Source organism: Streptomyces sp. WMMB 714 (genome assembly GCF_900090125.1).
In the GTDB taxonomy this organism is placed as follows: domain Bacteria; phylum Actinomycetota; class Actinomycetes; order Streptomycetales; family Streptomycetaceae; genus Streptomyces; species Streptomyces daqingensis.
In genome coordinates, this window is sequence record NZ_FMHJ01000007.1 from 1 (window position 1) to 113,877 (window position 113,877).

The 113,877-nt window shown below is 71.7% G+C and carries 94 protein-coding genes, 1 pseudogene and 1 riboswitch (1 of these 96 only partly in view); of the genes and pseudogenes, 45 read left to right on the plus strand and 50 right to left on the minus strand.

Annotation, left to right across the window (positions count from 1 at the left end; translation table 11 throughout):
• Positions 1–89 precede the first annotated feature (89 nt).
• The 5 genes from H181DRAFT_RS14220 to mce all read right to left on the minus strand — a co-directional run bounded on the left by H181DRAFT_RS14220 (position 90) and on the right by mce (position 7,256).
• Positions 90–860: an ABC transporter permease gene (locus H181DRAFT_RS14220; RefSeq protein WP_045864829.1), complete on the minus strand. Its 771-nt coding sequence runs from the start codon at positions 858–860 to the stop codon at positions 90–92.
• Positions 861–862: 2 nt separating this feature from the next.
• Entirely contained in the window at positions 863–1,819 is a 957-nt protein-coding gene (locus tag H181DRAFT_RS14225) for an ABC transporter ATP-binding protein (protein WP_045864830.1), read from the minus strand.
• Between the two features lie 386 nt (positions 1,820–2,205).
• Entirely contained in the window at positions 2,206–3,159 is a 954-nt protein-coding gene (locus H181DRAFT_RS14230; protein ID WP_045864831.1) for a coiled-coil domain-containing protein, read from the minus strand.
• A 123-nt stretch (positions 3,160–3,282) separates the two neighbouring features.
• Positions 3,283–6,627 carry a polarized growth protein Scy gene (scy, locus tag H181DRAFT_RS14235; RefSeq protein WP_045864832.1) on the minus strand — a complete coding sequence of 1,115 codons (3,345 nt, stop codon included), beginning with the start codon at positions 6,625–6,627 and terminating at the stop codon, positions 3,283–3,285.
• A 167-nt stretch (positions 6,628–6,794) separates the two neighbouring features.
• Positions 6,795–7,256 carry a methylmalonyl-CoA epimerase gene (gene mce / locus H181DRAFT_RS14240; protein WP_045864833.1) on the minus strand — a complete coding sequence of 154 codons (462 nt, stop codon included), beginning with the start codon at positions 7,254–7,256 and terminating at the stop codon, positions 6,795–6,797.
• A 205-nt stretch (positions 7,257–7,461) separates the two neighbouring features.
• On the opposite strand from mce, the gene H181DRAFT_RS14245 reads away from it, so the two are divergent.
• Together H181DRAFT_RS14245 and meaB are read left to right on the plus strand one after the other, a co-directional pair.
• Positions 7,462–8,679, plus strand: a complete 1,218-nt coding sequence (locus H181DRAFT_RS14245) for an acetyl-CoA C-acetyltransferase (RefSeq protein ID WP_045864834.1) — start codon at positions 7,462–7,464, stop codon at positions 8,677–8,679.
• 148 nt (positions 8,680–8,827) lie between these two features.
• Entirely contained in the window at positions 8,828–9,805 is a 978-nt protein-coding gene (gene meaB / locus H181DRAFT_RS14250; RefSeq protein ID WP_045864835.1) for a methylmalonyl Co-A mutase-associated GTPase MeaB, read from the plus strand.
• Positions 9,806–9,931: 126 nt separating this feature from the next.
• Here meaB and H181DRAFT_RS14255 read toward each other — a convergent pair whose 3' ends face one another.
• Complete coding sequence (locus H181DRAFT_RS14255; protein WP_045864836.1) at positions 9,932–10,696, minus strand: PepSY domain-containing protein; 765 nt, start codon at positions 10,694–10,696, stop codon at positions 9,932–9,934.
• Between the two features lie 113 nt (positions 10,697–10,809).
• Here H181DRAFT_RS14255 and H181DRAFT_RS14260 point away from each other — a divergent pair, with 113 nt between their 5' ends.
• Complete coding sequence (locus H181DRAFT_RS14260) at positions 10,810–11,475, plus strand: response regulator transcription factor (RefSeq protein ID WP_045864837.1); 666 nt, start codon at positions 10,810–10,812, stop codon at positions 11,473–11,475.
• Positions 11,468–12,877, plus strand: a complete 1,410-nt coding sequence (locus tag H181DRAFT_RS14265; protein ID WP_045864838.1) for a sensor histidine kinase — start codon at positions 11,468–11,470, stop codon at positions 12,875–12,877. Before H181DRAFT_RS14260 ends, H181DRAFT_RS14265 begins: the two co-directional genes overlap by 8 nt.
• Before the next feature lie 43 nt (positions 12,878–12,920).
• Here H181DRAFT_RS14265 and H181DRAFT_RS14270 read toward each other — a convergent pair whose 3' ends face one another.
• Genes H181DRAFT_RS14270 through H181DRAFT_RS14285 form a run of 4 tightly spaced genes read right to left on the minus strand, consistent with a single transcriptional unit; the run spans position 12,921 to position 15,518 of the window.
• Positions 12,921–13,397 (minus strand): MarR family winged helix-turn-helix transcriptional regulator, encoded by a 477-nt coding sequence (locus tag H181DRAFT_RS14270; RefSeq protein ID WP_045864839.1) that lies wholly within the window; start codon positions 13,395–13,397, stop codon positions 12,921–12,923.
• A 47-nt stretch (positions 13,398–13,444) separates the two neighbouring features.
• Positions 13,445–14,233, minus strand: a complete 789-nt coding sequence (locus H181DRAFT_RS14275) for an AIM24 family protein (protein WP_045864840.1) — start codon at positions 14,231–14,233, stop codon at positions 13,445–13,447.
• A complete protein-coding gene (locus H181DRAFT_RS14280) occupies positions 14,230–14,880 on the minus strand; it encodes an AIM24 family protein (RefSeq protein ID WP_045864841.1) in 651 nt (216 codons plus the stop codon). The genes H181DRAFT_RS14275 and H181DRAFT_RS14280 overlap by 4 nt, the downstream gene beginning before the upstream one ends.
• Entirely contained in the window at positions 14,880–15,518 is a 639-nt protein-coding gene (locus tag H181DRAFT_RS14285) for an AIM24 family protein (protein ID WP_074467862.1), read from the minus strand. Before H181DRAFT_RS14285 ends, H181DRAFT_RS14280 begins: the two co-directional genes overlap by 1 nt.
• 94 nt (positions 15,519–15,612) lie before the next feature.
• Between H181DRAFT_RS14285 and H181DRAFT_RS14290 the strand changes: the two genes are divergently transcribed.
• Positions 15,613–15,999 (plus strand): DUF3817 domain-containing protein, encoded by a 387-nt coding sequence (locus H181DRAFT_RS14290; RefSeq protein ID WP_045864843.1) that lies wholly within the window; start codon positions 15,613–15,615, stop codon positions 15,997–15,999.
• A complete protein-coding gene (locus H181DRAFT_RS14295) occupies positions 15,996–16,289 on the plus strand; it encodes an MTH1187 family thiamine-binding protein (protein ID WP_045864844.1) in 294 nt (97 codons plus the stop codon). Before H181DRAFT_RS14290 ends, H181DRAFT_RS14295 begins: the two co-directional genes overlap by 4 nt.
• A 10-nt stretch (positions 16,290–16,299) precedes the next feature.
• On the opposite strand, the gene H181DRAFT_RS14300 is transcribed toward H181DRAFT_RS14295, so the two are convergent.
• Complete coding sequence (locus H181DRAFT_RS14300; RefSeq protein WP_045864845.1) at positions 16,300–17,313, minus strand: ArsR/SmtB family transcription factor; 1,014 nt, start codon at positions 17,311–17,313, stop codon at positions 16,300–16,302.
• 76 nt (positions 17,314–17,389) lie between these two features.
• Here H181DRAFT_RS14300 and H181DRAFT_RS14305 point away from each other — a divergent pair, with 76 nt between their 5' ends.
• The 5 genes from H181DRAFT_RS14305 to H181DRAFT_RS14325 all read left to right on the plus strand — a co-directional run bounded on the left by H181DRAFT_RS14305 (position 17,390) and on the right by H181DRAFT_RS14325 (position 23,071).
• Positions 17,390–18,772, plus strand: a complete 1,383-nt coding sequence (locus H181DRAFT_RS14305) for an MFS transporter (protein ID WP_175439772.1) — start codon at positions 17,390–17,392, stop codon at positions 18,770–18,772.
• Between the two features lie 95 nt (positions 18,773–18,867).
• Positions 18,868–19,434 carry a MarR family winged helix-turn-helix transcriptional regulator gene (locus tag H181DRAFT_RS14310; RefSeq protein WP_045864846.1) on the plus strand — a complete coding sequence of 189 codons (567 nt, stop codon included), beginning with the start codon at positions 18,868–18,870 and terminating at the stop codon, positions 19,432–19,434.
• 73 nt (positions 19,435–19,507) lie between these two features.
• Positions 19,508–19,849, plus strand: coding sequence for a DUF3817 domain-containing protein (locus tag H181DRAFT_RS14315; RefSeq protein WP_045864847.1), 342 nt, complete (start codon positions 19,508–19,510; stop codon positions 19,847–19,849).
• Positions 19,850–19,964: 115 nt separating this feature from the next.
• Positions 19,965–21,665 carry a coenzyme B12-dependent isobutyryl-CoA mutase large subunit gene (locus H181DRAFT_RS14320; RefSeq protein ID WP_045864848.1) on the plus strand — a complete coding sequence of 567 codons (1,701 nt, stop codon included), beginning with the start codon at positions 19,965–19,967 and terminating at the stop codon, positions 21,663–21,665.
• Between the two features lie 131 nt (positions 21,666–21,796).
• Complete coding sequence (locus H181DRAFT_RS14325; RefSeq protein WP_045864849.1) at positions 21,797–23,071, plus strand: APC family permease; 1,275 nt, start codon at positions 21,797–21,799, stop codon at positions 23,069–23,071.
• A gap of 129 nt (positions 23,072–23,200) precedes the next feature.
• Here H181DRAFT_RS14325 and H181DRAFT_RS14330 read toward each other — a convergent pair whose 3' ends face one another.
• Positions 23,201–23,908 carry a TetR/AcrR family transcriptional regulator gene (locus H181DRAFT_RS14330; RefSeq protein ID WP_045864850.1) on the minus strand — a complete coding sequence of 236 codons (708 nt, stop codon included), beginning with the start codon at positions 23,906–23,908 and terminating at the stop codon, positions 23,201–23,203.
• Between the two features lie 186 nt (positions 23,909–24,094).
• Here H181DRAFT_RS14330 and H181DRAFT_RS14335 point away from each other — a divergent pair, with 186 nt between their 5' ends.
• The 4 genes from H181DRAFT_RS14335 (at position 24,095) to H181DRAFT_RS14355 (ending at position 28,370) form a co-directional block, all read left to right on the plus strand.
• Positions 24,095–25,054 carry a tetratricopeptide repeat protein gene (locus tag H181DRAFT_RS14335; RefSeq protein ID WP_045864851.1) on the plus strand — a complete coding sequence of 320 codons (960 nt, stop codon included), beginning with the start codon at positions 24,095–24,097 and terminating at the stop codon, positions 25,052–25,054.
• 646 nt (positions 25,055–25,700) lie between these two features.
• On the plus strand, positions 25,701–26,318 hold the full coding sequence (locus H181DRAFT_RS14345; RefSeq protein ID WP_045864852.1) for a DUF6230 family protein: 618 nt from the start codon (positions 25,701–25,703) through the stop codon (positions 26,316–26,318).
• A 110-nt stretch (positions 26,319–26,428) separates the two neighbouring features.
• Positions 26,429–27,061: a DUF6114 domain-containing protein gene (locus H181DRAFT_RS14350; protein WP_045864853.1), complete on the plus strand. Its 633-nt coding sequence runs from the start codon at positions 26,429–26,431 to the stop codon at positions 27,059–27,061.
• Positions 27,051–28,370, plus strand: coding sequence for a hypothetical protein (locus H181DRAFT_RS14355; protein ID WP_045864854.1), 1,320 nt, complete (start codon positions 27,051–27,053; stop codon positions 28,368–28,370). Before H181DRAFT_RS14350 ends, H181DRAFT_RS14355 begins: the two co-directional genes overlap by 11 nt.
• A 141-nt stretch (positions 28,371–28,511) precedes the next feature.
• Here H181DRAFT_RS14355 and pyk read toward each other — a convergent pair whose 3' ends face one another.
• The 3 genes from pyk to pta all read right to left on the minus strand — a co-directional run bounded on the left by pyk (position 28,512) and on the right by pta (position 33,445).
• Positions 28,512–29,939, minus strand: coding sequence for a pyruvate kinase (gene pyk, locus H181DRAFT_RS14360; protein WP_045864855.1), 1,428 nt, complete (start codon positions 29,937–29,939; stop codon positions 28,512–28,514).
• 61 nt (positions 29,940–30,000) lie between these two features.
• Positions 30,001–31,236 carry an acetate kinase gene (locus tag H181DRAFT_RS14365; protein ID WP_045864856.1) on the minus strand — a complete coding sequence of 412 codons (1,236 nt, stop codon included), beginning with the start codon at positions 31,234–31,236 and terminating at the stop codon, positions 30,001–30,003.
• 73 nt (positions 31,237–31,309) lie between these two features.
• The gene (gene pta, locus H181DRAFT_RS14370; RefSeq protein ID WP_045864857.1) at positions 31,310–33,445 is read right to left on the minus strand and encodes a phosphate acetyltransferase; all 2,136 of its coding nucleotides are present in this window, start codon (positions 33,443–33,445) and stop codon (positions 31,310–31,312) included.
• Positions 33,446–33,747: 302 nt separating this feature from the next.
• On the opposite strand from pta, the gene H181DRAFT_RS14375 reads away from it, so the two are divergent.
• Both H181DRAFT_RS14375 and H181DRAFT_RS14380 read left to right on the plus strand, forming a co-directional pair.
• Positions 33,748–34,773, plus strand: coding sequence for an ATP-dependent 6-phosphofructokinase (locus H181DRAFT_RS14375; RefSeq protein ID WP_045864858.1), 1,026 nt, complete (start codon positions 33,748–33,750; stop codon positions 34,771–34,773).
• Between the two features lie 168 nt (positions 34,774–34,941).
• On the plus strand, positions 34,942–36,396 hold the full coding sequence (locus H181DRAFT_RS14380) for an APC family permease (protein ID WP_045864859.1): 1,455 nt from the start codon (positions 34,942–34,944) through the stop codon (positions 36,394–36,396).
• Positions 36,397–36,546: 150 nt separating this feature from the next.
• On the opposite strand, the gene H181DRAFT_RS14385 is transcribed toward H181DRAFT_RS14380, so the two are convergent.
• From H181DRAFT_RS14385 to H181DRAFT_RS14405, 5 genes are all read right to left on the minus strand, one after another.
• Positions 36,547–37,464, minus strand: coding sequence for a carbohydrate ABC transporter permease (locus H181DRAFT_RS14385; protein WP_078895738.1), 918 nt, complete (start codon positions 37,462–37,464; stop codon positions 36,547–36,549).
• Between the two features lie 8 nt (positions 37,465–37,472).
• Positions 37,473–38,354, minus strand: coding sequence for a carbohydrate ABC transporter permease (locus tag H181DRAFT_RS14390; RefSeq protein ID WP_045865091.1), 882 nt, complete (start codon positions 38,352–38,354; stop codon positions 37,473–37,475).
• 53 nt (positions 38,355–38,407) lie between these two features.
• Positions 38,408–39,772 carry an extracellular solute-binding protein gene (locus H181DRAFT_RS14395; RefSeq protein ID WP_045864860.1) on the minus strand — a complete coding sequence of 455 codons (1,365 nt, stop codon included), beginning with the start codon at positions 39,770–39,772 and terminating at the stop codon, positions 38,408–38,410.
• A gap of 204 nt (positions 39,773–39,976) precedes the next feature.
• Positions 39,977–41,050 carry a chitinase gene (locus tag H181DRAFT_RS14400; protein ID WP_045864861.1) on the minus strand — a complete coding sequence of 358 codons (1,074 nt, stop codon included), beginning with the start codon at positions 41,048–41,050 and terminating at the stop codon, positions 39,977–39,979.
• A gap of 251 nt (positions 41,051–41,301) precedes the next feature.
• Positions 41,302–41,802 carry a hypothetical protein gene (locus H181DRAFT_RS14405; protein WP_139131704.1) on the minus strand — a complete coding sequence of 167 codons (501 nt, stop codon included), beginning with the start codon at positions 41,800–41,802 and terminating at the stop codon, positions 41,302–41,304.
• Between the two features lie 97 nt (positions 41,803–41,899).
• On the opposite strand from H181DRAFT_RS14405, the gene H181DRAFT_RS14410 reads away from it, so the two are divergent.
• Positions 41,900–42,634 carry a Type 1 glutamine amidotransferase-like domain-containing protein gene (locus H181DRAFT_RS14410; RefSeq protein WP_045865092.1) on the plus strand — a complete coding sequence of 245 codons (735 nt, stop codon included), beginning with the start codon at positions 41,900–41,902 and terminating at the stop codon, positions 42,632–42,634.
• Between the two features lie 34 nt (positions 42,635–42,668).
• Here H181DRAFT_RS14410 and H181DRAFT_RS14415 read toward each other — a convergent pair whose 3' ends face one another.
• Both H181DRAFT_RS14415 and H181DRAFT_RS14420 read right to left on the minus strand, forming a co-directional pair.
• A complete protein-coding gene (locus tag H181DRAFT_RS14415; RefSeq protein WP_045864863.1) occupies positions 42,669–43,376 on the minus strand; it encodes a response regulator in 708 nt (235 codons plus the stop codon).
• A complete protein-coding gene (locus tag H181DRAFT_RS14420) occupies positions 43,373–45,241 on the minus strand; it encodes a sensor histidine kinase (RefSeq protein WP_045864864.1) in 1,869 nt (622 codons plus the stop codon). The genes H181DRAFT_RS14415 and H181DRAFT_RS14420 overlap by 4 nt, the downstream gene beginning before the upstream one ends.
• 222 nt (positions 45,242–45,463) lie before the next feature.
• On the opposite strand from H181DRAFT_RS14420, the gene H181DRAFT_RS14425 reads away from it, so the two are divergent.
• Positions 45,464–46,891: a cation:dicarboxylate symporter family transporter gene (locus tag H181DRAFT_RS14425; RefSeq protein ID WP_078895739.1), complete on the plus strand. Its 1,428-nt coding sequence runs from the start codon at positions 45,464–45,466 to the stop codon at positions 46,889–46,891.
• 122 nt (positions 46,892–47,013) lie between these two features.
• Here the strand turns inward: H181DRAFT_RS14425 and H181DRAFT_RS14430 are convergent, their stop codons facing one another.
• The 7 genes from H181DRAFT_RS14430 to H181DRAFT_RS14460 form a co-directional block, all read right to left on the minus strand.
• Positions 47,014–49,530 carry a GlgB N-terminal domain-containing protein gene (locus H181DRAFT_RS14430; protein ID WP_254666841.1) on the minus strand — a complete coding sequence of 839 codons (2,517 nt, stop codon included), beginning with the start codon at positions 49,528–49,530 and terminating at the stop codon, positions 47,014–47,016.
• 521 nt (positions 49,531–50,051) lie between these two features.
• Positions 50,052–52,064 carry a maltotransferase domain-containing protein gene (locus tag H181DRAFT_RS14435; RefSeq protein WP_045864865.1) on the minus strand — a complete coding sequence of 671 codons (2,013 nt, stop codon included), beginning with the start codon at positions 52,062–52,064 and terminating at the stop codon, positions 50,052–50,054.
• A gap of 327 nt (positions 52,065–52,391) precedes the next feature.
• Entirely contained in the window at positions 52,392–53,579 is a 1,188-nt protein-coding gene (locus H181DRAFT_RS14440) for a cytochrome P450 family protein (protein WP_254666854.1), read from the minus strand.
• A gap of 95 nt (positions 53,580–53,674) precedes the next feature.
• Positions 53,675–54,964, minus strand: coding sequence for a cytochrome P450 (locus H181DRAFT_RS14445; protein ID WP_045864866.1), 1,290 nt, complete (start codon positions 54,962–54,964; stop codon positions 53,675–53,677).
• A gap of 749 nt (positions 54,965–55,713) precedes the next feature.
• A complete protein-coding gene (locus tag H181DRAFT_RS14450; RefSeq protein ID WP_045864867.1) occupies positions 55,714–57,327 on the minus strand; it encodes a M4 family metallopeptidase in 1,614 nt (537 codons plus the stop codon).
• Positions 57,328–57,630: 303 nt separating this feature from the next.
• Entirely contained in the window at positions 57,631–59,688 is a 2,058-nt protein-coding gene (locus H181DRAFT_RS14455; RefSeq protein ID WP_254666842.1) for an ABC transporter ATP-binding protein, read from the minus strand.
• A complete protein-coding gene (locus tag H181DRAFT_RS14460) occupies positions 59,685–61,559 on the minus strand; it encodes an ABC transporter ATP-binding protein (protein ID WP_254666855.1) in 1,875 nt (624 codons plus the stop codon). Before H181DRAFT_RS14460 ends, H181DRAFT_RS14455 begins: the two co-directional genes overlap by 4 nt.
• Positions 61,560–61,936: 377 nt before the next feature.
• Here H181DRAFT_RS14460 and H181DRAFT_RS14465 point away from each other — a divergent pair, with 377 nt between their 5' ends.
• Positions 61,937–63,163, plus strand: a complete 1,227-nt coding sequence (locus H181DRAFT_RS14465) for a L,D-transpeptidase (RefSeq protein WP_045864868.1) — start codon at positions 61,937–61,939, stop codon at positions 63,161–63,163.
• Positions 63,164–63,463: 300 nt separating this feature from the next.
• Positions 63,464–64,753 (plus strand): L,D-transpeptidase, encoded by a 1,290-nt coding sequence (locus H181DRAFT_RS14470; RefSeq protein WP_078895742.1) that lies wholly within the window; start codon positions 63,464–63,466, stop codon positions 64,751–64,753.
• 115 nt (positions 64,754–64,868) lie between these two features.
• On the opposite strand, the gene H181DRAFT_RS14475 is transcribed toward H181DRAFT_RS14470, so the two are convergent.
• Both H181DRAFT_RS14475 and H181DRAFT_RS14480 read right to left on the minus strand, forming a co-directional pair.
• Positions 64,869–65,255, minus strand: a complete 387-nt coding sequence (locus H181DRAFT_RS14475) for a VOC family protein (protein ID WP_045864869.1) — start codon at positions 65,253–65,255, stop codon at positions 64,869–64,871.
• Positions 65,252–65,545: an ArsR/SmtB family transcription factor gene (locus tag H181DRAFT_RS14480; RefSeq protein WP_045865099.1), complete on the minus strand. Its 294-nt coding sequence runs from the start codon at positions 65,543–65,545 to the stop codon at positions 65,252–65,254. The genes H181DRAFT_RS14475 and H181DRAFT_RS14480 overlap by 4 nt, the downstream gene beginning before the upstream one ends.
• A gap of 173 nt (positions 65,546–65,718) precedes the next feature.
• Here H181DRAFT_RS14480 and H181DRAFT_RS14485 point away from each other — a divergent pair, with 173 nt between their 5' ends.
• From H181DRAFT_RS14485 to H181DRAFT_RS14495, 3 genes are all read left to right on the plus strand, one after another.
• Entirely contained in the window at positions 65,719–66,486 is a 768-nt protein-coding gene (locus H181DRAFT_RS14485; RefSeq protein ID WP_045864870.1) for an enoyl-CoA hydratase/isomerase family protein, read from the plus strand.
• A 379-nt stretch (positions 66,487–66,865) separates the two neighbouring features.
• Positions 66,866–67,360: an ATP-binding protein gene (locus H181DRAFT_RS14490; protein ID WP_045865100.1), complete on the plus strand. Its 495-nt coding sequence runs from the start codon at positions 66,866–66,868 to the stop codon at positions 67,358–67,360.
• Positions 67,361–67,491: 131 nt separating this feature from the next.
• A complete protein-coding gene (locus H181DRAFT_RS14495; RefSeq protein WP_052708588.1) occupies positions 67,492–68,028 on the plus strand; it encodes a hypothetical protein in 537 nt (178 codons plus the stop codon).
• Here the strand turns inward: H181DRAFT_RS14495 and H181DRAFT_RS29935 are convergent.
• The gene (locus H181DRAFT_RS29935) at positions 67,976–68,368 is read right to left on the minus strand and encodes a substrate-binding domain-containing protein (RefSeq protein WP_074467863.1); all 393 of its coding nucleotides are present in this window, start codon (positions 68,366–68,368) and stop codon (positions 67,976–67,978) included. The genes H181DRAFT_RS14495 and H181DRAFT_RS29935 overlap by 53 nt on opposite strands.
• Between H181DRAFT_RS29935 and H181DRAFT_RS29940 the strand changes: the two genes are divergently transcribed.
• Both H181DRAFT_RS29940 and manD read left to right on the plus strand, forming a co-directional pair.
• Positions 68,313–68,567 carry a hypothetical protein gene (locus H181DRAFT_RS29940; protein ID WP_045864871.1) on the plus strand — a complete coding sequence of 85 codons (255 nt, stop codon included), beginning with the start codon at positions 68,313–68,315 and terminating at the stop codon, positions 68,565–68,567. The two genes, H181DRAFT_RS29935 and H181DRAFT_RS29940, sit on opposite strands and share 56 nt — an antisense overlap.
• Before the next feature lie 58 nt (positions 68,568–68,625).
• The gene (gene manD, locus H181DRAFT_RS14510; RefSeq protein ID WP_045864872.1) at positions 68,626–69,867 is read left to right on the plus strand and encodes a D-mannonate dehydratase ManD; all 1,242 of its coding nucleotides are present in this window, start codon (positions 68,626–68,628) and stop codon (positions 69,865–69,867) included.
• A gap of 37 nt (positions 69,868–69,904) precedes the next feature.
• Here manD and H181DRAFT_RS14515 read toward each other — a convergent pair whose 3' ends face one another.
• The 7 genes and pseudogenes from H181DRAFT_RS14515 to H181DRAFT_RS29450 form a co-directional block, all read right to left on the minus strand.
• Positions 69,905–71,197 (minus strand): ABC transporter substrate-binding protein, encoded by a 1,293-nt coding sequence (locus tag H181DRAFT_RS14515; RefSeq protein WP_254666857.1) that lies wholly within the window; start codon positions 71,195–71,197, stop codon positions 69,905–69,907.
• Between the two features lie 460 nt (positions 71,198–71,657).
• Positions 71,658–72,371 (minus strand): class I SAM-dependent methyltransferase, encoded by a 714-nt coding sequence (locus tag H181DRAFT_RS14520; RefSeq protein WP_254666843.1) that lies wholly within the window; start codon positions 72,369–72,371, stop codon positions 71,658–71,660.
• A 307-nt stretch (positions 72,372–72,678) separates the two neighbouring features.
• Positions 72,679–72,986, minus strand: a pseudogene (locus H181DRAFT_RS14525) (hypothetical protein); the annotation flags it as partial.
• A 146-nt stretch (positions 72,987–73,132) separates the two neighbouring features.
• A complete protein-coding gene (locus H181DRAFT_RS14530; protein WP_045864874.1) occupies positions 73,133–74,239 on the minus strand; it encodes a PP2C family protein-serine/threonine phosphatase in 1,107 nt (368 codons plus the stop codon).
• Between the two features lie 387 nt (positions 74,240–74,626).
• Entirely contained in the window at positions 74,627–75,205 is a 579-nt protein-coding gene (locus tag H181DRAFT_RS14535; RefSeq protein ID WP_045864875.1) for a hypothetical protein, read from the minus strand.
• A complete protein-coding gene (locus tag H181DRAFT_RS14540; protein WP_045865103.1) occupies positions 75,202–77,124 on the minus strand; it encodes an alpha/beta fold hydrolase in 1,923 nt (640 codons plus the stop codon). Before H181DRAFT_RS14540 ends, H181DRAFT_RS14535 begins: the two co-directional genes overlap by 4 nt.
• A gap of 315 nt (positions 77,125–77,439) precedes the next feature.
• Positions 77,440–77,592, minus strand: coding sequence for a hypothetical protein (locus tag H181DRAFT_RS29450; RefSeq protein ID WP_158715439.1), 153 nt, complete (start codon positions 77,590–77,592; stop codon positions 77,440–77,442).
• 915 nt (positions 77,593–78,507) lie between these two features.
• Between H181DRAFT_RS29450 and H181DRAFT_RS14545 the strand changes: the two genes are divergently transcribed.
• Complete coding sequence (locus tag H181DRAFT_RS14545; protein ID WP_045864876.1) at positions 78,508–79,116, plus strand: response regulator transcription factor; 609 nt, start codon at positions 78,508–78,510, stop codon at positions 79,114–79,116.
• Positions 79,117–79,190: 74 nt separating this feature from the next.
• Here the strand turns inward: H181DRAFT_RS14545 and H181DRAFT_RS14550 are convergent, their stop codons facing one another.
• A complete protein-coding gene (locus H181DRAFT_RS14550) occupies positions 79,191–79,658 on the minus strand; it encodes a hypothetical protein (RefSeq protein WP_045864877.1) in 468 nt (155 codons plus the stop codon).
• 306 nt (positions 79,659–79,964) lie between these two features.
• Here H181DRAFT_RS14550 and H181DRAFT_RS14555 point away from each other — a divergent pair, with 306 nt between their 5' ends.
• The gene (locus H181DRAFT_RS14555; RefSeq protein ID WP_045865104.1) at positions 79,965–80,435 is read left to right on the plus strand and encodes a DIP1984 family protein; all 471 of its coding nucleotides are present in this window, start codon (positions 79,965–79,967) and stop codon (positions 80,433–80,435) included.
• Between the two features lie 231 nt (positions 80,436–80,666).
• On the opposite strand, the gene H181DRAFT_RS14560 is transcribed toward H181DRAFT_RS14555, so the two are convergent.
• The 4 genes from H181DRAFT_RS14560 to gcvT all read right to left on the minus strand — a co-directional run bounded on the left by H181DRAFT_RS14560 (position 80,667) and on the right by gcvT (position 85,334).
• The gene (locus H181DRAFT_RS14560; protein ID WP_045864878.1) at positions 80,667–82,064 is read right to left on the minus strand and encodes an L-serine ammonia-lyase; all 1,398 of its coding nucleotides are present in this window, start codon (positions 82,062–82,064) and stop codon (positions 80,667–80,669) included.
• Between the two features lie 195 nt (positions 82,065–82,259).
• Positions 82,260–83,534: a serine hydroxymethyltransferase gene (gene glyA, locus H181DRAFT_RS14565; RefSeq protein ID WP_045864879.1), complete on the minus strand. Its 1,275-nt coding sequence runs from the start codon at positions 83,532–83,534 to the stop codon at positions 82,260–82,262.
• Between the two features lie 86 nt (positions 83,535–83,620).
• The gene (gcvH, locus tag H181DRAFT_RS14570) at positions 83,621–84,001 is read right to left on the minus strand and encodes a glycine cleavage system protein GcvH (protein ID WP_045864880.1); all 381 of its coding nucleotides are present in this window, start codon (positions 83,999–84,001) and stop codon (positions 83,621–83,623) included.
• Between the two features lie 178 nt (positions 84,002–84,179).
• Entirely contained in the window at positions 84,180–85,334 is a 1,155-nt protein-coding gene (gene gcvT, locus H181DRAFT_RS14575) for a glycine cleavage system aminomethyltransferase GcvT (protein ID WP_045864881.1), read from the minus strand.
• 140 nt (positions 85,335–85,474) lie between these two features.
• Positions 85,475–85,584: riboswitch (glycine riboswitch) on the minus strand.
• 221 nt (positions 85,585–85,805) lie between these two features.
• Between gcvT and H181DRAFT_RS14580 the strand changes: the two genes are divergently transcribed.
• Positions 85,806–86,525 carry an AAA family ATPase gene (locus H181DRAFT_RS14580; protein ID WP_254666844.1) on the plus strand — a complete coding sequence of 240 codons (720 nt, stop codon included), beginning with the start codon at positions 85,806–85,808 and terminating at the stop codon, positions 86,523–86,525.
• An 81-nt stretch (positions 86,526–86,606) separates the two neighbouring features.
• On the opposite strand, the gene H181DRAFT_RS14585 is transcribed toward H181DRAFT_RS14580, so the two are convergent.
• Positions 86,607–87,626: a hypothetical protein gene (locus H181DRAFT_RS14585; protein WP_045864882.1), complete on the minus strand. Its 1,020-nt coding sequence runs from the start codon at positions 87,624–87,626 to the stop codon at positions 86,607–86,609.
• Positions 87,627–87,872: 246 nt separating this feature from the next.
• Between H181DRAFT_RS14585 and H181DRAFT_RS14590 the strand changes: the two genes are divergently transcribed.
• From H181DRAFT_RS14590 to H181DRAFT_RS14620, 8 genes are all read left to right on the plus strand, one after another.
• On the plus strand, positions 87,873–88,643 hold the full coding sequence (locus tag H181DRAFT_RS14590; RefSeq protein WP_045864883.1) for an enhanced serine sensitivity protein SseB: 771 nt from the start codon (positions 87,873–87,875) through the stop codon (positions 88,641–88,643).
• Positions 88,644–88,751: 108 nt separating this feature from the next.
• Entirely contained in the window at positions 88,752–88,880 is a 129-nt protein-coding gene (locus H181DRAFT_RS30165) for a hypothetical protein (RefSeq protein WP_302622641.1), read from the plus strand.
• Complete coding sequence (locus H181DRAFT_RS14595; protein ID WP_045864884.1) at positions 88,877–89,650, plus strand: enhanced serine sensitivity protein SseB C-terminal domain-containing protein; 774 nt, start codon at positions 88,877–88,879, stop codon at positions 89,648–89,650. Before H181DRAFT_RS30165 ends, H181DRAFT_RS14595 begins: the two co-directional genes overlap by 4 nt.
• A gap of 630 nt (positions 89,651–90,280) precedes the next feature.
• Complete coding sequence (locus H181DRAFT_RS14600) at positions 90,281–91,282, plus strand: ABC transporter permease (protein ID WP_045864885.1); 1,002 nt, start codon at positions 90,281–90,283, stop codon at positions 91,280–91,282.
• An 85-nt stretch (positions 91,283–91,367) separates the two neighbouring features.
• Positions 91,368–93,122, plus strand: coding sequence for an ABC transporter substrate-binding protein (locus H181DRAFT_RS14605; protein ID WP_045864886.1), 1,755 nt, complete (start codon positions 91,368–91,370; stop codon positions 93,120–93,122).
• Positions 93,123–93,247: 125 nt separating this feature from the next.
• Positions 93,248–94,246, plus strand: a complete 999-nt coding sequence (locus H181DRAFT_RS14610; RefSeq protein WP_045864887.1) for an ABC transporter permease — start codon at positions 93,248–93,250, stop codon at positions 94,244–94,246.
• Positions 94,243–95,343, plus strand: a complete 1,101-nt coding sequence (locus H181DRAFT_RS14615) for an ABC transporter ATP-binding protein (RefSeq protein WP_045864888.1) — start codon at positions 94,243–94,245, stop codon at positions 95,341–95,343. Before H181DRAFT_RS14610 ends, H181DRAFT_RS14615 begins: the two co-directional genes overlap by 4 nt.
• A 50-nt stretch (positions 95,344–95,393) precedes the next feature.
• On the plus strand, positions 95,394–96,440 hold the full coding sequence (locus H181DRAFT_RS14620; RefSeq protein WP_158715446.1) for an ABC transporter ATP-binding protein: 1,047 nt from the start codon (positions 95,394–95,396) through the stop codon (positions 96,438–96,440).
• A 133-nt stretch (positions 96,441–96,573) separates the two neighbouring features.
• Here the strand turns inward: H181DRAFT_RS14620 and H181DRAFT_RS14625 are convergent, their stop codons facing one another.
• Entirely contained in the window at positions 96,574–97,302 is a 729-nt protein-coding gene (locus H181DRAFT_RS14625) for a transglycosylase SLT domain-containing protein (protein ID WP_045864889.1), read from the minus strand.
• Between the two features lie 429 nt (positions 97,303–97,731).
• On the opposite strand from H181DRAFT_RS14625, the gene H181DRAFT_RS14630 reads away from it, so the two are divergent.
• Together H181DRAFT_RS14630 and H181DRAFT_RS14635 are read left to right on the plus strand one after the other, a co-directional pair.
• Positions 97,732–98,400, plus strand: a complete 669-nt coding sequence (locus H181DRAFT_RS14630) for a trimeric intracellular cation channel family protein (protein ID WP_045864890.1) — start codon at positions 97,732–97,734, stop codon at positions 98,398–98,400.
• Positions 98,401–98,593: 193 nt separating this feature from the next.
• A complete protein-coding gene (locus tag H181DRAFT_RS14635) occupies positions 98,594–99,433 on the plus strand; it encodes a thioesterase family protein (protein ID WP_045864891.1) in 840 nt (279 codons plus the stop codon).
• A gap of 29 nt (positions 99,434–99,462) precedes the next feature.
• On the opposite strand, the gene H181DRAFT_RS14640 is transcribed toward H181DRAFT_RS14635, so the two are convergent.
• Both H181DRAFT_RS14640 and H181DRAFT_RS14645 read right to left on the minus strand, forming a co-directional pair.
• Positions 99,463–100,764: an acyltransferase family protein gene (locus H181DRAFT_RS14640; protein ID WP_078895765.1), complete on the minus strand. Its 1,302-nt coding sequence runs from the start codon at positions 100,762–100,764 to the stop codon at positions 99,463–99,465.
• A 215-nt stretch (positions 100,765–100,979) separates the two neighbouring features.
• A complete protein-coding gene (locus H181DRAFT_RS14645) occupies positions 100,980–101,837 on the minus strand; it encodes an alpha/beta fold hydrolase (protein ID WP_045865108.1) in 858 nt (285 codons plus the stop codon).
• A 178-nt stretch (positions 101,838–102,015) separates the two neighbouring features.
• Here H181DRAFT_RS14645 and H181DRAFT_RS14650 point away from each other — a divergent pair, with 178 nt between their 5' ends.
• Positions 102,016–102,492 (plus strand): Dps family protein, encoded by a 477-nt coding sequence (locus tag H181DRAFT_RS14650; protein ID WP_045864892.1) that lies wholly within the window; start codon positions 102,016–102,018, stop codon positions 102,490–102,492.
• A gap of 138 nt (positions 102,493–102,630) precedes the next feature.
• On the opposite strand, the gene H181DRAFT_RS14655 is transcribed toward H181DRAFT_RS14650, so the two are convergent.
• Positions 102,631–103,509: a M23 family metallopeptidase gene (locus H181DRAFT_RS14655; protein ID WP_045864893.1), complete on the minus strand. Its 879-nt coding sequence runs from the start codon at positions 103,507–103,509 to the stop codon at positions 102,631–102,633.
• A gap of 52 nt (positions 103,510–103,561) precedes the next feature.
• Positions 103,562–104,968, minus strand: a complete 1,407-nt coding sequence (locus H181DRAFT_RS14660) for a hypothetical protein (protein WP_139131705.1) — start codon at positions 104,966–104,968, stop codon at positions 103,562–103,564.
• 236 nt (positions 104,969–105,204) lie between these two features.
• On the opposite strand from H181DRAFT_RS14660, the gene H181DRAFT_RS14665 reads away from it, so the two are divergent.
• From H181DRAFT_RS14665 to H181DRAFT_RS14690, 5 genes are all read left to right on the plus strand, one after another.
• On the plus strand, positions 105,205–106,383 hold the full coding sequence (locus H181DRAFT_RS14665; protein ID WP_045864895.1) for a cysteine desulfurase family protein: 1,179 nt from the start codon (positions 105,205–105,207) through the stop codon (positions 106,381–106,383).
• A gap of 417 nt (positions 106,384–106,800) precedes the next feature.
• On the plus strand, positions 106,801–108,189 hold the full coding sequence (locus tag H181DRAFT_RS14670; protein WP_254666858.1) for an MFS transporter: 1,389 nt from the start codon (positions 106,801–106,803) through the stop codon (positions 108,187–108,189).
• A 100-nt stretch (positions 108,190–108,289) separates the two neighbouring features.
• Positions 108,290–109,732 (plus strand): pyridoxal phosphate-dependent decarboxylase family protein, encoded by a 1,443-nt coding sequence (locus H181DRAFT_RS14675; RefSeq protein ID WP_045865110.1) that lies wholly within the window; start codon positions 108,290–108,292, stop codon positions 109,730–109,732.
• A gap of 216 nt (positions 109,733–109,948) precedes the next feature.
• The gene (locus H181DRAFT_RS14680) at positions 109,949–111,169 is read left to right on the plus strand and encodes a hypothetical protein (RefSeq protein WP_139131706.1); all 1,221 of its coding nucleotides are present in this window, start codon (positions 109,949–109,951) and stop codon (positions 111,167–111,169) included.
• Between the two features lie 444 nt (positions 111,170–111,613).
• Positions 111,614–113,877: the 5' portion of a penicillin acylase family protein gene (locus tag H181DRAFT_RS14690; RefSeq protein WP_078895745.1), read on the plus strand. Its footprint extends 499 nt past the window's final position; 2,264 of the gene's 2,763 nt are visible here — the first part of the coding sequence; the start codon lies at positions 111,614–111,616; its stop codon lies off the right edge, out of view.

A 113,877-nucleotide genomic window follows, 5' to 3' on the forward strand; every position in this document is an offset into this window, starting at 1 on the left:
TCGTCGCTACACACCAGGCCAGAAGGCCCTCACCCATTTCAAGATCACCTACCGGTGATCACCGTCACCAACCTCCATGGACAGAACACCTAGGCGTCACGCTGCTTCAGGACGATCCAGCCCGCGACGAGCGCGGCCAGCGTCCAGGCGACCATGATGGCCAGCCCCTCGTAGGGCCCGTACGGGCGGTTCAGCGACTCGGGCACCACGGCCGTCACCGTTTTCCCGGCCTGGTCCGGCAGGTACTGCGCGTACTTCTTCGTCGCCTCGACGGTCCCCAGGATGTTGGAGATCAGGAAGAAGAACGGCATCAGGATGGCGAACGCCAGCAGCGGACTGCGCAGCACGAAGCTCAGCCCCATCGCGAACAGTGCGATCAGCGTCATGTAGACCCCGCCGCCGAGCACGGCCCGCAGCACGCCTTCGTCCTCGATCGAGACGCTGCGCTCGCCGAGGAGCGCCTGTCCGATGAAGAACGCCAGGAAGCTCGTCGCCATGCCCACCACGAGGACGAGCGTCCCGGCGACGAAGACCTTCGAGAGGAGGAAGACGGTGCGCTGCGGCACGGCGGCGAGCGAGCTGCGGATCATGCCGGTGCTGTACTCGCCCGCGACGACCATCACGCCGAACGCGATCATCGCGAGCTGTCCGAGGCCGGAGCCGGAGAAGCTCGTCTGCACGGCGTCGAACGTGAGTTGCTCCTGCTTGGCCAGCTTGTCGAACTGGGAGGCGGTGAACGCGCAGATGAGGGCGGAGAGGCCGACCGTGACCGTCAGGGCCGTCGCCAGCGTCCACAGCGTGGAGCGCACGGAGCGGATCTTGGTCCACTCCGACCGTAGAACCCGGGTGGTGTGCGGCATGGTTAGCGCCTCCTCCTGCCGGCCTGGCCGTTCCGCCCGTCGGGCGTGGGGCCCTGCTCATGCGCGTGATATTCCACGGACCCCGCCGTCAGCTGCATGAACGCCTCTTCCAACGACGCCTTCTGCGGGCTCAGTTCATGCAGGACGACCCTGTACCAGGCGGCCATCTCGCCGATCTGGGCGGGCGCCATCCCCTCCACCTGCATCGCACCGTCCTGCTCGAAGACGGGCCTGACGCCGACGCTCGCCAGGACGTCCCGCATCCGCTCCGGCTCCGGCGTGCGCACCCGCACGAAGGTGCGCGAGTTCTCGGCGATGAAGTCGGCCATCGAGGTGTCCGCGAGCAGCTTGCCGCGGCCGATGACCACCAGGTGCTCGGCGGTCAGCGCCATCTCGCTCATCAGGTGGGACGAGACGAAGACGGTGCGGCCCTCGGAGGCGAGGTGCTTCATCAGATTGCGGATCCAGTGGATGCCCTCGGGGTCGAGGCCGTTGACGGGTTCGTCGAACATCAGGATCTTCGGATCTCCGAGCAGCGCGGCCGCGATGCCCAGGCGCTGTCCCATGCCGAGCGAGAACCCCTTGGGGCGCTTCTTGGCGACCTCTCTCAGGCCGACCAGATCCAGTACGGCGTCGATGCGCTTCTTCGGGACGTTGTTGGACTGTGCCATGCACAGGAGGTGGTTGTAGGCGGTGCGGCCGCCGTGCACCGCCTTCGCCTCCAGCAGGGCCCCGATGTACTGAAGGGGGTCGCGCAGTTGGTCGTAGCGCTTGCCGTCGATACGGACGTCCCCGCTGGTGGGCTTGTCCAGGCCGAGCATCATCCGCATCGTCGTCGACTTGCCCGCGCCGTTGGGCCCGAGGAAGCCGGTGACGATGCCGGGGCGCACGCTGAACGTGAGACGGTCGACCGCTGTCTTGTCTCCGTACCTCTTCGTCAGCTCGCGCAGCTCAATCATGCACCGACGCTATGCGGGCGCACGCCCCTCCGCCAGTCCGTTTGACGGCTCCGTACGAAACGTTTCCAGCAGACCAGGGGCGCTTCCACACGTTACGGGCCCTCCCGGCGAGGGGCCCGTACAGGGACGGAAACGCGCGATACAGGACGGGCGGTGGCAGCCGGGATCCGGCCACACCCCGGAGTCGTGCCCTCCGTATGTGGGCCGCTGCGCGTGGCCGTGCGCGCCGGCGGCGTTGCTCCCCGGAGCGCGACGGGAGGGGCGCCGCCTGCACAGTTCAACGGGAAGGGCGCAACGGGAAGGGCCCGGCACCTGGGTGCCGGGCCCTGAACCGCTCTCCGCCGTGCGGACGCCGTCGCCCCGTCACAAGGGACGGGCGACGTCCGTCAGCGGGACTGCTGCGCGGGAACGCTGCGCGTGGCGGAGTCCTCGTCGGTCTCCGCGTCGTCCGCGCCCTGGCCCGCGGCCGCGACCGCGGCACCCGTGAGGGTGGCCAGCATCTCGCGCACGTTGGTGAGCTGCGCGTTGATGCTGTCGCGGCGGTTGGTGAGGGCGGCGAGCTCGCGCTCCGACTCGCTGCGGACGCGGTCGGCCTTGGCGTTGGCGTCGGCCACGATGTCCTCGGCCTGGCGCTGGGCGGTCTCCACCGTCTGACGGGCACGGCGCTCCGCGTCCGTACGCAGCTTCTCCGCCTCCAGGCGCAGCTGCTCGGCACGGTGCTCGATCTCCGCCAGCCGCTTCTCCGCCTTCGCCTGACGGGAGGCGAGGTCACGCTCGGACTGCTCGCGGCGCTTGGCGAGGTTCGTCTCGAAGTCGGCCGCCGCCTGGGCGGCCTTGGCGCGGGTGTCCTCGAACAGCGAGTCGGCTTCCTCGCGCTTGGACTGCGCGTCCTTCTCCGCCTCCGAACGGAGAACGCCCGCCTCGCCCTTGGCCTTCTCGACGATGCGCGCGCCCTCGTCCTCGGCCTTGGACTTGCGGTCGGCGGCGAACGCCTCGGCGTCGTTGCGCACCTGCTGCGCGGCGGCCTCGGCGAGCTCGCGGTGCTGATCGGCGGCCTTACGGGCCTCGTCCCGCAGGTCCTTGGCCTCCTCCTCGGCGAGGCGGAGGATCTTCTCGACACGGGCGCCGAGCCCCGCGTAGGACGGCTCGGCGTCGTTTACCTGTGCCTGGGCGTTCTGCGTCTCGAGGTGGAGCTCCTCGATGCGCTTTTCCAGAGAGGTGATGCGGGCCAGTGCGCTGTCACGGTCGGCGACGAGCTTCGTGATGCGGTCGTCCACCTGCCCGCGGTCGTAGCCACGCCGCACGAGCTCGAAGCCGAAGGGGGAGGAAGTGTCGCTCATGGGGTTCCTGTCGAGTCAGACGGGTTATCAGACGGGGAGTGTTAGGGGAATCCTAGGGGCCAAGACGGCGTGTCATCGAGCCATTGCGGGTTTGATCTGGAGAATGTGCGCTCGTTCGAGTGGCTAGCTCCCGGAATCCTTGCCACCGGACCGAGTTGTACCTGCACCAACTCCCGCCGCCACGCCGTTGGTTGATCCGGCATCGCCGGCGCCCTTCTTGCCGCCGCCTTCACCACCGGCCCCCGGAGTCTCGAACGACTCCAGCGCCTCCAGGACGTCCTGCACGCGGGAGATCTCGGCGTTGATGTTCTCCTGCCGCCGCTCCAGCACCTCCAGTTCGCGCTGGCCAGCCTCCACCGTACGCTCCGCTTCGGCTTCGGCCTCCGCCCGGACCTGTTCGGCCTCGCGCAGGATGTCGGACTTGCGCGCCTCGGCGTCCTTCAGCAGCCCCTCGGCCTTCTTCACCGCGGCGATACGGACGTTGCTCGCCTCGTTGTCCGCCTCCCGCACCAGCCGGGCCGCCTTCTCCTCGGCGTCACGCAGCTGCTCCTGGGCGGCCTTGACCAGCTTGTCGCAGCGCTCGCCCGCCGTCTGCAGAGCCTCCGAGGACTCCCTGCGGGCACGCTCGTGCAGGTTCTCGATGTCGCGTTCGACGCGGACGCGCTGCTCCTCTGTCCGCTCCCGGATCGCGGCGGAGTCGCTGCGGGCCTCCTCCAGCATGGTGTTGGAGTCCGTGCGCGCCCTCTCCACCAGGTCGCGGCTCTCGTCGCGCGCCTCGCTGATCAGGCGGTCCGACTCGCGGCGGGCGGCGCCCACCATGCTGTCGGCCTGCTCCTCGGCGCTGGTCTGCGTCCGGCGTGCCTCTTCGCGTGCCTCCGCCAGCAGCCGGTCGGCCTGCGCGGCGGCGTCGTTCCGCCGGCGGGAGGCCTCCTCGCGCGCCTCGTCGAGGATCCGGTCGGACTCTGCGCGCGCCCGCTCCGACTCCTCCAGGGCCTCCGCGACCGTCGTCTCCGCCATCGCCTTGGCGGCCTCGGTCTCCTCCTGCGCCTCCTGGCGCAGCTCCGCCGCCGTCCGCTCGGCCGAGAGGCGCTTGCGCGCGATCTCCTCCTCGGCGCGCTCGTGCAGCCCGGCGACCGAGTCGCGAACCTGCTGGGCCGTCTCCTCGGCGGCGGCGACCATGTCCGACGCGCGCCTCTCCGCCTCCTCCACGAGGCGGGCCGCCTCGGTCTGCGCGTCCTCGACACGCTGACGGGCCGCGGCCAGCAACTCGTCGCTCTGCTCGCGCGCTTCGCGGCGCTCGCGGTGCGCCTCCTCGCGGGCCTCCGAGAGGAGCTGCGCAGCCTCGCGGCGCCGGCGCTCCGCCTCCTCGCGCGCGGCGGAGAGAGCCTCCGCGGCCTCCGTGTTCGTACGCTCCGCCGCCGCGTTGGCCTCCGACCTGATGCGGTCGGCGGTGTCCTGCGCCTCGGCACGGAGCCGCTCGGCCTCGGACGCCGCGTCGCTGCGCAGCTGCACGGCCAGCGCCTCGCCCTCGGCCCGTGCCTGCGAGGCGTCCGCGTGCGCCTCGGAGCGCAGCCGCTCCGCGTCCTCCTCGGCCTGCGCCTGCAGGGTACGGAGCCGTTCGGCCGACTCCGTGCGCAGCCGCTCGGTCTCGGTGCGGGCCTCCTCGCGGAGCCGCTCGGCCTCCGTGCGGGCTTCGGACAGCTCGCGCTCGGCGTTGCGGAGCTTCGCCTCGGCCTCCTCGTGGAGCCGCTCCAGCTCCTCGGCCGCCTCCGCCTTGCGGTCGCGGGCAGCCTGCTCGGCCTCCTCGCGGATGCGGCGCCCCGCCTCGTCGGCGTCCGTACGCGTCTGGTGCGCCTGCTCCTCGGCGGTGGAACGCAGCTCCTCCGCCTCGGAGTTGGCGCGCTCCAGCGCCTCGTCCGCCTGGCGGCGCAGCGTCGTCGCCCGCTCGATGGCCTCCGTGCGGACCCGCTCGCTCTCGGTGGCGGCGTCGCTGCGGGTGTCCTCCGCGTCGGCCTTCGCCTTGATCAGCAGCTCTTCCGCGCGGTTCGCGGCCTCCTCGATCTGCTGGACGGCGTCGCGGCGGGCCTCGCTGCGGATGCGCTCGCCCTCCTCGATCGCCTCCGCGCGAAGCTGCTCCGCCTCGTCCCGCAGCCGCCGGGCCTCCTCCTGGAGCTCGACGGTCTTCTCGCGGTACTCCTTCGTGTCGTCCTTGGCGGCGCCCTCGAGCTCCTCGACGAGCCTGCTCGCCTCGTTGCGCAGCCGGGCGGCCTCCTCCTCGGCCTCGTGCCGGACGCGTTCGGCCTCCTCTGTGGCCGAACGCGTCGTGGCCTTCGCCTCCTCGGACGCCTTGTCCAGTACGTCCTCGGCCGTACGGGCCGCCTCCGCGAGCCTGTTGGCGGACTCCTCGGCCGACCTCGACCTGGCTTCCTCCTTGGCCTCGGCGATGACCTGCTCCGCCTCGGCCTTGGCCTCCTCGCGCAGTCGCTCGGCCTCGGCCTTGATGGCCTCCGACTCCTTGGTGGCCTCGCTGACCATCCGGGCGACTTCGCCCTTCGCGGTCCTGGTGCGCTGCTCGGTGTCCGCCTCGGCGTCGGCGATCTGCTTCGCCGCGGCGTCCGCCGCCTCGTTGAGCTTGCGGTCCGCCTCGGCGCGCGCCTCGCGCAGCGCGGCCTCGGCCTCCTGCATCCGCTCGCCGGCACGACGTACCAGGTCGGCGGCCTCGCGGCGGGACGACTCGGACTCGCTGGTGGTCGAGCTGCGGAGCTGCTCGGCGTGCTCGCTGGCCTCCTGCGCCTGCGTGGAAGCGGCGCTGAGGAGCCGCTCGGCCTCCGCGCGGGCCCGGCGCAGGATCGCGTCGGCCTCGGTGCGGGCCTGGTCGGCCTCGGAGGTGAGCCTGTTGCGGGTCTCCTCCGCGTGGCGCTGGGCCTCCTCGCGGGCCTGGGCGAGGGCGCGCTCCGTCTCGGCGCGCGTCTCCTCCATGAGGCGCTGCGCCTGCTGTTCGGTACGGGCGCGGAGCTGCTCCGCCCAGGCGACGTTCTCGTTGACGTGGGATTCGACCGTGGAGCGGCGCTCCGACAGCTCCTGGTCGAGCTGCTGCCGGCGGCGTACGGCTTCGGCGTGCAGCTCCGACTCCAGCCGGGACTGCTGCTCGGCACGCTCCTGAAGGAGCCGCTGCGTCTCCAGCCGGGCGTCCCGCAGCTCGCGTTCGGCGTCAGCCCGCATCTGGTCGGCCTGCAGCTGGGCGTTGCGGAGGAGCGCCTCGGCCTGCTGGGAGAGGTTGTCGTATCCGGCTGGGCGCGTGGCAAGAGCGCGGCGCGCCTCGTGCAGCTTGGCGCGCAGCACTTCGACCTGATAGCCGAGGTCGTCGGCATGGTCGACGGCCTTCTCCCGCTCCTTCTTCAGCCGCTCCATCTCGGCCTCGAACTGCGAGAGGTGGTCGTCAGCCTCGTAGCGGTCGTAGCCCCGCACTGCGCGGTCCCATCCGTCCCCTGGTCGTCTTGGTGAACTGACCCCTCGTGGAATGGTGTCAGATCATCGGCGGAAAAAGGGCCGGACTGCCAGCCCGATCCTCCCTCGGGAGGCGTGAAGGCCCCGCCCCGGCCGAGTGGTCACTCTACCGGGCTGAGAAGCGGGCGTCAGTGGTCCGTGGATGCCGGGGGGACGGAGGGGGCGGATGAGCCCGCAGCGGTCACCAACTCCGTGAGGACTCCGTGGCAGTCCTTCGGGTGCAGGAAGGTGATGCGGGAGCCCATCGAACCCGTGCGCGGCTCGTCGTACAGGACGCGGACGCCGCGTTCCCGGGCCGCCTCCGCGTCGGCGTCCACATCCGCGGTGCCGAAGGCGATGTGGTGGACGCCCTCGCCGTTCTTCGCCAGCCACTTGGCGACGGCCGAGTCCTCCCGCACGGGCTCCAGGAGCTGGATGTACGAGGAGCCGCCGTCGTCGGTGCCGTTGATGCGGAGCATGGCCTCACGCACGCCCTGCTCCTCGTTGACCTCGGTGTGGAAGACCTCGAAGCCGTACGTGGCACGGTAGAAGTCGACGGTCCGGTCAAGGTCGAAGCAGGCGATCCCGATGTGGTCGATACGCGTCAGCATTTCCCCAGTGCAGCGCCTCACCGCATGGTTACGCAACGTGCGCACGGTCACACCCGCTGACCGGTGACCGGGGACAGTACCGCTCAGTACATTGGCGGTGGCCCCTTAACCCTCGTTAACTTCCCCCTCTGCACCCAGCGATCCGGGGGACTCGCCCCGGGAGCCACGGGCCCCGGAGGGACCCTCAGGAAGGGATCTGAACTTCATGACTGGTACGGCAGCACGTACGTCCGGCACCTCCGTGATCGTCGCCGGTGCGCGCACCCCCATGGGGCGGCTGCTCGGCTCCCTCAAGTCCTTCTCGGGCGCCGACCTCGGCGGGTTCGCCATCAAGGCGGCCCTGGACCGCGCGGGGATCAGCGGCGACCAGGTCGAGTACGTGATCATGGGCCAGGTGCTCCAGGCCGGGGCCGGGCAGATTCCGGCGCGCCAGGCCGCGGTGAAGGCGGGCATCCCGATGAACGTGCCGGCCCTGACCGTCAACAAGGTCTGCCTCTCGGGCCTCGACGCGATCGCGCTGGCCGACCAGCTCGTCCGCGCCGGGGAGTTCGACATCGTGGTCGCCGGCGGCCAGGAGTCGATGACGAACGCCCCGCACCTGCTGCCGAAGTCCCGTGAGGGGTACAAGTACGGCGCCGTCCAGATGCTCGACGCCATGGCCCACGACGGGCTGACCGACTCCTTCGAGAACGTCGCCATGGGCGAGTCGACCGAGAAGCACAACACCAGGCTCGGCATCGCCCGCCCCGAGCAGGACGAGATCGCGGCGCTGTCCCACCAGCGCGCCGCCGCCGCGCAGAAGAACGGCCTCTTCGACGCCGAGATCACCCCCGTCGAGATCCCGCAGCGCAAGGGCGACCCGGTGGTCTTCAGCCAGGACGAGGGCATCCGGGGCGAGACGACCACCGAGTCGCTGGGCAAGCTGCGTCCCGCGTTCGCCAAGGACGGCACCATCACGGCCGGTTCGGCCTCCCAGATCTCCGACGGCGCCGCCGCCGTCGTCGTCATGAGCAAGGCCAAGGCCGAGGAGCTGGGCCTGGAGTGGCTCGCGGAGATCGGCGCGCACGGGAACGTCGCCGGTCCCGACAACTCGCTCCAGTCGCAGCCTTCCAGGGCGATCCAGCACGCCCTCTCGAAGGAGGAGGGCGGGCTCGGCGCCGCGGATCTGGACCTGATCGAGATCAACGAGGCCTTCGCCGCCGTCGCGGTGCAGTCAATGAAGGACCTCGGCGTCAGCACCGAAAAGGTGAACGTCAACGGCGGTGCGATCGCCCTCGGCCACCCCATCGGCATGTCCGGCGCCCGTATCGTCCTCCACCTGGCGCTGGAACTGCGCCGCAGGGGCGGCGGAACCGGCGCCGCGGCGCTGTGCGGCGGAGGCGGCCAGGGCGACGCGCTGGTGCTCCGGGTCCCCCGCAGGTAAGCGGGACGGAAGGCGGCCCGGCTGCCCGCCCCGCCCGGGGCGCGGCAGCCGGGCGCTCGGCCCGTGGCGCGGGCCGCGACTCCCACGGGCCGCGGTCCGCGGTGCGGGCTCACGGATTGGTGCACGAGAAGCGAGGAGCGCGAACGGCATGGCGGCAGACGTCCCCACGCTGGTGGAGCAGGCGAGAGAGGGAAGACCGCGGGCGGTGGCCCGGCTGATCTCCCTCGTGGAGGGGGCGTCGCCGCAGCTGCGCGAGGTGATGGCGGCGCTGGCTCCGCTCTGCGGCAACGCCTACGTCGTGGGTCTCACCGGTTCGCCCGGCGTCGGCAAGTCCACGTCGACGTCGGCGCTGGTCGGCGCGTACAGGCGGGCGGGGAAACGGGTGGGCATCCTCGCCGTCGACCCCTCGTCGCCCTTCTCCGGCGGTGCGCTGCTGGGCGACCGGGTGCGGATGGGGGAGCACGCCTCCGATCCGGGGGTCTACATCCGCTCGATGGCCACGCGCGGCCACCTGGGCGGCCTCGCCTGGGCGGCGCCGCAGGCCATCCGCGTACTGGACGCGGCAGGGTGCGACGTCGTCCTCGTCGAGACGGTCGGCGTGGGCCAGAGCGAGGTGGAGATCGCGGCCCAGGCCGACACGAGCGTCGTTCTCCTCGCACCGGGGATGGGCGACGGGATCCAGGCCGCGAAGGCGGGAATCCTCGAGATCGGCGACGTGTACGTGGTCAACAAGGCGGACCGCGACGGTGCCGACGCCACGGTCCGCGAGCTCAACCACATGCTGGGCCTGGGAGAGGCGCGCTCGCCCGGCGACTGGCGTCCGCCCATCGTCCGGACGGTCGCGGCGCGGGGCGAGGGCGTGGACGAGGTCGTCGAGGCCCTGGAGAAGCACCGCGCGTGGATGGAGGAGCGCGGCGTGCTGGCGGAGCGGCGTTCGCGGCGCGCGGCGCACGAGATCGAGACGATCGCGGTGACGGCGCTGCGGGAGCGGATGGGTGAACTCCGGGGCGGGCAGCGGCTCGACGCGCTGGCCGAGCGGGTCGTCGGGGGCTCCCTCGACCCGTACGCGGCCGCGGACGAACTGGTCGCCGGTGTGGCGGGCGCCGCGGAGGGCGGCCAGGGCTGACGCGCGGGCGTGCGCGGCAGGAGCGAGCGCGCGAGATCGACGGAGGCGCCGGGGCTGTCGCAGCCCCGGCGCCTTTCGCGTGGAGTGGGAACTCCCCGGCCGCCGGACGGGCGGCCGCACGGACGGTCAGTCCTCGTCGCCGTCCTCGTCGTGCTTGTCGTCCTTGTCGTCGCGGTCGTCGTCACGGTCATCACGGTCGTCGTCGCGGTCGTCCTGGGCGTCGTCGTCCGCCTTCTGCTGGGTGACGTTGCCCGACTGCGCGTCGACGGCCAGTTCGGTCTCCTTCCCGTCCTTGCCGGTCACCTCGACCTCCCAGTTGCGGTCGCCGTCGTCGCCGAAGTCCACCGAGGTGACGGTGCCCTGGCCGGCGGCCTTCTCCGCCGCCTCCGCCGCGGAGACCTTCAGGCCGGAGGGAACGGTGTCGTCGTCGCTCTCCTCGCCGTCCTTGTTGTCGCTGAGCACCTTCCCGCTCCCGGCGTCGAGCGTGACCTCGTGGAAGGAGCCCTTCTTGGTGACGTCGACCTCCCAGACCGGGCCGTTCCTGCCTTCGTCCAGGTCGATCCCGGTGACGGTGCCGGGCGCGGACTTCAGGGCCGCGGCCGCCGCCTCCGAGGCGTCGACGCGAGCGGAGGCGGCCTCACGCTTGTCGTCGTCCCGGTTGTCGCGGTCGTCGTCCTTACCGTCCCGGTCATCCCGGTCGTCCCGGTCGTCCTTGTCGTCGCGGTCGTCGTCCTTGCCGTCCCGGTCATCCCGGTCGTCGCGGTCCTGGACCTGGACGGTGCTCGCGGAGCGCTGCTGCTCGCCGTCGTCCGCGACGGCCGCGGCGGAGAGCGTGCCCGTACCGATGAGGGCGGCGGCGGTGACCGTGGCGATGGCGATCTTGCGCTTCATGGCTGTTCCTCCCGAGTGGGTTGCGATGTGAGTCCCACAGTGGAGTGCTGACCCTGAACGCAGCCTGAAGCCACCTGAAGATCACTTCAGGTGCGATGGGGGAGAGTGGACCCATGCGCTTGCTGATCGTGGAGGACGAGCAGCGGCTCGCCCGGTCGCTCGCCAAGGGGCTCACAGCCGAGGGTTTCGCCGTGGACGTCGTGCACGACGGAGCCGAGGGGCTGCACATGGCCACCCAGGGCGAGTACGACCTGATCGTGCTCGACATCATGCTGCCCGGCATGAACGGCTACCGCGTCTGCGGTGCGCTGCGCGCCGCCGGGGACGAGACCCCCGTACTGATGCTGACCGCCAAGGACGGCGAGTACGACGAGGCCGAGGGCCTGGACACCGGAGCCGACGACTACCTGACCAAGCCCTTCTCCTACGTCGTGCTGCTCGCCCGGGTACGGGCCCTGCTGCGCAGGCGCACGCGAGGCGCGCAGACCGTCCTGCGGCTCGGCTCCCTGACCGTCGACCCCGGAAGCCGGCAGGTCACGGTGGGCGAGCGGGAGGTGGAGGTCACCGCGAAGGAGTTCGCCGTGCTCGAACACCTCGCGGTACGGGCGGGGGACGTCGTCTCGAAGTCGGAGATCCTGGAGCACGTCTGGGACTTCGCGTACGAGGGCGACGTCAACATCGTCGAGGTCTACATCAGCGCGCTGCGCCGCAAGCTCGGCCCGGCGTGGATCACCACGGTGCGCGGCGCCGGATACCGGCTGGTGGACGCCGGTGCGTAGGGGGTCGGTGCGGACGCGCGCGGCGCTGGGCGCGACCCTCGTGGTCGCGGTCGCGCTGGTGGCTGCGGGCGTCGCCGTGGTGGCGGTGCTGCGCGGCGGGCTGGCCGACAACGTCCGGCTGCAGGCCGAGTCCAGGGCACGCCAGGTCGCGGCGCAGGTCTCGGGCGTCGACGCCGGGCAGGTGCGGGAACTCGACGGGCTCGACGACGAGAAGGACGAACCGGTGCAGGTCGTCGCGCCGGGCGGGAAGGTCCTCGGGGCGGGCGAGACGCTCCAGGGGCGCGGCCCGGTCGCCGGCTTCGACCGCCCTGAGGCCGACGACGCCGACGACGCCGAGGACGCGGAAGACGCCGAAGCCGACGGCGACGTCGAGGAGCGGACGCTGCGGCTCCCCGTCGACGAGGACACCTCGGAGACGGGGGAGTTCACCGTCGTCGCCGTGCAGACCCTCACGCGGGACCGCACACCCGTCACGGTCTACGCCGGGTCGTCCCTCGAGGACCAGCAGGAGGCGGTCTCCTCCGTCACCCGGTCGATGCTCCTCGGACTGCCCGGGCTGCTGCTCGTCGTCGGAGGCGTGACGTGGCTGGTGACGAGGCGCGCCCTGCGTCCCGTCGAGGGCATCCGCAGGGAGATGGCCGGGATCACGGCCAGCACGGACCTCTCCCGCCGGGTCCCGGAACCGGACACCGGCGACGAGGTGGCCCGGCTGGCCCGCACCACGAACGAGACGCTCGCCGCCCTGGAGTCGTCGGTGGAGCGCCAGCGCCAGTTCGTCGCCGACGTGTCGCACGAGCTGCGCAGCCCCATCGCCTCGCTCCGCACGCAGCTTGAGGTGGGCGCGGCGCACCCCGATCTGCTGGACGTGGACGGCGCGGTCCAGGACACCGTGCGACTGCAGGACCTGGCGACCGACCTGCTGCTGCTGGCCCGCCTCGACGCCGGGGAGCGTCCGGGCGACCACCGGATCGCGCTGGACGCGCTCGTACGGGAGGAGCTGGCGCAGCAGGGGCACGGGCCGCATCCCGTCCGGCTGGGGGAGACGGCCGAGGGCGAAGTCATCGGTTCGCGCGGCCAGTTGACGCGGGTGGTCGTCAACCTTCTGCAGAACGCGCAGCGTCACGCCGCGTCGCAGGTGTCGGTGGCCGTGCGGGAGACGCGGCGGGACGGGCGCCGCTGGATGGAGCTGGAGGTCTCCGACGACGGGCCCGGCGTACCCGAGTCCGAACGGGAGCGGATCTTCGAGCGGTTCGTGCGGCTGGACGACGCCCGCAGCCGCGACGAGGGCGGCGCCGGCCTCGGCCTCGCCATCGCCCGCGACGTGGCGACCCGGCACGGGGGGACCCTCACCGTCACCGAGGGCGCCCGCTTCGTACTGCGGCTGCCGGCGGCGGAAGACTGAAGCCGCTCGGGAGGCGGTTCCGGGCCCGGGCGGTCAGACAGCCCTAGGGACGACCCCGTTCGTTGCGCAGCTTCTCGGCGACCGGGCGCAGGGTCTCGTAGAGGTGTTCCAGGTCCTCGGGCGACATCTGGTCGATGAAGTGCCGCCGCACCGAGGCGACATGGTGCGGGGCGACGGCGCGCATCGTGTCCCATCCCTCCTCGGTGAGCACGGCGAACAGCCCGCGCTTGTCCGACTCGCAGGACTCACGGCGCACCAGGTTCGCCTTCTCCATGCGCGTGATCTGGTGGGACAGCCGGCTCTTGGACTGGAGCGTCGCGGCCGCCAGGTCGCTCATCCTCATCCGGTGCTCGCCGGACTCGGAGAGGTTGACCAGGATCTCGTAGTCGTTCATGGTCAGGCCGAACGGCTGGAGGTCGCGCTCCAGCTGGTACATGAGCAGGCGGCTGACGTCCAGGTGGATGCGCCACGCACGCTGCTCGTCCTCGGTGAGCCAGCGGGTGCCGTTGTCGGTGTCCATACCAGGAGACTTTACCCAGGGCTTGTCCGAAGACCGTACGGATGTGCTCATAGCCCGAACCTTCTCTGGAGGTTGCCGAGCTGGCCCGGCATCTGCGGGATCTGACCGCCCTGCCCTCCGCCGTGCCCTCCCCCGGGCTGCCCTCCACCCGGTACGCCCGCCTCGTGCGGGACGGCGCCCGTGGCCCGCTCCGCCATCAGCACCTCCGTGGACTGGATCAGCACCGTGCCCGCCCCCACGAACTCGAACTGGTGCTCCTCGCCGGAGGCGCCGCCGATGCCCGTCAAGGCCCGGATGCCGCCGAGTACGCCCTTGAGGTAGCCGTGGTCGTAGTGGTGGCAGGGGGAGGGGCAGTCCGCCCAGCCGACGAGGGCCTGCGGATCGACGCGCACGGGCGGTTCGACGAAGTGCACCTCGCCGTTGGACGCGGCCACGAACTTCCCCGTGCCGATGAGCGTGACGAACCCCGGGATGATCGACTGCTTCAGGGACAGCGACGGCTCGAAGGCCAGCAGGTTCCCCGAGCGCACCGTCAGGTTGCCGTCCTCCAGGTCGTAGGAGTTGACGTCGAAGGCGCGGTCGGCGAGCAGCATCTTGCCGCTGCCCTCGGCGACGACCCAGTCCGCGGCGTGCAGCGGCGAGTGGAAGCTGGTGGCGACGAGCCGGTCGAGGTGGCCGTGGCCGACGCCGTTGAAGTCGATCTGCCCGTAGTAGGCGATCATCTTGCCCTTCTGCAGGAACCACTGCCCGTTGAGGTCGACGCAGAAGGTGTAGCTGTTGACGTTGTCGTTCGAAGGCAGCGTCGTGACATCCAGGACCTGCGGTGCGGTGGTCACAGCTTCTCCTCACTCGCCTGTACGAACACTGCCCCGTTTCCGGACAGTTCGAGCTGGAAGGCCTCGCCGGAGCCGCGGCCCACCATGTCGCGCCAGCCCAGCGCGGTCGACAGCTTGTTGCGCACGTCGCCGTGGTGCGCCACGTACGCCTGCGGGTCGACGTGGACCGGTGCCGCGGGGGTGATGGGCAGCTGGATGATGCCGCCGTGGGCCATCACCGCCACGGCGCCCTTGCCCTTGAGCGTCGTCGTGAACAGCCCCTGGCCGCTGACCTGGCCGCGGACCATGCCCATCACGCCGCCGTCGGAGCCGAGGAAGAGCGTGCCCTGCTCCAGGGTGCCGTCGAAGGCCAGCAGCCTGTCGGCCTCGACGCAGAGGGTGTCGCCGTCGAGTTCGATCACCTCGACGTGGTGGCCGCCGTGCCCGAACATGACCGTGCCCTGTCCTTCGACGGTCATCAGCGGTGTCGCCTCGTTGGCCACGCGGCGGCCGATCATGTTCATCAGCCCGCCCTGCCCGCCCTGCATGTTGGGGGTGAAGCGGACGTCTCCCTTGTAGGCGATCATGGCGCCGCGCTGGCTGAACATCCGCTGCCCGGGCAGCACCTGGGCCTCGACCATCTTCGAGCTGATCTCGCGGAACGGCATCAGACGTCGCCTCCCAGCGTGTTGCGCTCGCTGGGCTGCACGTAGACCAGCCCGTCGCCCTCGAAGCGGATCTGGAAGGACTCCCCGGAGCCCTCGCCCATGAGGGTGCGGAAGTTCACCCCGGTCTGGAAGTCCTGCCGCAGGTTTCCCTGGTGTGCGATGTACGCACCGGGGTCGACCTGCAGCGGCATGCCCTGGGCGACGCGCAGCACGACCGCGGTGCCGTCGGACATCAGCGCCGCCTGGCCCGTGCCCTCGACCGTCGTCGTGAACAGCCCGTTGCCCTGGGAGGCGCCGCGGAGCCCGGTGAAGCTCGTGCCGGTCCGCAGGCCGGAGTCCGTGGCGAGCAGGTTGCTGGCCTCGACGTGCAGGGTCTCGCCGTTGAGCTGGACCAGGTTGATGTCGGCGGCGCGGTCCGCGAAGTAGCAGGTGCCCTGCCCCTTCACCTCCATGAGCGTCATCTGCTCACCGGTGAGACGCCGGGTCACCATCCCGCGCAGCCCCTCGCCGCCGCCTGACAGTTTCTTGAAGGCCATCTGGCCGTCGTAGGCGACCATCGACCCGTTCTTGGCCTTTACGGCATCGCCGTTCATCGTCACGGCGAGCACTTTGGCGCTGTGAAGTCGGAACTGAGCCACAGGCGAAACCTACCCTGGGCTGGGCGGGTGAGGGCAGGGGCTGCCACAATGGCGAGCGCTTGTGCTTCCCTTCACAAACGATCGAGGATCTGCCGTGGCCATCCTGGAAAACCCCACCGGTCTCCCGCCCAAGTCGGTCTCCGCCCTGCGCCGCCTCCGCCTGGTGTCGACCCCCGAGGCGATCTCCTTCCTGCTGCTCCTCGCCGCTTCCGTGGTCAAGCGGATCCCCGAGCTGGGTCTCAACCCGGTACCGGTCCTCGGGGCCGTGCACGGTGCGCTCTTCGTCCTCTACGTCCTGTTCTGGGCGGACGCCTGGAACCGCGTGCGGTGGCCGCTCGGCCGCGCAGCGTGGATGTTCGCGATGGCCGTGCTGCCGACCGGCGGCTTCTTCGCGGAGAGGCAGCTCCGGCGCGAGGAGGAGGCAGGCGTCATCGCCGCCCGCGCCCGCAAGGAGCAGAACACGGGCGCGGACGAGTCATGATCGTCGCCTTCTCCGTGACACCGATAGGGGTGGGCGAGGACGTGGGCGAGTACGTCGCCGACGCCGTCCGCGTCGTCCGCGAGTCCGGCCTTCCGCACCGCACCGACGCCATGTTCACTTCGCTGGAAGGCGACTGGGACGAGTGCATGGAGGTCGTACGGAAGGCGGTCGCGGCCCTGGAGGAGCGCGCGCCGCGGGTGTCGCTCGTGCTCAAGGCCGACATCCGGCAGGGCGTGACGGACGGGCTCACCTCGAAGGTGGAGTCCGTGGAGCGGCACCTCTCGGGCTGAGCCCTCCCCTTCACCCCTCGGGTTCCGCGCCCCCGCAGAGCAGCGCGATGCCCAGCGCCGTGCGCTCGTACAGCACTTGATGGCGTACGCGGCGCGACGTCAGCAGTCCGGCGTCGCGCAGCGACGCCAGGTGCGCGGAGACGGACGAGGGCGCGAGCCCGAGGCGGGCGGCCAGCGCCGTCGTCGACGCGGGGCAGTCCAGCGCGCTCAGTACGGCGGCGCGGTTGGCGCCGAGCAGCCGCGACAGGGCCTGCGCGGAGCCCGCGGTGGGCCGCTGCCAGAGGTTGCCCACGCCCCGCGCCGGGTAGAGGACGGCCGGCTGCCACGGCGGGGCGAAGCCGCTCACCACGTCCGGCCAGACGAAGACGCTGGGGATCATCAGCACCCCGCGGCCGCGCAGCTGCTGCACTTGCAGCCCGCGGTAGGTGGTGCGCACCGACAGCGTGCCCTCGCTCCACGACAGCCGGGGATGCAGGTCCGCGAACAGCCGCTCCAGGCCGCCCTCCGCCAACTGCCGTGCGCGGTGGGCGATATCGGCCTCCAGCAGGTCCCGCAGCCGCGGCCAGTCCGGGGCGATCAGCGCGTGCCAGGCGCGTTCGGTCAGATCGGCCAGTTCCCGTACCGCCCGGGCCGGGTCGTCCAGCATGGCCCGGCCGGCGGCGGACCGGGCGGCACCGGGCGTGCTCTCCAGCGAGCGGACGAGCTCCGCGCGGGCCAGGGAGGGGTCGGTGCCGCGCACGCGCTCCAGCTCGTCCGCGAATACGGGCGCGGGACTGCCGGATTCGAGGGTGGGCGGGCCGAGGAAGTCCGGCGTGTAGCCCCCGTGCTGCGGCATCAGCAGCCACAGGGGCGTGAGGTCGAGCCCGCGCACGGCGGAGTGGATCCGGCGGAGCCACGGAAGGTGGTAGCCGTGCCGCTCCGTGCGCCGCAGCGTCCGCACGGCCTCGTGCGTCTCGCAGAGCGGCGAGACGGCGAACCGGCAGCGCAGCAGGTCGTCGGTGCCGAACTGGAGATGCAGAGGCATGACGTCCCCCGGGAGCCGTGATTCGGCCAGTACCGAAACACTAGAGGCCCCCGGCATGGCGCGACAGGCTCACGGCATGCCATCCCGTACCGGTAGCGAGGACACCGGCAGCACCGCGCCGCAGGCCGGAGAGCGCCGCCCGGGTGACCGTCCGGCCCAGCCCATCGAGGCGCAGCCCGGCGAGGCCCCGCCCATCGAGGGGCAGCCCGGCGAGGGCTACCGGGCGGTCTTCCGCGCGCGGGAGTTCCGCTTCGTCTTCGCCGCGCACGTGCTGTCCCTGCTGGGCGGCGTCGTGGCCCACGTCGCCCTGCCGGTCCTGGTATACGCCGGCACCTCTTCTCCGCTGCTGTCCGCCCTCACGTTCGCGATGGGCTTCCTTCCGCAGGCGCTCGGCGGTGCGCTGCTGGCACCGGTCGCCGAGCGCTTCCCGGCCAGACCGGTGCTCGTCGGCTGCGACCTCGTCTGCGCGGCGTCAGTCGGGGCCATGCTGCTGCCGGGCATGCCCGTCGCGGGGCTCCTGGCGCTGCGGGCCGTGACCGCCTTCGTCCAGCCGTTGTTCGGCGGGGTGCGGGCGGCGTCGCTCGGCGACATCCTGGCCGGGGACGCCTTCGTACTCGGACGCTCGCTCCTGAGGATCTCCGCACAGGCCGCCCAGATCGCGGGCTTCGCCGCGACGGGTCTCCTCCTTCTGGTGCTCAGCCCGCGGGGCGCGCTGCTCCTGGCCGTGGGCGGGTTCCTCGCCTCGGCCGTGCTGCTGCGGCTGGGCACCTCCGCGGGGCACGGCCGCCCGGGCCCGGCGGCCTCGGGGGAGGGGGCGACAGGGGAGGCGGCGACGGGGGAGGCGGAAGCTTCCGGGCGGAAACGCGGCGGAACCCGTGCCCTCTTCGCGGACCGAACCGTCCGGGGGCTGCTCGCACTGTGCTGGCTGCCGCCCGCCTTCCTCGTCGTCCCGGAGGGACTGGCGGCGCCCTACGCGGCCGAGATCGGCGCCGGCTCCGCCGGAGTGGGGCTGCTGCTGGCCGCGATGCCGGTGGGCGGGGTCGCCGCGGAACTGGCCGCGGGCGGACTGCTGAAGCCCGCGACCCGCGAACGCCTGGTGCTGCCGCTCGCCGGATCACTGCTCCTGCCCTTCCTGCTCTTCGCGCTGCGCCCCGGCCTCTTCCTCGCGCTTGCCGCCCTCTTCGCCGCGGGTACGGGCATCGCGTACACCCTCGGTCTCGACCGGTGGTTCTTCGACGCAGTGCCGGAGGAGCTGCGGGCCCGCGCGATGACCGTCATGTCGTCCGGGGTGATGACGGTGCAGGGTCTGGGCATGGCGGTCGGCGGCCTCGCCGGCGAGTTCGCGCCGCCGCACTGGGTGGTCGTGAGCGCGGGGGTCGTCGGCACGGGCGCGGTCCTGGCCGCCGTCCGCGCGGTGCGGACGGCGCGGGCGGTTCCGGGACGCCCGGCCTCACCGTGAGGGCGACTGCTTCTCCGCCTGGGCCGGGTGCGGCGAGCGGCCCGTCTTGTGAGACGGCTATGGCCGCCATGTGGGCGCAGACTAGGGTCTATGGCGTGTCCAAGCCGCTCAGCCTGACGTTCGATCCCATCGCCCGCGCCGACGAGCTCTGGAAGCAGCGGTGGGGGTCGGTCCCGTCCATGGCCGCGATCACCTCGATCATGCGTGCCCATCAGATCCTGCTCGCGCAGGTCGACGCGGTCGTCAAGCCGTACGGACTGACCTTCGCCCGCTACGAGGCGCTCGTGCTGCTGACCTTCTCCCGGGCGGGAGAGCTGCCGATGTCCAAGATCGGCGAGCGTCTGATGGTGCACCCCACCTCGGTCACCAACACCGTCGACCGGCTCCAGAGGTCGGGCCTCGTCGCCAAGCGCCCCAACCCGGAGGACGGCCGCGGGATCCTCGCCTCCATCACGGACAGGGGCCGCGAGGTGTGCGAGGCGGCGACGCGCGAGCTCATGGCCGTGGACTTCGGGCTGAGCGTGTACGACGCGGAGGAGTGCGGCGAGATCTTCTCGTTGCTCAGGCCGCTGCGGATCGCCGCCGAGGACTTCGCCGACGGGACCGAGCCCTCCGGCGGCCGCCGCGCCGTCGACGGCCCCTCCGGGTCTGCCGGGGAGTAGGGCTCCGGACCCGGCGGGGGAGCGGGACCGGGGTGCCGTGAGGCCCCGCCGCGCCCACCGCTACGCTCGACCCATGAAGAAGTCCGTGCTGACCCGCTACCGCGTGATGGCGTACGTCACCGCCGTCATGCTGCTCGTCCTGTGCACCTGCATGATCTTCAAGTACGGCTTCGGCACCGGCGAGGAGATCACGTTCATGGTCTCCCAGGCGCACGGCCTGCTGTACATCGTCTACCTGGTCTTCGCCTTCGACCTGGGACAGAAGGCCCGGTGGCCGTTCGGCAAGCTGCTCTGGATCCTGCTCTCCGGGACGATCCCGACCGCTGCCTTCTTCGTCGAGCGCAAGGTCGCACGCGAGGTCGCGCCGCTGGTCGAGGAGGACCGGGACGGCCGCACGTCCCCCGCGAAGGTGTAGGGGCAGGCAGCCCGCACGGCGCGCTCCCCGGCAGTCCCAGCGGTCCCCCCTGTCCCACCGGTCCGCCTGAGCGGTCGGTCGACAATTACTAGGACGTCCAAGTAAATTCGAAGACATGGACGCACACGAGATTGAAGAGGGCCGGCGCCGCTGGCAGTCCCGGTACGACGCCGCCCGCAAGCGGGACGCCGACTTCACCACGCTGAGCGGCGACCCCGTCGACCCCGTGTACGGTCCGCGCCCCGGCGACACGGTCGAGGGCTTCGAGCGGATCGGCTGGCCCGGTGAGTATCCGTTCACGCGCGGTCTGTATCCGACCGGATACCGCGGGCGCACCTGGACGATCCGCCAGTTCGCGGGGTTCGGGAACGCCGAGCAGACCAACGAGCGCTACAAGATGATCCTGGAGGCGGGCGGCGGCGGCCTGTCCGTCGCGTTCGACATGCCGACGCTCATGGGACGCGACTCCGACGACCCCCGCTCGCTCGGCGAGGTCGGGCACTGCGGTGTCGCCATCGACTCCGCCGCCGACATGGACGTGCTCTTCTCCGGCATCCCCCTGGGCGACGTCACCACGTCGATGACGATCTCCGGCCCGGCGGTGCCCGTCTTCTGCATGTACCTCGTCGCCGCCGAGCGGCAGGGCGTCGACCCGGGCGTGCTCAACGGCACCCTGCAGACGGACATCTTCAAGGAGTACATCGCGCAGAAGGAGTGGCTCTTCCAGCCCGAGCCCCATCTGCGGCTGATCGGCGACCTGATGGAGCACTGCAGCCGCAACATCCCCGCGTACAAGCCGCTTTCGGTCTCCGGCTACCACATCCGCGAGGCGGGCTCCACGGCAGCACAGGAGCTGGCGTACACCCTCGCGGACGGCTTCGGCTACGTCGAACTCGGCCTCAGCCGCGGCCTGGACGTCGACACCTTCGCGCCCGGACTGTCCTTCTTCTTCGACGCCCACGTCGACTTCTTCGAGGAGATCGCCAAGTTCCGCGCCGCGCGCAGGATCTGGGCGCGCTGGATGCGCGACGAGTACGGCGCGGTGAGTGAGAAGGCGCAGTGGCTGCGCTTCCACACCCAGACCGCCGGTGTCTCGCTCACCGCGCAGCAGCCGTACAACAACGTCGTCCGCACCGCGGTCGAGGCGCTGGCGGCCGTGCTGGGCGGCACCAACTCCCTGCACACCAACGCGCTGGACGAGACGCTCGCCCTGCCCAGCGAGCAGGCCGCCGAGATCGCCCTGCGCACCCAGCAGGTACTCATGGAGGAGACGGGCGTCACCAACGTCGCGGACCCGCTGGGCGGTTCCTGGTACATCGAGGCGCTGACCGACCGCATCGAGGCCGACGCGGAGAAGATCTTCGAGCAGATCAAGGAGCGCGGCCGCCGGGCCGTCCCTGAGGGCAACCACCCCATCGGCCCGATCACTTCGGGCATCCTGCGCGGCATCGAGGACGGATGGTTCACCGGCGAGATCGCCGAGGCCGCCTTCACCTACCAGCGTGCGCTGGAGAAGGAGGACAAGAAGGTCGTCGGCGTCAACTGCCACCACGGCTCGGTCACCGGCGACCTGGAGATCCTGCGGGTGAGCCACGAGGTGGAGCACGAGCAGGTGCGTGCGCTGACCACCCGCCGCGAGAAGCGCGACGAGGCCGCCGTCTCCGCGGCGCTCGGCAGGATGATGGAGGCGGCGCGCGGCGACGCCAACATGATCGAGCCGATGCTCGACGCGGTGCGGGCCGAGGCCACTCTCGGCGAGATCTGCGACGCGCTGCGCGACGAGTGGGGCGTCTACACGGAGCCGCCGGTCTTCTGACCGCACGCCCTGCTCCCTCCCGATCCGCCGTTCCCACCGCGGCCGCTCCTGCCCGGGGGCGACCTCCGCGAGCGGTGCTCCCCGTCGGAATGGCCGGGAGCACCGCCGACACGTATGCGTGAGGAGCGGCCATGAGGGGGTCGTCCGGGGGCTCCGAGCGGGGACAGCCGCGGCTGCGGCGGGAGTTGGGCGTTCTCGACGCCGTCGTAGTGGGCCTGGGGGCCATGCTCGGCGCGGGGATCTTCGCGGTGCTCTCTCCCGCGTCCGCCGCCGCGGGGTCCGGTCTGCTGTGGGGCCTGGCGGCGGCCGCGCTGGTGGCGTACTGCAACGCGACGTCCTCGGCGCGGCTGGCCGCGCGCTACCCGGCCGCGGGCGGTACGTACGTCTACGGCCGGGAGCGGCTCGGGGAGTTCTGCGGCTACCTGGCGGGGTGCGCGTTCGTCGTGGGCAAGTCGGCGTCGTGCGCCGCGATGGCGCTGACCGCCGGCTACTACGCCTGGCCGGGCCAGGCGCCCGCGGTCGCCTGCGGCGTCGTCGTCGCCGTGACCGCGGTGAACTACGCGGGCGTCCAGAAGTCCGCCTGGTTCATCCGTGCCGTCGTCGCCGTCGTCCTCGCCGTGCTCGCGGCGGTCGTGGCCGCCTCGCTCGCCTCCGGACGGGCCGACGCAGCCCGGCTCGGCGGCGGCGCCGACGGCGGTCCCGCGGGTGTCCTCCAGGCCGCCGGGCTCCTCTTCTTCGCCTTCGCCGGGTACGCCCGGATCACCACGCTCGGCGAGGAGGTCCGCGACCCCGCGCACACCATCCCGCGGGCCGTCCCGCTGGCGCTGGGCATCGCGCTCGGCGTCTACGCGGCCGTCGCCCTCACCGTGCTGGCGGTGCTGGGGCCCGCGGAGGCGGCCCGTACGGCAGCGCCGCTCGGCGAGGCGGCCGTCGCGTCGGGAGTGCCGGGGCTGCCGCAGGCCGTACGCGCCGGCGCCGTGGTGGCCGCCCTCGGCGCGCTGCTCGCGCTCGTCCTGGGCGTCTCGCGGACGGTGATGGCGATGGCCCGCGACGGGCATCTGCCGCGCCCGCTGGCCGCGGTGCACCCGCGTTTCCGGGTACCGCACCGCGCGGACCTGCTCGTCGGGGCGGTGGTCGCCGTGCTCGCGGCGACGGTGGACGTGCGGGGTGCGATCGCGCTGTCGTCGTTCGGGGTGCTCGTGTACTACGCGGTCGCCAACGCCTCTGCCTGGACGCTCGCTTCGGCGGAGGGGCGCCACCGCCGTGCCGCCCCCGCCGTGGGTCTGGCCGGGTGCCTGGTACTGGCCTTCTCCCTGCCCCTGCCCGCGGTCCTCGCGGGGAGCGCCGTACTCGCCGTGCTCGGCGCCGTGCACGGAGCGCGGCGCGCACTGGCGAACCGCGGCTGAGAAGGCCGGAGGCGGCCTGCGGTACGGCCGTCGACGGGAGGGACGGGCAAGGTCGGCCGGCGGCGGAGAGCGGGCGGAGCGCCGCACAGGCCCGTCCCGCCAGGCCGGCCGACGGCGAGGCGAGGCCCCTCAGCCGGGGGCGCCGCCTTCCGCGCGTCCACCGGACCCGGGGTCGGGATCGGGCTCGGGATCGGACTCCGCGCCGGGCCCGGGAGCGGAGACAGCGACCAGGCCGTGCAGCAGGAGCGTCGTGAACGCTTCCGCCCACTGCTGGTCCACCGGCTCGGCGCTGACCAGCGTCCGGTGCACCACCGCTCCCGCGATGACGTCGAAGATCAGGTCGACGAGCCGGTCGTTCTCCTCCGGGCTCGCGGGGTCCGGAGGAAGTTCCCCGCGCGCCTGCGCCCGCTCGCGCCCCTGCACGACGAGGCGCTTCTGCCGGTCGACGATCGCTTCCCTGATGAGGTTCCGCAGGAGCGGGTCGTGGGTGGACTCGGCGACGACGGCCATCAGCGAGGCGTTGGTCTCGGGCCGCTGGAGCATCTTGGCGAAGGAGACCACGACGCCCTGGATGTCCGCGCGCAGGCTGCCGCGGTCCGGGAGCTCCAGCTCGTCGAAGAGGGCGGCGACCGCGTGCACGACGAGTTCGCCCTTGCTCTGCCAGCGCCGGTAGAGGGTGGTCTTGGCGACTCCGGCGCGGGCGGCGACGTACCCCATGGTGAGCTTGCCCCACCCGACCTCGACGAGCGCCGCACGCGTGGCGTCCATGATGGCGGCGTCGGCCTGCGCGCTGCGCGGCCTGCCGACGCGGCGGGGTGTGGGGGCGGAGGACGGCATGGCGCCAGACCATATCGGCCGGAATCGCCGCGGGGGACAACGGGAGCCTCCAGGGGGACTTGCGTCACCGGGGGGCGCAACGGATACGCTACGGGACGTATCGGAACGGGGAACTTCCGGTGCGACGACCAGCCGCCGGGTGGGGACCCGGCACACAGCACCGCGCGAAAGGGGGAGACTGGACTCATGCAGCCACGCAACATGTCCATGAGCGGAGCGGTCGACCTCTCCGCGGTGAAGGCGGCCGGTGAGGCCAAGCAGAAGGCGGAGCAGGCAAGGGCCGCTGCCGCCGAACGGGGCGGAGCCGACGCCCCGGTGAGTCTGGTGATCGACGTCGACGAGGCGGGCTTCGAGGCGGAGGTGCTGCAGCGCTCCGCGGAGGTTCCCGTCGTCATCGACTTCTGGGCCGAGTGGTGCGAGCCGTGCAAGCAGCTCTCGCCGGTGCTGGAGCGGCTGACGCGGGAGTACGCGGGGCGCGTGCTGCTCGCGAAGATCGACGCCGACAAGAACCAGATGCTGATGCAGCAGTTCGGCGTGCAGGGCATTCCCGCGGTCTTCGCCGTGGTCGCCGGCCAGGCGCTGCCCCTCTTCCAGGGCGCCGCTCCGGAGGCCCAGATCCGCCAGACGCTCGACCAGTTGATCCAGGTCTCCGAGCAGCGCTTCGGCATCACCGGCCTGCAGGGAGTCGCCGAGGGCGACGGCGAGCAGGCCGCCCAGGAGCCCGCCGCGCCGGAGGACCCGGTGCTCGTCGCCGCCCAGCAGGCCCTGGACACCGGTGACTTGAACGGCGCGGTCCAGGCGTACCGGAACGTGCTGGCGGACGACCCCGGCAACGTCGAGGCGCGGGTCGGCCTGGCCATGGCCGAACTGCTGGGCCGGGTGCAGGGGCTGGACGCGCAGCAGGTGCGCAAGGACGCGGCGGACCGTCCCGGCGACGTCGACGCCCAACTGCGCGCGGCGGACCTGGACATGGCGGGCGGTCACGTCGAGGACGCGTTCGGGCGTCTCGTCGAGACGGTGAAGAGGACGGCGGGGGACGACCGGGAGGCCGCGCGAGTTCGCCTCCTTGACTTGTTCGAGGTGATCGGTGCGGAAGACCCCCGTGTCGTCACTGCGCGTAGCGCACTTGCTCGCGTGCTGTTCTGAACGGCACGCCCCGTCACATACGCACCGTCACGACACGTAGTTTTAGCGACATCAGCGGCTGTGTTTTACCAAGTTTTGGTAATCGCAGCCGCTGTTACTCGTAGTAAGTGATCAGGCGGCCTTTGGTCGTTGATGTCCGGGTTGATTCCAGGCCAGGCGCCCAGGGGGTGACGACCCTGTGTGTCTGCTCTATGCTGATCGGCCGCCGTCCGGTTATCTGGCCGTTACTCGCTGGTAACGCACCCCCTTGTGCGCAGCCTTCGGATGCACCACGATCGGCCAAGCTCGGTCCATTGCCCGCAGCCCGGCAACCATTCGGCGCACCGCTGGCATTGGATCCCCACCGAGCAGGCCGGCAAGCAAGCTTGAGCCCCATCCAGTACCACCGCCGGTCTTCCGGGCAGGGGGGTCTCCGCCGAACTGGCGGAGCCTGTCCGAACAAAGCAGGTTGCGCGTGAGCGTGGCCAGTGGTTGTCGCTCGGGGGTGATCGCCGACAGCTCGGACATGGCGTACCCGGTACGCCGGTCGATGACGGCGCTCTCCTTCCCGAGGACGTAGCACTTCTCCCATCCCAGGTCAGGGAGCGGGCCGTTTCAGGAGCGGTCCGTCCAGGCCGGAGATGTACGTCCGAGAAGGAGGAAAGTCATGGAGTCCCTGGCTCGTGGCGGGACCAGATGGAAGCGGTTCGCCGTCGTCATGGTGCCGAGTGTCGCTGCGACCGCAGCGATCGGCGTCGCCCTCTCGCAGGGCGCGCTGGCGGCGTCGTTCAGCGTTTCGGGGCAGCAGTTCAAGATTGCTGCCGACAAGCTCGAAGGCACCGGGTTCGTTCAGTACGGAGCCGTCGACTCGACGAAGGCCGGTAAGAAGGCCGTCGCGGTTGTCGGTTTCAACTCGGCGAAGATCAGGAACCTTTGCCAGTCCGTCGTCGTGCCGGTCCCGGCGTTCGGCGACGTGACGATGAAGCTGGGCGCCGGTGCTGCCGGCGGCCCGGAGGTCGAGGCGAAGAAGCTCTACGTCGACGCCGACGACATAGCCGCCAACGCGACGTTCAAGAACGTCGACATCGGCGTCGCCGCGGACGAGACCACCAAGGGTCCCGGTCCGAACAAGGGCGACAAGTACCTGCCCGGCTCGTTCGCACAGCAGGCCGACACTGCGACATTCACGGATGTCAAGCAGCGCGCCTGGGCGACGACTGCCGGCACGTTCAAGCTCAGCGGCCTGAAGATGAACGTGAAGAAGGGCAAGAACGAGTGCTACTGACGGGCACTCACTGACCGCACGAGTGCGGAGCGGCTGCTCCTTGCCGCTCCGCGCCCGTCGGTCGGCTCCACCATCGCAAGCTTTGTGCCAGTCCCGAGGAGCTGTACGACATGAGCGCCGAGACGCGACAAAGGCCGACTTCCGGATTCGGCCAGAAGCGCAGTTCGTTCCGGGCGTGGCGTGGACAGCGCCCGTTCTGGGGCGGGTTGCTGACGCTCCTCGCCGGTATCCCCATCATGTACATCCCGTACCAGAACTTCACTCTGGGTTCGCTGACGATCCGGATGTCCACGACGGCGGGCGCCGGCTCGCTGATCATTGGTGTGCTGCTGGTCGTACTCGGGCTGACGATGTGGTTCCAGCCGCAGTCGCGGGTGTTCGCCGGGATCGCGGCGATCCTGCTGTCGCTGGTGTCCCTGGTCGTGTCGAACGTGGGCGCCTTCATGATCGGCTACCTGCTGGGCCTGCTCGGCGGTGCCCTGGGAGTCGCATGGGCGCCGGGGAAGCCGCCGGCCGGGCGTGAGAGCGCCGCGGAAGGGCCCCAGGGCGCGGGCACGACGGAGAAGGGGCTCACGGGCCCCGCAGCCTCCTCGGGGTCCGGTTCAGCAGGCGGGGAGGGCAAGGAGACGGGCTCGGGCGCACGCCTTACGGGCACGGCCCAGGACGACCTTTCAGTCTTTGGAACGGCTCCCTCGTCCGGAGCCGATGCGAACCACGGGAACGGGAGGCACCGTGCCGGGTGACGAGGTGCATGAGGAGGCGGGTACGTCGGCGCAAGCAGCGCCCGACGCCGGCCGCGGGAGAACCGGACCGCGCCACGCGGCTCCGAGGAAGCCGCTGCTGACCCGTCTGCATGTCCCCGCGGGCAAGGCGATAGCCATCGCGGCGATGCCGTCCGCGGTCCTTATGGGCATGGGGCTCACCCCCCAGCTGGCCAACGCCAAGCCGCTGCCCAAGAACCCCTTCAAGCCCGGCCCCTGCGTCTCCCAGCCCGACAAGGACGACGCCGAGGACGAGAAGAAGGACGAGGCCGGCAAGGGCCAGGACCAGGACGGCGGCGCGGACGCGCCCGGCGGCGACGCCGGCACGGACGAGCCCGGTTCGGGTTCCGGGTCCGAGAAGCCTGAGCCCGAACCGTCCGAGCCTCCCGCCTCAGGCGGCGGCAGCGGTGGCAGCGGCGGCGGCTCCGAGGAGCCCGAGCCCTCGCCCAGCCCGTCGGACCCCGAGGAGGGGGACGACGAGGACGAGGACGAGGACGACGGCGGTTTCCTCGGCGGCATCGGCGACGCGATCGGCGACATCCTCAGCCCCAAGGAGAAGAAGGAGAAGGAGAAGGAGGAGGCCGAGAAGGAGAAGGCCGAGAAGGAGGCGGAGGAGAAGGCTGCGAGCCCCTCGCCGTCCGACTCGGGATCCTCCTCGTCCAAGTCCGGCTCCAAGCCCGTCGAGGACACCGTCGGCAAGGTGGGCGACGGGCTGAAGGACACGACCGACAAGCTGGGCGAGGCCGCGAAGGGTGCCGAGGACGGGCTGTCCGGCGGCAAGGCAGAGTCCGGCAAGGCGGGCGCGGACGGCAAGAAGGCCTTCCCCTGCGTCGAGGCGAAGAAGGACAAGGGCGAGGACGAGCAGACCCCCGCCACGCTGCCCAACGACCCCTGGACGCTGGAGGCGAGCTCCCTCGGGCTGCACGGCCTCGACTACAAGGGCGTGGTCAACCTCCGTACCGCGAACGGCAAGACGAAGCAGGCCCTGAAGTTCACGGCCGAGAGCGTCGACATCGGCGACCTGCACCAGATCGTCGAGGCTGCCGACGGCACGACGTACCACGTCCGCGCGGCCAAGGGCTCGACGTCCACCATCCGCGACGGCCAGGTGACGATGTACACGGAGCGGCTGAAGGGGAACCTCTTCGGGCTGATCCCGATCACCTTCGACCCGGAGCACCCGCCGCCGCTGAACATCCCGGAGGCGTACTTCACCAACGTCGAGGTCAGCCAGGCCGGCCAGTTCGGCGGCAACCTGACCGTTCCGGGGCTGAAGCAGAGCATCGACTGACCGGAGCGCCGGCGAAGCCCGGCGGCACCGGCAGGCAGACGAAAGGGCCCGCGACCTCACCGAGGTCGCGGGCCCTTTCGTCGCTGCGGGAAGGTGCCGCCGCGCCGGGTGCCGCAGGCGTGCGGCACCCGTGAGCGGGTGTCAGTCCTGCGTGCCGCCGAGGTGGTGGACCCGCACCATGTTGGTGGTGCCGGGTACGCCGGGGGGCGAACCGGCGGTGATGAGCATGGTGTCGCCGGCGTCGTACCGCTGGAGCTTCAGCAGTTCCGCGTCGACGAGTTCGACCATCTCGTCGGTGTGCTCCACGTGAGGAACGACGTAGGTCTCGACGCCCCAGCTGAGCGTGAGCTGGTTGCGCGTCTCGGGCTCCGTGGTGAAGGCGAGGATGGGCTGGCAGGCCCGGTAGCGGGAGAGCCGCCGCGCGGTGTCGCCGGACTTCGTGAAGGCCACCAGGGCCTTGCCGTTGAGGAAGTCCGCCATCTCGGCGGCGGCGCGTGCCACCGAACCGCCCTGCGTACGGGGCTTCTTGCCCGGCACGAGCGGCTGGAGGCCGCGGCTGAGCAGCTCCTCCTCGGCGGCCTCGACGATCTTCGACATCGTCTTGACCGTCTCGACGGGGAACTGCCCGACCGAGGACTCGGCGGAGAGCATCACCGCGTCCGCCCCGTCGAGGATCGCGTTCGCCACGTCGGACGCCTCGGCGCGCGTGGGACGGGAGTTGGTGATCATCGACTCCATCATCTGCGTCGCCACGATCACCGGCTTGGCGTTGCGGCGGCACATCTCGATGAGGCGCTTCTGCACCATCGGCACCCGCTCCAGCGGATACTCGACCGCCAGGTCGCCGCGCGCGACCATCACGCCGTCGAACGCCATGACGACGTCTTCCATGTTCGCGACGGCCTGGGGCTTCTCCACCTTGGCGATCAGCGGGACCCGGCGCCCGACCTCGTCCATGATGCGGTGCACGTCGCGGACGTCCGTCGCGTCCCGGACGAAGGACAGCGCGACCATGTCGCAGCCCATCCGCAGGGCGAACTTCAGGTCCTCGACGTCCTTGTCGGACAGGGCGGGGACGTTGACGGCGGCGCCAGGCAGGTTGATGCCCTTGTGATCGGAGATCACGCCGCCCTCGATGACGATGGTGCGCACGTTCGAGCCGTCGACCTCGGTGACCTGGAGCGCGACGTTCCCGTCGTTGATGAGGACCTGGTCGCCCTTGGTGACGTCGCCGGGCAGCCCCTTGTAGGTGGTGCCGCAGATCGTCTTGTCGCCGGGGACGTCCTCGGTGGTGATCGTGAACTCCTCGCCGCGGACGAGCTCCACGGGCCCCTCGGCGAAGGTCTCCAGCCGGATCTTGGGGCCTTGCAGGTCGGCGAGGACGCCGACCGCCCGGCCGGTCTCCTCGGCGGCCTTGCGGACGCGGTCGTACCGCTCCTCGTGCTCCGGGTGGGTCCCGTGGCTCATGTTGAAGCGGGCCACGTTCATACCGGCCTCGATCAGCGTCTTCAGCTGGTCGTAGGAGTCGACGGCTGGGCCCAGGGTGCAGACGATTTTGGAACGGCGCATAGGACGATCCTAACGGTTTGTTCAAACGCGGAACGTATCGGGGGTGAAGTGGGTCACGTGGTCAGTCGGTCCGGTGCCGGCCCGCTCCGGTGACCAGCGCGTACGTCTGGTGTGCGATCTCCAGCTCCTCGTCGGTCGGTACCACCGCCACCGCGACCCGCGCACCCCGGGGCGAGATCAGCCGGGGGCCCTCGGCGGCAGGTCCTTCCGCTTCGTTCGCGGCCGGGTCGACGGCCAGGCCGAGGCCGTCGAGGCCCGCGAGCGCGGCCTCGCGCACCGGGGGCGAATTCTCGCCCACTCCCGCGGTGAAGGCCACGGCGTCGACGCGGCCGAGCACCGCGCAGTACGCCCCGATGTACTTCCGGATCCGGTGGATGTAGATGTCGAAGGCGAGTCGTGCCTGCTCGTCGCCTTCCTCGATACGGCGGCGGATCTCCCTCATGTCGTTGTCCCCGCACAGACCGACGAGTCCGCTCCGCTTGTTCAGCAGCTCGTCGACCTCGTCCACCGACATGCCGGCCACCCGCACGAGGTGGAAGACCACGGCCGGGTCGACGTCCCCGGAACGGGTACCCATCACCAGGCCCTCAAGCGGCGTCAGCCCCATCGACGTGTCCACGCACCTGCCGCCCTGCACCGCGGACACGGAGGCGCCGTTGCCCAGGTGCAGCACGATCACGTTGACGTCCGCGGGGTCCGCGCCGAGCAGCTGGGCGGTGCGGCGGGAGACGTACGCGTGCGAGGTGCCGTGGAAGCCGTACCGCCGCACGCGGTGCGCGTCCGCGGTCTCGACGTCGATGGCGTAGCGGGCGGCGTGCTCCGGCATCGTGGTGTGGAACGTGGTGTCGAAGACCGCGACCTGCGGCAGCCCGGGGTTGAGGGCCTGCGCCGTGGTGATCCCCGTCAGGTTGGCCGGGTTGTGCAGCGGCGCCACCGGGACGAGCCGGCGGATCTCGGCGAGCACGCCGTCGTCGATGAGCGTGGGGCGGGTGAACGACCGTCCGCCGTGCACCACGCGGTGCCCGATGGCGGCCAGCTCGGGCGCGTCCAGGCCGAGGCCTTCCGCCTCCAGCTCCTCCGAGGCCGCCCGCAGCGCCGCCTCGTGGTCCGCGAACTCCTCGACGCGCTCCCGCCGTTCGCCACCCGTCGCGACGGGGGTGTGCGTCAGCCGCGACTGCCTCTCGCCGATGCGCTCCACCAGGCCGACGGCGAGTCTCGACTCGTCGGTCATCTCCAGGAGCTGGTACTTCACCGAGGAGGAACCGGAGTTGAGGACGAGGACGCGGGTGGCGGTCACGAGGGGCTCCGCTTTCTGGGAGGGGACGGACGGCCGCGGACGAGGGGGCCGGCGACCGCGGCGGCGTGCAGCGTCACCGCCGTGCCGGCGAACTGTTCTGCTGAGCCTGCACGGCGGTGATCGCCACGGTGTTGATGATGTCGGAGACCATCGCACCGCGCGAGAGATCGTTCACGGGCTTGCGCAGCCCCTGCAGGACGGGCCCCACGGCCACGGCCCCCGCGCTGCGCTGCACCGCCTTGTAGGTGTTGTTGCCGGTGTTGAGGTCCGGGAAGACCAGCACCGTCGCCCTGCCCGCGACCTCCGAGCCGGGGAGCTTGGCCGCCGCGACCGACGGGTCCACCGCCGCGTCGTACTGGATGGGGCCCTCCACCAGCAGCTCCGGCTGCCGCTGCCGGACGAGGCCGGTCGCCTCCCGCACCTTGTCGACGTCCGCGCCCGAGCCCGAGGTCCCCGTCGAGTACGACAGCATGGCGATGCGGGGCTCGACGCCGAACTGCCGCGCCGTCGCCGCCGACTGGACGGCGATGTCGGCGAGCTGCCGCGCGTCCGGATCGGGGACGACGGCGCAGTCGCCGTAGACGAGCACGCGGTCGGCGAGGCACATGAAGAAGACGGAGGAGACGGTCGACGCGTCCTCCCGCGTCTTGATCACCTCGAAGGCGGGGCGGATCGTCGCCGCCGTGGAGTGGGCGGCACCGGAGACCATGCCGTCCGCGAGGCCCTCGCGCACCATGAGCGTCCCGAAGTACGACACGTCCGCGACGACGTCGTGGGCGAGTTCGAAGGTGACGCCCTTGTGGGAGCGGAGCTCCGCGTACACCTCGGCGAAGCGCTCCCGGAGCGGCGACGTCTGCGGGTCCACGATCCGGGCGGACGCCTGCGCCGCCGGCGGCAGCTCGCCGTCGGCGAGGAGGGCCAGGTCCACGCCCAGTTCGGCCGCGCGCCGGCGGACGGCGTCCGGCTCGCCCAGCAGCGTCAGATCGCAGATGTCGCGGCGCAGCAGGACTTCCGCGGCCCGCAGCACCCGCTCCTCGCCGCCCTCCGGCAGGACGATGTGGCGCCGGTCCGAGCGGGACCGCTCGACGAGCTCCCGCTCGAACATCATCGGGGTGACCCGCGCGCCCCGCTCCACGGCGAGCTGCTGCGTCAACTGCGCGGTGTCCACGTGCCGTTCGAAGAGGCCGAGGGCGACCTCCGCCTTGCGGGGCGTGGCCGCCGTGAGCTTCCCCTCCAGCGCGAACAGCTCCGCCGCCGTCGGGAAGGAGCCGCCGGGCACGGCCAGTACGGGCGTGCTCGGCGCGAGGCGGCCCGCCAGCGCCATGGTCTCCGCGCCGGGCCGCTCGCCGAGGGTGAGCACCACGCCCGCGATGGCGGGGGAGCCCGCCGCGTGGGCTGCCAGCGCGCCGACGACGAGGTCGGCCCGGTCCCCCGGAGTGATCACCATGCAGCCCTCGGTCAGTGCCGGCAGGAAGACCGGCAGGTGGGCGCCGCCGAAGACGAAGTCGCGGACGTCGCGGCCCAGTGCCTCCGGGACGCCCAGCAGCAGCTCCGCTCCGAGCCTGTCCCGTACCTGGGCGACGGTCGGTGCGGACAGGGCGGGCTCCTCCGGCAGCACGTACACCGGCTCGGGGAGCTGCCCGTCGAGCAGCCGGGACGTCTCCCGGGCCTCGGACCCGCCGACCCGGTTCGCGATCGTCGCCACGACGTGGGAGCCGAGGGAGGCGAAGGCGTGATGGGCGTTGCGCACCTCCGAGGCGACGGACTCGGCGCTCTGGCCCCTGCCCGAGACGACGGGCAGCACCGGCGCCCCGAACTCGTTGGCGAGCCGCGCGTTGAGGGCGAGCTCCGCGGGGAGTTGGGTGTCGGCGTAGTCCGTGCCGAGGACGAGCACCACCTCGTGGTCCGCCGCGACCGCGTGGAACCCCTCGACGAGGCGGGCGACCAGCTCCTCCACGCCCTTCTCCGCCTGGAGCGCCGCGCCCTCCTCGTAGCTCATCCCGAAGACGGTCTCCGGGGGCTGGGTGAGGCGGTAGCGGCTGCGCAGCAGCTGGTAGAGGCGGTCCCCGGACGGGGTGTTCTCGTGCACCAGCGGACGGAACAGCCCCACCCGGTCCACCTGCCTGGTCAGGAGTTCCATGACTCCGAGCTCCACGACCTGGCGGCCGTCGCCGCGGCCGATGCCCGTCACGTACACGCTGCGCGTCACGCGTGGTCAACCTCTCGTCGTTGGCCGGACGGCCGGGGGAGCCGGCCGTGGAATAGTGGGTTCCCGGAGGGACTCCCCGCATTCCGCACGGAGAACGCACGCCCGCGCTCGTCCGTGCCCGTCGCGGCCGGACCGCCGCGGCGACCGCCGGGCGGAGGCGCGGTGCGGGGCGAGTCCGGTGGGCGGACGGGCAGTGCGGCCCGCGTTCAACACATGAAACACTCCCCTCGGCTCCCTTCGGGACCGAGCAGCCCGGCGGCCCGTACACGCGGGTCACTCACCGATCAGGAGATAGAACCCCCATGCGCATCGGAGTCCTCACGGCAGGCGGCGACTGCCCCGGTCTGAACGCCGTGATCCGTTCCGTAGTCCACCGGGCCGTGCACGACCGCGGTGACGAGGTCATCGGCTTCGAAGACGGGTTCACGGGCCTCCTCGACGGCCGCTACCGCCCGCTCGACACCAACGACGTCGCGGGCATCCTCGCGCGCGGCGGGACGATCCTGGGCTCCGCACGGCTGGAGCGGGACCGGCTCCGCGAAGCCTGCGACAACTCCGAGGAGCTCATCGACCGCCTCGGCCTGGACGCGCTCATCCCCATCGGCGGCGAGGGCACGCTCACCGCGGCGCGGATGCTCGCGGACGCGGGGCTGCCCGTCGTCGGCGTGCCCAAGACCATCGACAACGACATCTCCGCCACCGACCGCACCTTCGGGTTCGACACGGCCGTCGGCGTCGCCACCGAGGCCATGGACCGGCTGAAGACCACCGCGGAGTCGCATCAGCGCGTCATGGTCGTCGAGGTCATGGGACGGCACGCCGGCTGGATCGCCCTGGAGGCCGGCATGGCGGCGGGCGCGCACGGGATCTGCATCCCGGAGCGGCCCTTCGAGGTCGACGACCTCGTGAAGATGGTCGAGGAGCGCTTCGCCCGCGAGAAGAAGTTCGCGCTGATCTGCGTCGCCGAGGGCGCGCACCCCGCGGAGGGGTCGATGCCCTACGAGAAGGGCGTCATCGACCAGTACGGCCACGAGCGCTTCGTCGGCATCGGCAACCGCCTGGCCAGCGAGCTGGAGCACCGCCTGGGCAAGGAGGCCAAGCCGGTCATCCTCGGGCACGTGCAGCGCGGCGGGACGCCCACGGCGTACGACCGTGTCCTCGCCACCCGCTTCGGCTGGCACGCCGTCGAGGCGGCGCACCGCGGGGACTTCGGGCAGATGACGGCGCTGCGCGGCACGGAGATCGTCATGACCCCGCTGGCCAACGCGGTGAGCGAGCTCAAGCGCGTCCCGCAGGACCGCATGGACGAGGCGGAGTCGGTCTACTGACGCCCGCGGCGGCAGACCCCCGGCGGCGCGCGTTCAGCTCTTGACGGCGCCGCCCGGGGTGAAGCCGCCGCCCCGGCGTCGGCTCCGCGATGTGCGCCGGACGGCCGAAACCGATCTGTGACGTGCACGGACTACACAAGTGTCCGCACTCTGCGGTGCACTACGGCCATGGCGAACGACGGCGGATTGGTACGTGTACTGGGCCGTGCCGACGTGCTGGCCCTGGCCTTCGGCGCGATGATCGGCTTCGGCTGGATCGTCCTGACCTCGGACTTCATCACGGAGGCCGGGCCGGGCGGCGCGGCCCTCGCGTTCGTGCTCGGCGGCTTCGTGATCATGCTGGTGGGGCTGTGCTACGCCGAGCTGGTCTCCGCGATGCCGCACGCGGGCGGCGAGCACCACTACGGGCTTCGGGCCCTCGGCGGGCGCGGTGCGTTCGTCGTCTCCTGGGCGATGCTGCTCGGCTACGTCTCGGTCGCCGCCTTCGAGGCGGTGGCGCTGCCGGAGACGGTGCTCTACCTCTTCCCGGACATGCTCTCCGTCCATCTGTGGTCGGTCGCGGGCTACGACGTCTACCTGAGCTGGGTGGCCGTCGGCGCAGGCTCCGCCGTGATCGTCACCGCGCTGAACTACTTCGGCATCCGGCCCGCCAGCGTCTTCCAGACCGTCGCGGTCCTCTTCCTGCTCGGCGCGGGGGCGCTGCTGCTGGTGGGTTCCCTCACGAACGGCTCGGCCGGGAAGATGGAACCGCTGTTCACGGGCGGGGTCTCCGGGCTCTTCGTGGTGCTGGTCGCCGTGCCGTTCCTGTTCGTCGGCTTCGACGTGATCCCGCAGTCGGCCTCCGAGGTGAACCTGCCCTACCGGCAGGTGGGCAAGCTGCTGGTGGTCTCCGTGGCGTGCGCGGCGGGCTGGTACGCGATGATCATGCTGACCGTCGGCTCGGGCCTGGGCCCGGCCGAACTCGCCGACGCCGACCTGGCGTCGGCCGACGGCATGGCGACGCTGTGGAACAGCCCCGCGATGGGCGACCTGCTGATCCTCGGAGGCATCGCGGGCATCTTCACGAGCTGGAACGCCTTCCTCATCGGCGCCAGCCGGCTGGTGTACGCGATGGCGGAGTCGCGGATGCTGCCGGCCTGGCTGGGCAAGCTGCACCCCCGGTACCGCACGCCCAGTAACGCGATCCTGGCCATCGGCCTGCTCACCGTGCTGGCGCCGCTGTTCGGCGAGCCGATGCTGACCTGGCTCGTCAACGCGGGCGGCATCAACATCGTCGTCGCCTACACCGCGGTCGTCCTGTGCTTCCTCATCCTCCGCCGTCGCGAGCCGGTGATGGAACGCCCGTTCACCACGCCTGCCGGTCCGGTGGTCGGCTGGACGGCACTGGCGCTCAGCCTCGGCCTGGGGGTGCTGTACCTGCCGGGCATGCCCGCCGCGCTCGACTTCCCGTCCGAGTGGGCCATCGTCGGCGGGTGGTGGCTGGCCGGTGCGCTGCTGGTGTGGCGGCTGCCGAAGATCGCGCCGGGTGCGGACGCCGAGGAACGCCTCGTCGCAAGCGTCACCGCGCGCAGCGGCAAGCCGTCGCCCGGCGACCGGGACGCGGGGACTCCGGCCGGCGCCTGACAGTTCGACGCGAGCGTGGGCGTGAGCGGCACGCGGAACGAGCTCAAGGAGCGGCAGACCGCGCTGATGCTGCGGGACGGCGGGGAGGACGGCGCACCGCCGGACCGCCCGTCGTCGATCTCGCCGTACGGCTCCGGGGCCCGCCGCCGTTCAGCCCTTGACGGCGCCGCCCAGGGTGAAGCCGCCGCCCAGGCGCTTGGAGATGAGGATGTAGAGCAGCAGCACGGGCGTGGAGTACAGGATCGAGAACGCCGCCAGCTCGCCGTAGGCGATGGAGCCGAAGTTCCCGAAGAACGTGAAGATGCTGACGGACGCGGGGAGTTGCTCCGGGCTGATGAGGAGCATGAAGGGGACGAAGAAGTTCCCCCACATCATGATGAAGCTGTAGACGGTCACGACCGCGAATCCGGGGCCCATCAGCGGGAGGATGACCCGGACCAGGGCCTGGAGCCAGCTTGCTCCGTCCGTCCACGCGGCCTCCTCCAGCGCCACGGGAACGCCGTCCATGAAGTTCTTCATCAGCCAGATGGCGAACGGCAGTTGGGACGTCGCGAGGAAGAACGACGTGCCGTGCATCGTGTCGATGAGGTTCGTCTGCACGAACAGGCCGTAGACCGGCACCATGACGGCCGTGATGGGCAGGCACGTCGTGAAGAGGATCGTCAGCAGGTACGGGCGTGCGAAGCGGGCCCGGTAGCGGGAGAGCGGGTAGGCGGCGAGGGCCGCCGCCGACACGGTCATCAGCGTGGCCCCGCCGCACAGCAGCAGGCTGTTGAGCATCGGCGTGAAGGTGATCTCGTCCGTCAGGACGGCCGAGAAGTTGTCCGTGGTGAGGGAGCCGGGCGGGCTCACCGTCATCCCGGGCTCCTTGTCCACCGACGCGAACAGCAGCCACAGCAGCGGCAGCACGAACGCGGCGACGATGACGAGCAGCCCGACGTCGGCGGCGAGCCGCTGCCGCACGGGCCTGCTGAGCCTGCGGCCGGGGGAGGGGCGGCGGCCCGCCGCGGCGGCCGAGGGGTTCCGGCTTCCGCTGGTGCCGGGTACGGAGTCGTGGATCGCGGTCATCGCCGGCCTCAGACCTCCTCGCGCATCAGGCGCAGATAGACGACCGAGAACAGCGCGCCGACCACGAGCAGGAGCAGCGCCACCGCGGTGCCGTAACCGATGAGGGACTTGTTGAACGCCTGGTCGTACATGAAGATCGGCAGGGTCTCGCTGCGGCCTCCCGGGCCGCCGCGAGTCATCGCCCAGATCAGCCCGAACACCGAGAGGGTCTGAAGGGTGTTGAGCATCAGGTTGGTGCCGATGGAGCGGCGGATCATGGGGAGCGTGATGTGCCACAGGCGCTGCCACGCGCCCGCCCCGTCGACCTCGGCGGACTCGGTGACCTCCTTGGGGATCTCCGAGAGCGCCGCCGAGTACACGAGCATCGAGAACGCCGTCCCGCGCCAGACGTTGGCGAAGGAGACGGCCACGATGGGCAGCGTGTAGAGCCAGTTCTGGGACGGCAGGTTCAGGAAGCCGAGCACGGCGTTGAGCGTGCCCTCCTTGTTGAAGAACGTGTAGAGCAGGAAGCCCGCCACGATCTCCGGCAGCACCCAGGCGCTGATGACGACCGCGCCGGTCACGGAGCGGACGGCCTTCGAGGCGCGTGCCATCAGCGCCGCCAGCGTCAGCCCGAGGGTGTTCTGGCCGAGGATGCTGGAGATGAGCGTGAAGATCAGCGTCAGGACGACGGCGTTGATGAACTTCGCGTCACCGAAGGCCCGTTCGAAGTTGTCGAAGCCCACGAAGGACGCCGACGCCTGGCCCGTCAGCTGCATGTCGGTGAACGCGATGTAGACGCAGTACGCGATCGGCCCGGCCAGGAACAGCAGGAGCAGGAGCGTGGCGGGGGCGATCGGCAGCCAGCGCAGGGCGCGTGTGCCCTTGCCGCGTGGATCGGCGGGGGAGATGCCGCCCCCGCCGGGGCGTCCCTTGCTGACGGGCGAGGCGATTCCGGTGGTGCTCACTTCGTCGTGACCGCTCCGTCGGTGATCGATTCCAGTTGCTCGTCATAGGACTTGGCCGCCTCGCCGACGGAGCCGTCGCCTGTGGTCACCGTCTCCATGGCCTCGGTGATCGCGGTGGAGACCTGCGGGTAGACGGGCAGAGCGGGACGGTACTGGCTGTGCTCGACGCGGTCGGTGAAGAACTTGATGCCGGGCAGCGAGTTCAGGTACCGCTTCTCGGCGGCGACGTCCTTGCGCACCGCGATCTGCGAGCCGCGCACGCACCACTCGACGGCGTTCTTCTTCGTCTGGAAGGTCTTGATCATCTCCCATGCGAGGTCCGGGTTCTGCGACTTGGCCGGGACGGACCACGTCCAGCCGCCGGACATGCTGACCTCGCCCGGCTCCTCGCCGTTCTGCGTCGGCATGGGAGCCATGCCCATGGTCTCGTCCCACTCGGGCCACGGGCTGCCGCCCGTCTTGATCCAGTTGTTGCTGAGGAACGAGCCGTCGATTCCGATGGCCAGCTTCCCCTTGGGGAAGAGGTCGGTGCCGACCTTCGTCTGGATGTTGGGGTTGAGGGCGGCGTCGACGTCGGGGCCGAGGCCGTCGCCGTAGACCGTCTCGACGAACTTCAGGCTGTCCTTGAAGCCCTTGCTGCCCTTGACCCACTTCTTCGACTTCTTGTCGTAGAGCGGGTCCTCGCCCGTGCCGTAGAGCAGCATCTCGAAGCCCTGCATCGCGGCTGCCTCGCCCGCCGCCTTGCCGGTGAAGACGTTGAGCGGGATCTTGCCGGGGACTTCCTTCTTGACCGTGCGGGCCGCGTCCAGCACCTCGTCCCAGGTCTTGGGCTTCCAGTCCTCCGGCAGCCCCGCCTGCTTGAAGATCTTCTTGTTGAACCAGATGGCGCGGGTGTCGGTCCCGTCCGGCACGCCGTAGGTCTTGCCGTCCTCGGCCTTCGCGGCGGTCTTGGCGCTGGGCTCGAACTGGTCCCAGGCCTTCCACTTCTTGAGCTTGTCGTCGAGCGGACGCAGGTAGCCGCTCTTGATGTCGGAGTTGATGAGGAAGGTGTCCTCGTAGACGAGGTCGGGCGCGGTCTTGGGCGAGCGCATCATCTGCTGGATCTTGGAGTAGTAGTCCTGCTGCGACGCCTGGATCGGGATGATCTCGACCTTCTTGCCCTTGTTCTTCCTCTCGAACTCCTCGGCCACGTCCTTGACGAAGTCGTCCCGCACCGTGACCTTCTTGTCGGTGTCCTTGGGAAAGGCGATCTTGATCGTGTTCGGGTCGCTCGCCGAACCCCCGCCGCAGGCGGTGAGGGTGCCTGCGGCGAGGACTGCGGCGATGCTGAGGGCCAGCGGTGTGGCGGGGCGCACGGACATGACGGGCCTGACCTCCTTGGGCCACGGCCCGGCGTCCCTGAGGGGCCGCAGGCCGCGTCGGACGGCTTTGTCCGTACAATCGCCCGACCGTCGTGTTCAGGTCAATGGCCGTGCAGACATGCAGTTCAACACCGTGACAACGTTGTTATGAACCTCCCCGGCCGTCTGACCGGTGCCGTTGCAGCGGAGCCGGCACCGCACCGCTCAACCCGTGTACCCCGCAAGGGTTTTGGAGAATTCCCAGGGCTGCTGGTCGACTCCGCTGCACGAGTCGGCGCCGCCGCCGGTGCAGGGGCGGTCCCGGTTGACGGACCAGAAACTCACCCGCGCCAGGTGGTGTTCCTTCGCGTAGTCGACCATCGAGCGGAAGTCGGCCGGTGAGACGGACTCGCCCTGCACGTCGGTGACGCCGTTCATCGAGGAGAAGCCGGACTTGCGGTACGCCTCGTCGGTGGAGATGCCGTACGCCGCGCCCACCGTCTGCGCCAGTCCGTCCACCGCGGAGCGGGTCGCCGCGGCCAGGTCCGTGGTGCCGTCGCCGAAGTCGAAGGGCATGACGGTCCAGCCGTCCACGTCCAGTCCGGCGGCCGCGCCCTTCTGGATGAGGTCCTTCCCGTTGGCGTTGGGGCCCTGCGTGGTGGTGCCGAAGGTCAGGTAGACCTTGATGCCGGCGTTGCCGTCCTTGACGATCTTCAGCGCGTCGACGACGCGCTGCCGGGCGGCCTCGCTCTCGAACTCGGTCGACTCGATGTCGACGTCGATGGACTTCAGGCCGTAGGCGTCGATCACCTTCTGGTAGGCACCGGCCAACTCCGCGGCGCTGGAGCACACTTCGCCCAGCTTGCTGCCGCTCCAGCCTCCGATGGAGGGCGTGATGTCGCCTCCGGCGGCCTGCACCGCCTTGATGGTCTGCTCGTCCTGGCCTCCTGCCAGCGGCCTGCTGCCGTCCCAGGCGGGCGAACAGCCGCCGTCGGACAGGATGAAGGCCATGGTGAGCTGGGTGAGCCCGGTCTCCTGCATCAGGTCCACGGCGTTCGGCGGGTTGCCCCAACCGAGGTACAGGTAGGGGCCGTTGAGGCCGCTCGGCGCTGCGGTCGCCACGGCTCCGGTGGTGGATTCGGCGGCCTGCGGCCGCTGCGGGGTGCCGTCCGGTGCGGCCTGTGCCTGGCCCGCGAGTGCGCACGAGGCGACGAGGGTCGCGGCCAGGGCGAGGCCGAAGCGGCGCCGACTACCCGCCGTGGCACGCTTGTTGCTCTTCGTGGTGGTGTGGGGGCGCACGTCAAGCTCCCGTCTACGGGGTGGGGAAAGGGACTTGGGTCATGCGGAAACGCGTGGTGGTGCGGCCCGCACGCTAGCGCGAGAGCATTGGTCCAGACAATAGAACGGTAAGGAAAGGTTCCAGTCGATCGAGGCCGGGCATGCGCCCCTGGACTGCTGCCCCTGCTGCCCCTGCTGCCCCCGCTCGACTTGAGCTGATGGCCCGGATCAACTGCCGGGCGTTGGCCCGGCGTTGGACGCCGAAGCCGGCGTCAATCGCTGTCCCCTCGCACGACCGCGGCGTAGCGCTTCCCCAACTTGCGACGCAGAAGCTGGAGTTCACCGGCCGCGGTGGCCAGAACGCCCATCGAGCGCGGGCCCTGAGCAGTCGTGTGCCACCACTCCGGATCGGGCTGGCCGTCGAGCGCCTGGGCGCGGATCAGGGTGTCGATCTCCGTCACGTGCTGCGCGAAAGCCTGTGCCCACTCCTGCTCGTCCGGGCGGAGGAAAGGCGAGCGGCGGAGAAGAAGGAGATTGACCTGGGTCAACCTCGGGTCGGCAACGGCGGGACCGCCGGTGAGGGACGTCCGTTGAGCCTCCTCAAGGTCGGACAGCGCCTCCCAGACCTCCCTCAGGGCCTCGACCCGCTGGGTGCGGAACTGTGCTCTCGCCTCGCGAGCCTGCGCTCGCTGCCACTGCCACAGACCGGCCGCCGTGGCCGTCCCGGTCCCCAGGAAGGTGAGAACGCCGACCGCGACAGTGTCCGAGATCATGGCCGTCAGGCTACTTAAGTGTGCGAAGTCAGCACAGAGCGAGCCGCGTTGGGGGATGGAGTCCGCGGCGACCGCAGCGGCCCTACGCTTGCTGCCCATGCCTGCCGACGAGCCCACGATCCTTGCCACTTCAGGCGGCCACCGGCTGGGAGCCCGCACCATGGTCGAGTTCGACGCGCTCGTGCACCACGCGGTCGAACTGTCCGGGGCGCACGGCCGGCGGCCCCGCGTCCTGTACGTCGGCACGGCCATCGGAGACGCCGAGCACTTCACCGCCCGCATGACCGAAGCGGCCCGCGTGGCCGGATTCGACCTGACGCCGCTGCATCTCTTCCCGAGGCCCAACGTCGAGGACGTGGAGGGCACGGTGCTCGAACAGGACGTGGTCTGGGTGATGGGCGGTTCGGTCGCGAACCTGCTCGCGGTGTGGCGCGTCCACGGGCTGGACGCGGTCCTCCGCCGTGCCTGGGAGGCGGGCGTCGTGCTCAGCGGCGTCAGCGCCGGTTCGATCTGCTGGTTCCGCGGCGGCACGACCGACTCCTTCGGGCCCGAACTGCGGCCCGTCACCGACGCGTTGGGCTACCTGCCGTACGGCAACGGCGTGCACTACGACAGCGACGCCGAGCGCCGCCCCCTCGTGCACCGGCTGGTCGCGGACGGAACCCTGCCGGAGACGCACTGCACCGACGACGGCGTGGGCCTCGTCTACCGCGGCACCCGCCTCGCCGAAGCCGTCTCGGAGAGCGCGGGCAAGGGCGCGTACGTCGTCGTGCGGGAGAACGGGGCAGCCGTCGAGGAGCGCGTCGAGCCGCGGCGGCTCCCGGAGCCCTGACCGCCGAGCGCGCGCAGCGGGGCGCGCGGGCCGTTCAGTCGCGCCAGCGGTAGCACAGTTCGGGACGCCCGACCTGGCCGTACTGCGGACTGCGGTCCGCCGTCCCGCCGTCGACGAGGTGCTCCAGGTAGCGGCGCGCGGTGATCCGGTTGACGCCGAGCCGGTCCGCCGCCGCGCTCGCCGTCAGCCCGGAGCGGCCCGCGTCACGCAGCGCCGCCGTCACCGCCTCCAGCGTCGCGGCGCTCAGCCCCTTGGGAAGCTTGGGCACTTCCGGGGCGGTACGGAGCACGGACAGCGCCCTGTCCACCTCGGCCTGGCTGCCGGCCTCGCCGCCGGCGCCGGCGGTCGTGCTGCGGAACTGCGCGTACCGCTGCAGCCGGTCGCGCAGCGTCGGGAAGGTGAACGGCTTCAGCACGTGCTGCACGACGCCCAGGGAGACGCCCTCCCTGATGACGGTCAGATCGCGTGCCGACGTCACCGCGAAGACGTCCGTCGTCCGGCCCGCGGCGCGCAGCGCCCGCAGCAGCGCCATGCCGTGCCCGTCCGGAAGGTACAGATCGAGCAGGATCAGATCGACGGGCGACCGCTCCAGCGCCCGCAGCGCCTCGGCGCGGGAGTGGACGACGGCGGCCACGGCGAAACCGGGGACGCGCGAGACGTAGAGGGCGTGCGCGTCGGCGGCCAGCGGGTCGTCCTCGACGACGAGCACCCGGATCGGCTCGGGGGCGCTGCTCCCGCTCATCCGTCCTCCCGGTGCCGATCCCCATGCGGGTCCTCGCCGGGCGGAGCGTCCTTCTGGAGCGGCAGCCGGACCGAGAACTCCGCACCGCCCTCCGCCGACGCCCCGACATGGACGCTCCCGCCGTGGCGGTCCGCGACCTGCCGGACGAGGGCGAGTCCGAGCCCCCGCCCCCGCTCCCCGCCGGAGGCGGGCTTGGTCGACCAGCCGCGCTCGAACACGGTCTCGGCGTCCTCGGGGGGAACGCCGGGGCCGGTGTCGCCGACGCGGACGAGCAGCACGTCCGCGCCTCCCTCGACGGTCTCGGTGCGCAGGGTGACCCGCACGCGCGGGGTCACGGCCGAGCCGAGGGGGAGCGTCGCGACCGTCCCGCCACTGCCGGCCCCCTCCGCCTCCGGGACCTCCTCCGGCCGTCTGCCCGCGGCGGGCTCCGTCTCCGCGGGGGACGGTCCGGCGCCGCGTCCGCCCTCGGAGCCGGCGACGGGACCGCCGGCCGCGGCCGCGTCCACGGCGTTGTCGACGAGGTTGCCGAGGACGGTGACCAGGTCGCGCTGCGGGAGCTCCGGGGGCAGCAGCCCGTCGCCGATGTGGCTGTCCGGGGTGAGCGACAGCTCGACGCCCCGCTCGTTGGCCTGTGCCGCCTTGCCGAGCAGCAGCGCCGCCACGACCGGCTCGGCGACGGCGGAGACGACCTCGTCGGTGAGGGCCTGGGCCAGCCGCAGCTCCTCGGTGGCGAAATCCAGCGCCTCGCCGGTACGTCCCAGCTCGATCAGCGAGATCACGGTGTGCAAGCGGTTCGCGGACTCGTGGGCCTGCGAACGCAGCGCCTCGGTGAAGCCGCGCACCGAGTCCAGTTCCCCGGCGAGCGACTGGATCTCGGTGTGGTCGCGCAGGGTCACCACGGTGCCGCGCCGCTCGCCGCCGTCCACGGGCGAGGTGTTGACGACGACCACCCTGTCGCCGGTGAGGTGCACCTCGTCCACGTGCGGCTCCCCGGAGAGCAGCGCCTCCGTCAGGGCGCGCGGCAGCCCGAGCTCCTCGACGCCGCGGCCCACCGCGCCGTCGCCGCTCCCGCCTCCGTCCGGGCCCGGCGAGGCTCCCGCCCCTCCCCGTCCGGCGCCGAGCAGTTCGCGCGCCCCGTCGTTCATGAGGGCCACGCGCTTCTGCCCGTCCAGCATCACCAGCCCCTCCCGCACGGCGTGCAGGACGGCCTGGTGGTAGTCGTGCATGCGGCTCAGCTCCGCGGCGTTCATGCCGTGCGTGTGCCGGCGCAGCCGGGCGTTGATCAGATACGTGCCGAGGCCGCCCAGCGCCAGCGCGCCGCCCGCGACGCAGAGCAGGACCGTCAGCTCCCGCCGCAGCTCCTCGGTGATGGTCTCCACCGCGATGCCCGCGCTGACGAGCCCCACCACGCGCCCCTCGTCCCACACGGGGGTCACCACGCGGACGGACGGCCCGAGCGTCCCCGTGTACGTCTCGTGGAAGGTGCGGCCGCGCGCCGCCTGCCCGATGTGGCCCACGAAGCGGCCGCCGATCCTGGACGAGTCGGGGTGCGTCCAGCGCACGCCCTCCGTGTCCATGATCGTGACGAACGTGACGCCCGTGTCGTGCCGCACCCGCTCCGCGTGCGGCTGGAGCTGCTCCTCGGGACGCGGAGTGCGGATCGCCTCCACCACGGAGGGCGAGTCGGCCGTCGCCTTGGCCGTCGCGGCGGCCCGCTGCCGCGCGGACTCCTCGGCCTGCGCACGGTCCGTGACGTAGCCGTACACGGCGCATCCCGCGACCAGCACGGTGACGAGGACGACCTGCATCACGAAGAGCTGGCCGGCCAGGCTTCGTGGCCGCCGGGGTGGACGGGGAGCGCGCATGCGGCCAGTCTGCCTGGTGGAATTTCCGTGCACGTAATGCACGCAACGGTGACGGCCGTCACTGCCGGGGTGCATAGTCGCCGGGACCCGGCAGCGACCCGGTGCGGGGCCGAGCCGTACGGATCCGGTGCGTATCAGGACACCGGGCCTGGTCCCGGCCGTCCGGCCCGCTTCCGGTCGTGGCAGTCAGAGCCGCAGTGGACGTACAACGAGGAGCCCGACGTGTCCCAGCAGACACCTCCGCAGACGGAGCCGCCCGCACGGACGAAGCGGGACCGCACGAAGTATCTGTACCTGGCCGTGATCGCCGCCGTCGTGCTCGGTGTGATCGTCGGCTTCGCCGCGCCAGGTGCGGCCAAGGAGCTCAAGCCCGTGGGCGAGGGCTTCGTCAACCTCATCAAGATGATGATCTCGCCGGTCATCTTCTGCACGATCGTGCTGGGCGTGGGGTCGGTCCGCAAGGCCGCGAAGGTCGGAGCCGTCGGCGGTCTGGCCCTCGGCTACTTCATGGTGATGTCGACCGTGGCGCTGGGCATCGGCCTGGTCGTCGGCAACATGCTCGACCCGGGCAGCGGTCTCCACCTGACCGAGGCCGCCAAGGAGGCCGGTGCGGCCGAGGCGGGCGGCAGCGAGACCACCTCGGAGTTCCTGGTCGGCATCATCCCGACCACGCTGGTGTCCGCCTTCACCGAGGGCGAGGTCCTGCAGACGCTGCTGGTGGCCCTGCTCGTCGGGTTCGCGCTGCAGGCGATGGGACGCGCGGGCGAGCCGGTCCTGCGCGGCATCGGGCACATCCAGAAGCTCGTGTTCCGCGTCCTCGCGATGGTCATGTGGGCCGCTCCCGTCGGCGCGTTCGGGGCCATCGCGGCAGTCGTCGGCGAGACGGGCCTCGACGCCCTCAAGGCCCTCGCCGTCATCATGGTCGGCTTCTACGTGACCTGCGCGCTCTTCGTCTTCGTGGTGCTCGGCGTGCTGCTGCAGACGGTCTCCGGGGTGAACATCTTCTCGCTGCTGAAGTACCTGGGCCGGGAGTTCCTGCTGATCCTCTCGACGTCCTCCTCGGAGTCCGCGCTGCCGCGCCTCATCGCGAAGATGGAGCACATGGGCGTCAGCAGGCCCGTCGTCGGCATCACCGTCCCCACCGGGTACTCCTTCAACCTGGACGGGACGGCCATCTACCTGACCATGGCCTCCCTCTTCATCGCCGAGGCGATGGGGGACCCGCTCTCGGTCGGCCAGCAGATCTCCCTCCTGATCTTCATGATCATCGCCTCCAAGGGCGCCGCGGGCGTCACCGGCGCGGGGCTCGCCACGCTCGCAGGCGGCCTCCAGTCCCACAGGCCCGAACTGGTCGACGGAGTCGGGCTCATCGTCGGCATCGACCGGTTCATGAGCGAGGCCCGCGCCCTCACCAACTTCGCGGGCAACTCGGTGGCCACCGTCCTGATCGGCACGTGGACCAAGGAGATCGACAAGGCCCGGGTCAAGCAGGTGCTCGCCGGAGAGCTGCCCTTCGACGAGACGACGCTCCTCGACGAGGACCTTCCGGCGGACAGCTCCGACGCCTCCGGAGCCACCGGGGACGGCAGGGTGCCCGGGCAGTCCACGGGAGCGCCGGAGAAGGTCTCGACCGAGAAGTCCGGAAGCTGACCGTGCGGCGCCCGCCCCTGGGGCGCCCATGGTGACGATCACGCGGCCGCGGCCGCACCCCGTCGGGTACGGGAGTGCGGCCGCGGCCGCGTGACGTGGACTGCGGGCGGCGCCCCGCAGTGTCACCAGTCGCGCACCGGCCCGGTGTACGGGCGCAGCCACACGGTGGTCAGCGGCGGAAGGGTCAGGGTCACCGACGCGGGACGTCCGTGTGCCTTGACCGGGCCGGCGGCCAGTGGGCCGGAGCCGGTGGTGATGCCGCTGCCGCCGTAGCGCAGTTCGTCGGTGCTGAGGACCTCGCTCCATGCCGCGTGCGTGTCGGGCAGGCCCAGCCGGTAGCCGGTGCGGAGCACGTCCGAGAAGTTGCAGACGGCGGCGAGGGGATCGCCCTCCCCGTCGAACCGGAGGAACGCGACGACGTTCTCCGTGTCCGGTCCGCCCGAACCGTCGTGGATCCAGGCGAATCCGGCCGGCCGCGTGTCGAGTTGCCACAGCGCCGGAGTCCGCAGGTACTCCTCGTTCAGGTCGCGCACAAGGGTGCGCACGCCCCGGTGCCGGGGTTCGGCGGGCGAGGAGGGGTCGAGGAGCCACCAGTCGGGGCCGTGGGACTGGCCCCACTCCGTCGTCTGGGCGAACTCCTGCCCCATGAACAGCAGTTGCTTGCCGGGGTGCGCCCACATGAACGCGAGGAAGGCGCGGTGGTTCGCGAACTGCTCCGCCCGGTCACCGGGCATCCGGGAGACCAGCGACCCCTTGCCGGCCGTGACCTGTGAGTGCGGGACGGGAAGCAGGCGGCTCTCCGCGTAGGCCGACGACATGGAGGAGGTCAGCTCGGCGAGGTGGCCGGAGCGCTGCCCGGGCTCCCTGCCCGCGTAGGTCAGAGAGCCGCGCATCCACGCCGTGTCCCAGGTGAAGTCGAAGCCGAGCCCCCCGTATCCGCTCTCGCCCACGTGGTGCGTCGCCCGCGTCACGCCGTCCCACGGCGCGGGCACCTCCGCGAACGTCATCACGCCGGGGCACCGGCGGTGCAGGAGGGCGTTGAGCTCCTGCAGCAGCGAGACCGCTTCGGGAGCGGGCCGCGCGGAACCGCCGGAGACCGGCGGCTCCGGCGCGGGCGGGGAGCCCGCCGCGAGCAGGGAGGCCACGCCGTCGACGCGGACGCCGTCCAGGTGGAACGTCTCGCACCAGTAGACGGCGCTGCTCTCCAGCAGAGAGCGCATCCCGGGTTCCAGCGGCTCCCGGTGCGAGGCGAGGGCGGCCATCGGGGCCCAGGCCATGATCACGCCGATGCCGGCGCGGTGGAGCGCGTCGACGAGGCACTTGAGGCCGTCGGGGTCGCCGATGCCCGGGACGGGCGCGAAGAGCCCCTGGACGCCGTGCCCCGGAGCCCCGGTGGCGCGGGGCTCCGCACACGGCAACAACTCGACGTGTGTGAACCCCAGGTCCCGTACGTACGCGGGCAGTTGCTCCGCGAGTTCGCGGCAGGCCAGCCCCGGACGCCACGAGGGCAGATGCACCTCGTAGACGGAGACGGGCGCCGCCTGCGCCCTCCCGGCCCCGCGGCGGTCGAGCCAGTCGCCGTCGCGCCACCGGTGGGCGGAGGTGCGGACCACGGAGCCGTCGCCGGGCGGCACTTCGGCGAGACGGGCCATCGGGTCGGCGAAGAGCGTCCGGGAGCCGTCGTCCCGCACCGCCTCGAACTTGTAGACGTCGCCGTCACCGACGCCCGGCAGGAACAGCTCCCACACGTCGGAGGAGCCCAGCGCCCTCATCGAAGCGGCCCTGCCGTCCCAGCAGTTGAAGTCGCCGACGACACGGACCCCGCTGACGCCGGGCGCCCACACCGTGAACCGGGTGCCCGCCACTCCGCGATGCGTCATCTCCCGCGCGCCGAGGGCCTGCCAGAGCTGCTCGTGCCGCCCCTCGACGGCCAGCCGCACGTCCAACTCGCCGAGGGCGGAGGGGAACCGGTACGGATCGGCGACGCGGGCCGGCTCACGGCGGCCCGCCTCCCCGTACTCGACGAGCAGTTCGTACTCGGGGAAACCGCCCGCGGGCACTGCGACTTCGCCGGCGAAGAGCCCGTCCCCCTCGTCCAGCAGCCGCGCCCGCAGGCCGCCTTCTCCTGCGACCACGGTGACGGCGCGGGCAGTGGGCTGGAGAGTCCTGAAGCGGACCCTGCCGTCCGGCACGGTGCGGGCGCCGAGAACGGAGTGCGGGTCGCGGTGGGTGCCCGCGAGGAGCCTGCCGCGGTCCTCCCCGGACAGGGCGGGTGCGGGACGGACGGACGCCGGCGCCGGGGTTGAGGCCGCCCCGCCGCCGTCCGCCGCCCGCACGGCCCCGCCGGGACGGGGCGTCCGCGCGCGGTGCGGAGCGCGGGCCGGGGGTGCGGGCGGGGGAGCGGGCGGCAGCTCCGTTCCCGGCGGGTTCAGCGGGGGCGTGCCGCGCCGCCCGGGCCCGCGTGTCACCGGCGGCCCGCCGGGACCGCCCACCGGTGCGGCGATCGGGCCGGTCAGGGCCCCCAGCGACCAGCCGCCGGGGCGGTCGCCGTCGCGGCCGGCGTCGCCGCCGGCGAGGAAGGTCGCGGGGACGGCGGGCTGCGAGCGCCCCTGGCGGTCGGGTGACGAAGGCACGGTCACGGTCGGAACCTCCTGTAGACGTCGTTCGACGGGTTGCGGAGCGGCGGGCAGCTCGGCGGGCACGCGTGGGCAGGACGCGCGGGGGCGGAACGGGCGGGTGGGTCCGTGAGTCCGGGGAAGCGGCACCGGCCGGTCCCGGCATGCGCCGGAGTTCCGTCCGGACGGTGGGGCGGGCGGTCCTCAAGGGCGGTGCGGGACGCGGACCTTCGCGACATGGCGTCCGGCGTCCTTTCCCCGACGGTATGGAAAGCACGCAGATTGTCCCGAATCATGACTTCTTCTGTCCGTTTGTGTCCGCCGTGTCGGGGATCTTCACTCCGCTCCGCCCGCCCCCGCCCGGCGGGGCTCCCCTCCCGCCGCCGCGCCTGTACGGACGGGGGCGGTTCGCGGACAGCCGGGGCTGCCCCGGCGGAGTGGCCCTCCAGCCGGCCGTCCTGGACGCGTGCCCCGGGCGCCGCCCACCGGCCGGTGAGCGGCGCCCGGAGTTCCTCAGGGGACCGGAGCCTCAGGGGGCCGGAGCCTCAGGGGAGCAGCGTGACGATCCGCGCCGCAGGCGTGCCGCCGCCCACTTCGAGGCGCAGGTGGTTCTCCCTGCCCCACTGGAGCGTGGCGCCGGTCAGCTCGTCGCGTACCGGGAACGTCTCGGCTCCGGCGGCCTGCGCGGCGCCGAGACCGAACGCGGACAGGGCGTCCTCCTCCAACGTCAGTGTCGTCTCACGCGTGTTGTGCGGGTCGAGGTTGACCACGACGAGGACGGTGTCGGCCCGCGGAGCGCCGCGGTGCTTGGAGAACGCGATGACGTCCGGGCTGTCGCAGTGGTGGAAGCGGAGCGAGCGCAGCTCCTGGAGCGCGGGGTGACGGCGGCGCAGCCTGTTGAGCCGGCCGATCAGAGGTGCGATGGACTCGCCGGCCGCCTCCGCGGACTCCCAGTCGCGCGGGCGCAGTTCGTACTTCTCCGCGTGCAGGTACTCCTCGCTGCCCGGACGGGACGGCGCGGCCTCGCACAGCTCGTATCCCGCGTAGAGCCCCCAGGAGGGCGAGAGCGTCGCCGCCAGGACGGCGCGCGTCAGGAACGCCGCGCGACCGCCCTCCTGGAGGTAGGTGCTCAGGACGTCGGGGGTGTTGACGAAGAAGCTGGGCCGCAGGTAGGTGGCCGTCTCGCCCGCCAACTCCGTGAGGTGGTCCGTCAGTTCCTGCTTCTTGTTCCGCCACGGGAAGGGAGTGCAGGACTGCTGGAATCCCGCCTTGGCGAGGGTGCGCATCACCGCGGGGCGGGTGAACGCGCCGGCGAGGAAGACCACGTCCGGGTCGGAGCGGTTGATGTCGCCGAGGACCTTCTCCCAGAAGGCCACGGGCTTGGTGTGCGCGTCGTCCACACGGAAGACGCGGACGCCGCGCGCCATCCACAGGCGCAGCAGCCGCACCGTCTCACGCACCAGGGCCCCGTACGCGTCGGGGCCCTGGTCGAAGGAGAGCTGGTGGACGTCCTGGTGGGCGGCGGGCGGGTCCCCGGCGTGGACGGTCGCGCCGTCGGGGCCGTGGGGGAACCACTCCGGGTGCTCCTTGATCCACGGATGGTCCGGCGAGCACTGGAGCGCGAAGTCGAGGGCGATCTCCATGCCGAGGGAACGGGCGCGCTCCACGAAGTAGGCGAAGTCCTCCTCGGTTCCGAGGTCCGGGTGCAGGGCGTCGTGGCCTCCGGCCGGCGAGCCGACCGCCCAGGGGGAGCCCACGCCGTGCGGGCCTGCGGACATCGCGTTGCCCGGCCCCTTGCGGGACGTCTCCCCGATGGGATGCACCGGGGGCAGGCACACGACGTCGAAGCCCATCTCCGCGACGGCGTCCAGCCGCCGGGCGGCCGTACGGAACGTCCCGGACACCGGCGGCTCGTTGTCCGACATGGAGAGGACCGCGCCCTCCGAGCGGGGGAAGAGGCCGTACCAGGCGCCGAACCGGGCCCGCTCACGCTCCACTTGGAGCGCCATCGGACGCGTGGCGGTGACGAGTTCGCGCAGCGGGAAGCGGTCCAGCACGGCCAGCACCTGGGGTGTCAGCGCCGCCGAGAGGCGGGACGCGACAGGGCGGTTGGCGTCGCGCAGGGCCTCGGCAGCCGCGAGCAGGGTGTCCCGTCCGGCGCTCCTGGGCACCTGCGGGGCCGCGCGTTCGTGCAGGAGCGCGCCCTCCTCCAGGGTCTCCTCGGCGTCCGTGCCCGCGGGGACCTTCACCCGGGCCAGCTGCCGCCAGGTCGCGATCGGATCGGCCCACGCCTCCACGGCGTAGGTCCATCTCCCTTCCCTGTCGGGCGTGATCTCCGCTCCCCAGCGGTCGGTGCCGGGTTCGAGTTCGCGCATGGGCGTCCAGGGGCCGCAGCGGCCGGTGGAGTCGCGCAGTACGACGTTGGCGCCGATCACGCCCGGGCCTTCGCGGAAGACCGTCGCGGAGACGAGGAAGGACTCGCCCGGTACGGCTTTGGCGGGGTGCCGTCCGCAGTCGACGAGAGGCCGGACGTCGAGGACGGGGATGCGACCGATCATGTCTTCACCTGGGTGCATTGCGGGAAGATGGGCGGTCTGCGTGGCTCGCAGACTTCCGCCTGTTCTATCTGTTCCGCCTGCTCTTTCCCGGGTGCGGACATGGGCGCGGGGGGCAGCGTTCACCCGGCCGGGCCTGGGGTGCGCGGGCGCGGGAAGGCCGGCCCGGCCGGACCCGCGGCGGGCGAACTGCCGTGCGGCCGCGCCGTCTCCGCGGCCAGGGTCTCGCGGTCCCGGCGACGCGGTCCAGCGGCGCCGGTCCGGTGGCTCCGTGCCGGTCGTACAGCCTCAGAAGTACAGCCTCAGAAGTGCAGCCTCAGTCGTACAGCCTCAGTCGTGCAGCCTCACCGGGAACGACTGGAGGTCGTTCTGCGTGAGAACCGGCTGGTTGAGGATCTCCTCGACCGGAACGGCCAGTCGCAGGTTCGGGAAACGGGAGAACAGCGCGGGAAGCGCGATGCTCGCCTCCAGCCGCGACAGGGCCGCCCCCGGGCAGATGTGCGGCCCGTGCCCGAAGGTCATGTGGCGGATGGGGGAGGGGCGCGCGATGTCGAACTCGTCCGCGTCGGGGCCGTGCTGCTCGGGGTCGCGGCCGATCGCGCGGTACGAGACGACGAGGCCCTCGCCCTTGCGGACGACTCCGTCGCCCACCTCGACGTCCTCGGTGGCGAAGCGCATCAGCAGATGCGTCGAAGGGGTGTCCCAGCGCAGTGTCTCCTCGATGACAGCGTCCCAGCCCACCTCGCCGTCGAGGACCATGCGCAACTGGTCGGGGTGGGTGAGCAGCGCCCGCACGGCGTTGAGGATGAGGCCGATCGTCGTCTCGTGCCCCGCCGCGACCATCGCCTTCAGATTGCCGACGACCTCCTCCTCGGTGAGGGGTTCGCCGCCCTGGTCCGCGAGGATCAGCGCGCTGGTCAGGTCGTCCCTGGGTTCGGCGGTGCGGGCCCTGACCATGTCGGTGAAGATGCCGTCGAGTTCGGCCATCACCGCGAGCCGCTCGTCCTGCGGCGTCAGCATCGAGAAGAACGCCTTGTAGAGGGTGTGCAGCCGCGGGTGCAACGCGGCGTCCACGCCCATCAGTTCGCTGATCACCGACATCGGCAGCGGCAGCGCGAAGACGGACTTCAGGTCCACGGCCTCGTAGGCGCCCTTGCCGGCCAGCTCGTCCAGCAGCCGGTGGGTGATGCTCTCGATGACGGGGCGCATGGCTTCGAGGCGTCGCGGCGTGATCGCCTGCGCGGTCTTCGTACGCAGCCTCCGGTGCTCCGCGCCGTCGACCGTGAACATGGAGCGGCCGGCGTCGATCATGCCGATCAGCGGCCACTCCTGGGTCACTTCGCCCGTCCGGTACAGCGTCCAGTGGTTGATGTCCTTCACCAGACGCTGGTCCGTCAGCAGGCGACGGGCCTCGGCGTGGCTGGTGACGGACCAGGCCGGGACGCCCATCAGTTCGATGCGGACGAGCGGGCCGGACTCGCGGAGCCGGCGCGTCTCCTCGTTCAGGTTCCGCACCATGGGGTCGATGACGATGGGGCACTGCGCGGCCGGGGCGTCGCTCGCAGCGGGCCCGGCCTGGTCACGGTGCGCCGGTGAGTGGGGTGAGGGAACGCTCATCGTGTGCCTTTGATGGGAGGGGTGGGGGTGAAGTGCACGGGCAGGGCCGTCACTCCCTGCTGGAACGCCGACGGCCGCCTGGTCAGGGACTCGGCGGGGACGGTGAGGTCGATCTCCGGCAGCCTGTCGAGCAGGACTTCGATGCCGACCCGGACGATGGTCTCGGCGATCTCCTGCGCCTGGAACGGGCACTGGAACTCGCCGTGGCTGAACGCGAAATGGGCGCTGTTGCCGCCCCGCAGACCGGTGTCCGCCCCCGCCGAGGTGACGTGGACCTTGGGGTCGGCGTTGGCGCCGGCGAGACCGAGGAGCAGCAGGTCGCCGGTGCGGATGTGCTGCCCCGCGAGCCAGGTGTCCCAGGCGGCCCAGCGTCCCGGCAGGATCTGCGTGGGTGTCTCCTCCCAGAGGACCTCGTTCATGGCCTCGGGGATGCTGCGGCGTCCGCCGGTCAGGGAGGCGGCGAAGCGGTCGTCGGTCAGCATCAGGCGGACGGAGTTGCCGATCCAGTCCGACGTCGGCAGGTGGCCCGCGGCCGTGATGGCCATCAGGTCCAGCGCGTACTCCTCGTCGGTGAACGGCTCCGGGTACGCCATCATCCAGGAGGTGACGTCCGGGCCGGGCTGCGCCCGCTTGGCCGCCACGAGTTCGTTCATCATGCGGCCGAACGTCGCGAAGCCCTCCAGGGCGTCGGCGCCGCCGTCGGCGAGGGCGCTCATCGCCTTGCTGAGCACCGGCGACTCCTCGTCGGTGAAGCCGAGGATGCGGGCGAGCACCAGGAGGGGCAGCGGCTTGGCGTACTCGGTGATGATGTCCGCCTCGCCCCGCCCGCAGAAGCCGTCGAGCAGCTTGTCGGCCAACTCCTCGCAGTGCTTGTTCAGTTCGAGGGGGCTGATGTTGTCCATGGCGCTCTGCACCATCTCGAGGTGGCGCCTGTGCTCGTCACCGACGGTGTAGTAGATCGACGGCCGGCGTTCGCCGATCATCGGCCGCAGCGGCCAGTCGTCGGGAAGGTTGTCCCACTGGTTCCACAGTCCGGAGTCGCGGGGGAAGGCCGCGGAGTCGCTCGTGACCTGGTACATCTCCTGGTACCCGATGACGAGCCAGGCCGGGATGCCGGCGGGCAGCACCACCGGTACGACGGGGCCGTGCTCGCGCCGCATCTCGCGGTACAGCTCGGTCGGTGCCGTCTCGAAGCGGGGGCCGAACAGCGGCACCGCGTCGGAGTGCGCGGGGCACTGGGGCGGCGGGGTGGTCGCCGCGCTGCGGGCGTCCTGATACGCCGTCACGGGAAAAACCTTCCATGTGGGGGATCGCGACCGGTTGCGTGCGGGGCCGGAACGCGTGACCGGAGTACGGTTCCGGCGGCGTCGCGGGAGGGAGCTGGTCAGGAACCCTCCGCGGGTGCGCCTCCACGCTCGCCGTCATCGGCGCGAGCGTGCCCCTGGGCCCGGTCCGGGCCCGGCCCTTGCTCTGCGTTCACCTCCGCTTTTGCCACCTGGCGCGGTACTTCAGCGCCTGCGAAGTCGCGCCCCCGGACGCACAGTTGACCCTGCCGTCCCGCCTGCCGCTACGCCCTGTCCGCCACGTCTCGCCTTGCTCGCGACGACTGACACGCCCATCTGCTGCGTTGTCGCATCGACCGAGCAGCTCACTGCGAGGACGATCCTCCGCGTGGCATCTGGACGCACCGGACGCCGCTCGCCGCGCCCTGGGCCACAGCAGCTTAGGGCTGAGTGGGGGGCGGGTCGAGAGCAGGAGCAGGTCCATTCACCGATGGCTCCACTTCGCGGGCGTAGCACGCCAGATGTGCCGGAATCGTGCTGGATGTGCGTGCGGCCCGGGCCCGGAGGTGCCCGCCGTTGGGGGGTTCTGCGGCGGGGCGACGGCTCGCCACCGGCGGGGCCGCACCGCGCGCGAACGGGGCGGGTGCCGCGGCGCTGGTAGCGCGCGCGACTCCCGCCCCGTCCGTGTGCGACGGTGCCTCCGGCAGCCGGGAGCTGTGCGGACTCCCGGCTACCGTGCGGCGGTCATCCGGTCACTTGACGTTGACGGCCGTCCAGGCTGCCTCGACCGCCTTGGTCTCGGCGCTGTCGGCGCCGAAGAGGTCGTTGGACGCCTTGACGGTCGCCTCACGGGCCGCCTTGTAGTCCGTGTTCTCGGTCATGTTCTCGGTCAGCGCCTTGAACCAGATCTCCTGGGCCTTGGTGATGCCGATGCCCTCGATGGTCGAGCCGTCGGAGGTCGGGGAGTCGTACTCGACGCCGTTCTTCTCCGACTTGCCGCTGCCCATGGACATCAGGAAGAACCAGTGGTTGGCGATACCGGACGAGTAGTGCACGTCCACGTCGCCGGCCTGGTCGCTCCACTCGTCGAGCGAGTTGCCGTCCTTGCTCGGCTTGTCCATGTAGCGCAGCGGGGTGCCGTCGCCGTTGATGTCGATCTCCTCGCCGACGAGGAAGTCGGCGACGTCCTCCTGGTTCTCCGGGGCGTGGAACTCGGTGGCCGCCGCGAAGATGTCGGAGGTGGCCTCGTTCAGGCCGCCGGACTCGCCCGCGTAGACCAGACCCGCGGTCGTGGAGGTGACGCCGTGAGACATCTCGTGGGCCGCGACGTCGAGCGAGGTCAGCGGGGCCTTGTTGCCCTCACCGTCGCCGTACGTCATGCAGAAGCAGCTGTCGTCCCAGAAGGCGTTGACGTAGTTGTCGCCGTAGTGGACGCGGCTGGGAGCACCCTTGCCGTCGCCGGCGATGCCCTCACGCTTGAAGACGTCCTTGTAGAAGTCCCAGGTCTGCTGGGCGCCGTAGTGGGCGTCCACCGCGGCGGTCTGCGGGTCGTCGGGCTTGCCGGTGCCCCACTTGTTGTCCTCGTCGGTGAAGTCCTTGCCGTCACCGCTCTCGCCGTTCTCGAGGTTCGTGGTCTTGCTGCCGCCACGGGTCTCGTCGCTGAGCGTGAACTTGCCGTCCGAGCCGCCGGTGGTCAGCTTGACCTCGCCGCTGTACATGCTGGCGCCGGTGCCGTCGGCCTCGTGGATGCCCTGGAACTCGAAGATCTTCTTGCCGGTCTTCGCGTCCGTGATGACGTGCAGCTGGTTCGGGGCGCCGGACTTCTGCAGACCGCCCTCGACGGTCTCCCATGCCAGAACCGGCTTGCCCGTGAGGGCGAAGACGACCTGGCGGGGGGCCTTGCTGCCCTTGGCCTTCGGCGTGGCCGGCTTCGCGGAGGCCTTCACGCCCTTGGTGGAGACGGCGATGTCCGCCTTGGTGCTCTTGGTGACGCCGGTGTGCTTACCGGACTTCGCCTTGTGCACCACCATGTCGCCGCCGAGGACCGGCATGCCGTCGAAGGTGCGGGCGTAACGGACGTGCGTGGCGCCGTCCTTGTTCTTGACGACGTCCTTGACGCGGAGCTCCTCCTTGGAGCCCAGGCCGAGGGCCTTGGCGTCGGCGGCCTTCGCGGAGGCGCTGTCGGCCTTCTTGACGAGCGAGGTCTTCTGGGCCGCGGACAGCTTCATGGCCGTGGCACCGGCACGCATGCCGGAGTCCTCGGCGGACGAACCGGCCGTAGCGGTACCCGCGGTGATACCCGCAACGAGGAGTGCGGCGGTCGCGGCGAACGCGGATATCCGCTGCTGCTTGGTGAGGGACTTCACGGAGTGGCTCCTTCTGCCGTGGGGGCCGGACGGCGGCTCTGGCTGCCGCCCGGGCAGAACTGTGGAACTTGGGCATGAATAGGCGTGCGTCACTCGAACGCGCGAGTAACAAGAAGCACCCTGCCATCGCGCACGTGTGCATGTCACTGTTTCGGGCAGAGAGTGTTCACAGCTTGACCAGAACTTTGTTCGCTGATTCAACGGCCTGCACCGGATAACGGACAGGCGTGACCTGGGAATTGACCATTCCGCAGGTCGGGTGCGCGTCGAGTGGTTTACACCTGTGGCGCTCGCCGTGCCGCCCTACTGGACGCCCCGCACGAGACTTTCACGCCACGCCGCGTGCAGTCCGGCGAACCTGCCGTCCCCGGCGATCAGTTGCGCCGGCGGCCCGTCCTCCACGATCCGCCCCTCCTCCATCACGAGCACCCGGTCGGCGACGAGGACCGTGGAGAGGCGGTGGGCCACCACCACCGCCGTACGCCCCCGCAGGACCGTCAGCATCGCCTGCTGCACGGCGCGTTCCCCGGGGACGTCCAGCGAGGAGGTGGCCTCGTCCAGGATGAGCACGGCCGGATCGGCGAGCAACGCGCGTGCGAAAGCCACCAACTGCCGCTGCCCCGCGGAGATGCGGCCTCCGCGCTTGCGTACGTCCGTGTCGTAGCCGTCGGGCAGCGAGACGATGAAGTCGTGGGCGCCGAGGGCCTTCGCGGCGGCCTCGATCTCCTCCCGCGTCGCGTCGGGCCGGCCGATGGCGATGTTCTCCGCCACGGTGCCGGAGAAGAGGAAGGCCTCCTGGGTGACCATCACGACGTTGCGGCGCAGCGCGCCGGGCTCCACGTCGCGCAGGTCCACGCCGTCGATCAGGACGCGCCCGCCGGTGGGGTCGTAGAAGCGGGCGAGGAGCTTGACGAGCGTGGACTTGCCCGCGCCCGTGGCGCCGACGACGGCGACGGTCCGCCCCGCGGAGAGCGTCAGGCCGAAGGCGGGAAGCACCTCGCCGCCCGTGCGGTAGCCGAAGGCCACCCGGTCGAAGACGACTTCGCGCCCCTCTCCTCCGGCGCGGGCGGGAAGCCCGCGGGGCGCGGCCGGTTCGGGGACCGCGGGCCGCTGGGCCAGTAGCCCCGCGATCTTCTCCAGCGAAGCCGCCGCCGACTGCCAGGAGTTGAGGAACATCCCGAGCCGGTCGATCGGGTCGTAGAGCCGGCGCAGATACAGCGCGGACGCGGCGAGCACTCCGAGGGCGAGTTCACCGGAGGCGACACGGTGAGCACCCCACAGCACCATCGCGGCGAGCGCCGCGTTCGCGGTGAACCTGGAGAGGACGACATAGCGGGCCATCTCCAGCAGCGCGTCGCCGTTGGCCCGTTCGTGGACGCCGTTGAGACGTGCGAACGACTCGTCGTTCGCACGCTCGCGCCGGAAGGACTGGACCGGACGGATGCCGTTGACCGTCTCGGCGAACTTGACGATGACGGAGGCCATGGCCGTCGACTTGTTCCGGTACACGCGCACGGAGCGGCGCCGGAAGTCGTGCACGAGCAGCGCCAGCGGGACGAAGCTCGCCACAGCGGCGGTACCCAGCCCGACGTCCAGCCAGAGAAGCATCCCCAGGATGTAGACGACGGACAGCACGATGGCCAGCAGCTCCTGCAGCCCCTCGTCGAGGAGTTCGCGCAGCGCCTCGACGTCGGTGGTGGAGCGCGAGATGAGCCGTCCCGAGGTGTAGCGGTCGTGGAAGTCGACGTCGAGCGCCTGGGCGTGCCGGTAGATGCGGCCTCTCAGCTCCATCAGCACGCGCTGGTTGATCCGGGCCGCGGCGACGACGAACGCGAACTGGAGCCGGCCGGAGGCGAGGGCGCAGCCGAGATACGTGACTCCGACGGCGATGAGCGGGCCGTTGTCGCCGGCGCGCAGGGCGGGTACGGCGCGGTCGATCGCGAAGGCGACGAGGAGCGGGCCCGCCTGCACGGCGGCCTGCTGGAGGAGCAGCAGAAGCGCGGCCACCGCGACCTTCCCGCGGCGCGGGCGCAGCAGAGAGGCCAGCAGGGAGCGGGCGGCGTGCGGAGGTGCGGGCAGGACGTCCCTGTCGAACGCGTCGGCCGGACGTGCCGATCCGGCCGCTCCATCTTTGCCGGCAGCTCCCTCTGTGCCGGCCGCTCCAGCTGTGCCGGCCGGGGCCGCCGCTCCGGACGTGGCGGGTCGCGGGGGTGTGCCGGACCGGACGAGGACGTCCGGGCGGTGCCGGCGGCCTCCGTCCACCACCGCCGCCTTCCCCTTTGTCGGCGCGTCCGGCGGCACGTGCTCCGGTCCGCCGTCCGGCTCCTCGTCGCGGTCCGCCGGACGCACAGTGCCCGTCAACTCGGCTCCCCCTCACACCCGTTCCGTCCGGCGGCGGACGGACGGCCGGCGCCCCGGACGCTGGCCTCCGCCCCGGCCGTACGCTCGCCCGTCATCAGACAGCGGTACTCGGCGCTGCTCTCCAGCAGTTCGTGGTGCGTCCCCACCGCGGCGATGCGTCCGTCCGACAGCAGCGCGACGCGGTCGGCCAGTTGCACGGTCGACGGGCGGTGCGCGACGACGAGAGCCGTCGTCGTCGCCAGCACCTCGCGCAGCGCGGCCTCGACCGCCGCCTCCGTGTGCACGTCGAGTGCGGAGAGGGGGTCGTCCAGTACGAGGAACTCCGGCTGCCCTACCACCGCGCGGGCCAGGGCGAGCCGCTGCCGCTGCCCGCCCGAGAGGCTCAGGCCCTGCTCCCCGACCTGGGTGCCCGCGCCGTGCGGCAGGGCGTCCACGAAGTCCGCGGCCTGCGCAACGCGGAGAGCGCTCCGGAGGCCGGCTTGCTCCTCTCCCGCCGCCGTCGCGGAGGGGCCACCGAGGGGCCCGGAGGCGCCCCCGGGTTCCGCCGCCGCGCGCGGCACGGGGACGTCCGCGTCCGCCTCGCCGGGCGGACCGCCCGCCCCCATCAGCACGTTCTCCGCGACGCTCGCCGAGAAGAGGGTGGGCTCCTCGAAGGCGACGGCGACGCGGGAGCGCAGCTCGGCCCGGCCGAGCGCGGCGACGTCGTCGCCGTCCAGCGTGATGCGCCCGGCAGTCGTCTCGTGGAGACGCGGGACGAGTGCGGTGAGGGTCGTCTTGCCGCTGCCCGTCGCACCGACCAGAGCCATGGTCTCGCCAGGGCGGACGTGCAGGTCGACCCCGTCCAGGACGGGCGGGCTGCCGGGCTGCGCGTCGGGGTAGCGGAAGCGGACGCCCTCGAACCTCAGCCCGTCGCGGCGCCCGGAGCCGTACCGCTCCGGTGCGCCGCTCGGTTCCCGCAGGACGTCCGGCGGCACGGGCTCGTCCATGACCTCGAAGAAGCGGTCGGTGGCCGTCGCCGACTCGTTGCTCATCGCCAGCAGGAAACCGAAGGAGTCGATGGGCCAGCGCAGCGTCAGCGCGGTGGAGACGAAGGCCACCAAGGTCCCCGCCGACAGCTCCCCGTCCGACACCTGCACCGTGCCGAGCACCAGCGCCGCACCGATGGCGATCTCCGGCAGCGTCATGATCAGCGCCCAGATGCCCGCCAGCAGGCGCGCCTTGCGCAACTCCGTGCCGAGCAGCCGTTCCGAGAGCGCGCGGAAGGCCCGTGCCTGACTGCGGTGCCGCCCGAACCCCTTGATGACGCGGATGCCGAGCACCGCTTCCTCGACGACGGTCGTGAGGTCACCGATCTGGTCCTGCGCCTTGCGGGCGGCCACCGCGTACCGCTGCTCGAAGACCGTGCACAGCATCACCAGCGGGATCACGGGGCCGAGGATGATCAGCCCGAGCGTCCACTCCTGGGCGAGCAGCACGACGCAACCCACCACCACGGTCACGCTGTTGACCAGCAGGAAGGTCACGCCGAAGGCCAGGAACATCCGCAGCAGCTGAAGGTCCGTCGTCGCCCGGGAGAGCAACTGCCCGCTCGGCCACCGGTCGTGGAAGGAGACCGGGAGTCGCTGCAGACGGCCGTAGACGTCGGCCCGCATCGCGGCCTCCACGCCCGCCAGCGGCCGTGCGTTCAGCCACCGCCGGAACCCGAAGAGCGCGGCCTCCAGCACGCCGACTCCCAGCAGGAGCGCTCCGCCCAGCCACACGCCCGCGGTGTCCCGGTCCGCCACCGGGCCGTCCACGAGCCACTTCAGCACGAGCGGGATGGCAAGGCCGGTGCAGGAGCCGAGGATCGCCACGAACGCGGCTGCGAACATGCGTACCCGCACGGGGCGTACGTACGGCCACAGGCGCAGCAGCGAACGCACCGCGGACCTCTTCCCCTGCCCCGTGCTGATGCCGTCCTCCCCGGCTCGGCCGTCCCCCGTGCCGCTCACCGCTCCGCCGCTCGTGCCATTCGTACTGTCCGCACAGATCGTCCCGTCACCGGCAGCCATCGCTGCTGAGACTACGGTCGACCGCTCCCCTCCTTCACCTGCTTTTTGTCCCGGCCGAGTCGGTCCTCGCCCGGCGGTGGTCCACACGCGATGCTTCCGGCACAGGGGCCTCTCGCGCACCCGCGTGAGCGATTCGTTTCCCACGCGGCGGCGGGTCGTTGGTCTCCTTACGGACGAGCTTCACGGGGAGTGCGGACATGGAACGGGTGGGGCGGGCGGTGCGGTCAGTCGGCACGGCAGCGGTGAGGAGGACCGGGCTGCGCACGTGCGCGTTCGGTCTGCTGGGAGCTCTGGGCGTGTGCGTGGCGGGCTGCGGCACGTTCGTCGAGGCCCGCACCCCCGCCCAGGTCATCAAGGTGACGCCGGCGGACGGCGCCAAGCGCGTGCCGGCCGGTGAGAAGCTGCGCGTCTCCGTGGTGGACGGCACGCTGAAGCGGGTGCGCGTGACGCTGCGGAGCAGGGGCGCCCGGCACGAACTGCCCGGCCGCATCTCCCGCGACGGCGGCACCTGGCTGCCCGAGGAGCGACGGCTGCGTCTCGGGAGCAAGTACGCGGTCGACGTGGTCGCCGAGGACGCGGACGGCCGCCGCTCAGCACGTCACACCACGTTCACCACCAAGCCGCAGCCCCGCCGCGTCATCGGCTTCTTCACGCCCGAGCACCGGCAGACCGTCGGCACGGGCATGATCGTCTCGATCAGGTTCAACCGCCCGATCGAGGATCGTGCCGCCGTCGAGCGTGCGGTGCGCGTCACGGCGAAGCCTCGGGTGCGCGTCGCGCCGCACTGGTTCGGCGGGTCCCGACTCGACTTCCGCCCGCAGGAGTTCTGGAAGCCCGGCACCCGCGTCACTCTCGACCTGCGGCTGCGCGGCGTGCGGGCGGCGCCGTCCGTGTACGGGGTGCAGCGCAAGCGCGTCCACTTCGACGTGGGACGCGACCAGCGTTCGGTCGTGGACGCCGGCCGCCACATGATGACGGTGCAGCGCGACGGCACCGTGGTGAACCGGGTGCCGGTGACCGCGGGATCGGCGAAGAACCGCACGTACGAAGGGCACATGGTCGTCAGCGAGAAGTTCGAGGTGACGCGCATGAACGCCCGCACCGTCGGCTTCGGGGGCGAGTACGACATCGAGGACGTGCCGCACGCGATGCGCCTCACCGAGAGCGGCACGTTCCTGCACGGCAACTACTGGGCTCCCAGGCGTACTTTCGGCCGGGCCAACGTCAGCCACGGCTGCATCGGGCTGCACGACAAGAAGGGCGGGGACCCGCGCAGCGCAGCGGGCGCCTTCTACCGCAGCTCGCTCGTCGGCGACGTGGTGACGGTCCGGAACTCGGGCGAGCGCACGGTCGCGCCGGGCAACGGGCTGGGCGGCTGGAACATGCCGTGGCGGGAGTGGACCGCGGGGTCCGTGCTCGACTGATCGGCGGCCGTCCCGGCCCTCGGGCGGGCCGATGAGGAGACGGCGCCGGCGGGGGCGGCGGGGCGTCGGGCGTGACGGCGGAATCTGGTGCCGGAGGGCATGTGCGAGGTCATGTCCGAGGTCCCGTGCAAACCACGTGTGAGGTCCGCCGGGGCCCGGGAAATCGCGACGGAACAGTGACACTCGCGGGGATCCCTCTCGCCAGCACGGTGTGATTATCTAGCGCCGGAGAGTTGTATATATCGCGTCGGGGGGTGCGCGCTGAGTGCGCGAGCTGCCGTGCGAGGGGAGTAGCCCGCTGTGGATCTGAAGGCCGTCGCCAAGGACGTCAAGGAGAAGCTGAACCCTGAGGCGATACGGGGGGACAGCAGGGCCCAGCTCATAGGCGGGTCGGCAGTGGGACTGGTGGTACTCGCCGTGGTGCTGCTGCTGACGCTCACCACCTGCGGGGGTGCGGGCGGCGCCGCGGGCGACGAGGGCAAGGGCAAGGAGAAGGACAGGCCTTCGCAGGCGGTCCTCGACATATCCCCCAAGGACGGGGCGGACGGCGTCGACACGGACGGTGCGCTCAAGGTCCAGGCGTCCAAGGGCAAGCTCGTGAAGGTCCGGGTCGAGGACTCCGAGGGCAACCGGATAAAGGGCAGCATCGCGAAGCGGGGGACCGCCTGGCAGCCGGAGACGCATCTGGCCACGGGCACCAAGTACTCCGTGGAGGCCCTGGCCGAGGACTCCGAGGGGCGCAAGAAGACGGAGCGCGCGGCCTTCACCACGCTCAAGCCCGACAGCACCTTCGTGGGCCGCTTCACGCCTGAGGACGGCGACAAGGTGGGTGTGGGGATGCCCGTCTCGATCAACTTCAATCACGCGATCAAGAATCGTGCGGCTGTCGAGAAGGCGATATCCGTGACCGCCGACCCGAAGGTCGAAGTCGAGGGCCACTGGTTCGGCGACAGCCGGCTCGACTTCCGCCCGGAGGAGTACTGGAAGGCCGGCACCAAGGTCGAACTCGACCTCGACCTGGACGGCGTCGAGGGCTTCGAGGGCGTCTACGGCGAGCAGGACAAGTCCGTGAACTTCGAGATCGGGCGCAGCCAGGTCAGCGTCGTCGACGCGAAGAAGAAGCAGATGACCGTCACGCGGGACGGCAAGGAGATCAAGAAGGTGGACATCACCTCCGGCAGCCCGGAGCACCCCACCTACAACGGCCGCATGGTGATCAGCGAGCGCCACAAGGTGACGCGGATGGACGGCCGCACCGTCGGCTTCGGACGCAACGAGGACAACGGCGGATACGACATCAAGGACGTGCCGCACGCGATGCGCCTGTCCACCTCCGGCACCTTCATCCACGGCAACTACTGGCTGCCGCAGTCCGCGTTCGGCTCGACGAACGGCAGCCACGGCTGCGTCGGACTGTTCGACAAGAAGGGCGGGGGCGACAAGGGGACGCCCGGCGCCTGGTTCTTCAACGAGTCGATCGTCGGAGACGTCGTGGAGATCAAGAACTCCAAGGACAAGACCATCCAGCCCGACAACGGACTCAACGGCTGGAACATGGACTGGGACGAGTGGAAGGCTGAGCAGGACTAGCGGACAGGGCCGGCGGCACAAGGCTGCCCGGGACCGACGCCCAGGACCGGCGAGGCGCCCGCGGTCTCCACGGCTCGTGGAGACCGCGGGCGCCTCTGCTGTCGCCGGCGTGCGTCTACGCGCTGTGCACCAGCTGGATCAGGTTGCCGCAGGTGTCGTCCAGGACCGCCGTGGTGACCGGGCCCATCTCCAGCGGCTCCTGCGTGAAGCGCACCCCGGCCTCGCGCAGCCGGTCGTACTCCGCCCGCACGTCGTCCACGGCGAAGGACGCGGCCGGGATGCCGTCCTCCGCCAGCGCCGACGTGTACGGCTTCACGGCGGGGTGGGCGTCGGGTTCCAGCAGCAGCTCGGTGCCGTCGGGGTCCTCGGGGGAGACCACCGTCAGCCAGCGGTGCGCGCCCAGCGGAACGTCGTTCTTCTTCGCGAAGCCCAGCACGTCCGTGTAGAAGCGCAGGGCTTCTTCCTGGTCGTCGACGAAGACGCTCGACAGGTGGATTCTCATGGTGTGCCCTCCGGTGCGTCAGGTCTGAGCCACCGTGCCGCGATGTGCTCAAGGGGTTCGGTGTCGAGGTCGTGGAACTTGTAGCGGCCCTGGCGCCGCGAACGGACCAGGCCCGCCGACTCCAGCACGGCCACGTGCTGGCCGATCGCCTGCCGGGACAGCCCGATGCCGTGCTTGGACACCAGCCGCGCGCAGATCTCGAACAGGGTCTGGCCGTCCCGTTCCACCAGTTCGTCGAGGATGCGGCGACGGGTGGGGTCGGCCAGGGCCTTGAAGACGTCTTCCGCCACGGCCACCAGCATAGGAAAGTGACGGCTTTCCTATCAAGCGGTCTGCCGGACCGGTCTTCGGCGGTTCTGCGGCCGCTCCCGGCCCGGGGCCGCTCCCGGCCCAGGGCCGTTCCCGGCCCGCGGTGAGGAACGGCACCGGAGGCCCCGCCGGTAACGGCCGTTAACCTTCCCCCATGACTGTGAATCTCGAAGTCGCCGAAGGCGTCGGCACGATCCGCCTGGACCGTCCCCCGATGAACGCCCTGGACGTCGCCACCCAGGACCGGCTCCGTGAGCTCGCGGAAGAGGCGTCCGTACGGGAGGACGTCCGGGCCGTGGTGATCTACGGCGGGGAGAAGGTCTTCGCGGCGGGGGCCGACATCAAGGAGATGCAGGCCATGGACCACGCGGCCATGGTGTCGCGGTCCAAGGGGCTGCAGGACTCCTTCACGGCGGTCGCCCGCATCCCCAAGCCCGTCGTGGCCGCCGTGACCGGCTACGCGCTCGGCGGCGGCTGCGAACTGGCGCTCTGCGCGGACATCCGCATCGCGGGCGAGGGGGCGAAGCTGGGCCAGCCGGAGATCCTCCTCGGCCTGATCCCCGGTGCCGGCGGCACCCAGCGGCTCTCCCGCCTGGTGGGCCCCTCCAAGGCCAAGGACCTGATCTTCACGGGACGTCAGGTGAAGGTGCCCGAGGCACTGCAGATGGGACTCGTCGACCGGGTCGTACCGGACGAGGAGGTCTACGACCGGGCGAAGGAGTGGGCGGCGCGGCTGGCCGCGGGCCCGGCCATCGCGCTGCGTGCCGCGAAGGAGTCCGTCGACGTGGGCCTGGAGACCGACATCGACACGGGGCTGGCCGTCGAGCGGAACTGGTTCGCCGGCCTTTTCGCCACAGAGGACCGGGCGACGGGCATGCGCAGCTTCGTCGAGGAGGGCCCGGGGAAGGCCAAGTTCCGCTGACCGTCCCGGGGTTCGGGGCCGTGTCCGTCCGGCGGAGCCGCCGGGCCGGCCCGGCCCGGGCCGGCCGGAGCCTCCGGTGCCGTGCGGAGGGCATCCCGCGGGTGACTCGCCCGCGCCGGTGCCACGGTGCGCGCGGCTCCTCCCGCGCGCGCCCCACCTTGTGGGGGAATGGGCGAGAACTCGCCCCCGGCGCCGTAGGCGCACCCCGCACCGTCCGGCGTTTCCCCTCCTGCGGTGCGTCGTCCCTGGTCGCCGGGGCCTCGCGGCGCGGGACGGGTAGCGGGCCGCCAAGTGGGGACCGGTGCCGAGCAGTTGGTTCCGCCGCCGGGATCTGAGGTAACAGCCCCACGACTCCCCAGCTCCCGCCATGATGGTGGCCATGGCGGGACAGGGAGAAGTGGCGAGCGTGACCGAGCGAGTGCCAGAAGTCCCGGGTGAACCGGCGAGCGACGACTCGGCGAACAGCGTCCTCGAACTCGTCGGCGACCCCACGATCGCAGAGGTGCGGCTGCCGAACCGCCCCGAGTCCGCGCGCTGCGCACGCGAGATGGCCCGTACGGTGACCGAGTCGCACTGGGGCCTTCCCGGCGCGCTCGTGGACGACGCCGTCCTGCTGGTGTCGGAACTCGTCGGCAACGCCGTACGTCACACCGGGGCGCACGTCTTCGGGCTGCGCATGATGAGACGGCGCGACTGGATCCGCGTCGAGGTCCGCGATCCCTCCCGCGGCCTGCCCTGCCTCCTGCCCGTACACGGCCTCGACACCAGCGGGCGGGGGCTGTTCCTCGTCGACACCCTTTGCGGCAGGTGGGGTGTCGACCTGCTGCCCCGCGGCAAGACGACCTGGTTCGAGATGCGGATCACCGGTTCCTGACGTGGTGTCACCTTTGTGCGCGACCACCCGGTAGCACGCTCCGACAGTGCTACTGTGCGCCGCTGAACGGGAGTTATCGGCGCGCGGCGTGGAGGGGGGCAGCGCTGTGCCAGACAGAGATACGGGGACAGATGACCGTGCGGTACCGGTACGCGAGGTCGAAGCGGCCGTTCCTTTGCACGACGTTGCTGACTCTCGCCCTCCTCACGGGATGCGGCGGCGAGGCCGGCGGCGGCAGTGAGGGCGGGAAGTCCGCCGACGGGGCGGGCAACGCCTCGGGCGGCAAGGACGACTCGCCGGGGTCCGGGAAGGCGGGCCCCTCGCCGGACGCGGCCGACGGCAGCGACACGGACGCCTGCCGCGATGCGGAATGCGAGGTCGTGGTCAGGGCGGGAGACGTGCTGCGGCCCAAGACGTCGTACGGCGTCCAGGAGTTCACCGTCGAGCTGATCAACAAGGGAGTGGTCTCCTGGCGGACGGTGTTCACCACCGGGTCCGGTGCCATGCAGACCCGGGGTTCGTCCGTCTCCTCGACGAGCTGTACGGGCGGTGAGTGCAACGGCAGGCTCGGCAGGACGCAGGGCAGGCTCGAGACCGACAAGCTCATCATCGACTTCAACTCGATCGACGACGACAGCGCAGTGGCGAAGCTGACGGCGAAGAAGTAGCACCGGGGCCCGGCCGCCGGCGGCCCAGCCCCGCGGAGCGGGCCCCGTGGACTCGCGCACGACCAGGCGCAGTGCGGCCACATCGGAGACCCGCACCGCCCAGCAGGGCGAGCAGCCCGGCGGCGCCGGACCGGCCCCGTTGCTCGGCTTCCCGGCCCACCGTCGTCAGGCGCGGATGGACGATCTCCCCGGGCGGCAGGTCGTCGTAGCCGATCACGGACACGCGCGGCACCTCCGGCCCGAGCCGCCGGGCCGCGCTGACGCCGGCCACCGCCACGGTGCCGTTGCCGAAGACGATCGCCGTGGGGCGCTGGTCGGCCGGTTCGGTCAGGTTCCCCACGGCCTCCCCCCCCGTCCTGCCCGTCGAACCGGACGGCGCCGAGGTCGTCGCGCGGGACGCGCACGGGCGTCTGCACGAGGAGCCGCTGACGGCGGAGCCGCGGGTGACGGCCGGCACGCTGACCGGCCTGGACGGCCTCCCGCCGGGCACGCTGGAGCTGCCCCCCTACGGCGTCGTCGTCGCCGAACTGACAGCCTGAAGGGGCGCGGCCGCGGTCCGGCGGCCGCGGCCGCGAAGAGGAGAGGAGCAGCTCCACCATGAAGATCGAGTCCGCCGAGACCGTCGTCACCAGCCCGGGGCGCAACTTCGTCACCCTGCGTCTGGTCACCGCCGACGGCGTCACCGGTCTGGGCGACGCCACTCTCAACGGCCGTGAGCTCGCCGTCGCCTCCTACCTGCGCGACCACGTGGCGCCGCTGCTGATCGGACGGGACGCCCGCAACATCGAGGACACCTGGCAGTACCTCTACCGCGGCGCGTACTGGCGGCGGGGCCCCGTCACCATGGCCGCGATCGCCGCCGTCGACACGGCCCTGTGGGACATCAAGGCCAAGGCCGCCGGCATGCCGCTGTACCAGTTGCTCGGCGGCGCGAGCCGCCGCGGCGCGCTCGCCTACGGTCACGCGTCGGGGCGCGACGTCCCCGAACTCCTCGACTCCGTGCGGGCCCACCTGGCGGACGGCTACCGCGCCATCCGCGTGCAGACGGGCATCCCCGGACTCGACTCGGTCTACGGAGTGGCGTCCTCCGCCGCCGGTTCGGGCGAGCGTTACGACTACGAGCCCGCGCGCCGCGCGACCGGGGGGCCGGTGCTGCCGGTGGAGGAGACCTGGGACACCCGGGCGTACCTGCGCCACGTGCCGTCCGTGTTCGAAGCGGTACGCGAGGAGTTCGGGCCGGAGCTTCCGCTGCTGCACGACGGGCACCACCGGATGACGCCGATCCAGGCGGCGAAGCTGGGCAAGTCCCTCGAACCGTACGACCTGTTCTGGCTGGAGGACGCGACTCCGGGCGAGGACCAGGCGGCGCTGCGGCTGATCCGGCAGCACACCACGACGCCGCTGGCCATCGGCGAGGTCTTCAACTCGGTGCACGACTACACGACGCTGCTCGCCGAGCGGCTGATCGACTACGTGCGCTCCGCGGTCACCCACACCGGGGGCGTCACCGCCATGAAGAAGCTGCTGGACATGGCGGCCGTCCACGGCATCCGTTCCGGCATGCACGGCCCGACGGACATCTCCCCCGTGGGCATGGCGGCGCAGCTCCATCTCGACCTCGCCGTGCACAACTTCGGCATCCAGGAGTACATGCGCCACTCGCCGCACTCCCTGGAGGTCTTCCGCACCTCCTACACCTTCGAGGACGGCCTGCTGCACCCGTCGGACACCCCGGGTCTGGGGGTCGAACTCGACCTGGACGCGGCGGGCCGCTTCCCGTACGAGCCCGCGTACCTGCCCGTGAACCGGCTCGCGGACGGCACCGTGCACGACTGGTGACCGGCGGCGCCGGGCACCCCGCGTGGAGCGGGGAGGGTCAGCGCTTCCTGTACCCCGCGCCGACCTTCTCCGCTTCCCGCTGCCCCTTGCGGAGCGCGTCATCGACGGTCTGGTCGCCCGCGATCGCCGCGCTCAGCTCCTCGGAGACCTTGTCGCCGAGGGCCGTGAACTCGGGGACGCCGACGAACTGGATGCCCGGGGCGGGACGTTCCTGCACGCCCGGACTCCGCGGGTCCGCGTCGCCGATGGCCTCCTCGGTGACCTCGGCGAAGGCGTCTGCGGCCTTCCTGTACTGGGGCCGGTCGTACGTCGAACTCCGCTTGCCCGCCGGCACGTTGGCCCAGCCGAACTCGCGGCCGACGAGTGCCTCGTACTCCTTGCCGGAGGCCCAGGAGATGAACTTCCACGCGTCGCCGGGCTTCTCCGAGGACTTCTGGATGCCCCATGCCCAGGTGTAGAGCCACCCGGAGGAGCGGGTCTTCTCGACCGGAGCGGGCACGTACCCCATCTTGCCCTTGACGGGCGAGGTGCCGGCCTCGAGGGAACCGGCCCCGGCGGTCGCGTCGTACCACATGGCGGACTTGCCGCGCTTCATGTTGCGCAGGCAGTCGGCGTACCCGGTGCGGGACGGGTCCGGCTCGCCGGACTCGCGTACGAGACCGACGTAGAACTCCGCGGCCCTCCTGAACGCGGGGGACGTCAGACGCGCGTTCCAGCGCTTGTCGAACCAGGTCCCGCCGAAAGTGTTCACGACAGTGGTGAACGGGGCGGTCATCTCGCCCCAGCCGGGGAGCCCGCGCAGGCAGATCCCGGTCATGCCCTTCTCCGGCCGGTCGGCCTTCTCCGCCAGCTCGGCGACGTCCTTCCAGGTGGGCCGGGCGGGCATCTCCAGGCCGAGCTGCTCGAAGACGTCCTTGCGGTACATCAGGAAGGACGACTCGCCGTAGAACGGCTCCGCGTAGACCTTGCCGTCCCCGCCGCTGAGGGAGAGCTGCAGCGGCAGCAGGATGTCGGACTGGTCGAACGCGCGGTCCTCGGCTATGTACGGGTCGAGCGGTTTCAGCCAGCCTCGGTCGGCGTAGGTCTCCGTTTCGAAGTTGCTGACGGTGGCGACGTCGTAGCGGCCGGACTGCGCGGAGAAGTCGTCGTGAATGTGCTTGCGGACCTCGTTCTCGGGCAGGGGCGTGAAGTCGACCTCGATGCCGGTCCTCTTCGTGAAGTAGCGGGCCGTGAGCTTCTCCAGCTCCTGCATCTGCGGGTTGTCGACCATCAGCACCCGGACGACACGCTCGTCCGGGGGGCCTTCGTCCAGGCCGCACGCCGTGAGCATGGCCGCGAGTGCGACGGCCGCCGCCGCGCCGCGTGCCGCTCTTCCTGCGAGTAAGGACATTCCCACTGCTCTCCTCGTCGTGATCGTTCCGCGGTCCCGCGAGGGCGTCCGACGGCTGCCCCGGTGGGGAGCCGTGCCGCCCGGAGAGTTCTACATGCCCGAACGGGGTGTGATCCGGCCCGGAGCGACGGCGATCGCGCCTGCTTCCGCCTGCTCCGGAGGGCATCGTTCCCCCTCCGGGCTGCGGAGGACCCCCGGAGGGCGCGCCACGGCCGACCGCCACCGCCGCCGGGGACGCCCGCGTGCGGTCCGGTGCGCGGTCCGCGGCGCGGGAGCCGCGGCCGACCGGGAAGGGACGGTCGTGCCGTTCTGCGACCGGACGTGGAGGGCGCCCCGGGGAGGGGGCACCCGTAGCGCGCGGTGACGTGTGCTGACAGCCGCACCGGTGCCGTCCGGGCGCTCAGCCGGCCGACGGTGTCCGGGGACCGACCGAACGCCCGGGCACCGCCGGCCGGCGGGGGAGCGGTGCGAGACCCACCGGGGAGCGGCCGCCGGAGGCGGCGCCGAGGAGGGGAGCCGCCTTGCGCGCACGCCTTCCGTGGTAGACGAGCGCGGGCGGCAGATTGCCCCACACGGTGCGGCCCGCGACGACTTCCTCGAACGCCTCGTGGAGCATGCGCCGGAAGCGGAGCGCCGGCGCGAGGCGCCTCGCGTGCAGGTACCCGAACGTGGTGAAGGCGCCCTCGGGCGCCAGCACCCGGCTGATGGCCGAGAGGGTCTCCGACTGCACTGTGCGGGGGAACGAGGCCCAGGGCAGTCCGCTGACGACGACATCGGCCCTTTCGTGGCCCTGCTCGGCGAGCAGCTGCGGCAGCTGTGCGGCCTGGGCGTTGAGCACCTCGACACCCGGGAAGCGGTCGCTGAGCCTGCCCGCCAGCTGCGGGTTGATCTCTATCGCGAGATGGCGTCCGCGTCCGCGCAGCTGCTCCTGGATGGTGCCGGTGAACGCGCCCGTGCCGGGACCGAGTTCCACCACCACGGGGTCCCCGCGTTCCGGAACGGGGGCCGTCACGGCTTCGGCGAGTCTGCGGGAGCTGGGGGCCACTGCGCCGGTGTCGATGGGCGACCGCAGGAACTCGCGGAGCATGGTGCCGGTCTCGCTCGTCAAACTCATGGCCTCTCGGGATCGGTCGTCGGTGCGTTCCGAAAGTCTCGCTGCGCGCACGGATCCCTGGAGACGCGGCCGGCTCGCGCGCAGCTCGAAGCGGTGGCGGTACGACGGCGCCGAGCGGCCCAGTGCGCTTGCGGCCCCACCGTACCTACGGCCCCAGGGGCCACGAAGACGGGTCGCGGTACGGAGACGAGACCCACACAGCAGCTCCTCCGGTCCCACCGGCCACTCCCGTCCCGGCGCGCGGCCGCGTTCCGCTTCTCCCGCTCATGGCCCGCTGCCGCCGGTGGGACGCCCCGGTTCGCCCCGGTCAGGAGGGCCGCCCCCCGAACTGCCAGCTGTGCACGCCGGCCTCCGCGTAGGCGTCCGCAGTGAGGACGGCGGGCGCCGCCGCCGGATCCGGCGCCCCGACCAGTGCGGCGGTGCCCACCCAGGTGCCTCCGTCGTCGGACAGCAGCGGCCCGTACGCGATCAGCTCGTCCCGGCCGGGCGGAACGGCGGTGCCGGCGGCCTCGCCCGCGCCGAGGCCGAGCACCGGACAGCGGTTCCCGCCGCTCCGCCCGCCGGGGAAGCCCCCATCGTGCGACCCAGCAGCTTGCGCCACCGGCGCAGCAGCAAGAACTCCATGCCCGGGAGTCTTCCGGGGCGGTGGTACGGCGTACAGCGGACATCGGCGGGCCCGGCCCGCACGGCCGCCAGGGGGCGAGGCGCCGGTCAGCGCCCGTACGGCCCGCCCTCGCGCGCCCCCGGCTCAGCGAGCGCGGTCACTGCGCGGAGGTCCGCTGCCGCTCCACGGCGACCAGGGCGGCGTCGTCCCCGAGCCGCCCGCCGGTGTGGGCGAGCAGGTCGCGCTTCAGGTGGTGCAGCAGCGCCTCCACGTGGCAGTCCGTCCAGCTCTCCATGCGTGCGGCCAGCGGATAGAAGACCCCCTCCGGGTCGCGGGCCTCCGTGACGCCGTCCGTGTACAGCAGCAGCCTGTCTCCGGCGCCGAGGGTGAACTCCTCCACGTGGAAGTGCGCGGCGGACAGTTCGCCGAGGCCCATGGGAGGCGCGGGGCGGGGGGCCTCGACGGTGGACACGCGGCCGTCGCGCACGAGGATGGGCGGAGGGTGACCGCAGTCGACCATGCGGACCGTGTCGTCCTCGTCAGGGATTTCGACGATCGCGGCCGTGATGAAGCTTTCGCCGGGCTCGTCGCTCTCGGCGCCGTCGGCGAGGCTCCACGTGACGCTGCTGTTCAGATGCGCCGCCAGCGCGTCGAGGGGCGCCTGGCGGTGCCCGGCGAGGTGGAACGCGTCGAGCAGCAGCGCGGCCTCACCGGCGAGGGGCATGCCCTTGCCGCGGGCGTCGCCGATGAGCAGGCGGGTACTGGAGTCGGTGCGCTCGACGGCGTACACGTCGCCGCCGATACGGGCCTCGGCCTCCGCGCCGAGGTACAGGGAGGCGACCCTGAGGGGGCCGATCCTCTTGGGCAGCGGTCTGAGGATGAGGCGCTGGGCCGTCTCGGAGACGTGGCGGACCTGCCGCAGCTCCCGGTTCCGCCGCTCGCGCAGCAGGCAGAACAGCACGAGGCTGGCGCCCACCACGACCAGCGCGACGATCTGCGCCTGGTGGTTGGCCGAGAAGAGCTGGCGATCGTCGCGGAGCACCGCGATGACCGCCTGTGCCGCCACCGCGAGCACGGCGACGAAGGCGGTGAGGCGGGCGCCGCCGAAGGCCGGCGTGATCGCGGGCGCTGCGACCAGCAGGGGGCCCAGATGGATGTGGGGAGGCGCGAGGACGTCGACCACCACGATCGTGATCAGCAGCGCGACCGGGAGGAGCACCGCCGCCCGCGGGGACCGCCGAAGATCAACGAACCGTAGCGCCATACCTCTTCTGTACACCGCCGGTGAGGGCCGCGCACCGGGAGGACGGGGCGAGCCCGGACGGGGCCCGCGCGGCGGGAGCCTGGCCCGCGGACGCCCGCCTGCGGCGCCGGGCGTCGGGTCCTCCCGCCTGCGGCAGGTGACCGCCACCTACGGGGACAGCTCGCTGTTCTCCGTCCCTGCCGGCCGGCCGGACCGCGCTCCGTGTCCGACGTCCGCGGCCCGTACGACGTCCGCGGCCCGTACGACGTCCGCCGCGCCTCCGACGTCCGCCGCGCCTCCGGCGTGCGCGAGCGTTTGCGTCCTGCGCAGGCGGGGCGCGCGTCCCGGGTCTCCCCGACGGGGGGCGGGGCCCCGGGCACGCGCGCCCCTCTTCCCGAGGAGCGCCGGTCAACCCGCCCGTACGTGGCTGGGGACCGGGTCCATCGGGGTATAGGGGGAGATGAACATCATCTCCGGCTCCTCGCTCATGTCGTAGCCGGTGGAGCGGGCGAAGGCGAACTGGAAACCCTTCGCCCGCGTACCCTCCGCGGACTCGCGGATCTCGCGGCGCAGGTAGTTCACGAGCGTGCGGTACGAGGGAAGCTTCGTCACGACCGGAAAGCCCTCCGGCAGGTTGCGGAGGATCTCGTCGCCCACGTCGAAGATCGCCTTGCCGAGCCTGCGGTCGGGGAACCAGATCGCGTGCTGCACCGTGCGGTCGGGCGTCAGCGACAGCTGCGTCCAGTCCGACGTCTCGTCGTCGGCCGAGAGGGTCCGGTAGAGCAGGTGGGAGTCGTGTATCGCCGGATGCGGGGCGAAGAACCGCCAATTGGGGACGACGCTCAGCGGGTCCCTCGTCCGGATGCGGTTGAAGAGCTGATGCGGGTGCTGAGCGGCGACCGTGGTGGCGATCAGGGCGGCGCCGGCGAGGCGCCATCCCGCGCCCGGGCCACGCACCGCGTCCCGCAGCGTGGCGGCGAGGCTCATTTCGAGGCCCTTTCCTGCTCGTCCTGTTCCTGCCCGTCCTGTTCCTGCTCGCTGGCGGATCCGGCGGATCCGGCGGACGTGCCGCTCCCGGCGGCGAACGCGGCGATGGCGCTCGCGGCGCGGATCGCGTACTCCGCCGAGGACAGCAGCCCGTCATGCGTGGCGCCCTCGATGACGACCGAAGACGCCCCGCCCTGATGGGACTTGGCCAACTCGTCGTGCATGAGCAGCTGTTCGGCATCCCGGTCGACCGTCGCCTGGGCGGAGACGACCAGGCCCCGGCCCGGTGCCGGCGGAAGGCCGCCGCTGAACTCGCTGAACTCCGCCTCCACCGCGTTCCATTCACGCGCCGCCGCCGACCACAGCCTGCTGTCGCAGTACTGGGCGAAGGCGCGCTCCCTGGTGTGCACGGGCAGATCGTCGACCCAATCGGGACGGCTGAGCAGCGCGCCGCTGCCCGAGCGGAGGTACCACGTCATCTGCGTGAAGAGCTCCCTGAGCCGCGGCGAGCTCTCGGACTGCTGCGGGGAGCGGTTGAGCTCGTCGGGGTGGGAGGAGTCGAGGTACACCACGCCCTCCAGCCGGTCTCCCAGCAGCGGCGCGGCGCGCCGCGCGATCTCGCCGCCGAGCGAGTGCCCGGCCAGGATCACCTTGCGCCCCGCGCCGACCGTGGCACCGACCAGGTCGACCAGGTCCTCCACCGATTCCTGGATGCGGTAGGCGCCCGCGGCCTCGCGGACGGAGCCCGCGTAGCCGGCGCGGGCGTAGGAGACGAGCCCCAGCCCGGTGCCCGATCCGAGGTGGCCGGTCATCCAGGAGAAGTGCTCGGGTGTGGCTGCCAGGCCGGTCTCGAAGACCACGACCGGCTTGCCCGCGTCGCCCTGTGCGTGTACGCGGTACTGCAGCCGGTTGCCCGAACTCGCCGTGTGCGTACGGCAGTCCGGCGGACCCTCGAGGACGCGGGACCGCCGCTGCACCGCCGTGACCACGGCCTTGCCGGCCGCCGCGGCCAGAGCGGCGGCGACGACGGGCAGCATGCGGTCGTCCCGCTTCGCGCCGGAGGGGTGCGTCCTGGGCACGGCCGTGTAGGCGACGAGGGGGTGCATGGAGGGGAAGGCGGTGAGGAACCGCCCGAGCCCCATCAGGTAGGCGTTCGCCCCGTGGAAGAGCACGGCCGACCCGAGCACGGGGCGGGCGAGGCGTCCCCCGAAGGCGTACAGCACGGGGAAGCCGCATTCGAGGGCGAGCACGGAGTGGGTCAGGTACTTCGCCGCCGTCGGGTGCTTCTGGGTCCAGGACCACATGCCGCGGTGGCCGTACGTGCGCGTCCGCATCACGCCGGGCAGGGCGGAGCCGTCGCGCCACGACTTGCCGAAGAGCTTCACCCAGCCCGAGACGGCGTAGGAGAGGTTGGACTGCACCGCGACGTACCAGATCAGGGCGTCCTTGGCCTCTTCCGACCTGACGAGCCGGGCGGCGCCGGTGGCGCCCTGCACCGTGAGGGAGACCTGGTCGGTTCCGTCGGTCCCGTACAGGTGGCGGGGGTAGGAGAGCATCCCCGTCGCCGAGAGGTAGAGGTTCGCGGCGCCGCGCCACCTCTGGTTCCCGGGCATCAGGAGGGCCGCGGCCACCGCTGCCCTGCTCGCGTGGACGGCGGTGGTGACACGGCGGTCGGAGACGCCGTCGAGAACCTTGCGCAGGAGGGGACTGCGTCCGCGCTGGGCGTCGCGGAGGATCTCCCAGTCGTTCATGCCGCCCGCGTCGGTCTGCTTCCTCTGCGTCAGGTATTCGAGGGAGGAGTTCAGCGTGGTGAGCGCGCCCAGGCGTTCGGAGATGCCGATGGCGCGGTCGCGTGACAGGCTCGGGGGCTTCAGCACGGTGCGGGCGAGCCGGCGCAGAGGCCCTGTGTTCCTTCGCATGTTCGTATCCCCCTCGTGGTGTCGGAAGCTCGGTGACGTGACGGAGCCGGCCGTGGCCGAGTACGGCGGACGCGGCATCCCGTCGACCGCCGTCACGGAAGGCGGCTCGGGCGGGACGTGTGTGTGCGGGCGCCGAACGCAGCGCCGCGGGCGCGGAGTCGACCCGTCGGCGGTGCGTCTCCGGGGCGCACCCGCCGTGAAGTGCGGCGTATCCTCTACGGAAAGGGCCTGTGTGCACTTCGACTGCACACAGGCCCCTCCCGAACGTCAGGCTGCTGCCGGGCCCGTGGGAAGCTCGGGCCACGCGGCGTCAGTTCAGCCGACGGCCTTGGTGACGGCGACGCCGGTCGCGAAGGCGACGGTGGCGGCGGCGACCGGGGTCGCCAGGACGGGGCCCTGGGGCACGACGACCTGGCCCTTGTCCGACTCCGACAGCTTCGGCTCGGCCTTCACGATGATCTCGCGCATAGTGATCGCTCCTTGTGTGAGAGAGACTTCCTTCTTCACCCCGGCCCCCGTGATGTCACGTGAACGAGAGGGATCCCGGCCCCGGCTACCTCTACCACCGGTAACGAGTGACGCCGGTCACGGAGGGGATGAAAGCAGCACCGAACCGGGGTGCGTATGACGCGGATCACAGCACGAACGGACAGGCCTGTTCCGCTTGTCTGACGTCGGTCACGGGCCGCGCATGACAGGTGTCAGGGCGTGCCATGAGTCAACTCATGCCTTGAGCATGGGATTTGAGGTTGTGGAGACGGGGCCGGAGCGCTTCGCGGAGCGGAATGTGACCGACGCCACACCATCGGGCGTGCCTCCCGTGTCCATATGCGGAGGAGCTTTCTCCGCTTAACTGGCATCTGTCATGGGGCGGTTGTGACATTCGGCAAGGTGTTTGATGAACCTCCTCACGCTCCAGATCCGGGCGGCTGACGAGAATTGACGCGTGAGAACCACCGAGACTGAGCACGCGTCACAAGCCCGCGCCCCGGAGCGCCGCGGCGCCACGCGAAGGGCGTCAGGTGGTCCCCCGGGCGTCCGAGGCGCTGCCGGGCCTCCCGCTGGCGGCGTCCTCCCACGGGCACACGGCGGCGAGATGCACGGGCAGGCGCTCCTCGCTGCGGGAACGCCGTAGCGCCGCTCACCCGCACTCTCTCCCCCGCAACTTCGCGGCGCGTTCCGGGGATGGACGCGCCCGCGGGGAGCCCGGCGTCGGCCGGGCTGTGCGTTCCGCCCCCACCGGCCAGGGGACGGTACGACCGCGGGGCTGGACCGCGTGGCGGCGACACCGGACGACCGCACTGCCGGCCGGCCGTGCCGCCGACCACGTATCGAGCCCTCCCATCGCAACGCACCCGCTCCCACTCCGGGAAGGACTGAGCCGTGGCAATACGCGTCCTACTGGCCGATGACGAGAAGCTGATCCTCGGGGCCCTCTCGGCCCTGCTCTCCCTCGAGAACGACATCGAAGTGGTGGCCGAGGCCGACAACGGCACGACGGCGCTGGAACTCGCCGGCACCCGCAGTCCGGACGTCTGCGTCCTGGACCTGCACATGCCCGGCAAGGACGGCATCACCGTCACCCGCGACCTGCAGAGTGCCGTGCCCGCCCCCCGCTGCATGGTGCTCACGTCACACGCGGCACCCGGATACCTCAAGTCCGCGCTGAAGGCGGGAGCGAGGGGCTTCGTCCCCAAGACGACCTCCGCGCAGCGGCTGGCGGACATCATCAGGGACGTCCACCGGGGCTCCCAGTACGTCGACCCGGACATGGCCGCGGACGCGCTCTCCTCGGGGGACTCGCCGCTCACGCGGCGCGAGGCGGACATCCTCACCCTGGCCGCGGACGGGGCTCCGATCGGGGAGATCGCCCAGCGGGCCGCTCTGCGCCCGGGGACCGTACGCAACTACCTCTCGGACATCATGGGGAAGCTGGAGGTCGCCAACAGGCACGAAGCCGTGCACGCCGCGCGCCGCTTCGGCTGGATCTGAGCTCCGCCGCCGCTCCGTCCCGTCGGGCCCCTGACCGGACGGGCGGGGCGGCCAGCGGCTCGCGGGCGGCGGTGTCAGCGGCGCCGCAGCGGCTCGCAACCCTGCACGGTGAGCGTGCCGTCCCCGGCCGACAGGGTGATGATGATCCGCTCGTTCCGGTCGGCGGTCTTGGCCTGCGGCATCTTGTCGCCCTTCGGCTCGGTGGTGATGAGGCAGCCCTCGACGACGTCGTCCTTCGCGCCGGCGCTCTCGTACGTGCCCGCCGGGATGTCCCTGCCGACGGTGTAGTCCCCGTCGCCGTAGCTCTTCGCCGTGTCCTCGGCCGTCGGCTCGGGGCTGCGCTCGGTCGGCGTCGCCGACGTCTCGTCCGGGGCGGGCCCGCCGCTCTCCTCACCTCCCATGGCCACGAAGGTGATGACGACGACGAGGGCGATCACGGCGATCAGGCCGAGGCAGCCGAAGCCCAGGATCTTCCCCTTGCCGGACTTCTTGCGGCGGTGCGGATGGTGCGGGGGCTGGTCCGGCCGGTTCCACTGGGTCATGGCGTCCCTCCTGCGGGCGGCCGCCGGTGGCTGGAGGGGAGGGGCCGGCGTCGTTCCGCCCGGTATCAGGCTGCACCGCGGCGGGGGCCACCGCACCCGGAGACACCTCCGACCGGGCCAGTGCGTGCGCTCCCCGCGCCCGGCGGCCGGGCGGGGCGTTCACCGTTCCGGGCGTTCACCGTCCCTGGCCGTCCACCGCTCGTCGAGGACATCTGCGGCCGACCTGGCCGAAACCCGGGTGCGTGACGATGTTGTACGCCCGCATACTTGTGCGGAATGAGCCAGCAACGGGGAAGGCAGAGGCAGTTGAAGCTCGCAGAGGCGTTGGCCGAGCGCGCGGACGCAACGCGGCGGGTGGAGCAGTTGCGTACCCGCGCGGTGAGCAGCGCGCGGTACCAGGAGGGCGAGACCCCTCCGGAGGACTCCGCCCGGCTGCTGGCGGAGGCGAACGACGTCCTCGACACGCTCGAGTCGCTGATCCGCCGGATCAACAGGACCAACGCCACCGTGCTGATCGGTGAGGACGGCACCATCACCGACGCCCTGGCGCGCAGGGACGTGCTCCGGCTGCGGCACTCGGTGATCACAGCTGCCGCGGATGCCGCGGTCGGGCGGGATCAGCGGGGTATCGCCCGCCAGCTGCGATCCGAGCTGATCATGTTGTCCGCGCTCCCGGTAGCGGAGCTGCGCGCTCAAGCCGACGTGCTGGCAAGGGAGTTGCGCGAACTCGACATGCGCATCCAACGGGCGAACTGGGAGGCGGATCTCCTGGACTGAGGGCGAGGAACGACGCGGAGCAGGTAGTCGTACCGGAGGCGTGCACACACCGCGGCCGGCGGTTCATCCGGCCTCTCCTGGCGCGTGGAGAGCAGCGCGGGGGGTTCGATTCCCCCAGTCATATGGCAGCTCAGCAAGGCGCACAGGTGACCGTGCACGACGCACAACGCATCACCACGTGCAGATCCGGGACGGTGAGGGCGGGTACGGGGCTCTCCGCGCGGAAACTCCTCAGCACTCGATGACGTTCACGGCCAGCCCGCCCCGCGCCGTCTCCTTGTACTTGACCTTCATGTCGGCGCCGGTGGCCTTCATGGTCTTGATGGCCTTGTCGAGGGAGACATGGTGGCGGCCGTCCCCGCGCAGCGACATCCGGGCGGCGGTGACGGCCTTCACCGCCGCCATGCCGTTCCGCTCGATGCAGGGGATCTGGACGAGGCCGCCGATGGGGTCGCAGGTCAGCCCGAGGTTGTGCTCCATGCCGATTTCCGCTGCGTTCTCCACCTTCTCGGGACCGCCGCCCAGCACCTCGGCGAGGCCGCCCGCGGCCATCGAGCAGGCCGAGCCGACCTCGCCCTGGCAGCCGACCTCGGCGCCCGAGATCGACGCGTTCTCCTTGAACAGCAGTCCGATCGCGCCGGCGGCCAGCAGGAACCGCACGATGCCGTCCTCGTCGGCGCCGGGCACGAACTCGGTGTAGTAGTGCAGCACCGCCGGGATGATCCCGGCGGCGCCGTTCGTCGGCGCGGTGACGACCCGTCCGCCTGCCGCGTTCTCCTCGTTCACCGCCATCGCGTAGAGCGTCAGCCACTCCATCGCGTGCACTTCGCGGCTGCCCTCGGCGCGCAGCTGGCGGGCGGCCGTCGCGGCCCTGCGGCGCACCTTGAGCCCGCCGGGCAGGATGCCCTCGCGACTGAGGCCGCGCCGCACGCACTCCTGCATGACGCGCCAGATCTCCAGGAGGTCGGCCCGGATCTGCTCCTCCGTGCGCCACGCCTTCTCGTTCTCCAGCATCAGCCCGGAGATGGACAGGCCCGTCTCACGGGTCAGGCGGAGCAGTTCGTCGCCCGTGCGGAACGGATGGCGCAGCCCGGTGTCGTCGAGCTTGATGGGGCTGGCGGCGCCGTCCCCCTCGTCGAGGACGGACTCGTCGACGACGAAGCCGCCGCCCACCGAGTAGTAGGTCTTCTCCAGCAGCAGGCCGCCGGACGCGTCGTGGGCGAAGAGCTTCATCCCGTTGGCGTGGTACGGGAGCGACTTGCGCCTGTGCAGGAGGAGCTGGGACTGCTCGTCGAACGCGATCTCGTGGGCGTCCCCTATGTCCGCCGCCAGCAGCCGCAGCCGCTTCGAGGAGCGCACGGCCTCGACCCGCTCGTCGGCTGTCTCCACGTCGACGTCGCGCGGGGTCTCGCCCTCCAGCCCCAGCAGCACGGCCTTGGCGGTGCCGTGCCCGTGCCCCGTCGCACCGAGCGAACCGAACAGCTCCGCCCGCACCGACGCGGTGTGCGCCAGGACGCCCTCGTTCTTCAGTCGCCGGGCGAACATGCGGGCTGCGCGCATCGGTCCGACCGTGTGGGAGCTGGACGGGCCGATGCCGATGGAGAAGAGGTCGAAGACGGAGATCGCCATGGCGGCGGCCTCCTTTCCTTGCGTGCGGTTCGGTTCGGTGCGCTGGAGTGCGGCGGCGGGCCCCCGGCGGCAGTGGCCGGCGCCGCCTCCGGTGCCGACCCGGAGGGACGCCGCGGCGGTATGCCTGCGGCGTGCCCTCCGGTTGCGGCGCCGTGTCACGGCGCCGCCCCACGGCGTGAGGTCACCCGCTCCCGGCTACTTGCCCAGCCCGGGGTAGAGCGGGTGCTTGGCCGCGAGAGCGCTGACGCGTGCGCCCAGCGCCTTCCCCTTCTCCTCGTCGAAGGTCGGCAGCAGCGCCTCGGCGATGATGTCGGCGGCCTCCCGGAAATCCTCCTCCTGGAAGCCGCGGGTGGCCAGCGCGGGCGTGCCGATGCGCAGGCCGGAGGTGACCATGGGCGGCCGGGGATCGTTGGGCACCGCGTTCCGGTTGACCGTGATGCCGATCTCGTGGAGCCGGTCCTCCGCCTGCTGGCCGTCCAGTTCGCTGTTGCGCAGGTCGACCAGGACGAGGTGCACGTCGGTGCCGCCGGAGAGCACGGAGATTCCCGCGTCGACCGCGTCCTGCTTCAGGAGCCGTTCGGCGAGCAGCCGGGCGCCGTCCAGGGTGCGCTGCTGGCGCTCCTTGAACTCGTCACTCGACGCGACCTTGAAGGAGACGGCCTTCGCCGCGATGACGTGCTCCAGCGGACCGCCCTGCTGGCCCGGGAAGACCGCGCTGTTGATCTTCTTCGCGAACTCCTGCTTGGAGAGGATCGCGCCTCCGCGCGGGCCGCCGAGCGTCTTGTGCGTCGTGGTGGTGACGACGTCCGCGTACGGCACGGGCGAGGGGTGCAGCCCCGCGGCGACCAGGCCGGCGAAGTGCGCCATGTCGACCATCAGCAGCGCGCCGACCTCGTCCGCGACGCGGCGGAAGGCGGCGAAGTCGAGCTGGCGCGGGTACGCGGACCAGCCGGCGATGATCATCTGCGGGCGGTGCTCGCGGGCGAGCCGCTCGACCTCGTCCATGTCGACCCGGCCGCTCTCCTCGTCGACGCGGTAGGCGACGATGTTGTAGAGCTTGCCGGAGAAGTTGATCTTCATGCCGTGGGTGAGGTGCCCGCCGTGCGCCAGGTCGAGGCCCATGACCGTGTCGCCCGGCTTGAGCAGCGCGAACATCGCGGCGGCGTTGGCGGAGGCGCCGGAGTGCGGCTGCACGTTCGCGGCCTCGGCGCCGAAGAGCGTCTTGATGCGCTCACGGGCGATGTTCTCGATGGCGTCGACGTGTTCGCAGCCGCCGTAGTAGCGGCGGCCCGGATAGCCCTCGGCGTACTTGTTGGTGAGGACCGACCCCTGGGCCTCCAGGGCGGCGACCGGAGCGAAGTTCTCCGAGGCGATCATCTCGAGGGTGGACTGCTGGCGGTGGAGTTCGGCGTCGACCGCGGCGGCGACGTCCGGGTCCACCTCGTGGAGCGAGCTGTTCAGAAGCGACATGGAACCATCCCTAGTGGCGGGCCGGGCAGGCACTGTGGCGGGCAGTGGGCGGGGACTCGGGCGGATGGGGCGGGCGCGGCGCGCGGTCAGCTGCCGGAGGCGAAGGCGGTGTACTCCTCGGCGGAGAGCAGCCCTTCCGGCTCGTCCGAGAGCCGTACCTTGAACAGCCAGCCGCCCTCGAAGGGTGCGGAGTTGACGAGGGCCGGGTCGTCGACGACGTCCTGGTTGATCTCGGTGATCTCGCCGGAGACCGGTGCGTACAGATCGCTCACCGACTTCGTCGACTCCAGCTCACCGCAGGGTTCGCCCGCGGTGACGGACTCGCCCGCCTCCGGGAGCTGGACGAAGACGACGTCGCCGAGGGCGTCCGCGGCGTGCGCGGTGATGCCGACCGTCGAGACGCCGTCCTCGGCGGCCGACAGCCACTCGTGCTCCTTGCTGTAACGCAGCTGCTGGGGGTTGCTCATGGTGCGATTCTCCTGGATGTGAGGGGGACGAGGAAAACGGTCTTGGCCAGTGGGACGGGCGCCGCACGCCCGGACCTGCGGACCCGGGGCGGCCGGGCACGGAGGTGATCCTTCCCAGGCGGCGCCGCGGCCACGACACCCGGCACTGTGGGATCGGCGACCCCGGCCCGCCTGGGCTTCAGCGCTGCCGCTTGTAGAAGGGGAGCGCCACGACCTCGTACGGCTCGTGCTTGCCGCGGATGTCCACCGCGACGCCCTCCGTGCCGGGCTCGGCGTGTGCCGCGTCGACGTAGGCGATGGCGATCGGCTTGCCGAGAGTCGGCGAGGGAGCCCCGGAGGTCACCTCGCCGATGACCGAGCCGTCCGCGGCGGAGACCACGGTGTATCCGGCGCGCGGCACCCGGCGGCCTTCCGCGACGAGGCCGACAAGCTTCCGCGGGGGCGCCTGCTCGGCACGCGCGGCGGCGGCCTCCAGGGGCTCACGGCCCACGAAGGAGCCGTCGTTGGTGGTCTTCTCGAACTTCACGATGCGGCCGAGCCCCGCGTCGAACGGCGTTGTCGCCGTGGACAGTTCGTGCCCGTACAGCGGCATGCCGGCCTCCAGGCGGAGCGTGTCACGGCAGCTCAGCCCGCAGGGCACCAGCCCCACCGGGGCGCCCGCCTCGGTGAGCGCCTCCCAGACCGCGACGGCGTCGGCGGGCGATACGAACAGCTCGAAGCCGTCCTCACCGGTGTAGCCGGTACGGGCGATGAGCGCCTCGCGCCCGGCGACGGTGCCCGGCAGGCCCGCGTAGTACTTCAGGCCGTCCAGGTCGGCGTCGGTGAGCGCCTTGAGGATGCCGGCGGCCTCCGGGCCCTGCACGGCGATCAGCGCGTAGGCGTCCCGGTCGTCGCGGACCGTCGCGTCGAAGCCCGTGCTGCGCTCGTGCAACGCGTCCAGCACGACCTGGGAGTTGGCGGCGTTCGCCACGACCATGTACCGCTGCTCGCCCGTGCGGTAGACGATCAGGTCGTCGAGGATGCCGCCCTGACCGTCGCAGATCATCGTGTAGCGGGCGCGGCCCGCCTTCAGCGCCGAGAGGTTGCCCACCAGGGCGTAGTCCAGCAGCTCGCCCGCCTGCGCGCCCTCGACGGCGATCTCGCCCATGTGGGAGAGGTCGAACAGCCCCGCGCGGGTGCGCACGGCGACGTGCTCGTCGCGCTCGCTGCCGTACCGCAGCGGCATGTCCCAGCCCGCGAAGTCGGTCATCGTCGCGCCGAGCGCACGGTGAGTGGCGTCCAGGGCGGTGGTGCGGGGGCGGCCGCCCGCGGCGGTCTCGCTGGTGTCGCTCATGTCAGGCTCCCGTGACTCGGTGACGCGGATGTCCTCCCCATCTGTCATCGGAACCTGAGAGGTTCGCCACGAGCCCTGAGAAGGGGTGGCTTGCACCTTGGGTGGAGCCGCACGGCGGCGGCCCGCTTTTCAGATCTGCCTCGTCCTGCGCGGTATCGGTGCCTGAGAGATTCAAGGGAGGACTTGCTCCTTCGGCGCCCCGGCGGGCCCGCGCGCTGCGCGCGGCCGGGAACTCTCCCGCGTGGATTCAAACGGCCGGTATGCAGTTGGCCCGCACATCATGGCACGGCACGGAAGACGCGTCGACGGTGCGGACAGCGGGCAGAACAGCGGGGGAGCGGGCAGGGTCCGGCCGCGCACGGCCAACGGCCGCCCGCAGGGGGGTAATCGCCGCCTTGATGCGCATTACCGTTTCTTGACACTCTCGGAGCGAGCCGCTGTACGGCGGCGTTATTCGGGGAGGGCGATCAGGTGGGCAGCCTGCGCAGTACGTACGCGACGGTGACGGGCTGGGGATACTCCCAAGCCGGCTCCCGGCAGGGGCGGGCCGCCTCCGCCACGAAAGCGTCCACGCCGGTCGTCCGGCACGATCTGCGCGGCACTTCGTCGAGACGGACGCTGCGCTTCCCCACCGGCGACAGGGTGGTGGTCTCCGGACTCCCCGGGAGCGGGAAGTCGACGCTGATCCGCCGCGTCGTGGCCGTGGCGGACACGGTCCGCCGCATCGACTCCCAGGACGCACGGGAGCGCTGGTCGGCCCTGCTGCCCCGCTGGCTCCCCTACGCCGTCTACCGGCCGCTGGTCCGGCTCACGCACTACGCGGGGCTGCGCGCCGCGCTGGCCTCGGGCGCGAGCGTCATCGTGCACGACTGCGGAAGCCAGAGCTGGGTGCGCAACTGGCTGGGGAGGGACTCGCGCAGGCGCGGGCGGGCGATGCACCTCGTCCTTCTCGACGTACCGCCGTCGGCCGCCCTGGCCGGTCAGGAGCAGCGGGGGCGGCGCGTCTCCGACTACGCCTTCCTCCGGCACCGCAGGGCCGTGCGGCAACTCCTCGCCGACGCCGAGACCGGGCGCCTGCCGCGCGGATGCGCGTCCGTGGTGCTGCTGGACCGGGAAGCCGCCGCGGCGCTGCGCGGAGTGGCCTTCGACCAGCACGCCGAGCGGCAGGGGTGCGGCCCCGTCAAGCAATGAGCCGGGGCCGGGACTCGTGAACGATGCGCCCGGCCGCCCCGCCGTCCGCCGGGAACGACGGGGCGGCCGGGCGCATCCTCCTCAGCCCAGCAGCGAGGAGAGCAGCCTCCCCGTCCACTGCCGCACGCCGTCCCCGCCGTCCGGGCGGTCCCGCTCCGCGTCCTCGTACGCGCCGGCCCGTCCGCCGGGAGCCGTGGCGAGCAGCCGCACCGTCTCCCGTGCCAGGCGGCGGGCCTCCGCGCGGCTGCGCCGCGTGTCACCGTCCCGCGAGCTGTCCAGCAGCGCCTCGGCGCGCCCCTCCAGCGCGTCGAGGGCCGCGTACTCGCGGTCCCCGCTCCGGTCGCGCAGCTCCGACAGCTCTTCCCGGATGTCCTGCCCGTGCTCGTCGGCGTCCTCCTGGGAGAGCCGTCCGTCCGGCGTCTCCTGGACGTCCTCCAGCAGATCGCCGACCTCGTCGGACAGGTCGTCGTACCGCTCCAGACGGTCGGGGGTGAGGGCCTGACGGTCGATCAGCGTCGTCGTCACCGCCGACCTCGGCGCGGAACCGTCCCGGGCGTCCTTCTCGCTGACGATCCCGAGGTCCTTCAGCGCCGCGGTGTTGAGCGCCTCCAGCCGGTGGAGCAGTGCCTTCGACGCCGCTTCGCGGGCCTTCGCGCTGCCCGGGCGGTCGCCGGACAGCCGCTCCACGGAGGTCTGGAAGCCGTCCGCGGCGCGGGCGGTGAGGAGGGCCTTCTTCCCGTCGCGCTTCCTCCCCTCACCGGTCGCCGGCAGGGTCCGCGCGGTACGGAACTCAGCCACGTACTCCCGGACGTCCCGCAGCTGCGAGTCGAGCTGCCGCCGCTGCTCCGGCGTCATCTCCCTGGTGTTGTTCTGGACCTCGACCGACGAGTTCGCCAGCCCGGACAGCCGGCCGAGGCCGCCCAGCGCGCGGAGGCGCAGTACGTGGACGTGGTCCGCGTCGTGCTGCGCGGAGGCGTGTGCCCGGCTTCCGGCGGCGGTCGGGGCGTGGGGGGCGGCGGCGGCCGGGCCGGCGAGGCCGGCGGCCAGGGATCCCGTGAGCGCGAGGGTGAGTGCGGCGTACGCCGCGTTGGTGGCGCGCATTGTGCAGTTCCTCCGAAGGCGGTGCAAGGCGATGGGACTGTGCCCACGATTCGCAGGCCCGTCGCACTGCGCAACCGGAGGGTGGCCATACGTGAACGCGGGCCGTCGTACGGCGGGCCCGTCCACGTACGGCCACCCTCCGCGCCGGGTCCCCGGAGACGTGCGCCGCCCCGTCCGCCCGCCTCCCGTCACCTACAACAGCTCCCTGTGACCGAGCTGTTCGAAAGCTCCTCTAGGGTTGCCGCCATGACCATTCCGCAGCAGTACGGACCGGGCCACGGCGGAGGCTGGCCCGGCAACGAGCTGGAGGAAACCCTCGCGGCCTCCCTCGACGTGCCCAACGCGGGCGCCCGGCTGCTGGAAGTGCTCGCCCGCAGCAGCGTCTGGGTGCCCCTGCCGGAGGGCGGCGGCCCCGCGAGCGCCGCGCTGGACCTGCCGACCGTCGAGCTGGACGGGGCGCCCTATGTCCCCGTCTTCAGCTCCGAGCAGCAGTTCCTGCACGTGGTCGGGAACCACATGTCCTTCACGGTCGCTCCCGCCCGGGAGTTCGCCCGCGGGCTGCCGCCCCAGGTGGGCATCGCCGTGAACCCCGAGGGCACCGTGGGGATGCCGCTGCCGCCCGAGGCGGTCGCCGAGCTGTGCGCCAACACCCCCGGCGAGCAGGCGTCCTGGGGCGTGGCCAGGGGAGCGCGGGTGCGGCTCTACGAGCCGGACTGGCAGGAGGAGCCGGTGGACTTCCTCGGCGCCGCCGCGGGCGAGTTCTCGACGCTGCCCGCCGTGCGGACCGCCCGGCGCGCTCTGGCCAGCATCGAGGGCGAGGCCCCGGCGCTGTTCGTCGGCATCGAACTCGACGACCTCGATCCCGGGGTCCGCCAGGCCGCGCACGACGCCCTGGGCCGCGCGCTGGGCCGCGTCCCCGTGGAATGGCTCGTGCAGCTCGTACTGCTGGACGCGGCGCAGGACCCGGTCGTGGAGTGGATGCGCCAGTGCGTGCGCCCCTTCTACACGCGGGCCTGAGGCCGTGTGCGCCGACCGCGAGCGGCCTTCTCGTACCTGCTTCTCGCACCTGAGGTCTAGCGCTGCGGGACGAGGCGTGATGTCGGTCCCTGCTCGTAAGCTGGTTTGATGACGGGGACAACGGGGAGGGCCGCGTGGGCGGGCCCGGAGCAGATCATCGAGCAGGACCGCTTCCCGGCGGGCCGTGCGAGCGCGGCGAGCGGGCGGGGCGGCAGCGGAGAAAGGGCGGCCAGGTGAGCGCGGGTGCGGGCCTCGAGCAGCTGCTGGGGCAGGTGACGCCGGGGAGGTACGAGACTTACGAGTCGCTGCTCGATGCGCTCGCCGACAGCCAGGTGTGGATGCTGCTCTGGAACGGACAGCCGGGTTCGCCCGACGCCCAGTACGGGAACATGGAGGTCGGCGGGTACGGCTACGCACCCTGCGTGACCTCGCAGCAGGAGCTGGCGGCGTCCGGCTGGGACCGCGCGCACGAAGTGGTGACCGGCCGCGAGATCGCCGCGGCCCTCTTCCCCGAGCGGTGGGGGATCTGGCTGAACCCGCACGCGCCGGGAGGCGGTGTCGGCGTCCCGTGGCTCGACCTGCGCCGCGTCGCCCTGGGCCTCGGCCAGCTTCCCGCCGGCCCGCTCCGCATCACCGAACCGAACCTGGACGTCGCCCAGTTCTACGCGCTGCTCAGCCAGAACGCGCACCGCACGCCGGCCGTGCGCTCGCTGCGCCGCTGCTGGGTCCAGCCCGCGCTCGGCGCCGCCTATCTGGCGATCGGCCTGGATCTCTACGACACGGGCCGTCATGCCGTGGAGTCGGCGCAGCAGATGATGCGTGAGTCGGTGGCCGCCGTTCCCGAGGGGCTGCCCGTCTCGAGCGTCGCGATGTCGGACGACTTCGATCCTGTGGCGATGTGGCTCCGCCGCAACTCCCGGCCCTTCTTCGACCGGGACGTGCCCGCGGCCCACGCGGCCCAGCAGGCCGGCCCCGGCCAGGGATACGGCTACCCGCGCCCGTACTGACCCGCGCGCCCGCACGGGCACCCGCACCGGCACCCCGGGTGCGCTGCCGCCCGGTGCGCTGCCGCACCCGGGGCACGTGCCGGTGCCCGCGCGCGTACTGAAGCGCGCGGCGGGATCCCTGGGCGCGCCGCCACTCGGAGCGCCGCACCGGCGGTGCCCGTTTCGTGCGCGTCGTGTGCATCCGCTCCGGCCGCGCGAGCCCTCCGGGTGTGCCCGCAAAGGGGGCCTCCGTCCGGTCCTCCGGGGCCCAACGAGGGCCGTCCCGGGAGCGGTTCGGAGGCGGCCGCGGCGGCGGTCAACTGCCCTGCCCCGTGGGGCTCGTGAGGCGCCGCGCGGGCCGGCGGGCCGACGCGCGTAGAGGTCCGGGGTCCGTGAGAAGCCGCAGGTGGGAGGTGTTGTGCGCCGGCCGTTCCGGCTCCGATAGTCGCCAGCTTCCGTTCGTATAACGGAACCTGACGCGTCACATCACAGTTAGGCATCCTTTCCCCAGGGGGACTGGCGGGTGATCGCGGGGCCGATGAAGACTCCCGACCGTTGAGGCCGATGGCCTTCTGTAGGCACTGCTTGCGAACTGGCCGCTACAGCGGCGGGCGTGGCCGGTCACCGCCGGCCGAGAGAGGGTCCCCCACGATGACGGCACCACTGCACGACACGTCCGCGGAAACCGCGCCCGTCGATCCTGCGCTCGGTGGCGATTCCACCGGCGAGGCGATCGAAGGCCGGTCTCTCGGACGGATCGCGTGGAACCGTTTGAAGCGCGACAAACTGGCCCTCACCGGCGGCGTCGTCGTCCTGCTGCTGATCGCGGTGGCGGTCTTCGCGCCGTTGATCGTGAGCCTGCTGGGCCACCCGCCGGACCAGCACCACGAGGACAAGATCGACCCGCTCTTCCAGACGCCCATCGGTGCGCTGGGCGGAATGAGCGGCGAGCACCTGCTGGGCATCGAGCCGGGCACCGGCCGGGACATCTTCAGCCGCATCGTCTACGGCGCCCGCGTCTCGCTGCTGGTCGGCTTCCTCTCCGCCATGGTCGCGGTCGTCTTCGGCACCGTACTGGGCGCTCTCGCGGGCTACTTCGGAGGCTGGCTCGACGCCGCGATCAGCCGCGTGATGGACATGCTGCTGGCCTTCCCGCAGCTGCTCTTCATCATCTCGCTGATCTCCGTGGTGCCCAGCCAGATGTTCGGGCTGACGGGCACGGGCGTGCGGCTGACCGTGATGATCCTCGTGATCGGATTCTTCGGCTGGCCGTACATCGGGCGCATCGTCCGCGGCCAGACGCTCTCCCTGCGCGAGCGGGAGTACGTGGAGGCGGCGCGGAGCCTGGGCGCCGGGCGGCGCTACATCCTCTTCAAGGAGCTGCTGCCCAACCTGATCGCGCCGATCACCGTGTACACGACGCTGATGATCCCCACCAACATCCTCACCGAGGCGGCGCTCAGCTTCCTCGGTGTGGGAGTCAAGCCGCCGACCGCTTCGTGGGGGCAGATGCTCTCCCAGGCCGTGCGCTACTACGAGGCGGACCCGATGTTCATGGTGGTGCCGGGTGTGGCCATCTTCATCACCGTTCTCTCCTTCAACCTCTTCGGCGACGGCGTGCGCGACGCGCTCGATCCCAAGGGGACACGTTGACCCCCCACCCACAGGGCCGGCAGGTCCTGACCCCCGGGGCCTGCGCAGCCGTGCGGGCCGTGACCTACACGGAGGATTCGAGATCGTGACAACCCAACGCACATCGAGGCGCAGAATCGCCGCGTCGGCCGTCGCGGTCGCGGCGCTGCTGTCCACCGCCGCCTGCGGAGGCGGAAGCGACAGCGACAGTGAGGGCAAGGCCCCCGGCTACAACGCGGCCAACGGCAAGCTGGCCAACGCGTCGGACAAGAAGGGCGGCACGCTCAAGTTCATCGGTACCCAGGACGCCGACTCCTGGGACACCACGCGCGGCTACTACGGCTTCGCCTGGGACTTCATGCGCTACTACAGCCGCACCCTCATCACGAGCAAGCCGGCGCCGGGCAAGGAGTCCTCGGAACTCGTCCCGGACCTCGCCAAGTCGAAGGCGAAGATCTCCGACGACGGCAAGACGTACGAGTACGAACTGCGCGACGGCATCACCTGGGAGGACGGCAAGCCCGTCACCTCCAAGGACATCAAGTACGGCATCGAGCGGCAGTGGGCGCAGGACGTGCTGTCCGGCGGTCCCATCTACATCAAGGACACGCTCGACCCGGACGGCAAGTACAAGGGTCCCTACAAGGACGAGGGCGGCTTCGACGCCATCGAGACGCCGACCGACAAGAAGATCGTCTTCAAGCTGCCGAAGCGCAACGGTGACTTCGAGCAGATGCTCGCGATGCCGTCGGCCTCGCCGGTGCGCAAGGACAAGGACACCAAGTCCAAGTACGGCCTGAAGCCCTTCTCCAACGGCCCGTACAAGTTCGAGTCGTACACGCCGAACAAGAAGCTGACGCTGGTCCGCAACCCGGAGTGGAAGAAGTCCTCGGACAACATCCGCAAGGCGCTTCCGGACAAGATCACGCTCACGCTGCTGACGAACGCCGACGAGATGGACAAGCGTCTCATCAACGGCGACTACGACCTGGACATCAACGCCACCGGCATGGAGGCGGCAGGCCGTCAGACAGCCCTGAAGGAGCACAAGGGCAACATCGACAACCCGAGCACGGGCTACATCCGTTACGCGGTCTTCCCGCAGACGGTGAAGCCGTTCGACAACATCCACTGCCGCAAGGCGATGATCTACGGTTCGGACCACAAGTCGATCCAGAACGCCCGCGGCGGCCCGCTCGCCGGCGGTGACATCGGCACGAACATGCTGCCCGCGCTGGTGCCCGGTTCGGACCTGAAGTACGACCCGTACGGCATCGCCAAGAACGAGGGCAAGGCGGACATCGCCAAGGCCAAGGCCGAGCTGAAGAAGTGCGGCAAGCCGAACGGCTTCAAGACGACCATCGCCGTGCGCAACAACAAGCAGGTCGAGGTCGCCTCCGCCGAGGCCATGCAGGCGTCGCTCAAGAAGATCGGCATCACCGCCGAGGTCGACGAGTACGACGGCGCGCAGACGACGGGCATCATCGGCAACCCCGACGTCGTCAAGAAGAAGAACTACGGGATCATCATCATGGGTTGGGGCCCGGACTTCCCGTCCGGCCAGGGTTACGGCATGCCGCTGTGGCACAGCAAGTACATCCTGGACAACGGCAACAACAACTACGCCATGATCGACGACCCGAAGATCGACAAGATGTTCGCCGACGCGATCGCGGAGCTCGACAAGGACAAGGCCGCGGAGAAGTACGCCGCGATCAACGCCGAGGTCATGAAGGGCGCTTACTACCTGCCCTTCACGTTCGAGAAGAACATCATCTGGCGCTCCAGCCGCCTGACGAACATCTCCACGACCGACGCGTTCAGTGGCAGGTACGACTACGCCACGCTGGGTGTCAAGTGACCGTCCGACCGCTCCGCCGGCGCACCCGCCGCTAGGCACGAAGGGCAGGTGAGGGCCTCAGCGTTGGCCCGGCGAACTCCCCGGTGATTCCGGGGAGTTCGCCGGCCGCCGCCGGGCCGGAAGCAGTGCTCACATATCTCATCAGGCGGCTTTTCGCCGTCGTAGTGATGCTCGTCGTCGTCATGCTGGCGGTCTTCGGCATCTTCTTCCTGATCCCGGAGTGGACCGGGGTCGACCCCGCCACGATGTTCGCCGGCAAGCAGTCCGACGCGGCCGCGCTGGAGGGCATCCGGCAGAAGCTGGGCCTGGACGACCCGATCCTCGTTCAGCTCTTCGACTTCTTCCGGGGCATCGTCGCCGGGCGCGACTACGTCAGCGCCGGGGACACGCTCCACTGTTCCGCGCCGTGCTTCGGCTACTCCTTCAAGACCGAGCAGGCGATCTGGCCGGTCCTGGCCGACCGCCTCCCGGTCACGCTGCAGCTGGCCGCCGGTGCCGCCGTCATCTGGCTGGTCATCGGACTGGTCGCGGGCGTCGTCTCCGCGCTGCGCCGCGGCAGCGTCTGGGACCGCGTGACCATGAGCCTCGCGCTGGGCGGCGTCTCGCTGCCGATCTACTTCACCGGTCTCGTCTCGCTGGCGATCTTCTCCTACGGGCTGGGCCTGGTCAGCAACGAGTACACGCCGATGGCGGAGAGCTTCCCCGACTGGTTCAGCGGGATGATCCTTCCCTGGCTGACCCTCGCCTTCCTCTTCGGCGCCATGTACGCCCGGCTCACCCGCGCCACGATGCTGGAGGTGATGGGCGAGGACTACATCCGCACCGCCCGCGCCAAGGGCGTGCGGGAGCCGGTCGTCATCCGCAAGCACGCCATGCGCTCCACCATGACCCCCGTCATCACCCTTCTCGGTGTCGACCTGGGGGCGCTGATGGGCGGCGCGATCCTGACCGAGACGACGTTCAGCCTGCCCGGCCTGGGCCAGGCCGTGCTGAAGGCGATCAGTGAGAAGGACCTGCCGCTGATCCTCGGCGTCACGCTGATCACCGCGTCCGCCGTCGTCATCGCGAACCTCATCGTGGACCTGCTGTACGGCGTGATCGACCCCCGAGTGAGGCTCGCATGACGGAAACGCACAAGAGCGGCACGGCGGCGGTCGGTGAGCCCGTGGCGGACGCCCGTCCTCCCCGCGCCTTCCTGGAAGTACGCGACCTGAAGGTCCACTTCCCCACCGAGGACGGGCTGGTGAAGTCCGTCGACGGCCTCTCCTTCCAGCTGGAGAAGGGCAAGACGCTCGGCATCGTCGGCGAGTCCGGCTCCGGCAAGTCGGTGACGTCGCTCGGCATCATGGGCCTGCACACCGTCGGCCAGTACGGGCGGAGGAAGGCACAGCTGTCCGGCGAGATCTGGCTCGACGGCCAGGAGCTGCTGAGCAGCGACCCGGACCACGTGCGCAAGCTGCGCGGCCGCGAGATGGCGATGATCTTCCAGGACCCGCTCTCGGCGCTGCACCCGTACTTCACCATCGGCCATCAGATCGTCGAGGCCTACCGGGTCCACCACGACGTGGACAGGAAGACGGCCAAGAAGCGCGCCGTCGAGCTGCTGGACCGGGTCGGCATCCCGCAGCCCGACCAGCGCGTCAACAGCTACCCGCACGAATTCTCCGGCGGCATGCGGCAGCGGGCGATGATCGCCATGTCGCTGGTCAACAACCCGGAACTGCTCATCGCGGACGAGCCGACGACGGCGCTCGACGTCACCGTGCAGGCGCAGATCCTGGACCTGATCCGCGATCTGCAGAAGGAGTTCGGCTCCGCGGTCATCATCATCACCCACGACCTCGGGGTCGTCGCCGAGCTCGCCGACGACATCCTGGTGATGTACGGCGGCCGGTGCGTGGAGTACGGGACGGCCGAGCAGGTCTTCTACGAGCCCCAGCACCCGTACACCTGGGGTCTGCTGGGCTCGATGCCGCGCATCGACCGCGAGCAGACCGAGCGCCTCATCCCGGTGAAGGGCTCCCCGCCCAGCCTGATCAACGTCCCCGACGGCTGCGCCTTCAACCCGCGCTGCCCGTACGCGGACGTGCCCAAGGGCAATGTCACCCGTACCCGACGCCCCGAACTGCGCGACGTGGGCGGCGGCCACCGGTCCGCGTGCCACATGGACAAGGCGGACCGGGAGCGGATCTGGAACGAAGAGATCGCGCCGAAGCTGTGAGTGAGGACGAGCAGATGACGATCCCATCCCAGCAGGCGCCGGACGCGGTGATGACGAAGGCCGACCCCGAGCCCGGTGAGGCGCTGCTGCGGGTCTCCGGCCTGAAGAAGCACTTCCCCATCACCAAGGGCCTGCTCAAGCGCCAGGTCGGCGCGGTGAAGGCCGTCGACGGCATCGACTTCGACGTGCGGGCGGGGGAGACCCTGGGCGTCGTCGGCGAGTCCGGCTGCGGCAAGTCGACGATGGGCCGCCTCATCACGCGGCTGCTGGAGCCCAGCGCCGGAAAGATCGAGTTCGAGGGACGGGACATCACGCATCTGGGCGTGGCGGCGATGCGCCCGATGCGGCGCGACGTCCAGATGATCTTCCAGGACCCGTACTCGTCGCTGAACCCCCGGCACACCGTCGGCGCCATCGTCAGCGCCCCGTTCAAGCTGCAGGGCGTCGAGCCCGAGGGCGGCGTGCGGAAGGAGGTCCAGCGGCTGCTGGACCTGGTCGGGCTCAACCCCGAGCACTACAACCGCTATCCGCACGAGTTCTCCGGCGGGCAGCGGCAGCGCATCGGCATCGCCAGGGCGCTGGCGCTCAACCCCAAGCTGGTCGTCGCGGACGAGCCGGTCTCCGCGCTCGACGTCTCGATCCAGGCGCAGGTCATCAACCTCCTCGACGACCTGCAGGACGAGCTGGGCCTGACATACGTGATCATCGCCCACGACCTGTCGGTCATCCGGCACGTCTCGGACCGCATCGCCGTGATGTACCTGGGCAAGATCGTGGAGCTGACCGACCGGCAGTCGCTCTACTCGTCCCCGATGCACCCGTACACCCGGGCGCTGCTCTCCGCCGTCCCCGTGCCCGACCCGGGCCGCAGGGCGCAGGGCGGACGCGAGCGGATCCTGCTGCAGGGCGACGTGCCCTCGCCGATCAAGCCGCCGAGCGGCTGCCGCTTCCACACGCGGTGCTGGAAGGCGACGCAGATCTGCAAGACGCAGGAGCCCCCGCTCGTGGCCCTCGCCCCCGGTCACGAGGCGGCCTGCCACCACCCGGAGAACGCCCCGGACCAGCACCCGGAGGACTCCGAGCCGGTCGGAGCCTGAGCGCGGCCGGGAGTACGTCCCGGCCGGGCGGGGTTGAGAGACGCCGGAAGGGCGGCTGCCGTGCGGCAGCCGCCCTTCCGTCTGTCCTCGCGTCCGTCACCGCTCGCGCGGTGCCGCTCGTGGCCCGTCCGGATCAGTACGCGGAGTTCACGTTGTCCATGGAGCCGTACTTGTCGGCCGCGTAGTTGCAGGCGGCGACGATGTTGGCGACCGGGTCGGTGACGTCGTGCTTGGTGCCCTCGACGTGGTACGCGTCGAAGGTCGGCTGGATGGTCTGCAGCAGACCCTTGGAGGGCGTGCCCTTCTTGGCGTTGATGTCCCAGTCGTTCACCGCGTTCGGGTCACCGCCGGACTCACGGATGATGTTCTTCTTGATCCCGTGGTACGAGCCGGGGATGCCCTCCTCCTTCATGATGGAGCGGGCCTGCTTGATCCAGCCGTCCAGGTTGTCGGCCTTCGTGGCGCGGTCCGCGGCGCGGCTGGAGCCGCGGTCGGCCCGGACGTCCTCGGCCTTCTTCTCCTGCTCGGCCTTCACGTCGGCCTCGGCCTCGTTCTTCTGCTCGGCCTTGGCGTCCTTGCCCTGGTAGGCCTTCGTCTGGTGGCCCGCGCTGGCGCCGGCCAGCTGCACCGACTTCGTGTCCTTCGCGTGCTCGCCCTTCGCGGCCGCGGTCTGCTTCTTGCCGGCGGCGTCCGCGTTCGCCGAGTGGCCGGCGACGGGCTTGGCGGGACTTCGGCCGGCGTCGCCGCCGTCCGAGCCGGGAGCGATGCCGGCGGTCAGCGCCGTGATGCCTGCGGCGGCGGCGAGGCCGATGGTCGTGGTCTTCTGCTTCCGGTTCAGGCGGGTGTAAGCGGAAATACGCATGGAGGAGCAAATACCTTTCGCTTGCCGTTTGCCGCGGAGAGCCGGATCGGCTGCGGTGCCGAGTTCTGGTCCCCGGCGAATGCGACGCTGGCATTGGTAAAAGCCCACTCGGCCCAAGTCCAAATAAGGGATGTACTAAACGCCATGGCAGTACGTACGCGGGCATCCCGAGCGAGACGGCTTATTCGGGCATAAGGGGTCCGGGAGGGCTACTAAGCGGGGTGGTATGTGACGTGGCTCCTATGCGCCGCTTCACATTCCGGCCGCCTTGCCCCGACGCGCGGTAATCGCCCGTACACGCATTCAGGACGGTGCCGGGGGTGCTCGCGAGGCGCGCCGGAGGGCCCTCTGCGACGCGGTGGCGCCGCAGGTCGCGGGTACCGGGTCCCGGCCGTCCGCGGGCGGCGGGGCGCCCGTAACAATGGGCCGGTGAACCTCCAGCTTCTCGACCCGGATCTGCAGCACTGGCTGGACCTCGTTGGAATCTTCGTCTTCGCCATCTCGGGCGCGCTGCTCGCCGTCCGCAAGAACTTCGACGTCTTCGGAATGGCCGTGCTCGCCGAGGTCACCGGGCTCGGCGGAGGGCTTTTCCGTGACGTGGTGATCGGCGCGGTGCCGCCCGCCGCCTTCACCGACGCGGGCTACTTCCACGCCCCGCTCATCGCGACGGTCCTGGTCTTCTTCCTCCATCCGCACGTGGAGCGCATCAACAAGGCGGTCAACGTCTTCGACGCTGCGGGGCTGGGGCTCTTCTGCGTCGTGGGGACGGTCAAGGCGCACGAGTACGGGCTGGGTCTCTTCGCCTCTGCCGTGCTCGGTCTGGCCACGGCGGCGGGCGGCGGAGTGCTGCGGGACGTCCTCGCGAACGAGGTGCCGTCCCTGCTGCGCTGGGACCGCGACCTCTACGCGGTGCCGGCGATCATCGGCGCCACCGTCACCGCGCTGCTGCTGGGTGCCGGTGCGCTCAACGCGACGACGATGCCGCTGGCGGCCACTCTCGCGTTCCTGGTGCGGCTGCTGGCCATGCGGTACGGCTGGCGTGCTCCGCGGGCCTGGCACCGGCGCTCGCAGGTCGAGGACGCGGACCCCGGCACCTGACGCCCGCCTCGTCCGCCCCTCCCGGCTCCGGCGCTCCCTGCCGGTGCGAGAGGCCGCCGTGCCCCGCCGCTGTGCTCCGCCGCCGGGGCCGGGCGGGCCGGGGGCGGTCCGGTGTCCGGCGTCCGGTGGTGTGGCGTGGGTGCGCCACCCCACGGCTTTACTCGCTGGTAACTTCTCCGTGTACGGTACTCGTATGTCCGACACCTGCACCGAAGCCACCCTCAGCGAGTTCGACCGGGACACCGCCGTGAGGCTGCGCGAACCCGGTGTCCACGACGTGCACCTCTCCGCGGGCTGGGCCATCGGCCACGCCCTCAACGGCGGCTACCTGCTCGCCGTCGCCGGCCGGGCGCTCGGCGAGACGCTGCCGCACCCCGACCCGTTCACGATCACCGCGCACTACTTCTCCGCGAGCACCCCCGGCCCCGCCGTCGTCCGCTCGGAGACCGCCCGTACCGGGCGCACGCTCTCCTCGGGGTCGGCCGGGCTCTTCCAGACCGGCCCCGACGGCCGGGAAACCGAACGCATCCGCGTCCTGGCCACCTACGGCGACCTGGACACCGTCACGGACGACGTGCGCACCAGCGCCCGGCCGCCGGCCATGCCGCCCCGCGAGCAGTGCTTCAGCGCGCACGACAACCCGGCCGGACCGGACGCCGGCCCCGAGATGGGCAAGCGCCTCGACCTCCGGCTCGACCCCGCCACCTGCGGCTGGGCGGTCGGAGCTCCCAGCGGTCGCGGCGAGATGCGTGCCTGGTTCGGCCTCGCCGACGGACGGGACGCCGACCCGCTCTCCCTGCTGATGGCGGTGGACGCCCTGCCGCCCACGGCCTTCGAGCTGGGACTCAGCGGCTGGGTGCCCACCGTCGAGCTCACGGCACACGTCCGGGCCCGTCCCGCGCCCGGGCCCCTCCGGGTCTCCGTCACCACCGCGAACCTGGCCGGGGGCTTCCTGGAGGAGGACGTGGAGGTCTGGGACAGCGCCGACCGCCTGGTGGCCCAGTCGCGGCAGCTCGCGCGCGCGAAGGCCTGAGACGCTTCGGGCGGGCGTCCCGCGCCACGTCACCGCCGTGTCAGCGGAGGCCGGGGGCGGCCGTCTCCCCTGCCGGGCCGGGGGTCCGGGACGGGGTGACGCGCCTGCTTCCGGGCGGCCCCGGCCGGGGCGGGCTCCGCGGCGTGCACCGGTGGGACGGGCCCGGGGGGCCGCGCCGGCGGGGCGCCCGCGGTCTCGGCGCCGGGACGCGGGCCTCCGCCGAAGAACCACTCCATGCGCGGCTCCACCAGCCACCGGACGGCCTTGCGTATGGGAGCCGTGCACAGGGCCGTCATCGCCGCTCCCACGACGAGCGTGACACCGGTCCGCACGAGCGGACTGCCGGTCCACGGCGTCTCGTACCAGCCCAGATGCTCGGAGAGCCGTACCGGGAAGATGTGCAGCAGGTAGGCGCAGAGCGTCCCCGCGCCCAGGGCGGTGAACCATGTGCGCCGCCGCGGCACCCAGGCCAGGAAGCAGACGGTCGTCACCAGGGCGCACGCGTAGGAACCCAGCGTCATCAGGGCTCCCGCCCAGGCGGGCAGGCCCAGCCCCTGCGCGTCCTGGTCGTGCAGGAAGGGCGCCGCGGAGATGAACGGCACCGCGGCGTACGAGACGAGCAGGGCCGACGCCGCCACGGGCAGGGCCAGCAGGCGGACCCGGCGCCTTCGGTCGGCCTCCAGATGCTCCGGCCGCAGCAGCAGCCCCAGCACGAAGAAGGGCAGGAACTGCGCGACGCGCATCAGGCTCAGGTCGTCGTCCACGCTGGGCGTGACGCTCGCCGCCACACCCACGGCCACCGCGACGGGCAGGGGGTGGCGCAGGACCTTCCAGAGCGGAGCCGTCACCCGCCACAGGAAGAGCGCGACGAGGAACCACAACGCGAACCCCGGCTCCTGGAACCGCAGTTCGCGGTCCGGGTCCGTGACGTGGCGGGCGTACAGCACGTAGAGCGTCTGGAAGGCGAGGTACGGGACGAGAACACCCGTGACCAGCCGCCTGACCTGCCGCGGACGCCCCTCGAACCCGCGCGAGAGGTAGCCGGAGACGACGATGAACGCCGGCATGTGGAACGTGTACAGCAGGTAGTAGAGGGCGCTGGCGACGCGGCTGCCCTCGGTGAGCGGTGCCCAGACGTGCCCGACGGCGACGAGCACGATCGTCAGGTACTTCGCGTTGTCCAGGTACGGGTCGCGTTCCCGGGCCCGTCCGCCCGGCTCGGCCTGCGGCGTCCCCACCCGGCGGTCCGCAACCGGCGGTCCGGGTGCGGGGGTGGGAGGTTCGGTGCGGAGCGGGGGCAGGGGCGCCCGCTCGACGACGACCCGCGGCATGGCCCGCACGGTAGGAGCGGGCCGCGCCGTGTGAAGAATTTCTGTGTGAAGTGGTGGTTCCGGTGGGGGAGTTGAGGTGTTGCGGGTACCTTCCGCGGTGCCGGTGTTGGTCCCCGGGTCGGGGGCCGTGCCGCCCATTGGCCCTGTGCCGCCGTGCGCTCCACCCTTCCGCCGCCAGACCGCGCACGGTCCGGGCGGGCCGCGGGCGAGGACGGTCAGCCGCGGAGGAAGTCCAGCAGCGCCGCGGTGAGAGCGGCCGGTGCGTCCTCCTGCACGAGATGGCCGGCGCCCTCGATGAGACGCAGCCCGGCGTCCGGAATCAGTTCGGTCAGCTCGTGGGCCCGGGCGACGGGGATCCACGTGTCGTCCGTCCCCCAGCAGACCAGCACGGGCAGCTCCAACTCCCCGTAACGGCCCTCGATCTCGTCCGTCCAGCGCTGGTCGTTCTGAGCGATCTGCCGGTAGAAGGCGCTCTGCCCGTCCTCGCCGAGCCACGGCGCGGCGAGCCCGTCCAGCACCCTCGGGTGGAGGCCGGCCGCGCTGGCCGAGCCGATGTACGCCCGGACCAGCGCCTCGTGCAGCGCGGGCGGCAGCTGCTCGAACACCCCGGCGTGGCCGCCGAGCAGCCGGTACGACGGGGAGCCCCAGGGCGCCAGCGCCACGACGTCGACGAGCGCGAGCCGCGCGTAACGCGCGCCGTGCAGCAGCTGGGCGCGGAGGGCGACGCAGCCGCCGAAGTCGTGCGCCAGGACGGCGGGACGGCTCTCCTCTGCGCCCCCGCCGTGCAGGCCCCAGTGTTCGAGGAGTTCGGCGAAGACGCGTCCCTGAGCCGCGAGGGAGACGTCCTGGCCGTCGTACTTCGCGGAGGATCCGTAACCCGGCATGTCCCAGAAGTGGACCCGGAAGCGCTGGGCGAGCGCGCGGGCCACGCCGCGCCAGGTGTAGGAGGACCACGGCGTCCCGTGGAGGAGCACCACCGGCGGGCCCTCCTCCGGGCCGAGGACGCCCCAGCGGACGGCGCCGGAGGAGCTGTCGAAGGTGCGGTCCAGAGCGCCTGTCCAGTCGTCGGTCATCGACTCAGTCTCGGCCACGGGACCGGCACACGGCCAGCCTGGCGCCCGTGACCTCCTGCCCTCGGGCGAGCACGCGGAGTACGGGGTCGGGGCGTCCGCTGCGGCATGAATTGCCCGCGCTCATCCGGTTACACGGTCGGTGGGAACACAGGGCCGGCCGAGAGAAAGCGAGACAGTCGTGACCTATGCAGTGAAGAGCACGCTTCCGGACGACGACCTCAAGACCGTGGGCGAGGCGTTGCAGGGTGCCCTCGTCGACCTCGTCGACCTCTCCCTCGTGGCCAAGCAGATCCACTGGAACGTGGTGGGACCGCGCTTCCGCTCCATACACCTGCAGCTCGACGAGGTCGTGGACACGGCCCGGAGCTACTCCGACAAGGTCGCGGAGCGGGCGTCGGCGCTCGGGCTGCCCCCGGACGGCCGTTCGTCCACCGTGTCGTCGGCGAGCGGCATCGAGCGGGTCAAGGAGGGCTGGCAGCCCGACACCGAGGCCGTACGCACGATGGTCGCCGCTCTCGAAGCGGTGATCGCGGGCGCCCGGGAGCGCATGGCGTCGGTGAGCGAGCCCGACCCGGTGACGGAGGACATCTTCATCCAGCTCACCGGCGACCTGGAGAAGCACCGCTGGATGTTCCAGGCCGAGAACGGCAGCTGACCCGTACGCCCTGCCGGGCTCCGCATCCCACGCGGCGCCCGGCGGCCGCCCGGGCAGGTGCCCCGCACCGGGCCCGGGCGGCTCGCGGCCGCGGCTGAGAGGGACAGGGGCGGACGGCCCCGTCCGGCCCGCCCCGGCTCAGTCCGAGGGCTCGTCCGCTGCGCGCCGGACGCCGTCCTCCGTCCCCGGCACCTCCGGGAGCGGAGTGAAGTGGGTGAAGTCCTCGGGGACTCCCACGTGTTCGGCCCCGTCGTCGTCGCGGTAGCGCCACGCGAAGGGAACGCCCCGCGCGAGGGCCAGGTCGGGCCCGTCCATCAGCTGGAAGTGCAGATGCGGCTCGGAGGAGTTGCCCGAGTTGCCGCACTCGGCGAGCTGCTGACCGGCGGTGACCCGGTCGCCCGCCGAGACCCGCACGGAGTTGCGCCGCAGGTGCGCGAAGACCGCGTGCACGCCGTCGCCGAGGTCCAGCACGACGTGGTTGCCGAAGACGCGGCGCGGGTGGCCCGTGCCGCGCACGTACCCCTCCAGGTAGAGGTAGGCCATGCCGGGCAGCGAGGTGCGCGTGAGGTGGTCGCGCTCCCCGTCCGAGACCGCCACGACCGTTCCGTCCGCAGGAGCCGGCAGCGGCCTCCCGAAGGTGGGGTAGGCGTCCGGCCGGCGGGCGAGGGGACGGAACCAGGCGGAGGGCGGTGCCGCCTGCGCGGAGTCCTCGCCTCCGGCGGGGGCGGACAGCAGGTCGACGGCGTACGTCTGGGCGTTGCTGTGCGTGTGGCTCGGGACCTTCGTGCCCGGCCCGTTGACCGCCATGAGGCGCCCGGTGAGCGGTACCGGCAGCAGCACGGGCTCCCGCTCGCCCCTAGGGCGCTGACGGAACGTCATGAACGCGCCCAGCACGAGACTCACCGCCACCAGTGCGACTCCGGTGAACCAGAGAGGGCCGAACCCCCGCCCGTTGACGAGGATGCACAACGCTCCCGCCACGAACAGCAGGCCGTGCCGCTTCGCCAGCAAGACCATCAGTCGCACCTCCACGGGGACGCTGCGGGCAGGGGCGTACGGCGGGCGGGCGTCACGGGGCCGGAGGCGACGGAGGAGGCCCGAAGGCGCCGCCGGGGGGTTCCGGGTCCTTCCGCGGCGGCGGGCCGGCGGGCTGCGGCGGCGCTCCGGGCGGGGGACCTGCCGGCTGCGGAGGGGCACCGGGCGGAGGGCCGTACGGCTGGGGCGGGGTCCCGGCCGGGGGCTGCGGCGGCCCGTACGGCTGGGGCTGTCCCGGGTGCTGCTGCGGCGCTCCGAAGGGCGCCGGCCCCGCACCGAACGGAGCCCCCTGCTGCATCGGGATCCCCTGCTGCATCGGGACTCCCTGCTGCATGGGTGCGCCTTGCTGCATGGGGGCACCCCCGTGCACCGGCGCTCCCGGCTGCGCGGGCACACCGGGCCGCATCGACAGCACGAGCAGGGCCACGCCGCCGCCCAGCACGATCACCTCGTACATGAGGCTGAAGTAGGTGACGGCCGGCGTCCCGGCCCTCGTGAGCACGCCCGATGCGAGCTGGGCCCACAGGCCGAGCAGCGCGGAGGGCAGCCCGATGACCGCCGCTCCCATCGTGAAACCGCGCGCGGAGACGGCCCGGGTGAGCGCGAGGAGGCCGGCGACCCCGCTGACGACGATGATCGACAGCCATGCCCATGCACCGGAGACACCGAGGATCGCCTGCAGGCTGGCCACGCCCGCGAAGGAGCGGCTCCAGATGCCGATGCCCAGCTCGGAGAGCATGTGGATGTTCCAGCCGATGTTGAAGAGCACCATCAGCCCGAAGAAGACGGCAGCCGCGGCGACATGGGCGCCGATGGGCCGCTGCGGCATCTCGCTGGGCAGGGGCGGCTCCGCGAACGGCGGCGTCTGCGGCGGCTGGATCATGTACGGCTGGGGCGCTCCGAAGGGGGGCGCCTGCCCGGGCGCGCCCGCTCCCCACGGACCGGGGGGCTGCTGCGCGGGCGCCCAGGGCCTGATCCCGGCCAGCAGCACCAGCGCCAGTACGACGCAGAGGATCGCGACCACGAGGGACGTGCCCGCGGCCGCGTACCCGGCGCCGTCGGGGTCGAAGGAGCGGTCCAGGTAGACCGGGTCGCCCTCCTCGTGCAGTACCACGTGCCAGATCACGGGCAGCCGGTAGACGAAGGTGAGACCCGCCGTGGAGGCCAGGAGACCGCCGGCCGTCCAGGCGCCGGTGAACGCGGCGAAGGTGGCGGCGAGCTGCAGCAGCAGGAGGCCGAGGTCCAGGGTCGACGTCGCCGGCAGTTCGACGGCGCTCGTCGTACCGATCGGAATGGCGCCCGTCCACACGTCCCACAGGGGCCCGGCGCCGAGTTCGGCGACGTCACGCACGATCCAGAGCAGCGTGTGCAGCGCGAAGAGGAGGCTGAAGACACCCCCCGTGACGCGTGCGCCCTTGGTCAGAACCCGCACCTGTGGCATTCAGCCATCCCCCCTAGCCCCCAGTGGAATACGTCCGGCCGTACGGACGTTGTCGTCGGCTGTGCCCGGGTGCCGGCGCCAGAGAACGCGCCGGACGGGCGAGAACAGCCCGGCGGGAGCGTACCGCTGGTGCGTGGTCCAGCACACGTCCGGGTCCCGCACACTCCGGGGTCCCGTTCGCGGAGCCCGGACCGCGCCGTGTCCGTCCGTCCAGCCGCTCGTAGAATCGAGGCATCATGGCCCGCTCCGCCTACCTCGACCACGCTGCGACCACGCCCATGTTCCCCGAGGCGGTGCAGACGATGGCCGCCCAGCTCGCCGTCACCGGGAACGCCTCGTCCCTGCACGGCTCGGGGCGCCGCGCGCGGCGCACGGTGGAGGAATCGCGTGAGGCGCTCGCCGCGTCGGTGGGGGCGCGTCCCAGCGAGGTCGTCTTCACGGCCGGCGGCACCGAGGCCGACAACCTCGCGGTGAAGGGCCTCTTCTGGGCCCGCCGTGACAGCGACCCGGCCCGTACGCGGATCCTGGCGAGCCCCGTCGAGCACCACGCCGTCCTGGACACCGTCCACTGGCTCGCCGACCACGAGGGCGCCGACGTGGAGTGGCTGCCCGTCGACGTCCACGGCCGGGTGCATCCGGAGGCGCTGCGGGACGCGATCGAGCGGGACCCGGCGAGCGTGGCACTGGCCACGGTGATGTGGGCGAACAACGAGATCGGCACCGTCATGCCGATCGCCCGCCTCGCCGAGGTCGCAGCCGAGTTCGGCGTGCCGCTGCACGCGGACTCCGTGCAGGCCGTGGGGCAGACCGAGGTGGACTTCGCCGCCTCCGGCCTGGCCGCGCTGACCCTGACCGGCCACAAGATCGGCGGACCGTACGGGGTGGGGGCGCTGCTGCTGCGCCGCGAGCAGACGCCCGTGCCGCTGCTGCACGGCGGCGGCCAGGAGCGCGACGTACGGTCCGGGACGCTGGACGTTCCCGCGATCGCCGCCTTCGCGACGGCCGCCGAACTCGCCGCCGAGGGCCGCCCCCGTTTCGAGCGCGAGATCGGGGCGCTGCGGGACAAGCTGATCGAGCAGGTGCGTACGGCAGTGCCCGACGCCGTGCTCAACGGCGACCCCGATCCGGCCGGGCGGCTCCCGGGCAACGCCCACTTCTCCTTCCCCGGCTGCGAGGGCGACTCCCTGCTGCTCCTGCTGGACGCTCAGGGCATCGAGTGCTCGACGGGCTCCGCCTGCACCGCCGGGATCGCCCAGCCCAGCCATGTGCTCCTCGCGACCGGTTCGGACTCCGCTCTCGCGCGGGGCACGCTCCGCTTCTCCCTGGGGCACACCTCGACGGAAGAGGACGTGGAGGCCGTGGCCGGCGCCATCGGCCCGGCGGTGGAGCGGGCCCGCGGCGCCGGACTGACCTGAGGGCTCGTCGGACGTCTGCCGGCCGTGGCGCGCGCTGTCGCGCGGCCGTGTGCCGGTCCGTTGCGATCAGGCTCTGGACGTGCGGCGCCGGGTGCCGTTGACTGATGCGCAGGCAGCGCGGCCGGCGCGCGGCGCGAGGCCGTACGGGACGGCCCGGCTCGCCGACGACCGGCCCGCCGCGCCGGACCGCGTCGATCCGGACCGCGTCGATCCGGGCCCGCGTCGATTTGGACCGTGCCGCTCCGCTTCGCGCCCGCCGGGCCGGGCGCCGGTACGGCGCGGCGCACGTCCGGCGCTTCCGCCCCCAGAGGAGGCCAACCAGTGGTTGCCGGCGGTGAAGTCCCCGGCCGGGCACGCCCGGTGGGAGGCGCAGGCCGTGACAGCGGCGGCGGCCGTCCCCCGGCCGCGAGCCCCCGGCTGCCCGCGTCCGTACGCGTCGGCTACGGCCTCGGCTCCCTCTGCACGGGCACCTTCGCCACCGTGCCGGGGCTGCTGCTCCTCTACTACCTCACGAACGTCATGGCCGTCCCCGCCGCCGCCGCGGGGGTGGCCCTCTTCCTGCCCAAGGCGTGGGACGTACTGATCAATCCCGTGGTCGGCGCCCTCTCCGACCGCAGCCGGTTCCGGGGCGGCCCGCGCCGCCCGTTCCTGCTGGCCGGAGCGTGCACGCTGCCCCCGCTCTTCGCGCTGATCTTCGCCGCTCCGCCGCTGCGCGGCATGGCCGCCGCGGGATACGCCGCGCTGCTCTTCCTGCTCGCGGCCACCGCGTACGCCGTCTTCCAGGTCCCGTACGTGACGATGCCCGCGGAGATGACGGACGACTCCGAGGAGCGCGGCAGGGTCCTCGGCTGGCGCGTCGCGTTCCTCGGATCCGCGATCCTGCTGTCGGGCGCGGTGGCGCCGGCGATCGCCCACGCGGGCGGCGGCGATGCGCCGTCGCGCTACCGGCTGATGGGTCTCGCCGTGGCCGCGCTGCTCGCGGCCGGGATGTTCGGGGCGTGGTTCGCGACGCGCCGGGCACCCGTCGTCACGCGGAGCACCGCGGAGCCCTCCCTGCGGGGGCAGTTGGCGGTGGCGCGCGGGAACCGGCCGTTTCTCTTCCTCGCCGGGATGTGGACGGCACAGGCGCTCGCCGTCGGCGTGATGCTCGCGGGAGTGCAGTACTTCGCGACGTACGTCCTCGGGTCGGCGGCCGCCGTCACGCCGCTGTTCGCCTGCATGATCGGCCCGCTGGCGCTCGTCATGCCCCTGTGGAACCGGCTGGCACGCAACCGCGGGGTCAAGTCGGCGCAGTTCTGGGCCAGTTCGCTCTTCCTCGCGGCGGCGGCAGCTCTCGTCGCGACGCCGTGGGCCGGGCCGTGGAGCGCGTACGGGGCCGTCGCCGCCGTCGGTGTCGCCTACGGCGGGCTGCAGTTGCTGCCCCTGCGCATGCTGGCGGACAACCTCGCCGCCGACGCGGCCCGTACGGGACGCCAACGCGCCGCGACCTTCACGGGGTTGTGGACGGCGGCCGAGACGCTGGCCTTCGCACTCGGCGCGGGGGCGTTCGCGGCGGTGCTCGCCGTGACCGGCTTCCGCTCCTCCGAGGCCGGGCACCAGGCGGCTCAGCCCGGCTCCGCGTTCACCGGCATCACCCTGGGGATGAGCCTGCTGCCCGCCGCGCTGGCGCTGTTGAGCCTGTGGCTCCTGCACCGCTACGAGGAGCATCCCGCCGGAGCCGCATCCGCCCCCGAGACCAGGCCGCCGCACGAAGGCGGCCGCGACCGTACCGACACACCGGAGGACGAGACCGACCGTGCCGAGTGAACTCCCGCACCCCGCAGACACCCAGGCCCCGCCCGCCGCCGGGCAGCCGGCCGCCGGACCGCCGCCCCCCGCGCTCCCGGGGGGCCTTCCCGCGGCGGACGTGCTGGCGGAGCTGCGCGCGCTGCGCGGCTCGGACGCCCCCACCCGGGGAGGCCGCACCTTCGCGTACGTGTACGACGCGGGCATCGAGGGGCTCGACGAGCTCGCCGCCGCCGCGTACTCGGAGTACGCGACCGTCAACGGCCTGGACATGACGGTCTTTCCGAGCGTCGCCCGGCTGGAGAACGACCTGGTACGCGCCGCCGCCGCCCTCCTCGGCGCGCCCGGCACGCAGGGCACGTTCACCAGCGGCGGCACGGAGAGCATCCTGCTGGCCGTCAAGACGGCACGCGACCACGCCCGGGCCGAACGGGGCGTGCGGGAACCCGAGTTGGTGCTGCCGTCCACAGCGCACGCGGCCTTCCACAAGGCGGCGGCCTACCTCGGGGTGGAGCCGGTCTCCGTCCCTGTCGACCGCAGGACCTACCGGGCCGACGCCGAGGCGATGGCGGCCGCCGTCACGGAACGGACCGCCCTGGTCGTCGCGTCGGCGCCTTCGTACGCGCACGGTGTCATCGACCCGGTCGCCCGGATCGCCGGCGCCGCCGCCGACCGCGGAGTGCTCTGCCATGTGGACGCCTGCATCGGAGGGTGGCTCCTGCCCTATCTGCGCCGCGCGGGACGGGAGGTGCCGTCCTTCGGGATGACGGTGCCGGGCGTGACGTCGCTCTCCGTCGACCTGCACAAGTACGGATACGCCGACAAGGGCGCGTCGGTGGTGCTCTACCGCGACGCCGAGCTGCGCCGGCACCAGTACTTCGCACACGCCGGCTGGCCCGGCTACCCCGTGGTCAACCCGACCGTCCAGGGCACGAAGCCCGCGGGCCTGCTCGCGCAGGCGTGGGCCGTGCTGCGGCACGTGGGGGAGGACGGGTACACGGCGCTGGCAGGTCAGGTCGCCGGCGCCTCCGACCGGCTGCTCGCGGGACTGCGGGCGGTCGAGGGCGTCCGCGTGCTGGGCGAACCGGAGGCGGGGCTCGTCGCGTTCACGCTCGCGGCTCCGGAAGACGCGGGCGGGGAAGGGGACTTGAGCCTGCTGCTGCATCTCGCGGACGAGATGCGCGTACGCGGCTGGTATCTGCAGCCGCAGCTCGAGTTCGAGGGGATGCCGCCCAACCTCCATCTGACGCTGACCCCGGCAACGGTCGGCCAAGTCGACGCGCTCCTGGCGGACTTGGCCGAGGCGCTGACGGCGGCACGAGCGCTGCCGCCGGTCCAGGCCGATCCCGGTCTGGTCGAACTGGCCGCCGGGCTCGATCCGTCGGCGCTGGGGCCGGAGGAGGTCTCGGCCGTCCTGGCGTACGCGGGACTCGGGGGCGGCGAGGACGGCGACGCGCGTCTGCCGCAGCGGATGGCGCCCGTGCTGGTGCTGCTGGACGCGCTGCCGCAGGCACTCAAGGAGCGGCTGCTCTCGGAGTTCGTCAGCTCGGTCTTCCGGATCTGACGGGACGGCGCCCGGTCCCGTGCGGCGCCTGCCCGGCACGGCGCCCGGACGCAGGCGTGAGCGCGGGCACGTGAGCAGGCGTGCGGCCCCTCTGCAACCGCGTCCGTTCCCGGCGGCGTCCGCTCAGTTGACCGGGATGCCACCGTGACGGGGGAGCCGTGTGTGACCGGCACGGCGGAGGCTTCCGCGAACGACCGGAGAACTCAGAGGGGAAGCATGAAACCGTTGCATCTCAAGGCCGCTGCCGCGCTCGCCGCGGCAGCCCTGGCAGGCGTCGGGTACCAGACGGCGTTCGCGGGCGAGGCGGCGCCCGGCAGGTCTGCCGCGGAGGGGGCGCCCGCGTCGCCGGCCGAGGCCGCCGCGATGGACGTCGCCTACTACAGCGAGTCGCTGGACGCCGAACTCACCGATGTCGCGGCCCTGTCGAAGAGCGAGGGCTGGGCGATAGGCACCACCCGCGAGGACGGCGCCGGCGGCGACCCCGAGCAGGTCCTGCTCCACCGCGACGGAGGCGAGTGGAAGCCGAGCGAACTGCCGGAGGAAGCAGCGGGCGCGTCGCTGAGCCAGATCGAGGGCTCGGCGCCCGACAACGTCTGGCTCTTCGCCACCAAGAACGACCAGTCCGGCTCGCTCGCCTTCCGCTTCGACGGCGGGAAGTGGAAGGCGATGCCCGCTCCGGACACCGAGGGCTCGCCGTCGAACCGCGGGGCGGCCGTCCTCGCCGCCGACGACGCCTGGGTGCTGGGCTACGGCAAGAGCGTCCACCACTGGGACGGCACCAAGTGGACCGAGTCGCAACTCCCCGCCGACGCGCTCTCGTTGGCGGGCGTCAGCTCGGACGACGTATGGGCGGTCGGCTTCCGTGAGACCTCCGAGGACGGCGGCGGGCCGATGAGCCAGCCCGCGGCGATGCACTGGGACGGCAAGGAGTGGAAGCTGGAGAAGACCCCGGAGTACCACTTCCCCGACCCGGCGCCGCCGGAGGAGTCGGCGAGCCTCGACTCCGCCGTCGCCGTGTCCGGGGACGAGGTGTGGGCGGTGGGCACGCACACCTTCAACCACGGCGAGGGCGGCCCCGAGCCGGAGGAGGAGTCGATCCTGCTGCGCTGGGACGGCAAGGAGTGGCGGGAAGGACCGGCCGACGCGGCGGAGAAGGCGTCGGAGGAGTTCGCCCCCGACGGCGCGGGCGGGCTGGTGCTGGGCCGCTACTGGCACATGACGGCGGACGGCGAGCTGCGGGAGATCGCCAGGCACAAGCCGGTCCCCGGCAGGTCGGGCAAAGTCGAGGAGGTCGACAAGAAGCAGCGCTTCTGGCCCGACGAGACCGTCCACGTCCCCGGCACGAAGCAGGTCTGGAGCACCGGTGTGATCGAGCTCGGAGCCTACGGCGACGCCAACTTCCGCCGCGGCGCGATCCTGAGCTACGACGCCGGGTGAACCGGGGAGCCGGTCACTGACGCACACGGCAGGCCCGCGCGGGGCCGTCCGGCATCCCGCCGGGCGGCCCCTCCGCGCTGAAGGAGGCCCCGCGCGTCCCGCGAGCCGGACAGCCCGCAACCGCCGCGGGAGGGAAAGCACCACCGCTCACGTCAATGGCCCGTTGCGGCTGTGTGATTGACGGCGACAGGACTCTACCCAGGGGTAGTAAGGCGCATTAACGTTCCTCGCACGCTTGCCGCGTCTCACCCCCCACAGGAGATCCCGGTGATACCTTCCCGCGCTCCGTCCGGCAGAGCCCGCTCCGCGAGGGCAGCCGCCACCCGGGCCAGGGCCGCACTCACCCGAGCCCTCACCCCGAAAGCGCACACCCCGAAGTCCCCTGCGGCGAGGAGCTCTTCGACGAGATCCGCCGCGGCGAAGGCCAGGGCCGTCACGGTCGGTGTGGCCGCCGCCGCGCTGCTCGCCCCCCTCGTCGGCGGGTCCGCGCCGGCGTTCGCGGCCGCGGCCGAGAAGAAGGCAGCCGCTGCTGCCGCCGCCGAGGACCCCTGCCAGGGGCAGTGCGGCGACATCCTCCCGGCCGGCCAGAACGGGCACGCCACGCTGGCGGCGATCCTGCTGCACAAGACGATCGGCACCCGCCCGAAGCATTCGGCCGACCAACTGGCCCCGTACGACGACCTGTTGCACGACTACTCGGGTCTCACAGAGGAGCAGCTCTCCGACTACTTCAACGACGCCTCCTTCGGCGTCCCCGAAGACCAGGTCGAGAGCGTGAAGTCGCCCCGCGACGACGTCACCATCACCCGGGACAAGGCCACCGGCACCCCGCACATCAAGGGGACCACCCGCGCGGGCACCGAGTTCGGGGCCGGATACGCCGCCGGCCAGGACCGGTTGTGGCTCATGGACATCCTGCGGCACGTCGGACGCGGCGAACTGTCCTCGTTCGCGGGCGGCGCGGAGGGCAACAGGTCGCTGGAGCAGAGCCTGTGGGCGGTGGCGCCCTACTCCGAGCAGGACCTGGAGAACCAGGTCGAGCGGATACGCAACTCCGGCAAGCGCGGCGCTCAGGCGTACGAGGACATCCAGAACTACGTCAGCGGCATCAACGAGTTCATCGACGACACCGTCGGAGCGCTCAACTACCCCGGCGAGTACGTGCTGACCGGCCACGGCTCGAAGATCGCCGACTTCAAGATCACCGACGTCGTCGCCATCGCGTCCGTCATCGGCTCGATCTTCGGCAACGGCGGTGGCGGCGAAGTCGGCAACGCGCTGGCCGAGTTGGCGTTCGAGAACCGGTACGGCAAGGCGGACGGCGAGAAGGCGTACGCCGCCTGGCGCGCCCAGAACGACGCCGAGGCCACGACCACCGTGCACGGCAAGGAGTTCCCGTACGCGGAGTCGCCGAGCGACCCCAAGGGCGTCGCCACCCCTGAAGCGGGATCGGTCACGGCCTTCGACCACTCGCAGAACGAGACCGGCACCGGGAGCGAGAAGGCGGCAGGGAAGGAGAAGAAGAAGGGCGTCCTGCCCGCCGACCTGATCACGTCGAAGAAGGGCATGTCCAACGCCCTCCTGGTCTCCGGCAAGCACACCGCGTCCGGCAACCCCATCGCCGTCTACGGGCCGCAGACCGCCTACTACTCGCCGCAGATCATGATGGTGCAGGAGCTCGACGGCCCAGGGCTCCGCTCCCGCGGCGCGTCCTTCCCCGGCCTGAGCTTCTACGTCGAACTCGGCCGCGGACTCGACTACTCGTGGAGCGCCACCTCCGCGAGCCAGGACATCACCGACACCTTCGCGGTCGAACTCTGCGAGGAGTCCGGCGAGGAACCCACCACCGACTCGCGCAGCTACATGCTCCGCGGCAAGTGCACGCCCTTCGAGAAGCTGACCAAGCACAACGAGTGGAAGCCCACCCTCGCCGACTCGACGGAGGCCGGGTCGTACGACCTGGTGAGCCTGCGGTCGGCCTACGGCCTGGTCAGCCACACCGGCACGGTGAAGGGCAAGCCCGTCGCCTTCACGGCGCTGCGCTCCACGTACCAGCACGACGCCGACTCGGTCATCGGCTTCCAGAAGTTCAACGACCCGTCGGCGATCACCTCCGCCCGCAGCTTCCAGGAGGCGGCGCAGGACATCGGCTACACCTTCAACTGGTTCTACGCGGACGCCGAGCACACCGCCTACTACAACTCCGGTACCAATCCCGTCCGTTCACCGGGGACCGACCCCGACAAGCCGATCCTCGCCACGGCCGCGAACGAGTGGAAGGACTGGGACCCCACGCTCAACACGTCGGCCGTCACCCCGCCCGCGGAGCACCCGCAGTCGGTCGACCAGGGGTACTACGTCAACTGGAACAACAAGCAGGCCAAGCGCTTCACCACGGGCTGGGGCAGCGGCCCGGTCCACCGGGGCGACCTGCTCGACAAGCGGGTCTCCGCACTCGTCCAGAAGGGCGGAGTGACGCGCGCCGACCTCGTCAAGGCCATGGAGGAGGCCGCCGTCGCCGACCTGCGGGCGGAGAAGGTGCTCCCCGAACTCCTCGACGTCATCGGCTCCGGCGAGATCATCGACCCCGAGCAGGCCGCCGCCGTCGAGAAGCTGCGCACCTGGGAGGAGTCGGGATCCCTGCGGCGCGAGGCCGCGAAGGACGACGGCGAGTACGAGCACGCGGAAGCCATCCGGACGCTGGACGC

Coding starts and splice junctions, on each gene's coding strand:
- H181DRAFT_RS30165 (WP_302622641.1), top strand. CDS start 88,752: ATGACGGGGACAACGGGGAGGGCCGCGTGGGCGGGCCCGGAGCAGATC.
- H181DRAFT_RS14380 (WP_045864859.1), top strand. CDS start 34,942: ATGGCGAACGACGGCGGATTGGTACGTGTACTGGGCCGTGCCGACGTG.
- H181DRAFT_RS14435 (WP_045864865.1), bottom strand. CDS start 52,064: ATGATCGGTCGCATCCCCGTCCTCGACGTCCGGCCTCTCGTCGACTGC.
- H181DRAFT_RS14295 (WP_045864844.1), top strand. CDS start 15,996: ATGATCGTCGCCTTCTCCGTGACACCGATAGGGGTGGGCGAGGACGTG.
- H181DRAFT_RS14530 (WP_045864874.1), bottom strand. CDS start 74,239: ATGGCGCTACGGTTCGTTGATCTTCGGCGGTCCCCGCGGGCGGCGGTG.
- mce (WP_045864833.1), bottom strand. CDS start 7,256: ATGCTGACGCGTATCGACCACATCGGGATCGCCTGCTTCGACCTTGAC.
- H181DRAFT_RS14305 (WP_175439772.1), top strand. CDS start 17,390: ATGCCATCCCGTACCGGTAGCGAGGACACCGGCAGCACCGCGCCGCAG.
- H181DRAFT_RS14680 (WP_139131706.1), top strand. CDS start 109,949: ATGAAACCGTTGCATCTCAAGGCCGCTGCCGCGCTCGCCGCGGCAGCC.
- H181DRAFT_RS14590 (WP_045864883.1), top strand. CDS start 87,873: ATGACCATTCCGCAGCAGTACGGACCGGGCCACGGCGGAGGCTGGCCC.
- gcvH (WP_045864880.1), bottom strand. CDS start 84,001: ATGAGCAACCCCCAGCAGCTGCGTTACAGCAAGGAGCACGAGTGGCTG.
- H181DRAFT_RS14320 (WP_045864848.1), top strand. CDS start 19,965: ATGGACGCACACGAGATTGAAGAGGGCCGGCGCCGCTGGCAGTCCCGG.
- H181DRAFT_RS14520 (WP_254666843.1), bottom strand. CDS start 72,371: ATGAGTTTGACGAGCGAGACCGGCACCATGCTCCGCGAGTTCCTGCGG.
- H181DRAFT_RS14270 (WP_045864839.1), bottom strand. CDS start 13,397: ATGGACACCGACAACGGCACCCGCTGGCTCACCGAGGACGAGCAGCGT.
- H181DRAFT_RS14415 (WP_045864863.1), bottom strand. CDS start 43,376: ATGAGCGGGAGCAGCGCCCCCGAGCCGATCCGGGTGCTCGTCGTCGAG.
- H181DRAFT_RS14475 (WP_045864869.1), bottom strand. CDS start 65,255: ATGAGAATCCACCTGTCGAGCGTCTTCGTCGACGACCAGGAAGAAGCC.
- H181DRAFT_RS14600 (WP_045864885.1), top strand. CDS start 90,281: ATGACGGCACCACTGCACGACACGTCCGCGGAAACCGCGCCCGTCGAT.
- H181DRAFT_RS14280 (WP_045864841.1), bottom strand. CDS start 14,880: ATGCCGTTCCGCGAGATCAGCTCGAAGATGGTCGAGGCCCAGGTGCTG.
- H181DRAFT_RS14485 (WP_045864870.1), top strand. CDS start 65,719: ATGACTGTGAATCTCGAAGTCGCCGAAGGCGTCGGCACGATCCGCCTG.
- manD (WP_045864872.1), top strand. CDS start 68,626: ATGAAGATCGAGTCCGCCGAGACCGTCGTCACCAGCCCGGGGCGCAAC.
- H181DRAFT_RS14655 (WP_045864893.1), bottom strand. CDS start 103,509: ATGGTCTTGCTGGCGAAGCGGCACGGCCTGCTGTTCGTGGCGGGAGCG.
- H181DRAFT_RS14635 (WP_045864891.1), top strand. CDS start 98,594: ATGTCCGACACCTGCACCGAAGCCACCCTCAGCGAGTTCGACCGGGAC.
- H181DRAFT_RS14395 (WP_045864860.1), bottom strand. CDS start 39,772: ATGTCCGTGCGCCCCGCCACACCGCTGGCCCTCAGCATCGCCGCAGTC.
- H181DRAFT_RS14350 (WP_045864853.1), top strand. CDS start 26,429: ATGAGCGCCGAGACGCGACAAAGGCCGACTTCCGGATTCGGCCAGAAG.
- H181DRAFT_RS14620 (WP_158715446.1), top strand. CDS start 95,394: ATGACGAAGGCCGACCCCGAGCCCGGTGAGGCGCTGCTGCGGGTCTCC.
- H181DRAFT_RS14645 (WP_045865108.1), bottom strand. CDS start 101,837: ATGACCGACGACTGGACAGGCGCTCTGGACCGCACCTTCGACAGCTCC.
- H181DRAFT_RS14585 (WP_045864882.1), bottom strand. CDS start 87,626: ATGCGCGCCACCAACGCGGCGTACGCCGCACTCACCCTCGCGCTCACG.
- gcvT (WP_045864881.1), bottom strand. CDS start 85,334: ATGAGCGACACCAGCGAGACCGCCGCGGGCGGCCGCCCCCGCACCACC.
- H181DRAFT_RS14325 (WP_045864849.1), top strand. CDS start 21,797: ATGAGGGGGTCGTCCGGGGGCTCCGAGCGGGGACAGCCGCGGCTGCGG.
- H181DRAFT_RS14300 (WP_045864845.1), bottom strand. CDS start 17,313: ATGCCTCTGCATCTCCAGTTCGGCACCGACGACCTGCTGCGCTGCCGG.
- H181DRAFT_RS14490 (WP_045865100.1), top strand. CDS start 66,866: ATGGCGGGACAGGGAGAAGTGGCGAGCGTGACCGAGCGAGTGCCAGAA.
- H181DRAFT_RS14465 (WP_045864868.1), top strand. CDS start 61,937: ATGGAACGGGTGGGGCGGGCGGTGCGGTCAGTCGGCACGGCAGCGGTG.
- H181DRAFT_RS14440 (WP_254666854.1), bottom strand. CDS start 53,579: ATGGTGCGGAACCTGAACGAGGAGACGCGCCGGCTCCGCGAGTCCGGC.
- H181DRAFT_RS14220 (WP_045864829.1), bottom strand. CDS start 860: ATGCCGCACACCACCCGGGTTCTACGGTCGGAGTGGACCAAGATCCGC.
- H181DRAFT_RS14410 (WP_045865092.1), top strand. CDS start 41,900: ATGCCTGCCGACGAGCCCACGATCCTTGCCACTTCAGGCGGCCACCGG.
- H181DRAFT_RS14315 (WP_045864847.1), top strand. CDS start 19,508: ATGAAGAAGTCCGTGCTGACCCGCTACCGCGTGATGGCGTACGTCACC.
- H181DRAFT_RS14230 (WP_045864831.1), bottom strand. CDS start 3,159: ATGAGCGACACTTCCTCCCCCTTCGGCTTCGAGCTCGTGCGGCGTGGC.
- H181DRAFT_RS14660 (WP_139131705.1), bottom strand. CDS start 104,968: ATGCCACAGGTGCGGGTTCTGACCAAGGGCGCACGCGTCACGGGGGGT.
- H181DRAFT_RS14540 (WP_045865103.1), bottom strand. CDS start 77,124: ATGCGAAGGAACACAGGGCCTCTGCGCCGGCTCGCCCGCACCGTGCTG.
- H181DRAFT_RS14495 (WP_052708588.1), top strand. CDS start 67,492: ATGACCGTGCGGTACCGGTACGCGAGGTCGAAGCGGCCGTTCCTTTGC.
- H181DRAFT_RS14260 (WP_045864837.1), top strand. CDS start 10,810: ATGCGCTTGCTGATCGTGGAGGACGAGCAGCGGCTCGCCCGGTCGCTC.
- H181DRAFT_RS14665 (WP_045864895.1), top strand. CDS start 105,205: ATGGCCCGCTCCGCCTACCTCGACCACGCTGCGACCACGCCCATGTTC.
- H181DRAFT_RS14515 (WP_254666857.1), bottom strand. CDS start 71,197: ATGCTCACGGCGTGCGGCCTGGACGAAGGCCCCCCGGACGAGCGTGTC.
- H181DRAFT_RS14405 (WP_139131704.1), bottom strand. CDS start 41,802: ATGATCTCGGACACTGTCGCGGTCGGCGTTCTCACCTTCCTGGGGACC.
- H181DRAFT_RS14560 (WP_045864878.1), bottom strand. CDS start 82,064: ATGGCGATCTCCGTCTTCGACCTCTTCTCCATCGGCATCGGCCCGTCC.
- H181DRAFT_RS14535 (WP_045864875.1), bottom strand. CDS start 75,205: ATGAGCCTCGCCGCCACGCTGCGGGACGCGGTGCGTGGCCCGGGCGCG.
- H181DRAFT_RS14335 (WP_045864851.1), top strand. CDS start 24,095: ATGCAGCCACGCAACATGTCCATGAGCGGAGCGGTCGACCTCTCCGCG.
- meaB (WP_045864835.1), top strand. CDS start 8,828: ATGGCGGCAGACGTCCCCACGCTGGTGGAGCAGGCGAGAGAGGGAAGA.
- H181DRAFT_RS14345 (WP_045864852.1), top strand. CDS start 25,701: ATGGAGTCCCTGGCTCGTGGCGGGACCAGATGGAAGCGGTTCGCCGTC.
- glyA (WP_045864879.1), bottom strand. CDS start 83,534: ATGTCGCTTCTGAACAGCTCGCTCCACGAGGTGGACCCGGACGTCGCC.
- H181DRAFT_RS14255 (WP_045864836.1), bottom strand. CDS start 10,696: ATGAAGCGCAAGATCGCCATCGCCACGGTCACCGCCGCCGCCCTCATC.
- H181DRAFT_RS14245 (WP_045864834.1), top strand. CDS start 7,462: ATGACTGGTACGGCAGCACGTACGTCCGGCACCTCCGTGATCGTCGCC.
- H181DRAFT_RS14550 (WP_045864877.1), bottom strand. CDS start 79,658: ATGACCCAGTGGAACCGGCCGGACCAGCCCCCGCACCATCCGCACCGC.
- H181DRAFT_RS14640 (WP_078895765.1), bottom strand. CDS start 100,764: ATGCCGCGGGTCGTCGTCGAGCGGGCGCCCCTGCCCCCGCTCCGCACC.
- H181DRAFT_RS14460 (WP_254666855.1), bottom strand. CDS start 61,559: ATGTTCGCAGCCGCGTTCGTGGCGATCCTCGGCTCCTGCACCGGCCTT.
- H181DRAFT_RS14330 (WP_045864850.1), bottom strand. CDS start 23,908: ATGCCGTCCTCCGCCCCCACACCCCGCCGCGTCGGCAGGCCGCGCAGC.
- H181DRAFT_RS14615 (WP_045864888.1), top strand. CDS start 94,243: ATGACGGAAACGCACAAGAGCGGCACGGCGGCGGTCGGTGAGCCCGTG.
- H181DRAFT_RS14420 (WP_045864864.1), bottom strand. CDS start 45,241: ATGCGCGCTCCCCGTCCACCCCGGCGGCCACGAAGCCTGGCCGGCCAG.
- pyk (WP_045864855.1), bottom strand. CDS start 29,939: ATGCGCCGTTCCAAAATCGTCTGCACCCTGGGCCCAGCCGTCGACTCC.
- H181DRAFT_RS14385 (WP_078895738.1), bottom strand. CDS start 37,464: ATGACCGCGATCCACGACTCCGTACCCGGCACCAGCGGAAGCCGGAAC.
- H181DRAFT_RS14625 (WP_045864889.1), bottom strand. CDS start 97,302: ATGCGTATTTCCGCTTACACCCGCCTGAACCGGAAGCAGAAGACCACG.
- H181DRAFT_RS14375 (WP_045864858.1), top strand. CDS start 33,748: ATGCGCATCGGAGTCCTCACGGCAGGCGGCGACTGCCCCGGTCTGAAC.
- H181DRAFT_RS14225 (WP_045864830.1), bottom strand. CDS start 1,819: ATGATTGAGCTGCGCGAGCTGACGAAGAGGTACGGAGACAAGACAGCG.
- H181DRAFT_RS29450 (WP_158715439.1), bottom strand. CDS start 77,592: ATGCGCGAGATCATCGTGAAGGCCGAGCCGAAGCTGTCGGAGTCGGAC.